Origin of the sequence: Cupriavidus sp. UGS-1, from assembly GCF_021213615.1 — a bacterium.
Taxonomy (GTDB): domain Bacteria; phylum Pseudomonadota; class Gammaproteobacteria; order Burkholderiales; family Burkholderiaceae; genus Cupriavidus.
This window is the reverse complement of sequence record NZ_JAJQJF010000023.1, coordinates 1-88,297: the sequence shown is the minus strand read 5'-3', so window position 1 is coordinate 88,297 and position 88,297 is coordinate 1. Positions and strand designations below refer to the sequence as shown.

The following is an 88,297-nucleotide window of genomic DNA, read 5'->3' as shown; positions in this document are numbered from 1 at the left end:
CCGGCGACCCGGGCGGCACGCAGGCGAGCACCCGCGAGCGGAAGCGCCGCAGCACCAGCCCGTCGTGCGGCAGCGCAGGCTCGCCGCCGCGATGGTCGATCAGTTGCGCGCGCATCGCGGCCAGGCGGGCCACCGACGGCGCGCGGACCCCGAGGTCGCGCAGCCACAGCCTCAGCACCGCGTCGCCCTGTGCGGCCGGCAAGGCGCGCAGGCCGTCGAGGTCGAGCTCAGCCAGCGTGGCGGCATCGCGGCCGGGATGCGCCAATGTCGCCAGCTGGCGCGCGGCCATGGCGTCGAGCGCGTGAGCGGCTTCCGCCAGATGCGCGGAGGCCTGCGCGACATTGGCGCGCAGCGCCGGGAAGGCGGCGAGCAGCCCGGGCAATTGCTGGCGCAGCGCGTTGCGGGCAAAGCGGGTGTCGTCGTTGGACGGATCGTCGATCCAGCGCAGGCCGTGCGTCTGGCAATAGGCCTCGATGTCGCGCCGTTCGATCTCGAGCCACGGCCGCAGCAGCGCGATGTCGCGGTGCTCGGCGAGGCGCCGCAGCGCCGGCATGCCGGCCAGGCCATGCACGCCGCTGCCGCGGAACAGCCGCATCAGCACAGTCTCGACCTGGTCGTCCAGATGGTGGCCGAACAGCAGCCAGCCGACGTTGTGCTGCTCGCAGAGCTCGGTCAGGGCCTGGTAGCGCGCGCGGCGCGCGGCGGCTTCCAACCCTTCCCCATGTGCCGGAGCGACCGTCACGCGGGCGGCGCGGTATTCGACGCCCCAGTCGCGGCACAACTGCGCGCAGAAGCGCTCCCATTGGTCGGCCTGGGCCTGCAATCCGTGATGGACGTGCAGCGCCAGCAGGGGCACGGGCTGCGCGTCGTCCACGCGCATGGCGGCCAGCGCGGCGCGCGCCGCATGCAGCAGCGCGACCGAGTCGCGGCCGCCGGACAGCGCCACCGCCACCGCCTTCGGACCGTGCCGCTCGTGTTGGCCGGCCCCGGAAACGACAAAGGCCGCACCGGCCTGCAGGGCCTGTGCGACCTTGTCGGTCAGCGTGGCGGTCGGGTCGCGCAAATCGGGCGCGGCGGGATCAGCCTCAGCCCTGGGCGCCGGTTTCCTTGAACTTGCCATAGGCCATCAGCCGCTCGTGGCGGCGCGCCTGCAGTTCCTTGACGCTGATGCCCTGGAACTGGCGCAGCGACTCGGCCAGCGAACGCTTGAGCATGGCGGCCATCGCCTTCGGATCGCGGTGCGCGCCGCCCAGCGGCTCGTTGACGATCTTGTCGATCAGGCCCAGTGCCTTCAGTCGATGCGCGGTCAGGCCCAGCGCCTCGGCGGCCTCGGGCGCCTTCTCGGCGGTCTTCCACAGGATCGAGGCGCAGCCTTCCGGCGAAATCACCGCGTAGGTGGCGAATTGCAGCATCTGCACCACATCGCCCACGGCAATCGCCAGCGCGCCGCCGGAACCGCCCTCGCCGATGATGGTGGCGATCAGCGGCACCTTCAGGCCGGCCATCACGTACAGGTTGTGACCGATCGCCTCCGACTGGCCGCGCTCCTCGGCGTCGATGCCCGGGAATGCGCCCGGCGTGTCGACGAACGTGAAGATCGGCAGGCCGAACTTGTCGGCCAGTTCCATCAGCCGTTTGGCCTTGCGATAGCCCTCGGGCTTGGACATGCCGAAGTTGCGCAGCGCGCGCTCCTTGGTGTCCCGGCCCTTCTGGTGGCCGATCACCATGCAGGCCTGGCCGTTGAAGCGGGCCAGGCCGCCCACGATCGACAGATCGTCGGCAAAGGCGCGGTCGCCGTGCAGTTCGTGGAAGTCGGTGAAGATCTCCCGCACATAGTCCAGCGTGTAGGGACGCTGGGGATGGCGAGCGATCTGGGCCACCTGCCATGGGGTCAGGTTGGCGTAGATGTCCTTGGTCAGCTGCTGGCTCTTGCCGGCCAGCCGCGAAATCTCTTCGGAAATGTCGACGGCCGAGTCGTCCTGCACGAAGCGCAGTTCTTCGATTTTTGCCTCGAGTTCGGCGATCGGCTGTTCGAAATCCAGGAAGGTGGTTTTCATTGAATCACACGTACCTGTCTGTGAAGGGGCGCATTCTACCGGAATTTCCTGGCGCTCCGGGCGCTGAAATCGCCTCGTATGCGCCGCTTGCGCCGCCTGAAGATGGTGAAAGGAGCACTTTCGTGCCCCGGCTTTCGGCTATCGGTTATCGAAGCCAGACTAGTAAGTGACAGGCAGCGGATCAAGGCTGCGCCACATGTACCAGGTCGCCACGGTGCGCCACGGCTCCCAGTTGGCGGCGACTTCGCGTGCCTCGCTGCGCGTGACCGGTTCTCCGCTGAAATAGTTGGCCGAGATCGCGTTGATCAGGCCGATGTCGTCCAGCGGCAGCACGTTCGGCCGCATCAGGTTGAACATCAGGAACATCTCTGCAGTCCAGCGGCCGATGCCGCGGATCTGCGTCAGCTCGGCGATCACCGCCTCGTCGTCCATCTCGGCCCACTTGTCGACATGGACCCGCCCCGCCTTGAAGTGATCGGCCAGATCGACGATGTATTCGGCCTTGCGGCGCGACAGCCCGCAGGCGGCCAGCTTGTCGACGCCGGCTCGCAGCAGCTGCGCCGGGGTCAGCTTCGGACAGGCGGCGGCCAGCCGGTCCCATACCGATTGCGCGGCCTTGACCGAGATCTGCTGGCCGACGATCGAACGCGCCAGCGTGATGAAGGGATCGCCGCGCGAAATCAGATGGGCTGGCCCGTAGGTCGGGATCATCTTGCGCAGGATGCGGTCGCGCTTCATCAGGTCGGCGCAGGCCTCGTCCCAATAGGCGGGACGCACGGCGCCCTCGACCGTCTCGACCGGCAGCGGGATCGCCGCGGCCTCGGGCAGCGCCGTCTTGCCGGCGCGCGTGGTCTTCAGCGCCGGCTTGCCGTCGGCCTTGGTCACCGTGCGGCCCTTCGGCGCGGCCACCTCGCCGGCGGCGGGCGCCTTGGCGACCCTTGCCGGCTTGGTGGCCTTGGTCGCACTGGTCGCCTTGGCCGCCTTGATGGCTGGCTCTCCGGTGGCCCGCGCCGGCCTGGCGGCCTTGGCCGCCGTGCCGGGCGTCTTGCGCACGGCAGCGTTCAAGCACGCCTCCATTCGGTCACGCCGCCCGGCTTGTCCTCCAGCACGACGCCGGCCTCGAGCAGCTCGGCGCGGATGCGGTCGGCCTCGGCAAAGTTCCGCTCGGCCTTGGCCTGCTTGCGCGCGGCGATGCGTTCTTCGATCTGTTCCGGCGCGATGCCCGCCGAGTCGGCGCCGCCCTGCAGGAAGGCGTGTGCATCGCGGCCGAGCAGGCCCAGCGTGGCGGCCAGGCTCTTCAATTGCCGTGCCGCCGCGGGCGAACCGCTGCGGTTGACTTCGCCGGCCAGGTCGAACAGCACCGAGACCGCGATCGGCGTATTGAAGTCGTCGCCCATCGCCTCGGCGAAGCGGCGCGCGTGCGGCTCGTCCCAATCGAGCGGTTGCGTGTCGGGCTGCACGTCCTTCAGCGCGGTGTACAGGCGGGTCAGGCCGTGGCGCGCGTCGTCCAGATGCGCGTCGCTGTAGTTCAGCGGGCTGCGGTAGTGCGCGCGCAGGATGAAGAAACGCACGACCTCGGCATCGTACTGTTTCAGCACCTCGCGGATCGTGAAGAAATTGCCGAGCGACTTCGACATCTTCTCGTCGTTGATGCGCACGAAGCCGTTATGCATCCACACGTTGACGAAGGGCTTGCCGCTGGCGCCCTCGGATTGCGCGATCTCGTTCTCGTGGTGCGGGAACTGCAGATCGGCGCCGCCGCCATGGATGTCGAAATGCTCGCCGAGCAGCGCGCAGCTCATCGCCGAGCATTCGATATGCCAGCCCGGACGGCCGGCGCCCCACTTCGACGGCCACTTGCTTTCGGCCGGCTCGCTGTCCTTGGCGGACTTCCACAGCACGAAGTCGAGCGGATCGTGCTTGGCATCGTTGGCCGCGACGCGCTCGCCGGCGCGCAGGTCCTCCAGCGACTTGCCGGACAGCTTGCCGTAGCCATTGAACTTGCGCACCGCGTAGTTGACGTCGCCGTCGCTGGCCTGATACGCCAGGCCCTTCGCTTCCAGCTTGCCGATGATGTCGAGCATCTGCGGCACGTATTGCGTCGCGCGCGGCTCGTGGTCCGGACGCTGGATGCCGAGCGCGGCCGCGTCCTCGTGCATATAGCCGATGAAACGCTCGGTCAGCTCGCCGATGGTCTCGCCGTTCTCGGCGGCGCGGCGGATGATCTTGTCGTCGATGTCGGTGATGTTCTGCACATAGGTCACCTCGTAGCCGGCGGCGCGCAGCCAGCGCTGCACCATGTCGAACACCACCATCACGCGCGCGTGCCCGACGTGGCAGTAGTCGTACACCGTCATGCCGCAGACATACATGCGGACCTTGCCGGGTTCGATGGGCACGAAGGGCTGTTTCTCGCGCGCGAGCGTGTTGTAGATGTTCAGTGGATGCATGAAACGGGGTGTTCGAAGAGAATGCGTGGCGCCTGCCGCGCGAGCCGGTGCGACTGGCCGATCGCGCGCCGGCCGACTTGCCGGCCGACTCGCCGGACGACGTGACACGGCGATGCGTCGCGGCCGCGGCGTCGACATCGGTTCGCCGAGCGAGGCCATATCTTACCGGAAGCCTTCGCGCGTCGGCGTCGATGCCGCGCTTTGCTAGAATGCCGCGAAGTATAAAGGACCGCACCTACATGAGCTTGCCATCGTCCAACGTCGCGACCGACGCCATGCATCACGTCACGCCCGGCAACATGACCGTGCGCCGCCGCGCCGCCACCATCGTACGCCGCGCATGCGCCGTCGCCGTGGCGAGCGCTGCCGCGCTGCTGAGCGCCCTGCCCGCTGCGCCGGTGCTGGCGCAGTCCGTTGGCTTCCCCGGCGGCGCCGCGCCCGGCGCGAAGGGCTTCCAGCCTTCGGGCGACCCCGGTATGGCCGACGCCGAGAAGGCAGCGCAGCAGCGGCGCTATGCGGAGGCGATCGAGCGCTTCGACAAGGTGATCGCCGCCAACCCGCGCAATGTGCAGGCCCGCTTCGAGCGCGCCTGGGCGCTGTCGCAGGCCGGCCGCGAGGACGAGGCGGTGCAGGCCTTCCACGAGATCGCACAGGAATATCCCGAACTGCCCGAGCCGCACAACAATCTGGCGCTGATCTATGCGCGCCGGGGCGATCTGAAGCGCGCCGAGGCCGAACTGCTGGCCGCGCTCGAAGCCAAGCCCGGCTTTGCGATCGGCTATACCAATCTGGGCGACGTCTACCGCAAGCTAGCCGAGCGCTCCTACGCCGAAGCGCTCAAGCGCAACCCCGGCGACGCACGCGCGCGCACCGGCCTGGCCGCGGTCGGCACCAAGGCGGCGGCCAAGGCCCCAGCCAATGCGCCGGCTGCCGCGCAGCCGCGCACGCGCGAGCCGGCCGACGAGCCGCAGGCCCCGATCGCCCCGCCGCCGCTGCCCAGGCCGCCCGGTCCGGATCGCGAAGACCTGGACTGAGCTGACCGCAGCATTGCCCGGCTCGCACCGCTTGGCCCATGCATGCGGCAGCGAGCGGGCGTGATCGTTATCCATGCGGGGCGATTGCCGGAATGGCGCGTCCATCGACCGCCTGCATCCGCCGATCGTCCTCGCCCAATCCCTGGAGATTCCCATGTCCCTGACCCGACGCGGCGCCCTCGGCGCCATGCTGGCCGCGCTGATGGCCGGCACCCTGAGCTTCGGTGCCGCCCAGGCACAGGCGCCGGCTCCCTCCTCGGCGCCGGCAGCCTCGGCCGCCGAGCGCGTGCGCTTTGCCACCAGCGCCGGCAGCTTCACCATCGAGGTCTATCCCGACGCTGCGCCCAAGACGGTCGCCAACTTCCTGGAATACGTGAACAGCGGCTTCTACAGCGGCACGATCTTCCACCGCGTGATCAACGGCTTCATGGTGCAGGGCGGCGGCTTCGACCGCGACATGAAGCAGAAGCCGACGCGCGCGCCGATTCCGCTCGAGTCGCAGAATGGCCTGAAGAACAAGGCCGGCACCGTGGCGATGGCCCGCACCGGCGATCCGAACTCGGCCACGGCGCAGTTCTTCATCAATGTGGTAGATAATCCGAGTCTCGACTATCCGCAGCCGGACGGCAACGGCTATGCCGTGTTCGGCAAGGTGGTCGAAGGCATGGACACCGTCGATCGCATCAAGAAGTCGCCGACCACTGCCTACGGCCCCATGCGTAATGTGCCAGCCACGCCGATCGTCATCGAGTCGGCCACCATCGTCAAGTAACAGAGGAAAGCCATGTCCAAGGTCCAGCTGCAAACGAATCACGGCGCCATCGTCATCGAACTCGACGCCGACAAGGCGCCCAAGACGGTGGAGAACTTCCTGTCCTATGTCCGCAAGGGCCACTACGACAACACGATCTTCCACCGCGTCATCAAGAACTTCATGATCCAGGGCGGCGGCTTCGAGCCCGGCATGAAGCAGAAGCCGACCGACGACCCGATCGACAACGAGGCCGGCAATGGCCTGAAGAACGATCGCTACACCGTGGCGATGGCGCGCACCAACGCGCCGCACTCCGCCACCGCGCAGTTCTTCATCAACGTGGTCGACAACGACTTCCTGAACTTCACGTCGCCGACGCCGCAGGGCTTCGGCTATGCGGTGTTCGGCAAGGTCGTCGAAGGCACCGATGTGGTCGACAAGATCAAGGGCGTGCGTACCGGCAGCGCCGGCTTCCATCAGGACGTGCCGCTCGAGGACGTCGTGATCGAGAAGGCGGTGGTGCTCGAGTAAACGTGCGCCAAATCTTCGCGGCACATCGTCCCGCACGGCGCGTGCTGCCTCTTTGCGGCACAGCGCGCGCCACTCACGGCGGCATGCCCTCGCCCATGGAAATCGTTCCGGATCGATGAGCCCCGCCGCCAGCACGCCGGCTGCCTCCGTCCTCGCGGTGGAGGCGCCGGCGTGGTTCATTTCCGACCTGCATCTGACCCCGGGGATGCCGCGCACGCTGGCGGCATTCGAGCGCGTGCTCGAACGCGCCGCCGAACAGGCGCGCACCCTCTTCATCCTCGGCGACTTCTTCGAATTCTGGATCGGCGACGAGGAGCGCGAGGCACCGTTTCCGCGCGCCGTCGCCGCGGCGCTGGCGCGCCTGTCAGCGCGCGGCGTGCCCGTCTATCTGATGCACGGCAATCGCGACTTCCTGCTCGGTCCTCGCTTTGCCCGCGAGGCCGGCGCCACGCTGCTGCCCGACCCGACCGTGATCGACTGCGCCGGCCACCGCGTGGTGCTGACCCACGGCGATATGCTTTGCACCGACGACACGCGCTATATGCGCTTCCGGCACTGGACCCGCAAAGCCTGGATCCAGCGGCTGTTTCTGGCGCTGCCGCTGTCGTGGCGGCTAGGCATCGCGCGCAAGCTGCGCAGCGACAGCGAGGCCGGCCGCCAACGGCCCGGGCCGCCGCGCGACTACGGCGATGTCGCACCGGCCGCGGTGGCGGCGCTGCTGCGCGACAGCGGCACGGCGGCGATGGTGCATGGCCACACGCACCGCCCGGCCCGGCATGACGAGCCGCATGGCCTGCGCTGGGTACTGACCGATTGGGATCTCGATGGCGCGCATCCGCGCGCGGCGGCATTGCAGCTCGATGCCGAGGGCTTTCGCGAGCTGCCGCAGCTCGACTGAGCCATCAGGGCAAGACGGAGGTCCTGCCCCGTTCGCTTGATGCGATCGCGCTACTTCATCAGCTTGCGCAGCTCGCTGGCATCGAAGCGATCGTTGGGCGTGTTCTCCAGATGCTCGCCGAGCCGGTCCAATGCCGCCTGCACGGCCTCGAGCTTTTCCTGTTGGCTGGCCGCATGGTCGATCAGGCTTTTGAGCGCCAGCGACACCGGATCGTCGGCATTCGGCGTGATGCCGTAAGCCGAGAACTCCTGCCGCGCGCCCTGCTGCGAAGGCGGCGCGTCCGGCAGGATGATGCGGGCCGGCACGCCGACCGCGGTCGCGCCCGGCGGCACCGGCTTCAGTACCACCGCATTGGAGCCGACGCGCGCACCGTCGCCGATGGTGAAGCCGCCCAGCACCTTGGCGCCGGCGCTGACGACCACGCCGGTGCCCAGCGTCGGATGCCGCTTCTGTCCCTTGTACAGCGAGGTGCCGCCGAGCGTCACACCCTGATAGATCGTGCAGTCGTCGCCGATCTCGGCGGTCTCGCCGATCACCACGCCCATGCCGTGATCGATGAACACGCGCCGGCCCATCTTCACCGCCGGATGGATCTCGATGCCGGTCAGGAAACGCGACCAGTGCGAGATCCAGCGGCCCAGCCAATGCATCCCTGCATTCCAGCAGGCGTGCGCGAAGCGGTGGAACACCACGGCATGCAGGCCCGGGTAACACGTCAGCACCTCCAGCCGGCTGCGCGCGGCGGGGTCGCGCTGCATGATGGTGTCGATATCTTCCTTGAGGCGAGAGAACATCTTGGTCGTGTGCGATTGCCCCGCCGTGCCGCGCGCCATCGGAACGCGCATGCCGCCGGGGTCGTGTCCGGGCAATGCCCTGGGGAAAACGGAAGCAGGGAGTGTAAGAGATTTGGCACCCTGATGCCGTCATGGGCATCGGGCGCCGCACCTGCCCCGCCGCTACGTCGACACGCGCGGGAGCAGCCCGGGCGTGCGCGGCGCGGGCGTCAACATCGCTCGCGATGGAAGGCGTGAGGAGCGTCGGTGCCCAGAGAAGAGGCGGCGATTCGCGCCAATGTCATGTCTCCGTGGTGTTGCCACTGCGGTCGCTGTTGCGGTCGCCGCCGCGCGGTCCGCGTCCGGCCAGTGTCATCTGCTTGGCGATGCCGCGCAGCAGATTGACTTCCTCCTGCTCCAGCCCGCTGCGCGCGAACAGCCGCCGCAGCCGCGGCATCAGCTTCTTCGGATGGGCCGGATCCAGAAAGCCGATCGCCTCCAGGCCCTGCTGCAGATGCACGAACATCGCCTCGATCTGCTCGGCCGTGGCGGCCTGCCCAGCATAGCCGATATCGCTCGGCACCGCCGCGCGCTCCTGCAGCAGCGCCAGCCGCATCTCGTAGGCGACGAGCTGCACCGCCTGGGCCAGGTTCAGCGAGGCGTAGGCCGGATTGGCGGGGATATGGGTCACCACCGAGCAGCGATCGACGGCCTCGTTGGGCAGGCCGAAGCGCTCGTTGCCGAAGACGAACGCGATATCGGCCGGCTCGGCGGTTTCCGCTTCGATGCCGGACGCGCCGGCCAGCAGGTGCTCGCTGGCCTTTGCCGTCGCCTCGCGCGGCAGCAGCCGCGGTGGCCCGAACTCGCGCTGGCGCGCGGTCATCGCGACGGTATAGGACGCGCCGGCCAGCGCCGCCTCCAGATCATCGACCACAAGCGCGGCCCGCAGCACGTCGTCGGCACCGCTGGCCAGCGCGACGGCTTCCGGATGCTCGCGCACGGCCGGCTCCCGCGGCGACACCAGCACCAGCGTCCCGGGCCGGCCGCCGAAGCCCATGGTCTTGATGGCGCGCGCCACCGAGCCGACGTTGCCGGGATGGCTGGTCTCGACCAGCACGAAGCGCACGCGCGCGAACGCGGCGTCCAGGGCCTGCTGCGGGGCGCCCGGGGCCTCGTTTGCGTGCTTGCTCGTGTCCATTGACGGGTTCCTATACAATGCGGGGTTCAATTTATTTGGCGCGCCGCTCCGCCGCTCCGGCCAAGGCATCGATGCCGGCCAGCGCAGCCAGGGCCAGCGCGCCCGTTCTTCTACAATCCGTTGTGTTGTCCGCCGGGAGCCGCGCGCGCCATGCCGTCCGCAGCGCTGCCCGCTTTCCGGCGTCCTGGAGAGATTCATGCATCCGATGCTCAATATCGCCATCAAGGCCGCCCGCAAGGCCGGTTCCATCATCAACCGCGCGTCGATGGACGTGGATCTCCTGCGTGTTTCGCGCAAGCAGCACAACGATTTCGTCACCGAGGTCGACCGCGCCGCCGAGGCCGCGATCATCGAGATCATCCGCACGGCGTACCCGGAACACGGCATTCTAGCGGAAGAGTCCGGCCAGTCCTGGCGCGAGGGCGAGGAAGGCCACGAGTACACCTGGGTCATCGACCCGCTCGACGGCACCACGAATTTCATCCACGGCTTCCCGCAATACTGCGTGTCGATCGCCCAGCTGCACAAGGGTTCGCCGGTGCAGGCGGTGGTCTACGACCCGACCCGCGACGAGCTGTTCACCGCGACCAAGGGCGCCGGCGCCTTCCTGAACAACCGCCGCATCCGCGTCAGCCGCCGCGACAAGCTGGCCGACTGCCTGATCGGCACCGGCTTCCCCTTCCGTGACCTGGACGGCCTCGAGGCCTATGTCGAAGTGTTTGCGCTGATGACGCAGAACTGCGCCGGCCTGCGCCGGCCCGGCGCCGCCGCGCTGGACCTGGCCTACGTCGCCTGCGGCCGGCTGGACGGCTTCTTCGAGACCGGCCTGAAGCCCTGGGACATGGCGGCCGGCATGCTGCTCATCACCGAAGCCGGCGGCCTGGTCGGCAACTACGCCGGCGAAGCGCGCCAGCTCGAACAGGGCGAGGTGCTGGCCGGCAACCCGAAGGCATTCGCGCAGATGGTGCGCCTCCTGACGCCGTATTCGCTGGACAACGGCGGGCCAGCGGCCTGAGGGGTCGGCCCCGGGATGAACCGGGGCGCTAACCCATCCCTGACAGTTTTTCCCCCAACTCCTCTCCGTTCCCGGCCGCAACGCGCAGTAAAATGCGCGTTTGCGTGCGACGCCCACGGCCTCGCGCACGCTCCGAACCCGGCCGCTGCCCGTCTGCAGCGGCCCGCCGAGAGGATTGCATGTCCGAAGACCTGCCAACTACCGCGGCCGCCAGCGCATCGGCTGGTACCGCGGAAAAACACACGCCGATGATGCAGCAATATTTGCGCATCAAGGCCGACCATCCGGACACCCTGCTCTTCTACCGGATGGGCGATTTCTACGAGCTGTTCCACGACGACGCCGAGAAGGCCGCGCGGCTGCTCGACATCACGCTGACCGCGCGCGGCAGCTCCAACGGCGTGCCGATCCGCATGGCCGGCATCCCCTTCCATTCGGTCGACCAATACCTGGCCAAGCTGGTCAAGCAGGGCGAGTCGGTGGCGATCTGCGAGCAGATCGGCGATCCGGCCACCAGCAAGGGCCCGGTCGAGCGCAAGGTGGTCCGGATCGTCACTCCCGGCACGCTGACCGATGCGGCGCTGCTGCCTGACAAGGCCGATACCTTCCTGATGGCGGTGCACCAGCAAACGATGCGGCGCGGCGTCAGCAAGACCGGGCTGGCCTGGCTCAACCTCGCCAGCGGCGAACTGCGGCTGATGGAATGCGAGGCGGCACAACTGGCGCGGGAGCTGGAGCGCATCCGCCCCGCCGAGCTGCTGCACACCGATGGCATCGAACTGCCGGCGCATCCGTGCGCGCGCACCCGCTTGCCCGAGTGGCACTTCGACCAGGATGCCGGCGCGCGTCGCCTGCGCGAGCAACTGGGCGTCGCCAGTCTCGATCCGTTCGGCTGCCGCCCGCTGGGCGCAGCACTCGGCGCGGCCGGCGCGCTGCTGAACTATGCGGCCAGCACGCAGGGCCAGTCGCTGCGCCATGTGCAGGGCGTCACGGTCGAACACGAAACCGAATTCGTTGGCCTGGACACCGCCACGCGCCGCAATCTCGAACTGACCGAGACGCTGCGCGGCGGCGAAGCGCCGACGCTGTTCTCGCTGCTCGATACCTGTGCCACCGCGATGGGCAGCCGGCTGCTGCGCCACTGGCTGCACCATCCGCTGCGCGAGCGGTCGATTCCCCAGGCACGGCAGCAGGCCATCGGCGCGCTGCTGGCGCAGGACGTCGACACGCTGCGCGCGCGCCTGCGCCGGCTCGCCGACGTCGAGCGCATCACCGCCCGGCTGGCGCTGCTGAGCGCGCGTCCGCGCGACCTGTCGTCGCTGCGCGATACGCTGGCGGCGCTGCCCGACGTGCAGGCCTGCGTGACCCCGGACGACACCGCCCCGCTGCTGGCGCAGACGCTGGCGGAGCTCGCGGTGCCGCAGGACTGCCTGGACCTGCTGGCGCGCGCGATCGCACCGGAGCCGTCGACGGCCGTGCGCGATGGCGGCGTGATCGCCCGCGGCTACGACGCCGAGCTCGACGAGCTGCGCGATATCTCCGAGAACTGCGGGCAGTTCCTGATCGACCTGGAAGCGCGCGAACGCACCCGCACCGGCATCGCCAACCTGCGCGTCGAATACAACCGCGTGCATGGCTTCTATATCGAGGTCACCAACGGCCAGGCCGACAAGGTGCCCGACGACTATCGCCGGCGCCAGACGCTGAAGAACGCCGAGCGCTATATCACGCCGGAGCTGAAGGCCTTCGAGGACAAGGCGCTGTCGGCGCAGGACCGTGCGCTGGCGCGCGAGAAGCAGCTGTACGAAGGTCTGCTGCAACTGCTGCTGCCGCATATCGGCGAGCTGCGCCGGGTCGCGGCGGCGCTGTCGCGGCTGGACGTGCTGGCCGCGCTGGGCGAACGGGCGCGCACGCTGGACTGGTCGTGCCCCGAGCGCGTCGACGAGAACGTGATCGACATCGTGCAGGGCCGTCATCCGGTGGTCGAGGGTCAGCTGGCCGCGGAATCGACGCCGTTCATCGCCAACGACTGCCAGCTGACCGAGGCGCGCAAGCTGCTGCTGATCACCGGCCCGAACATGGGCGGCAAGTCGACCTTCATGCGCCAGACCGCACTGATCGTGCTGCTGGCCTGCGTCGGCGCCTATGTGCCGGCGCGGCGCGCGACGGTCGGGCCGATCGACCGGATCTTCACGCGCATCGGCGCCGCCGACGACCTGGCCGGCGGCCGCTCGACCTTCATGGTCGAGATGACCGAGGCCGCCGCGATCCTGCACAACGCGACGCCGCACAGCCTGGTGCTGATGGACGAGATCGGCCGCGGCACGTCGACCTTCGACGGCCTGGCACTGGCATGGGCGATCGCCCGTCATCTGCTCGCGCACAACCGCAGCCACACGCTGTTCGCCACGCACTATTTCGAGCTGACACAGCTGCCGCAGGAATTTCCGCAGGCGGCCAACGTGCATCTGTCCGCGGTCGAGCATGGCGACGGCATCGTCTTCCTGCACGCGGTGCAGGACGGCCCGGCCAGCCAGAGCTACGGCCTGCAGGTCGCGCAACTGGCAGGCGTGCCGCAACCGGTCATCCGCGCCGCGCGCAAGCATCTGGCCTGGCTCGAGCAGCAATCGACCGACGCCACGCCGACGCCGCAGCTGGATCTGTTCGCGGCGCCGGCGGTGCCCACGGCTGACGATGACGATGTCCGCGACGATGGCGCCTCCGCTTCCGTTGCGCCGGCCAACGATGCGCTGAACGAGGCGATGCGCGAGCTCGATCCCGACAGCATGACGCCGCGGCAAGCACTCGACGCCTTGTATCGACTGAAGGCGCTGGCCGAGGAATCCGGTCAGCCGGCATGACGATGGCAAGCGTGCGCCGCCGGGCCCTGTCGTGCCGACCGCTGCTGGCCATTGCGATGGCGGCGGCGCTGCTGGGCGCGTGGTGCACGCAGAGCGCCGCCGCCGTGCAGCCGGTCGCCGCCAAATCGCAGGCAGCCGGCGGCAAGGCCGACGGCAAAGGCGGCAAGGCTGTCGACTCGCGACTGGTCCGCATCGCACTGATCGCCGACCTGCCCCAATGGCCCGACGCCGAGGCGCCGACACAGCAACTGCTGGACAACCTCGCGCAGCGCAAGCTCGCCTTCGTGATCCATGCCGGCGGCATCAAGGGCGATACCGAGTCGTGCGCCGATGCAATGCTGGCCGGCCGGCTGGGGCTGCTCGATCTGTCGCCGCTGCCGCTGATCTATATCCCGGGCGAAACCGACTGGGCAGAGTGTGAGCAGGCGGTCAACGGCAGCTTCGATCCCGACGAGCGGCTGGCGCGGCTGCGCGAGCTGGCCTTCCCGGACGACGATTCGCTGGGCCAGCGCAAGCTCCGGCTGATCCGGCAATCGGATCAGGCCAAGTTCCGCAGCTATCGCGAGAACGTTCGGTGGACCGCGGGCAAGGTGCTGCTGGTCGGCATGAACGTGCCCGACGACAACAACCACTATCGCACCGAGGCCGGCCGCAACGGCGAATTCGAGGATCGCCGCGAAGCCAACCGGCAATGGCTGGCGCGCGCGTTCTCGGTCGCCGAACAGGAATCGCTCGACGGCATCGTGCTGGTGATCCACGGCGATCCGCTGTTCGGCAACGGCTGGGAGAAGCGCGGCAAGCCCACGCTGCTCGACGGATTCCTGCGCCATCGCAAGCGCGACGGCTATCTTGAATTCAAACGGCAGTTGCGCGAGCTGGTCAGCGACTATCGCGGACAGGTGCTGCTGATCCACAGCAGCATCGGCGGCTTCGGCATCGATACGCCGCTGCGCGATGCGAAGGGCAAGACGATCCGCAGCTTCACGCGCGTCGCGCTGCCGGTGGGCTCGCCGAAGCAATGGACCGAACTGACGATCTCGCCCGATTCGCGTTCGCTGTTCTCGGTCGCGCTGCAGGACGGCGCGGGCAAGAACTAGCGCGGAAACTTCGTCCCCCGGAAAGCGAAAAAGCCGGCAATGCCGGCTTTTCCGTTCAATGGATCCATACGCCGATCAGTGCAGCGTGCGCGGGCTGTCGTCGTCCTCGTCTTCGTCGACCACCTCGATGCCCGACGCGCCGTGCGCGTGGCCGTGCTCCACTTCTTCGGCGGTCGCTTCGCGGACCTCGGAGACCTTCAGCCAGAAACGCAGCGCCATGCCGGCCAGCGGATGATTGCCGTCGAGCACCACCTTGTCCTCGGCGACATCGGTAACGGTATAGATCACCGAATCCTCTTCGTCACCGTCTTCGGGCACGCCTTCGAACTGCATGCCGACTTCCAGCGGCTCGGGAAAACGATCGCGCGGCTCGACCTTGACCAGTTCGGCGTCGTAGTCGCCGAAGGCATCCTCGGGCTCGAGCTGCAACTGCGTCTCGAAGCCTGCGGCATGACCGTCGAGTGCTTCCTCGATCTTGGGGAACGTGCCATCATAGCCGCCGTGCAAGTAGACCATCGGCTCATCCGATTCTTCGATCAGATTGCCCTGCGCATCCGACAGCTTGTACACCACGGACACAACCGTGTTCTTCGCGATTTTCAATTCTTCACTCCATGAACGATTCCGCATTATACGCGCAGGCCCTGCCCCGCGGCCCGGTGGATCCGGATGCGCCACTTCAGCTGCTCGGGGGCATGACGCCCGCCGCATTCATGCGTGATATCTGGCACCGCAAACCCCTGCTGGTTCGACAAGCCATCCCTGATATCGTGCCCCCAGTCTCGCGGGAAGCGCTTTTCGAGCTGGCCGACCGCGACGACGTCGAGTCGCGGCTGGTCACCCACTTCCGCAACCGCTGGAAACTGGCGCACGGCCCCTTTGCCGCCGACAACCTGCCGCCCGCCAAGGCGCGCCAATGGACGCTGCTGGTCCAGGGCGTGAACCTCCACAATAGCGCGGCGGCAGCGCTGATGGGGCAATTCCGCTTCATTCCCGATGCACGCCTGGACGATGTGATGGTCAGCTATGCCACCGACGGCGGCGGTGTCGGTCCGCACTTCGACTCCTATGACGTGTTCCTGCTGCAAGTTTCGGGCCGGCGCCACTGGCGCATCTCGTCGCAGGACCGGCTCGACCTAGTGCCCGATCTTCCATTAAAGATACTGGCCGAATTCGAAGCGGAACAGGAGTTCGTGCTGGAGCCGGGCGACATGCTGTACCTGCCGCCGCAATACGCCCACGATGGCGTCGCCGACGGCGAGTGCATGACCTGCTCGATCGGCTTCCGCGCGCCGGCCTATCGAGAGCTGGCGGGCCATTTTCTGGCGTGGCTGTCGGAAACCGTGGAAGACAACGAAGCGTTGTCCGGGCGTTATGCCGATCCCGGTCAGGCAGCCACTTCGCGCCCCGCGCAACTGCCGGCGGATCTCGCCCGCGCCGTTGCGCAACGGCTGCAGGCGTTGCGCTGGTCCAATGACATGGTGTCCGAGTTTATCGGCACCCATCTGTCCGAACCGAAGCCCGGCGTGGAGTTCGCCGAGGTTCCGCAAATCGCCGCCGGAAAATACGCGAAACTGGCGAGAACGCACGGCATTGTGTTGGCGCCGGCTTCGATCGCGCTATACGACCGCAGCCATTTCTTCCTCAATGGCGAGGCCTACGAGGTGCCGGGCGAGCTGGCCGGCTGGCTGCGCCGGCTGGCCGATCGACGCCATTTGACCGCCGCCGAGGTCGCGCAATGCGCCGACCTGCCCGAGTTGATGGAGACTTTTCACCATTGGACGCTGGAGGGCTGGCTGCAGCTGGCACCGGCTGCGATGTAATAATGCGTAACAGTGTGGTCAGCAAATGACGCCGCTACACAAGCCGGGAAAACGTGGATATAATCGCCAGCTGGCTCGTACTGTGGACCAAAGCAATTACGGCACCGGGGAGAGCCATTAAATTGAAGTTCACGAGCGATAATTACCGGTAATTATTCATCGCCTGTTTTTCTTTCTATTACAAGTTAAAGGACGAACAATGAAGAAGTCTCTCCTGATCGCTTCCCTGCTGGCTGCTGTTGCCGTGGCCGCTTGCGGCAAGAAGGAAGAAGCCGCTCCCGCAGCTGACACCGCTGCTCCGGCTGCTACCGCTCCGGCTACCGAAGCTTCGGCTCCGGCTGCTGACACCGCTGCTGCTCCGGCTGCCGACGCTTCGGCCCCGGCTGCTGACGCCTCGGCTCCGGCCGCTGACGCTTCGGCTGCGGAAGCCAAGTAAGCGTTCGCCCGAACGAAAAAACCGGCCTTCGGGCCGGTTTTTTTTATGGGCGCTCGCCGGGCCGCGCCGCCGCGGCCGGCTAGCCCCTTGGTCTGATCGCTTCAGATCGATCCCTTCACCGCCTGCCAGCCCAGGCCCTCGTACTGGTCCGCGACCAGGATATCGTCGGCCACCGTGCCGAGCGCCGCCGCCAGCGCGCCGGTCGCCAACGCCGGCGTGTTGTTCTGCTGGCTCAGATGGGCCGCAACCACGCGGCCGAGGCCGCTGTGCGCGACGCGCGCCAGGATCGCCGCGGCCACCTCGTTGGCCAGATGGCCGAAGTCGCCGCCGATGCGCCGTTTCAGCGAAGGTGGATACACCGAGTTGCGCAGCATCTCGCGGTCGTGATTGCACTCGAGCACCAGCGCATCGACGCCCGCCAGACGGGCCACCAGATAAGGCGTCTCCATTCCCGCGTCGGTCAGCACGCCAAGCCGTGCATCGCCATCGGACAGCACGAACTGCACCGGCTCGCGCGCATCGTGGGGCACCGTGTAGGGCAATACCTGCAGATTGCCGATCTCGAACGTGTAGTCGGCGCCGATCACACGCACATCGGCCTTGTCGGCACCGCGCAGATGCGAGGTCGCGAGCCAGGTGCCATGCGTGGTGAAGACCGGCAGCCCATGCCGCGCGGCAAAGGCATAGGCCGAGCCGACATGGTCGCCGTGCTCGTGCGTGACCAGCACCGCGTCGAGCCCGTCCGGGGTCACGCCAAGCCGCTCGAGCCGCCGCGCGGTCTCGCGCAGGCCGAAGCCGCAGTCGAGCAGCACGCGGGTCACGCTGGCGCCATCGCGGGATTCGATCAGCAGCGAATTGCCTTCGCTGCCGCTGCCCAGAAAGCCGAACCGCATCATCGCCGCGCCCGCCCCTTGTCGGGACGGGCCACGGCGGCGCGCCGATCCGGCATCGCAGGTCCGCTCAATGCAGCGCGCAAGGCGGCGCTCAATGCAGCTGCTCGTCGAGCAGCGTCAGGATGCGCTTGGCGATCTCGGTCGACTCCGGCTGCCCGGCGTCGTTCAGCACGGTGACGGTGGTGCCCGAACCGCTGCCCTTCAGCGCGACGCGATACTTCTTGGCCTGGCGCGCGGCATCGCCGCCGCTGCGCGTGAACAGCTTGGAGAAGAAGCCGCGGTTGTCGTTGACCGTGTCACGGGTATCGACATAGCGGACGTAGTACAGGCCCTGGCCGCGGTCGCGGTCTTCGACCGTGAAGTTGACGCGGTCCAGCGCGAGGCCGACCGAGCGCCAGGCGCGGTCGAACGGCTCGGGCAGCTGCAGTGCCTGCGCGCCGTTGACCTGCGTCAGATAGCTGGCCGAAGCCGCCGCGGCCGCGGTCTTGCCGGCGCCGGCGTCGGCCGGCGCGGCCGGCTTGGCGGCGCCAGCCGGTGCGGGCAGCGTGCCGTTCTTGGCCATGCGGTCGGCCTGTTCCTTCTGCACGCCCAGGCGCTGCGCCAGGCGCGACAGGAATTCGGCCTCCAGTTCGGGATCGGCCGCGCGAGGCGTCCACACCGTCTGCGACTTGTCCAGGCCGGTCAGCTCTTCCTTGGCGCCGCGATGGCTGATGAAGACTTCGAGGTTGCCGTTCTGGCCCTTCTCGACGCGGCTGCGGAACTTGTCGCGCTCCGAGGTCGAGTACAGGCTGTCGAACACCTTGCCGATCGTGTTGCGGATGAAGTCCTGCGGAATCTTGGCGCGGTTCTCGGCCCAGTCGGTTTCCATGATGCCGGTCTCGGGCGAGTCCTGCACCAGCAGGAAGCCGTTCTCCTGCCAGAACTCGCGCATGGTTTGCCACAGCTGGTCCGGCGCCATGCCGTTGCTGATGACGAGCCAGCGCTGGTTGCCGTCGCGCTCGACGCGGATGCCTTCCGCCGACGGCAGCACGTTGGTGCCGGCGACCTTGGGCTGGGTGCTGGTGGCCTGCTGGTAGCCCGACAACGTCGTACCGGCCTGCTCGGGGACCGAATAACGGCGGTCGCCGTCGAGCTTGGTCAGGTCCGGCGGCACCTCGAGCGTCGAGGTCCGCTTGGCGGCGGCGGCCGACTTGTAGTCGATCTTGTCGGCCTGCATCATGTCGTTGACGGTGCTGCAGCCAGCGATCATGCCGAAGGCGAGCAGCGGCAAGACCAGGGCGGCACGGCGGCCTTGCGGCACGCCATGGCGGTTAAGCTTGAGTTTCATTGACACGCAATCCTAGTGAAGGGAATGACCGCTTGGCGCGAAAGAAAAATCGGAACGATCAGGCGAGCAGCCCGGCGCCGGCCAGCGCGCGGCGCACGGTCTCGTGGTGCTCGGACGACAGCGGCGTCAGCGGCAGGCGGATGCCGCCGGCCATCTTGCCCATCTGCTGCAGCGCCCACTTGACGGGGATCGGGTTGGCCTCGATGAACAGCGCCTTGTTCAGCGCGATCAATTCCATATGGAGGCGGCGCGCCGTGATCGCATCGCCCTTGAGCGCGGCGACGCACAGCTCGTGCGTCTTGCGCGGGGCCACGTTGGCGGTCACCGAGATATTGCCGTGGCCGCCCAGCAGCATCAGCGCCACCGCGGTGGGATCGTCGCCGCTGTAGATCGCGAAGCCTTCCGGCGCGTCCTTGATCAGCTGGGCCGCGCGGTCGATATTGCCGGTGGCCTCCTTGACGCCGACGATGCCCGGCACCTGCGCAAGGCGCAGGATGGTGTCGTTGCTCATGTCGGCGACGGTACGTCCCGGCACGTTGTACAGCAGCACCGGCAGGTCGACCGCTTCCGCGATCGTGCGGAAATGCCGGACCATCCCTTCCTGCGTCGGCTTGTTGTAGTACGGCACGACCTGCAGCGACGCATCGGCGCCAACCTGCTTGGCGAACGCGGTCAGTTCGATCGCCTCGCGCGTCGAGTTGCCGCCGGTCCCGGCGATGATAGGGATACGCCCGGCGGCCTGCTCGACCGCGACCCGGATCAGCTCGCAATGCTCCTCGACCGACACGGTAGGCGATTCCCCCGTGGTACCGACGATCACGATGCCATCGGTGCCCTCGGCGACGTGCCAGTCGATCAGGCTGCGCAGCGCGGGGTAATCCAGGCTGCCGTCCTCCTGCATCGGCGTCACGATGGCGACGATGCTGCCGGTAATCTGTGTCATAGCTCGTATGGTTTTCGAGATTTCGAATAGCGGGATTGTACCGGATACGAATTGGCCGCCGAAGCACACCGGCAATCCCTGCCTACCGGGGCAAACACCAAGTGGATCAACGCATTGACCCGCTTGTGCGCCGACATGGCGGCCACGTCGCGCCGCGCGATCAGCCGTCCAGGCGATAGCGTGGCGGGGCCGCCGCTCCGGCGCCTTCCAGTGCCTCGCGCACGGCGCACATGCGCTGTACGAACGCCGTCCGCGGCACTTCGATGACGCCGTCCTCGTAGGCGATCACCCGCAGGCGGCCGCGCACCGCATCGAGCAATTCGCCGGGCCGCAGCAGGAAATCGGGGTTGGACGGCTTGCCGACCGTCTCGTTCCCCGCTGCGAACGTCTCGTAGACCAGCACGCCGCCGGGCGCCAGCGCATCGAGCAGATGCGGCCACAGCGGGCGATGCAGATAGTTGGTGACGATCACCGCGTCGAACGGCGCCTCGTCGCCGAGCGGCCAGGCGCCCTGCTCCAGGTCGGCCTGGCGGGTGCGGACGGCCGGCGGCAGGCCGGCCAGCGCGGCGCCATCGCGATCGACGCCAAGCACCGCGAAGCCGCGCTCGGCCAGCCAGCGCGCATGGCGCCCGCTGCCGCAGGCGAGGTCCAGCACGCAGCCGCCGGCGCGCAGCAACGGCGTCCAGCGCACCACCCACGGCGACGGCTCGCCGATCGCAGCGTGCGGCGCACCGACAGCCAGGGACGGAGGCACGGACGGCGGCATGGACGGCGGCAGGGAGCCCATCAGCGGTATCCCAGCCCCATCGCCTCGCGCACCTCGCGCATGGTCTCCTGCGCGACCGCGCTGGCCTTGGCGCAGCCGTGGTCGACGATGTCGCGCAGCAGGGCCGGATTGTCCATGTACGGCTGCGCGCGCTCGAGCATCGGCTGCTGCTCGCGCAGGATGCCCTCGATCACCGGCTGCTTGCATTCGATGCAGCCGATGCCGGCGCTGCGGCAGCCCTTGAGCACCCACTCTTTGGTCGGCTCGTCGGAATAGACCTGGTGCAGCTGCCATACCGGGCAGCGCGCCGGCTCGCCCGGATCGGTGCGGCGCACGCGCGCCGGGTCGGTCGGCATCGTGCGGACCTTCTTCTCGACCGAGTCCTTGTCCTCGCGCATGCGGATCGTGTTGCCGTAGGACTTCGACATCTTCTGGCCGTCGAGCCCGGGCATCCGCGACGCCGCCGTCAGCAGCGCCTGCGGCTCGACCAGGATGGTCTTGCGCGAGCCCGCCAGATAGCCCAGCAGCAGCTCGCGATCGTCATTGGACAGGCTCTGCGATTGCGCGACCAGCGCGCGGCCCTCTTCCAGCGCACTGTCGGTGCCCTGCTCCTGGAAGGTCTTGCGCAGGTCGAGGAACACGCGGGTACGCTTGCCGCCGAGCTTTTTCGCGGCCTCCTGCGCCTTCTCCTCGAAACCGGGCTGGCGGCCATACAGGAAGTTGAAGCGGCGCGCGATCTCGCGCGTGATCTCGACGTGCGGCACCTGGTCCTCGCCCACCGGCACCTTGTCGGCGCGGTAGATCAGGATGTCGGCCGCCTGCAGCAGCGGATAGCCGAGGAAGCCGTAGGTCGCCAGGTCCTTGTCCTTCAGTTTCTCGATCTGGTCCTTGTAGGTCGGCACGCGCTCGAGCCAGCCCAGCGGCGTGCCCATCGACAGCAGCGTGAACAGCTCGGCGTGCTCGGGCACGCGGCTCTGGATGAACAGCGTCGCCTGCTCCGGATCGACGCCGGCGGCCAGCCAGTCGGTCAGCATTTCCCAGACCGATTGGCCGATCACCTCGGGCGATTCGTAGTGCGTCGTCAGCGCGTGCCAGTCGGCCACGAAGAAGAAGCACGGGTGCTCCGACTGCAGCTTGACCCAGTTTTTCAGCACGCCATGGTAGTGGCCAAGATGCAGCGCGCCGGTAGGCCGCATGCCGGAGAGAACGCGATCGGGGAACATGTCGTTGTAATCAGTCTTTCAGGAAATCATTGCACCAGCGTCATTGCAGCGTCATTGCACCAGTGCCAGGATCGGCGCCAGCAGCAGCTGGACCAGCGAGCCGAGCAGGCTCATCACTGGCTGCATCCAGACCCGCGTGATCACGCCGGCCGCGACCAGCGCCAGCACGACGAAGATGCCGTACGGCTCGATCTTCGACAGCGCGTACGCCATCCGCTGCGGCAGCAAGGCGCTGAGCACGCGCCCGCCGTCGAGCGGCGGAATCGGGAACAGGTTGAACGCCGCCACCACCAGGTTGACCAGCACGCCGGCGCGCGCCATCTGCGCGAAGAACGGCTCGTCGACCTGCGCCAGCACCAGGCCCAGCGCGATCAGCGCCCAGGCGAATGCCTGCACCAGGTTCGCGCCCGGGCCGGCCAGCGCCACCCACATGCTGTGCCAGCGCGGATTGCGCAGCCGGCCGAAGGCGACCGGCACTGGCTTGGCGTAACCGAACACGAACTGGCCGCTGGTGACCAGGTACAGCAGCAGCGGCACGGCGATGGTGCCGATCGGATCGATATGGCGCACCGGGTTCAGGCTGACCCGGCCGAGGATATAGGCGGTGTTGTCACCGAAATGCTTGGCCACATAGCCATGCGCGGCCTCGTGCAGCGTGATGGCGAACAGCACGGGCAGCGCGTAGACCGCGAAGGTCTGAATCAGAGAGGCGTCCATGGGGCGCTATTGTAACGGCGGGCACCGCTCGCCACGCCGATTCGTCGGGCGCGTCGCGCGCGCGGGGTGGCGCGAGGCGCCCAGCGGCAACACGCCGCGCTCACAGCCCGAAGCGGGCGACATCGCCACGTCCGGCGCGTACCAGCACCGGTTCGCCGCTGGTCAGGTCGATCACCGTACAGGCATGCGCGGGCGCGGTGCCGCCGCAGATCACCAGGTCGAGCTGCTTCTGCAGCCGTTCGCGGATCTCCAGCGGATCGTCCAGCGGCGCGGCGTCGCCGGGCAGCTGCAGCGTCGCGCTGATGATCGGCTGGCCCAGTTCGTTCAGCAGCGCCTGTGGGATGGCGTGGTCGGGCACGCGCACGCCGATCGTCTTGCGGGCCGGATGCGACAGCCGCCGCGGCACCTCCTTGGTGGCCTCGAGGATGAACACATAGGGCCCCGGCGTGGCGCCCTTGATCCAGCGGTACTGGCGGTTGTCGACCCGGGCGAAGTTGCCGAGTTCGGACAGGTCGCGGCACATCAGCGTCAGGTGGTGCTTGTCGTCGATGCCGCGCAGCCGGCGCAGGCGCTCTACCGCCGCCTTGTCGTCGAGCCGGCAGGCCAGCGCATAGCTCGAATCGGTCGGCAGCGCGATCAGCCCGCCCTTGCCGACGATCTGGGCGGCCTGCTTGATCAGCCGCGATTGCGGATCGAGCGGATGGATATCGAAGAACTGCGACATGGCGCGAGCGGGCGGCTTACCAGTCGTGCCAGACCGGCGTCAGCGACGACGGCAGCGGCGGCAGCGTGCCGATCTCGACGCGTCCCTCGCCCGGCCCATGGAAGTCCGAGCCGCGCGAGGCGAGCAGCCCGTAGTGGCGCGCGACGTCGGCATAGCGGCGGTACTGGTCCGGCGTATGGCTGCCGGTCACGACCTCGACGGCGCCGCCGCCAAGCGCGGTGAACTCGTCGAACAGCGCGTCGTGCTGCGTATCGGTGTAGTCGTAGCGGCCGGGATGCGCCATCACGGCAATGCCGCCGGCGGCGCGGATCCATTTGACCGCCTCGCCGAGCGTGGCCCAGCGATGGCCGACATAGCCGGGCCGCCCTTCGGTCAGATAGCGGTCGAACACCTCGGAGATATTGCCGCAGATGCCCTCGTCGACCATCCAGCGGGCAAAGTGCGTGCGCGAGATCAGGTCCGGGTTGCCGACATAGCGCAGCGCGCCTTCGTAGGCGCCCTCGATGCCGACCGCGCGCAGTGCCTCGCCGATGTCCTGCGCGCGGCGGGCCCGGCCCGAGCGCGTCGCGGTCAGGCCGTCGATCAGTTCGGGGCACAGCGGATCGATCTGCAGGCCGACGATGTGCACCGTCTGGCCGGCCCAGGTCACCGAGATCTCGACGCCGGGCACATAGCGCATGCCCAGCGCCTCGGCGGTCTCGCGCGCGATCAGCTGGCCGCCCAGTTCGTCATGGTCGGTCAGCGACCAGATTTCGACGCCGTTCGCGTGCGCCCGCTCGGCGACGACCGCGGGCGGCAGCGTGCCGTCCGAGATGGTCGAGTGGCAATGCAGGTCGGCGTTGATGGCGTGGGAGGCGGCGTGGGAAGCGTGCATTCCGTCATTCTACTCCCGCGCCTTCGCCGCCCGCAGAGCCGAGGGCAGCCCCCCGGCGCAGGCCGCGCAAAGCCATGCCGCCAACGGTGGCGTAGCCGGAAGCGCGGCGGGGCCGGGGTATAGTGGACGCCTCCCCAGTCTCTTCGCGCCGCGTGCCGTCATCGCGCGCGCCGACCGCAACGATCCGATCATGCAGAACTCCCACCCGGCCTCCCCCTCCCACGACGCTTCCTCTCCCGCTGCAACGCATGCCGAGCCGGTCCGCACCGACGTGCTGATCGTCGGCGCCGGACCGGTCGGCCTGTTCGCCGCGTTCCAGGCCAGGGTGCTGGGCCTGCAATGCGAGATCATCGATGTGCTGGACCGCGCCGGCGGCCAGTGCACCGAGCTCTATCCCGAGAAGCCGATCTACGACATTCCTGCGGTGCCCGGCTGCCTGGCCCAGGAACTGGTCGACCGGCTGCTGGAGCAATGCGCGCCGTTCGCCGTGCCGATGCATTTCGGCCAGCGCGCCGAGGGCGTGCAGGAGCTGCCGGGCGAGCCGCAGCGGCTGCTGGTCGCCACCGACGCCGGCAAGCGTTTCGACGTCGCCGCGGTACTGATCTGCGCCGGCGCCGGCGCCTTCGCCCCGCAGCGCGTGTCGCTGCCCGAGGCGGCCCCGCTCGAGGGCCGGCATTTGCACTATGCGGTACGCGACGTGTCGCGCTTCGCCGGCAAGCGCGTGATCGTCGCCGGCGGCGGCGACTCGGCGCTGGACTGGGCGCTGGCGCTGCGCAAGGTGGCCGCGCGCGTCACGCTGCTGCATCGGCGCGAAGGCTTCCGCGCGGCCGACCATACCGTGGCCGAGATGCGCGCCGCGGTGGCGGCCGGCGAGATGGATTTTGTCGTCGGCATGCTGGGCGCGCTGCAGACCGAGGGCGACACGCTGGTCGCTGCGCAGGTACGCACACGCGAGGACACGCTGACGCTGCCGGCCGACGAACTGGTCGCCCTGTACGGCCTGGTGTCCGAACCGGGCCCGATCGCGCATTGGGATCTCGACATGCGCGCCGGCCGCATCCTGGTCGATACGACGACCTACGAAAGCTCGCGCCGCGGCATCTTTGCCGCCGGCGATATCGCGTTCTATCCGAACAAGCAGAAGCTGATCCTGTCCGGCTTCCACGAGGCCGCGCTGGCGCTGCGCCGCGCCTATCACTACGCCTTCCCGGACAAGGCGCTGGTCCACGTGCATACCAGCAACAACGCCGCGCTGAAGCAGGCGCTGACGCACGGCGCGGACTGAAATCCTGGGGTCTTGAGGCGCTGACGCCGGCCGCGCGGGCTCAACCGCAGAACGACTCGATCAGCGCGGCAACCGCCTCGGGCTGGTCGTGATGCAGCATGTGGCCGGCGTCGTCGACGATCACCTCGCGGAAGTCGCGGAACGCGGCAAAGCGCTGCTTGAATTCCGCGATGCTCTGCTTGTGGGCGATATGGCGCAGCGTCTCGGAGTCGCGCGCCTCGACATGCAGCACGGGCGCGGTCGCCGCGGCCCAGATCGCCATCGCCTCGTCGACCCGATACAGCACCGGATTGATCATCTTGTGCGCGGGGTCGCCGAGGATCTCGCAGTGGCCCGCTTCGTTGCGGCGCGACCAGTGTTCGGCAAGAAACGCCGCGCGATCGTCGCGCAGCCGCGGATTGGTCTTCTTCAGCCGCGCCGCGACCGCCTCGACGCCGTCGTAGGTCTTCAGCGTCGGCGGTTCACGCAATTCGTCGAGCCAGCGGGCAAAGCGCCGCGGCGCCTGTTCCGGCCGCGTGGCGGTCATGCCAAAACCTTCCAGGTCCACCACGCGGCGCACCCGCTCCGGACGCACGCCGGCGTAGAAACACGCGATGTTCGCGCCCATGCTGTGGCCGACCAGGTCGACCGCGCCGTCGGGCTGATAGTGGTCGAGCAGGACCTCGAGATCGGCCAGATAGTCGGGAAACCAGTACGAGGCCGTGCCCGGATGGCGGGTCGGCCAACCGCTGCCGCCGAAGCCGCGCCAGTCCGGCGCGATCGCATGCCAGCGGCCGCGCAGCGCGTCGACCAGGAACTGGAACGAGGCCGCCACGTCCATCCAGCCATGCAGCAGGAACAGCTTCGGCGCGCCGGGTTCGCCCCAGTGGCGCACGTGGTAATCGAGGCCACGCACCGTGATACATTCGGAGCGCGATGTGTCGCGGATCGTCATGGTCTGCCCTGTCCCGCCTGTCGGCTGTTTGGTTGCGGCGATGGCGCTGCCGGTCGTGATGGTCGTGATGGTCGCGATGGTCGTGGTGAAGCCCGCCATCCCGGAGCCATAAAATCGAACGCTCGTTCGATTTACCGCGATTGTAGCCACAAGCACGTCCGCGACGCCAGCCAGCATGCCAACAAACGCCGCGGCGCCCCAACGCCCGGCACACAAGAAAAGAACGGAGACCACCATGGCCGCACCCTCGCTGCCGGACAGCCGGCGCGACGACTATTCCGCGCTCTACCGCGATTTCCGCTGGCACGTTCCCGAATACTTCAATCTCGCCGAAGCCTGCTGCGGCCGTTGGGCGCGCGACCCCGCGACGCGCGACCGGATCGCGGTCCATGCCGAGCACGAGGACGGCCGGCGCGCCGCGCACCGCTACGGCGAGATCCAGCGCGACGCCAACCGGCTGTCGCACGCGCTGCGCGCGCTCGGAGTCCGGCGCGGCGACCGCGTCGCCATCGTGCTGCCGCAGCGGATCGAGACCGTGGTCGCCCATATGGCGGTCTACCAGCTTGGCGCGATCGCGATGCCGCTGTCGATGCTGTTCGGCCCCGAGGCGCTGGGCTATCGGCTGCAGCACAGCGAGGCCTGCGTGGCGATCGCCGACGAGACCTCGATCGACAATCTGCTGGCCGCGCGCGGCGACTGCCCGGCGCTCCAGGCGGTCATTGCCGTCGGCGACGCGGCCGGCCGGGGCGACCGCGACTGGGACGCGGCGCTGGCGGACCAGGCTGACGACTTCACGGCCGAGCGGACCAAGGCCGACGAGGCCGCGGTGCTGATCTACACCAGCGGCACCACCGGTCCGCCCAAGGGCGCGCTGCTGCCGCACCGCGCGCTGATCGGCAACCTGACCGGCTTCGTCTGCTCGCAGAACTGGTATCCGCGCGAGGACGATGTGTTCTGGAGTCCCGCCGACTGGGCCTGGACCGGCGGACTTTGGGACGCGCTGATGCCGGCGCTGTATTTCGGCAAGTCGATCGTCGGCTATCAGGGCCGCTTCTCGCCCGAGGTCGCGTTCGGGCTGATGGAGCGCTACCGCGTCACCAACTCCTTCCTGTTCCCGACCGCGCTCAAGCAGATGATGAAGGCCTGCCCCGCCCCGCGCGAGCGCTACGACATCCGCCTGCGCGCGCTGATGAGCGCGGGCGAGGCGGTCGGCCAGACGGTGTTCGACTGGTGCCGCGAGGCCTTCGGCGTGATCGTCAACGAAATGTTCGGCCAGACCGAGATCAACTACATCGTCGGCAACTGCACGGCGCAATACGACGACGGGCAGCTCGGCTGGCCGGCGCGGCCTGGCTCGATGGGACGGCCCTACCCGGGCCACCGCGTCGCCGTGGTCGACGAAGAAGGTCGCCCCTGCCCGCCCGGCGAGGACGGCGAGGTCGCGGTCTGCACCACCGACATCCACGGCCATCCCGATCCGGTGTTCTTCCTGGGCTACTGGAAGAACGAGGCGGCCACCGAGGGCAAGTTTGTCGAGCACGACGGCCTGCGCTGGTGCCGCACCGGCGATCTTGCCCGCGTCGATGAAAACGGCTACCTGTGGTACCAGGGGCGCGCCGACGACGTCTTCAAGTCCTCGGGCTACCGGATCGGACCCAGCGAGATCGAGAACTGCCTGCTCAAGCATCCGGCGGTGTCGAACTGCGCGGTGGTGCCGTCGCCGGACCCGGAGCGCGGCGCCATCGTGAAGGCGTTCATCGTGCTGACGGCGGGCGTGCAGCGCTCGGCCGAGGCCGAGGCCGCGCTGGTCGCGGAATTGCAGCAGCATGTGCGCGGTCAGCTGGCGCCGTACGAGTACCCGAAGGCCATCGCCTTCATCGACCAGCTGCCGATGACCACCACCGGCAAGATCCAGCGACGCGTGCTTCGGCTGCAGGAGGAAGAGGCGGCGCGGCAGCGAGCAAACGCCGGCCAGCGCGCCGGAACTCAGCGCGTCGGCAACGCTTAGAAGAGGAACGCCTGGACGGTCAGCCGGCGCTGCCGGTCAGCCAGGCCAGCTCGTCCTCGTCGAAGCCGGCCGCGCGGCGCGCCGCCAGATTGAACGGCGGCCGCAGCCGCGGCGCCTGGTGGCGTTCGGCCAGTTCGGCATAGGTGGTAACGGGGTCCAGCCCGCGTTGCGCGCAAAGCCAGCGATACCAGCGGTTGCCGATCGCCACGTGGCCGACCTCGTCGCGCAGGATGATGTCGATGATGGCCGCGGCCTCGGCATCGCCGGCGTCGGCCAGCCGGGTGCGGACCACCGGCGAGGCGTCCAGCCCGCGCGCCTCCAGCGTGCGCGGCACCAGCGCCATGCGCGCCAGCACGTCGCCGGCGGTGCGATCCGCCATCTCCCACAGGCTGTTGTGCGCCGGGAAATCGCCGTAGGCGAAGCCCAGCTGGCGCAGGTGCGCGGCCAGCAGCGTGAAGTGCAGCGCCTCCTCGTCGGCGACCTGCAGCCAGTCGCGGTAATACGCCGGCGGCATGCCGGCGAAGCGCCAGACCGCGTCGAGCGCGAGATTGATGGCGTTGAACTCGATATGCGCGAGCGCGTGGATCAGTACCGCGCGTCCCGCCGGGTCCTGCAGCGAGCGACGGCGCTCGACCTTCTGCGGCGGCACCAGCTCGGGGCGTGCCGGGCGCCCGGGCACCGGGCAGACGGCCTCGAGTTGCAGGCCGGCGCCGATGGCGTCGTCGGGGGCCTCCAATGCGGTAGCGCGCAGTCGGCGGGCGGCCGCCGCCTTGGCGGCAGGATCGCGCTCGGCCAGCACGGCGAGCGCGCGGTGGCGCAGCGAAAGCGGCGCAGAGGTCGCACCTGGGTCGTTCGGCCCCGGCGTGGCGTGGTTCGGGGCGGGTTCGGCAGCGTCAGCGGGCATGGGCGTAAAATCCGGTCTGGCCGCCATTGTAGAGCCCTGCCGGCACCGTCCGGCCGCACGGCCCACCGCCGTCCATGGGCACCGCCGCGGCGCTTGCGCCCTGCCCTGCCTGTCGTCCGGCCCGGCAAGCGCTGCAACGGCACGCGGTCACGCCCTTTAAGGCACGGCGGCCATCCCCATCTACAAACGAACCCCGTACAGGAGACCTCATGCCGCTTTACCAGCTCGGCGATACCGCCCCTTCCATCGATGCCGACGCCTACGTGGCCGCAGAAGCCACCGTGATCGGCAACGTGACACTCAAGGCGCGGGCCAGCGTCTGGCCGGGCGCGGTGATCCGGGGCGACAACGAGCCCATCGTGCTCGGCGAAGCGACCAACGTCCAGGAAGGCGCCGTGCTGCACACCGATCCGGGCTGCCCGCTGACGATCGGCGACCGCGTCACCATCGGCCACCAGGCCATGCTGCATGGCTGCACGATCGGCGAAGGCGCGCTGATCGGCATCCAGGCGGTGGTGCTGAACCGCGCGGTGATCGGCAAGGAATGCCTGGTCGGCGCCGGCGCCATCGTCACCGAAGGCAAGGTGTTCCCCGATCGCACGCTGATCCTGGGCGCCCCGGCCAAGGCGGTACGCGAGCTGAGCGACGAGGAAGTGGCCGGCCTGTACCGCAACACCGACACGTACGCGGCACGCCAGGCCGTCTACAAGACAGAATTGAAACGCATCGGCTGAGCCCACGCGCCGGCCGATCCCACCGATGGATGATCGTGACTGAAACCCAAACCCCGGACACCCTGCAGAAGTTCCTGTTCGACGCCGCCCCGGTGCGCGGCGAGCTGGTGCGGCTGCAATCGACCTGGCAGGAAGCGCTGCAGCGCCACCACTATCCGGCGCCGGTCCGCCGGCTGCTCGGCGAGATGATGGCCGCCGCGGCGCTGCTGTCGGCCAACCTGAAGTTCAACGGCGCGCTGGTGATGCAGTTGCATGGCGACGGGCCGGTGCGGATGCTGGTGGTCGAATGCCTGCCCGACCTGTCGCTGCGCGGCACCGCCAAGCTGGCCGAAGGCGTCGAGATCGCCGACGATGCCACGCTGGCCGAACTGGTCAATCAGCATGGCCAGGGCCGCTTTGCCATCACGCTGGACCCGCACGACAAGCTGCCGGGCCAGCAGCCCTACCAGGGCATCGTGCCGCTGGCCGACGCCCACGGACCGCTGGGTTCGATCAGCGCCGTGCTCGAGCACTACATGCAGGCCTCGGAGCAGCTCGACACGCGGCTGTGGCTGGCCGCCGACGACCGCGTCGCCGCCGGCATGCTGCTGCAGAAGCTGCCCTCCTACGGCGGCACGATGGAAGGCAAGCCCGGCCGGCCGCCCGCGCAGGTCGGCGAGACCGGCGCGCCGCTGTCGGCTCATGGCCGCGCCCAGGATCTCGACACCTGGGACCGCGCCTGCCAGCTCGGCGCCACGCTGAAGACCGAGGAACTGCTGGCCGAGCAGCCCGATACGCTGCTGCGGCGGCTGTTCTGGGAGGATCTGCAGGATGCCGGGCTGCGCGTGTTCGAACCGGGCACGCCGCACTTCCGTTGCTCGTGCTCGCGGACCAAGGTGGCCAACATGCTGCAGTCGCTGGGCCAGGCCGAGGTCGACGACATCGTGGCCGAGCGCGGCTCGGTCGAGATCCATTGCGACTTCTGCGGCCAGGAGTACCGCTTCGACCCGGTCGACTGCGCACAGTTGTTCAGCGGCGCCGCGATGCCGGCGGGTGTCGGCGAGGGCGCCGGGCATCGGCACTGAGCTGCACTGAGTTGCCCTGAGCGGCGGCACTGAGCGCGACCGCGCCAGCCTCACCCGTTCCCCGGATGTTCTCCCTCTCCCCTCAGGGGGAGAGGGTTGGGGAGAGGAGGTGGTTTCAAGCCCCACCGCCATATTCACCGCCGCTGCCCTCTCCCCCGCCCCTCTCCCGCAAGCGGGAGAGGGGAGAAACCCTGCAGTGCGCAGGCGCCGCAAACTTTGTGCGCTCACTAAAATCAAAGACAACAAAGTCTTACCGACACCCGCGCACCGCCTGGAGGTCATCATGCCGGCCATCCCTTCGTCGATCCGTCTTGCATTGCTGGCCGCGCCGCTGCTGGCCGCGGGATGCGCCGCCAATCTGCCCCGCGACATCAACGGTTCGCCGCCCATCGCCCGGCTGGCGCCGGATGCCGGCTCGCGCGGCCCGGCAGCGCCGCTCAGTGCCGAGGAACGCAAGCGCCTCGACACGCTGAACAAGCAGGTGCTGCGCGAACAGGAAGCCGCGATCGCGCGCGATCAGCAGGCCCAGGCATGGGCGCGCGCGTCGACCTACGCCTATCCGGCGTATCCGCTGTCGAGCTGGAGTCTGTACTACGGGGGATGGGGCCGCGGCCGCTGGGGCGGCGGGGTCAGCATCGGCTCGCCCGGCTATTGGGGCTGGGGCGGCTATCCGTACTGGTGGTGGTAAAGCGGCTGGCGTGAGCGCCGAGCCGGCGCCAGCCTGGCGCTCCGTCGCGCGGTGGTGACTTAGCGCCCGCCGGAGGCTGGCTTCGTCGCCGGAGGCGGCGGCAGCGGCGGCGTGGCGCTGACCTTGGGGGCCGGCGCGACGAACTGGATGAACACCTCGCCGTCCTTGACCATGCCGAGCTCGTAGCGCGCCCGTTCCTCGACCGCGCCGGTGCCGTCCTGCAGGTCCAGCACCTCGCCCTCGAGCTTGGCGTTGCGGCGCTTCAGCTGTTCGTTGCGGGCGGTCTGCTCGCCGACCTGCTTGTTCAATTCCCACACGCGCAACCAGCCGCCCTTGCCCAGCCACAGGGGGTACTGGATCGCGAGCAGCACCACGAACAACAGCAGCGTAATCAGGCGCATGGGCAATTAGAGATCGGACGACTTGGCGGTGGCGGCGCTTGCGAGGGGCGCGGCGGCCGGGGCCGCCGCACACCCGCCGACTCCCGGGCTTAGCGCAGATTGTAGAACGCGCTCTTGCCGGGGTAGCTGGCGATATCGCCCAGGTCTTCCTCGATGCGCAGCAGCTGGTTGTACTTGGCGATACGGTCCGAGCGGGACAGCGAGCCGGTCTTGATCTGGCCGGCGTTGGTGCCGACCGCGATATCGGCGATCGTGCTGTCCTCGGTCTCGCCCGAACGGTGCGAGATCACGGCCGTGTAGCCGGCGCGCTTGGCCATCTCGATCGCGGCGAAGGTCTCGGTCAGCGTGCCGATCTGGTTGATCTTGATCAGGATCGAGTTGCCGATGCCCTTCTCGATGCCTTCCTTCAGGATCTTGGTGTTGGTGACGAACAGGTCGTCGCCGACCAGCTGCACACGCTTGCCGAGCTTGTCGGTCAGCACCTTCCAGCCGTCCCAGTCGCCCTCGGCCATGCCGTCCTCGATCGACACGATCGGGAACTTGTCGCACAGATTGGCCAGGTAGTCGGCCCACTGGGTCGAGTTCAGCGTCAGGCCTTCGCCTTCGAGGTGATACAGGTCCTCGCCTTCGCGGAAGAACTCGCTCGAGGCGCAGTCCAGCGCCAGCAGCACGTCCTCGCCGGCACGGTAGCCGGCCTTCTCGATCGCCTGCAGGATCGTGTTCAGGCATTCCTCGTTCGAGGCGAAGTTCGGGGCGAAGCCGCCTTCGTCGCCGACCGCGGTCGACATGCCCTTGTCGGCCAGGATTTTCTTCAGCGCGTGGAACACCTCGGCGCCGCAGCGCAGCGCTTCACGGAAGCTCTTCTGCGACACCGGCATGATCATGAATTCCTGGATGTCCAGGCTGTTGTTGGCGTGCGCGCCGCCGTTGACGATGTTCATCATCGGCACCGGCATCTGCATCGCGCCCGAACCGCCGAAGTAGCGGTACAGCGGCAGGCCGGCTTCCTCGGCGGCGGCCTTGGCGACCGCCATCGACACGGCCAGCATCGCGTTGGCGCCCAGGCGGCTCTTGTTCTCGGTGCCGTCCAGATCGATCAGCGTGCGGTCCAGGAAGGCCTGCTCGGAGGCGTCCAGGCCCATGATCGCTTCGGAGATCTCGGTGTTGATGTGCTCGACGGCCTTCAGCACGCCCTTGCCCAGGTAGCGCGACTTGTCGCCGTCGCGCAGTTCGATCGCCTCGCGCGAGCCGGTCGACGCGCCCGACGGCACCGCGGCGCGGCCCATCACGCCCGATTCGAGCAGAACGTCGCATTCGACGGTCGGGTTGCCGCGCGAGTCGAGAACCTCGCGACCGATGATATCTACGATTGCACTCATGGATTCCTCTTGATCTAGATCTGATGAAGCTTGGGTCCGTGCACTGCGACTGTGCACCGCGTCTGGTATCGCGCTGCCTTGCCCGCGTGCTCCGGATGGAGACCCGCGTCAGGCGACGCGCCGGTCGAAGCTCAAACGCCCTCGACCACGATCATGTTCATCCGGGCCGCATGCTCGCGCGCCTTGCGGGCCGCGCGGTAGGTCTCGCCGTCGTGGAAGGCCTGGGCCGCCTCGACGCTCGGGAATTTCAGCAGCACCACGCGGGTCGGCGCCCATTCGCCTTCGAGCGGGACCGTGCGGCCGCCGCGCACCAGCACCTCGGCGCCGTGCTCCTGCATGGCCTTGCTGGACAGGACCTTGTACTGCTCGTACTGCTGCGGATCGGTGACGTCGACGTAGGCGATGATGTAGCCGGCGGCCATGCGTATCTCCAGGATGAATCTTATGGTTGTCAACGTTGCCGCCGGATGACGGCGGCAACGTGCGGAATCGGTGATCGGCGAGAAAGCCGTTGCAGCTGACGATTGACGGCTGGCGCTTGGCGCCGCGCTCAGGCGCAGGCCGGCCAGCCGAAATTGTCTTCGAGGAAGCCGGCGCGCTTGGTGAGCGCGTCCAGGTCCTTCAGCACCGCCAGCAGTTCGCGCATGCGCGACAGCGGCACGGCATTGGGACCGTCGGACATCGCCTTGCTTGGATCCGGATGGGTTTCCATGAACAGGCCCGCGATACCGACCGCCACCGCGGCGCGCGCCAGCACCGGCACGAACTCGCGCTGGCCGCCCGAGCTGGTGCCCTGCCCGCCCGGCAGCTGCACCGAGTGGGTCGCGTCGAACACCACCGGCGCGCCCGTCTCGCGCATGATCGCCAGCGAGCGCATGTCGGAAACCAGGTTGTTATAGCCGAACGACACGCCGCGCTCGCACGCCATGAAGCTGTCCTCGGGCAGGCCGGCTTCGCGGGCGGCGTCGCGGGCCTTGTCGATGACGTTCTTCATGTCGCCCGGGGCCAGGAACTGGCCCTTCTTGATATTGACCGGCTTGCCGCTCTGGGCGCAGGCGCGGATGAAATCGGTCTGCCGGCACAGGAAGGCCGGCGTCTGCAGCACGTCGACCACCGCCGCCACCGGCGCGATCTCGTCGATCTCGTGGATGTCGGTCAGCACCGGCACGCCGATCTCGCGCTTGACCGTGGCCAGGATCTCCAGCCCCTTCTCCATGCCCAGTCCGCGAAAGGACTTGCCCGACGAGCGGTTCGCCTTGTCGAACGAGGACTTGTAGATGAAGGGGATGCCGAGTTCGCCGGTGATCGTCTTCAGCTGGCCTGCCGTATCGAGGGCCATCTGCTCCGACTCGATCACGCAGGGCCCGGCGATCAGGAAGAACGGCTGGTCCAGGCCGACGTCGAATCCACACAATTTCATCTTGCTCTCCTGCTATGCGGCCGCTTCAGGCGCCCTTGCGGCGCTGCTGGCCGGCCAGCGCGGCTTCCACGTAGGCCTTGAACAGCGGATGGCCCGCGCGCGGCGTCGAGGTGAATTCCGGATGGAACTGCACGCCGACGAACCACGGGTGCATCTGCGCCGGCAGCTCCATCATCTCGGGCAGGTTCTCGGTCGGGGTGCGGGCCGAGATCACCATGCCGGCCTGTTCCAGCTGCGGCACATAGTGATTGTTGACCTCGTAGCGATGGCGATGCCGCTCGTTGACCTCGGCGCCGTAGATCTGCGCGGCCTTGGTGTCCGCCTTGACGGGCACGCGCTGCGCGCCCAGGCGCATCGTGCCGCCCAGATCGGAATCGGCCGAGCGCTGCTCGACCTTGCCGTCTCGGTCCACCCATTCGGTGATCAGCGCGACCACCGGGTGTTCGGTCTCGAGGCTGAACTCGGTCGAGTTGGCGTCGCGCATGCCGGCCACATGGCGGGCGAACTCGATCACCGCCAGCTGCATGCCCAGGCAGATGCCCAGGTACGGCACCTTGTTCTCGCGCGCATACTGGATCGCGCGGATCTTGCCCTCGGTGCCGCGCTTGCCGAAGCCGCCCGGCACCAGGATTGCGTCCAGCGGCTTGAGCACTTCGAGGTGGCCCGATTCCAGTTCCTCGGAATCGATGTATTCGATATTGACGCGCGTCGCGGTATGCATGCCCGCGTGACGCAGCGCCTCGATCAGCGACTTGTACGACTCGGTCAGGTCGACATACTTGCCGACCATGCCGATCGTCACTTCGTGTTCGGGGTTTTCCTGCGCGTTGACCAGCTTCTGCCACATCGACAGGTCGGCCGGCTTCGGATCGAGGCGCAGCTCCTCGCAGATCAGCCGGTCCAGGCCCTGCTCGTTGAGCATCTGCGGGATCTTGTAGATGCTGTCGACGTCCCACACCGAAATCACCGCTTCCTGCGGGATATTGGCGAACAGCGAGATCTTGGCGCGTTCGTCGTCCGGAATCGGCCGGTCGGCGCGGCACAGCAGCGCGGTCGGCGAGATGCCGATTTCGCGCAGCTTCTGCACCGAGTGCTGGGTGGGCTTGGTCTTGAGCTCGCCGGCGCTGGCGATGAACGGCACCAGCGTCAGATGGACGAAGGCCGCGTGGTTGCGGCCCATGCGCAGGCTCATCTGGCGCGCGGCCTCCAGGAACGGCAGCGATTCGATGTCACCGACGGTACCGCCGATCTCGACCAGCGCCACGTCGGCCTTGCCTTCGTGCGAGGCGGCCGCGCCCTTCTCGATGAACGCCTGGATCTCGTTGGTGATATGCGGGATCACCTGCACGGTCTTGCCCAGGTATTCGCCGCGCCGCTCCTTGCGGATCACCGATTCGTAGATCTGGCCCGTGGTGAAGTTGTTCGACTTGCGCATCTTGGCCGAGACGAAGCGCTCGTAGTGGCCAAGATCGAGGTCGGTCTCCGCGCCGTCTTCCGTGACGAATACTTCGCCATGCTGGAAGGGGCTCATCGTGCCGGGGTCGACGTTGATGTAGGGATCGAGCTTGAGGAGGGTGACTTTGAGGCCGCGCGACTCGAGAATAGCCGCGAGCGAGGCGGCAGCGATGCCCTTGCCGAGGGAAGAGACGACGCCACCGGTGACGAAGACGAATTTGGTCATAAACCGAGCTTGCCGGGGAAATCGGGATTATACATGAGCGGGGCCGGATGGACCGCCCGAATCGGCGTGCCGGACTGTGCGCTCACGTGTCGAATTCGGCCGCGCCCCGGCACCGTGCAAGCCCTCGAAGCCAGCTCCACCACGGTTCACTGCGGTTCGCGCGGACGCTCGCGCCGTGCCCGCACCGGCTGCCCCCAGCGGTCGCCCTCGCCCTGCCGCGTCAGCGGGTGCTCGACCCGGTCGGCGGCGTCCCATTCCGGATTGTCGATCTCGCGGAATACCTGGCGCAGGCGCTCGCCCCAGGTCTCGCGGATCATGCAGAAATACGGATTGCGATCGTCGATCGTGGCAAAGCGCGTCACATGCAGCGAATCGGCCTCGTAGACCAGCAGGTCCAGCGGCAGCCCCACCGAGATATTGGACTTGAGCGTCGAGTCCATCGAGATCAGCGCGCACTTGGCCCCTTCGGCCAGCGGCAACGCCGGATGCACCACGCGGTCGATGATCGGCTTGCCGTACTTGGCCTCGCCGATCTGGAAGTAGCAGTTCTCCGGCGTCGCCTCGACGAAATTGCCGGCCGCATAGATATTGAACAGGCGCGCCCGTTCCCGGCCGATCTGGCCGCCGAAGATCAGGCTGACGTTGAACTCGATGCCGGCATCGCGCAGCGCATCGGCATCGCGCCGATGCACCTGGCGCACCGCGTCGCCGACGATCGAGGCCGCTTCGAACATATCGCGCGCGGTCCACAGCGAGCGCTTGCCGTCGCGGCTCTCCATCAGGATCTGGCGGATCGACTGGCTGATGGCCAGGTTGCCGGCGGTCATCAGCACCATGACGCGGTCGCCGGTCTCCTCGAACACCGTCAGCTTGCGGGCGGTCGAGATCGCGTCGACACCCGCATTGGTGCGCGAGTCGGACAGGAATACCAGGCCGGCATCGAGCCGCATGGCTACACAGTACGTCATGGCTTTGTCTTATTGTGGTGACATGGCGCGCGGCGGAACGCGCGGGAGCATCCCGGCATTCTAGCGCCCTCCTCGCGCGCGCCCTGCACCCCGGAGGCTCAGACCGGCTCGATCAGGATCTGCACCGACAGCGATTCGGTGCCGCCGCCCTCGCGCACGCCGCGGATCGGCGCCGCGGAGCGGTAGTCGCGCCCCACCGCCAGGCGGATATGGCGGGTGTCGGTGAAGCAGCCGTGCGTCACGTCGATGCTGCACCAGCGCTCGCGCTCGGTGTCGACGCACAGGTCGGCCCAGGCGTGGCTGGCCAGCTCGGTGGCGGCCGGGTCGTGGAAATAGCCGCTGACGTAGCGCGCCGGCACACCGAAGGCGCGGCAGGCGGCCACCATCACCTGCGCCTGGTCCTGGCAGACCCCGGCGCCGAGTGCGAAGGCCTCGGCGGCGCTGGTGCCGACATCGGTGGCATTGGGCTGGTAGCGCACGCGTTCGCCAATCGCCTGGGCCAGCGCCAGCAGCGCGGCCGGGTCATGGCCGGCGGCCAGATACGGCGCGGCGAATGCGCTCAGCTCGGCCGGCGCGCTGGTCAGCGGCGTGCCGCTGCGAAAGTACAGCGGCGACACGCGCGCCTCGCCCGGCGGCGGGGCGTCGCCAAAGCAGCCGTCGGCATCGGCGGCGGGCGTGATCTCGACCTCGCCGCTGGCGGCGATGGTGATGGTGTCGGCCGGCCGCGCCAGCGTGAACTGATGGACGATATTGCCGAAGCCGTCGAGCGACTCGGACAGATTGCCCGGCACCGACAGCTGCCATTGGTGCACCTGCTGCAGCGGGCCGGAGCGCGGCGCCAGCCGCAGCTCGTGAACGCTGCGGATCACCGGCTCGGTATAGCGATAAACGGTGCGGTGGTGGATCTGGTATTTCACGGTCCTGTCGCGCGACGCCGGGTTCAGGCTTTCAGGCTGCCAGCGGGGGCACCAGGAAATCCCGGCTGATGCCGCTGCCCAGATCGCCGATGCGTTCAAGGAAGCTGGTCAGGAACGCGTGCAGCCCGACCGCGAAGATGTCGTCGATGCGCGCGTATTTGAGGTCGGCATGCAGTTTACCAGCGTGCCGTTCGGTCTCGGCGGACTGCTGGTTGCGCACCAGCGCCAGGATCGCCACCACCTCGTCCATGCTCGACACCAGCGAACGCGGCATGTCGGGCCGCAGGATCAGCAGTTCGGCGACGCGCACCGGCGTGATCACGGTGCGGTAGATCTTGCGGTAGACCTCGAAGCCGGACACCGAGCGCAGCACCGCGGCCCAGTGATAGAAATCCTGTTCGGTCCGCTCGCTGCCGCCATTCTCGCTGCCGGTGGCCTGGAACTTGACGTCGAGGATCCGCGCGGTATTGTCGGCGCGCTCCAGGAAGGTGCCCAGCCGCATGAAGTGGAAGGCGTCGTCCTTCAGCATGGTGCCGAACTGCACGCCGCGCGCCAGATGCGAGCGGAACTTGACCCATTCGAAGAACTGCGACGGATCGTCGCGCAGCACGCCGTCCGTGATCATCCGCTGCACGTCCAGCCACGTGGTGTTCAGCGTCTCCCACACCTCGGTCGTCAGCGAACCGCGCACGGCCCGCGCGTTCTCGCGCGCCGCGCGCAGGCAGCTCATGATCGACGACGGGTTGGTCATGTCGCGCACCATGAAGTCGATCACGTCCTCGCGCGAGAGCAGCCCGTACTTGTGGTCGAACGCGTGCGTCAACTCGGAGATATCGAGCATCGCCCACCAGCCCTGCTCGGCCACCTCGATCGATTGCGGCAGCAGCGAGGTCTGGTAGTTGACGTCGAGCATGCGCGCGGTATTTTCGGCGCGCTCGGTGTAGCGCGCCATCCAGAACAGGTGGTCGGCGGTGCGGCTCAGCATGATGGCTCTCCGTGGTCCGGTCGAAGATCGCGGGGGGTCGGCAGGGGTTGCCAGGTATCGATGGCTCGGCGGTTCAGCGGTTCAGCGCTCCAGCACCCAGGTGTCCTTGGTGCCGCCGCCCTGCGAGGAATTGACCACCAGCGACCCCTCGCGCAGCGCCACGCGCGTCAGCCCGCCCGGCACCATGCGCACCTCCTTGCCCGACAGCACGAACGGCCGCAGATCGATATGGCGCGGCGCGATGCCGGCCTCGACATAGGTCGGACAGGTCGACAGCGCCAGCGTCGGTTGCGCGATGTATTGATGCGGCCGCGCCTTGACCACCTCGCGGAACGCGTCGATCTCCGCGCGCGTCGCCGCCGGCCCGACCAGCATGCCGTAGCCGCCGGCGCCATGCGTTTCCTTGACCACGAGTTCGTCCATGTGGTCGAGCACGTACTGCAGATCGTCCGGGCGCCGGCACATATAGGTCGGCACGTTGGCCAGCAGCGGCTCCTCGCCCAGATAGAAGCGGATCATCTCCGGCACATAGGGATAGATCGACTTGTCGTCGGCGACGCCGGTACCGATCGCATTGCATACCGTGACATTGCCGGCGCGATAGACCGCCAGCAGGCCGGCCGCGCCCAGCGTCGAATCGGGCCGGAACACCAGCGGATCGAGAAAGTCGTCGTCGACGCGGCGGTAGATCACGTCGACGCGCTGTGGGCCCTGCGTGGTGCGCATGTACAGAAAGTCGTCCTGCACGAACAGGTCGCTGCCCTCGACCAGTTCGATGCCCATCTGCTGCGCCAGGAACGCATGTTCGAAATAGGCGGAGTTGTACATGCCGGGCGTCAGCACCACCACGGTGGGATCGGCCATCCCCTGCGGCGACACGCTGCGCAGCATGTCCAGCAGCAGGTCGGGATAGTGGGCCACCGGCGCGACGCGGTTGCGCGCAAACAGCTCGGGGAACAACCGCATCATCATCTTGCGATTCTCGAGCATGTACGAGACGCCGGACGGCACCCGCAGATTGTCCTCGAGCACATAGAACTCGCCCTCGCCGGCGCGCACCACGTCGATGCCGGCGACATGCGCATAGATGTCGCGCGGCACGTCGATGCCCAGCATCTCGGGACGGTACTGCGCGTTGTCGTAGACCTGCTCGGGCGGAATCACGCCGGCGCGGATGATGTCCTGCCCGTGATAGATGTCATGGATGAAGCGGTTCAGCGCGGCGACCCGCTGGCGCAGGCCCCGCTCCAGCAGCGCCCATTCGCCGGCCGGGAAGATGCGCGGAATCACGTCGAACGGGATGGTGCGCTCGGTGCCGCTGTTGTCCTCGTCCTTGTCGCCATAGACGGCGAAGGTGATGCCCACGCGCCGGAACACCAGGTCGGCCTCGGCACGCTTGTTGGCCATGGTGGCCTCCGACTGGCGCGCCAGCCAGTCGGCGAAGTGACGGTAGTGCGGCCGGATCGCGTCGGGCGACAAGGCCTGCCCGGCGGCGATGTTCGGGGGCGCATCGCCGCGCCAGTCCAGCATTTCATCGAAAAACCGCGCCGCCATGATGCCCTCCCCAGTGCCGGGCGCCCGACCGGCCGCCGCGCATCGTTGACTCCTACAGCATACGTCCGGCCGCTGCCCCCGAGAAGGAAGTCAGGTGCCTTGGCAGACATTCAAGCAAGATGTCTGCCAGTGGAAAGGTTGCGCAAACGGGGCGGAAAGACGCGCAGGGGCGGGAAACGTCACGGAATGGCGCGGAGCGGCGCGGGAACAGGCCGCCCCGGCACACCATTTCAGTGCACGGGCTGGCCGCCGCGGACTGGCGGACGCTCCGCCAGGATCTGGCGCACCAGCTCCTCGGGCGGCTTGCGGATATCGAGCACCAGCGCGTCGCGCGGCTCCTCCAGCGTATCGAGCTGGCTCTGCAGCAGCTTGGGGTCGAAGAAATGCCCGCTGCGGCCGGCCAGGCGGGTGCGCAGCACGTCGATATCGCCCTTCAGGTAGATGAAGCTGACCCCGCCGTCGGGCGGCGTCAGCCGGTCGCGATAGATCTGGCGCAGCGCGGAGCAGGTGAAGACGTGGGGGCGGCCCTCGGCGCGGGCCTGGTCGATGGCCGCGCGCATCGCGTCCAGCCAGGGCCAGCGGTCCTCGTCGGTCAGCGGAATGCCCGCGGCCATCTTGGCCTTGTTGGCGGCGCTGTGGAATTCGTCGGCATCATGGAAGCCGCAATGCAGCGCCTGCGCCAGCAGCGAGCCGACCGTGGTCTTGCCGCTGCCGGAGACGCCCATCAGGATATAGATCATGTCTGCTCCATCGATCAGGATCGGACGGTCGGTGCCGTCCTTGTTGGTCTGACCGCGCGCCGGCGAGTTCGCATGCGGGCGGTCGAGGCCGGACGCCAGGTCCGGCCGACTTCGGGATTGATTCGGTATCGGATATCGCCCAGCGGATAGCGGATAGCGGGTTCCGGATAGCGGCTGCCGCAAGTACGCCCTACAGCACGACTACAGCACGACTATAGTGCGCGCGGCGCCGCCATCGCATCGGCCTCGCTGAGGTCCAGCGCGCTGCCGCCCTGCTCGGCGCCGCGCGCGTGGCGGCGGAACAGGCCGAACAGGCCGCGGCCCAGGCTGTAGTCGGCGAACGCGTCCTGCGGCGGTGCAGCAGGCGCGCGCGCCGCGAGCTCTGCCGGATCGCCGAGCCACGCCAGCGTGCCGGCGACCGCATCGACGCGCAGCAGGTCGCCATCGCGCACGCGCGCCAGCGGACCGCCCGCGCTGGCCTCGGGGCCGACGTGGATCACCGCCGGCACCTTGCCGGAGGCACCCGACATGCGGCCGTCGGTGACCAGCGCGACGCGATGGCCGGCGTCCTGCAGCGCGCCCAGCGGCGGCGTCAGCCGGTGCAGCTCCGGCATGCCGTTGGCGTTCGGCCCCTGGAAGCGCACCACGACGATGACGTCGCGGTCGAGCTCGCCGCGCGCGAACGCGTCCTGCAACGCCTGCTGCGATTCGAACACGCGCGCCGGCGCCTCGACGATCCGGTGCTCGGGCGCGACCGCCGACACCTTGATCACGCCGCGGCCCAGGTTGCCGGACATCAAGCGCAATCCGCCTTCGGGATCGAACGGCTTGTCGATCGGCGCGAGCACCTGCGCGTCGCCGCTTTGCGCCGGGGCTTCGCGCCACTGCAACGCGCCGTCGTGCAGTACCGGCTCCCGCGCATAACGCGCCAGTCCCGGGCCGGCCACGGTCTCGACGTCCTCGTGCAGCAGCCCGGCATCGAGCAGTTGCCGAATGACGAAGCCGACGCCGCCGGCCGCATGGAAATGATTGACGTCGGCGGCGCCGTTCGGATAGACGCGCGCCAGCAGCGGCGTCACGCGCGACAGCCGGTCGAAGTCGTCCCAGTCGATCACGATGCCGGCCGCACGCGCCATCGCCACCAGATGGATCGTGTGGTTGGTCGAGCCGCCGGTCGCCAGCAGTCCGACGATGCCGTTGACGACCGCGCGTTCGTCGACGATGCGGCAGATCGGCAGATAGCCATCGCCGCGTGCCGACAGTGCCAGCGCGCGCTGCGCCGCGGCGGCCGTCAGCGCATCGCGCAGGCCGCCCTCCGGCGGCACGAACGCCGCGCCCGGCAGATGCAGGCCCATGATTTCCATCAGCAGCTGGTTGCTGTTGGCGGTGCCATAGAACGTGCAGGTGCCGGCGCCGTGATAGGCCTGGCACTCGGCCTCGAGCAGCGCGTCGCGGCCGACCTGGCCGGTGGCATACAGCTGCCGCACGCGCGCCTTCTCCTTGTTGGGCAGGCCGCTGGCCATCGGTCCGGCCGGCACCATCACCACCGGCAAATGGCCGAACTGCAGCGCGCCCATCACCAGCCCCGGGACGATCTTGTCGCAGACGCCGAGCATCACCACCGCATCGAAGGTGTTGTGCGACAGCGCGATCGCGGCGCCCATCGCGATCGCATCGCGTGAGAACAGCGAAAGCTCCATGCCGGGATTGCCCTGCGTGATGCCGTCGCACATCGCCGGCACGCCGCCGGCGACCTGCGCCACCGCGCCCACTTCACGCGCCGCCGCGCGGATCAGCGCGGGATAGCGCTCATAGGGCTGGTGCGCGGACAGCATGTCGTTGTACGCGGTGACGATGCCGAGATTCAGCGCATGTTCCACGCGCAGCTTCAGCTTGTCGGCGGCCGGCAGCGCGGCGTAGCCATGAGCCAGGTTGGCGCAGGACAAGCCCTGTGCCGGGCCCAGTTCGCGTTGCGCGCGGGCGCAGCGCTCCAGGTAGGCGCTGCGGCTGGCGCGGCTACGTTCGACGATGCGCGCGGTGACGTCGCGCACGGCGGAATCGAGAGTCTGTGGCATTCGATATGAAGAGGCGAACGGGGGATCGGGCGGTTCGATCAACGGGATATCGGCGGATCCCGGCAGGGTCGATTTGTGTAGAATTTCTACATTCTACCGGAAGACGGCGCCATTCCAGAAGCCTCGTGTCGCACCGCCCCATCCCAAACAGCGAAAAAACCCAGTGAAATCGAGCTTTCCATCGTTCGGCATCAGGGTTATTCCCGACTGCGGCGCACGGCGTTCCACCCGATCATTCGGCCGGCCAAGTAGAATCTCTACAAATCCCGATCCAATCCGACTCTTGCCGCCCTCATGCGTGACCGCATCCTCGCCGTCTACGACTCCCTTCGCCCCTCCGAACGCCGCCTCGCCGACTACGTCGCGCGCCACGGCGCCAGCGTGATCCGGCTGTCGATGCCGGAGCTCGCTCGCCTTGCCGGCGTGTCGCAGCCGACCATTGCACGCTTTTGCGCGGCGCTCGGCTACGACGGCTTTCGCGAGTTCAAGCTGCAGTTCGCGCAGACCGTCGGCGCCGGCACGCCTTTCGTGCACCAGGACGTCAATCCGCAGGACCGGCCGGCCGATATCGCCGGCAAGGTGTTCGACCGCACCATCGCGACATTGATGTCGGTGCGCAATGCGTTGTCGGCCGATCAGATCGAGCACGGCATCGCGCTGCTGGCCGGCGCGCGCCGCATCGAGTTCTACGGCTGCGGCAACTCCGGCATCGTCGCCCTCGACATCCAGCACAAGTTCTTCCGTCTCGGCATGCCGACCGTCGCGTACTCCGATCCGCATGTGTTCAGCATGTCCGCCGCGCTGCTGGCGCCGGGCGACGTCGCGGTGCTGGTGTCCAACAGCGGCCGCACCTGGGACATGCTGACCGCGGCCACGCTGGCGCGCGGCGCGGGCGCCAGCGTGCTGGCGCTGACGCACAGCGGCTCGCCGCTGGCCGCGCTGGCCGACGTCTGCGTGTTCTCCGATGTGGAAGAGGACAGCGAGGTCTATACGCCGATGACCTCGCGCATCAGCCATCTGGTGCTCGGCGATGTGCTCGCCGCGGGCGTCGCGCTGGCACGGGCCGACACGATGGCGGGCCGCTTGCAACGCGCGAAGGCGCATCTGCGCGAGCGCCGCATCGCCAGCGCCGAGCCCAGCCATGCGATCGAGCCGCTGCCGCGCGGCAAGGCGCGCCGCAGCGCGGGGCCGGCGGCAAAAGGTGCGTCGAAGCGAGTGACTACGCCCGCGACCAAGCGTGCGGCGAGCCCGGCCGCCCGCCGCGCGGCCAAGCGGTAACCCGTACTCGTTCATTCCGGCGCATCCTGGGCCGGCCGCCAGTAGCGCCGCGCCTGCTGCCGGAACGACGCGATCGCAATGCCGTCCCGATTCGCGACGACTTCGACGGCGCCGGTGCGATCGCTGCGATAGCGCGCGATCCCGCGGCGGCCATAGCGCGCCCATACCTGCGCATGCGGATGCCGGTAGCGGTTGCGATAGCCGAGCTGGAACACCGCCGCAACGGGCCGCACCGCGTCGAGCCATTCGTCGCTGGACGACGTGCGGCTGCCATGGTGCGGCCCCAGCAGCAGGTCGGCACGCAGCGCATCGGGCGGCAGGCGAGCGACCATTGCCAGTTCGGCGGCGCGGTCGATATCGCCGGTCAGCAGCATCGCGGCGTACGGGCTCGAGATCCGCAGCACGCAGCTGCGCGCATTGCTGCCGATCGCCGCGTCGTCGCCCTGCCCCGGCAACGGATGCAGCAGCTCGAAACGCACGCCGTCCCATTGCCACGCGATACCGGCCGCACACACCGCACCGGCATCCGGCCCGCTCCCGGCCTGCAACCGCCATAGCGGATGGCCACGCGGCAGCGACGCCCACAGGCGCCGGACCGGCAGCGCCGCCATCACGTCGCGCGCGCCGCCGGCATGATCGGCGTCCTCGTGACTGATCACCAGCGCATCGAGCGAGTGAATGCCAACCGCGCGCAGGAACGGCACCACCACGCGCTCGCCGGCGCTGGGCCGTGGCGAATCGGCCGGATTGCTGGTCGCGCCATACGCCGGCCCGGCGTCGTACAGCAGCCGATGGCCGCGGGTCTCGATCAGCACCGCCGCGCCCTGCCCGACATCGAGCGCCGTCGCGCGGAAGGCGGCGGCCGGCAGCGGCGCGCGGCCGCTCGACAGCATCGGGATCAGCAGCACCAGGCCATGCACGCGCCAGCCCCAGCCGAAGGCACGGGGGGCCAGCAGCACCGCCGTGCCGAGCAGCGCGAAGGCGAGTTCGACGGTATCGGGCCGCGCGGCCTGCCAGACGGCCCAGTGCGGCGCCGCCAGTCGCACCAGCACCGCCGCCAGCCATGCCATCGCCTGGTGCGCCAGCGTCAGCAGCCATGCGGCCACCAGCGCGATGGCGCCGCCGAGCGGCCAGTCCACGGGCCACGCCGCCAGCATCGCCGCGCCCAGCGCCAACGGCGTCACCAACAGGCTGACGAGCGGAATCGCCAGCGCATTGGCCAGCGGCGACACCACCGACACCTGCTGGAACAACAGCAGCGTCGGCGGCAGCAGTCCGATCGTGACGGCCCATTGCGTGCGCACCGACTCGGCCAGATGCCGCCGCAGGCCTTGCCAGCGCGCCTGCCAGACCGAGCGCCGCGACGGCTCGCCGCCGGCCACGGCCACGGTTCGCTGCGACGCCGCCACGAAGATCGCCGCGACCGCGCCGAACGACAGCCAGAATCCCGCCGCCCGCACCGCCCAGGGGTCGAGGGCCAGCGCCACCGCCGCAGCCCAGGCCAGCACCAGCGACGCGGGCGGCCGGCGCTGCCACCACAGCGCCAGCGCGGCAACGGACACCATCGCCACCGTGCGTTGCGCCGGCACCTCCATTCCCGACAGCAGCCCATAGGCCAGCGCCATCGCCACCGCCACCAGCGCCGCCGCCCGCTGCGCAGGACAACGCAACGGCAGCGGCCGCCGCAGCCATCTGCCCAGGCCGAACGAATACCGCCACAGCGCCCTCGCCAGCGCACCGGCCAGCCCGGAAATCATCGTGATATGCAGGCCCGAAATGCTGACCAGATGGCCGATGCCAGTGCGGGTGAACCAGCGCCATTGGTCGGCGGCGATGCCGCTCTGGTCGCCGATCGCCAGCGCCACCAGCACGCCAGCCAATGGCGCCTCGGCCGGCATCGCGGCCAGCATGCGCGAGCGGATCCGCGCGCGCCAGCGCGCGATGCGCCAGGCCGGCCGCAGGGCCACCGGCGCTGCGGGGCGGGCCGCCAGCACGTAGCCCGTCGCACCGATGCCCCGCTGCAGTAGCCAGTATTCGTAATCGAAACCATGCGGATTGGCGAGACCATGTGGCCGCTTCAGCCGTACGGTCAGCGCCAGCCGCGTGCCGGGCAGCAGATCGGGCGGCGCCTGCTGCCAGCCGAGCGACAGCAGCGGCGGCAAGCCGGCCGGCCTGTCGCCGTCGACCGTGAACGCGAAACGCAGGCTCTCGCCGTTGCCGGTCGGCAATCCCGACACCACGCCCGTCAGCGACAGCGTGACGCCTTCGAACTGCGCCGCAAGCCGCTCGGCCAGGCGACGCTCGGCACGCCAGACGGACCATGCCGCGCCGGCGATCAGCGCGGCCAGCACAGTGGCCAGCAAGCGGACATGGAAGCCGTTCGAGGAAGGCTCCGGACGCCCGGCAAGCGGCGACAGCGCGATCACCACCACCAATGCGGCCAGACCGGCGGTCACGCCGATCGAAGCTGGCGGCAGTGCCGGCAATTGCTGCACCAGCCAGCAGCCCGCGACGAAGGCGCACAGCGTCAGGCGCATCGCGGCCCGGCAATAGCGGCCGCAGCAACAGCGGCCGCGGCAATGGCCGGAACAGCAGGCGCCGCAGAGAACGAAACGACGATAGCGGCTGCAACGACCGCACGCACCGCAGACATGCACGCCCCCCAATCAAGGGATCACGATGCCCGCGTTTATACCGCCGGGCGGCGGCCCGGAACTTGTCAGTCCGTCACGGCGGAGGACGGTGCCATCGTCGCGGCAAAGGCGGCCAGCCGGGGCAGCGCCTCGACCGCATTGCGCCAGGTCGCCTGGGCCAAGGTGTCCGCGTCGATGCCGCGCAGTTCGGCCAGCACCCGCGCGACGCCCGCGACCTCGGCCGGCGTGTTGCGCACCTTGCGTTGCTCGCCGAACTGGTCGTCGGTCAGCCAGGCCGGCGCGATATCGGGCGCATCGGTCTCCAGCACCAGCGCGTCCAGCGGCAGCTCCACCGCCAGCCGTCGGATCTGCCGCGCGCGGCTGAACGTCACGTTGCCGCCGAAGCCGAGCTTGAAGCCCTGCTCGACGAAGCGCTGCGCCTGCTGCGCGCTGCCGTTGAACGCATGCGCGATGCCGCGCCGCACGCCGACGCGCCGCAGTTGCGCGGCGACCTGGTCCTGCGACTTGCGCACATGCAGCAGCACCGGCAGATCGAACTCGCGCGCGATCTTCAGCTGCTCGACATAGAGCCAGGTCTGGTGCTGCGCGTCGAGGCCCGGCACGAAGAAGTCCAGGCCGATCTCGCCGATGCCGACGAAGCGGGGGTCGGACAAGGCGATCTCGACCTCGCTGCGCAGCGCGTCGAGATCGGCCTGCCCCGCGCCGGGCGTGCACAGCGGATGGATGCCGAGCGCATAGACGCAGGCCGGATGGCGATGCGCCAGCGCGCGTACCGCGTCGAAGTTCGACACCGCCACCGCCGGCAGCACGATGCCGCCGACGCCGGCCGCGGCCGCGGCCGTCACCACCGCGCCGCGGTCCTCATCGAACTCGGCCGCGTCCAGGTGGCAATGGGTATCGATCCACATCGGCGATGAACTCCGGCGCGCCGCGCTCAGCGTTCGCGATGCAAATGGCCGTCGCGCAGCCGCAGCACGCGGTCGCAGCGATTGGCCAGATCGAGATCGTGGGTGACGATCACGAAGCTGGTGCCCAGCGTGCGCGACAGCTCGAGCATCAGGTCGTAGACGCCGCCGGCCGTATGGTCGTCGAGGTTGCCGGTCGGCTCGTCGGCCAGCACGCAGGCGGGCTGCCCCACCAGCGCGCGCGCGATCGCGACGCGCTGCCGCTCGCCGCCCGACAGCTCGCCCGGACGGTGCTTCGCGCGCTCGCCCAGGCCCACGCGCGCCAGCATCGCCTGCGCCGCCTCGCGCGCCTCGCCCTGGCGCAGGCCGCGGATGCGCATCGGCATCGCGACGTTGTCCAGCGCGGTGAACTCCGGCAGCAGATGGTGGAACTGGTAGACGAAGCCGAGCGAGCGGTTGCGCACGAGGTTGCGCTCGGTCTCGCGCAGATCGGTGAAGGGCTTGCCGAGCAGCGCGACGCTGCCCGAATCCGGATTGTCGAGCCCGCCCAGCACATGCAGCAGCGTGCTTTTGCCGGAGCCCGAGGCGCCGACAATGGCGACCTTCTCGCCGGCATTGACGCGCAGGTCGACGCCGCGCAGCACCTCGACGTCGAGCCCGCCCTGGCGGAAACGCTTGCACAGGCCCTGCGCGCTCAGGATCGGTTGCGAGGCGGCGGTGGCGCCCGCCGGCGCGGCCTCGGGCCAGGCGTCGGGGGAAGCGGTGCGGTTCAGCATGGCCTCACTCATAGCGCAGCGCCTCCGCGGGGTTCACGCGGGCGGCGCGCCAGCTGGGATAGAGCGTGGCCAGGATGGCCAGCACGAAGGAAATGGTGCCGATGGTGGCGATGTCGTTCACGCGCGGGTCCGAGGGCAATTCGCTGATGAAATAGATGTCGCGGGGCAGGAACTGGACCTGCAGGATCCGCTCGATGAAGGGCACGATCACGTCGATATTGGTCGCGATCAGCGTGCCGCCGAGCACGCCGAGCACGGTGCCGATGAAGCCGATCGCCACGCCCTGCACGATGAAGATGCGCATGATCGAGCCGGGCTGCGCGCCCATCGTGCGCAGGATCGCGATATCGGCCTGCTTGTCGGTGACGGTCATCACCAGCGTCGACACCAGGTTGAAGGCCGCCACCGCGATGATCAGTGTCAGGATGATGAACATCATCCGTTTCTCGGTCTGCACCGCGGCGAACCAGTTGCGGTTCTGCTTGGACCAGTCGCGCAGATAGAGCTCGCCGGACAGCGTGCCGGCCAGCGCATCGGCGACCTGCGGCGCGCGCTGCATGTCGGCCAGCCTCAGCCGCAGGCCGTTGGGACCGTCGAGCCGGAACAGCGTCTGCGCGTCCTGGATGTCGATCAGCGCCAGCGCGCTGTCGAACTCGTAATGGCCCGACGAATACACGCCGACCACGGTGAACTGCTTGAGCCGGGGCAGCACGCCGGCCGGCGTGATGGTGCCCTGCGGCGCCACCAGCGTGACCTTGTCGCCGACGCGCACGCCCATCGCCGCCGCCAGCTCGCCGCCGAGCACGATGCCGAAGCCGCCGGGCTGCAGCTCGTTCAGGCTGCCGGCCTTGAACTGCTTGCCGATGTCCGAGACCTTGGGCTCCTCGGCCGGGTCGACGCCGCGCAGCAGCACGCCGCGCACGATGTCGTCGCGCGTCAGCATCGCCTGCGCGGCGACATAGGGCGCGGCGCCGACGACCTCCTTGTTGCGCATCGCCTCGGCGGCGGTGCGGCGCCAGTCGGGCAGCGTGGACGGGCCGATCACCTCGATATGCGCCAGCACCGACAGCATGCGGTCGCGGACCTCCTTCTGGAAGCCGTTCATCACCGACAGCACGACGATCAGCGCCGCCACGCCGAGGGCGATGCCGAGCATCGAGATCATCGAGATGAACGAGATGAAGGTATTGCGGCTGGCGCGTTTGCTGGCGCGGGTATAGCGCCAGCCAATCTGCCACTCGTAGGGAAAGTTCAAGACGGTTCCTGTGTTCGTTGCCAATGCGCGAAGGGCCCTGCCGGGCCGCCATCGCCTCCGCGGCGCCCGCGGACGCCGCGCAAATCCTGCGCAAATCCTGCGCGAATCCGGTGAATCGGGACGCGCCGGCCAGCCGCGAGTTTACAATCTCGCCAACCATGACGACGCACCTGACCCTGATTGTGCCCTTTTCGGTCCCGCCCGGCGCGGATACCGAGGGCCTGGACGAACCGAACGGCGCCGGTGGCGGCATTGCCGGCGCGCTGCTGCGCCAGTTGGAGTTGCCGGCGCTGGGAAAGTTGCTGACGCGCGCCGGCGCCACCGCGCGCGAGCGCCACGGTCCGGGCTACGACCCGACCGCGCTGCGCTCGCTGCCGCACGAGCGCTGGCTCGCCGCGCGCGCAGGCCTGGACACCGCGCGCGTGCCCACCGCCCCTTACATGCGGCTGGCCGACCATGGCGCCGCCGCGGCGGGCCGTGACGAGGGTTCCTGGGTCTGCCTGCAGCCGGTCCATATCCATGCCGCGCGCGATCATCTGGTGCTGATGGACCCGGCGCTGCTGACGCTGGACGCCGCCGAATCGGCCGCGCTGCGCGAGGCCATCGCGCCGCTGCTGGACGATTCGGGCATCGCGCTGGATGCGCCCCACCCCGGCCGCTGGTACCTGCCCGAAGCGGTGTTCGGCCCGCTGGACGCTACCCCGCCGCTGCGCGCCGCCGGCCGCAATATCGACGTCTGGATGCAGTCCGGCCCGCGCGAGCGCGACTGGCGCCGGCTGCAGAACGAGATCCAGATGACCTGGTTCGACCATCCGGTCAACCAGGCGCGCGAGGCCAACGGCGCGCTGCCCGTCAACTCGGTCTGGCTGCATGGCGGCGGCGCGCTGCGGCCGGTGCCGCGGCTGGCCGATACGGTGCTGGCCGACGATCCGCTGCTGCGCGGGCTGGCGCTGGCGGGCGGCGCCGCATGCCGGCCGTTGCCGTCCTCGCTGGCATCGCTTGAATCGCTGGATTCCCTGCAGGCCGGGGGCAGCGCCATGGCGCTGCTCGATGCCTGCGTCTCGGCCTATATCGCCGAGGACTGGGGCAGCTGGATCGAGCGGCTGCATGCGCTCGAGGCCGACTGGTTCGCGCCGGCGCTGGCCGCGCTCGAAGCGGGCCGGCTGCAGGCGCTGACGCTGGTGCTCGGCGGCGACGACCATCACGCCGAATTCACCGTGCGCCGCGGCGATCTGCGCAAGTTCTGGCGCGGCCTGGGGATGCGCGGCGACTGGCGCGCGCTGCTGTCCGATCTGGCGCTGGCGGCATGAGCGCATGAGCACGACCATGCCGATGCCAACGCGCCCGTTCCACCCGTCTTGCTCGCCTGGCCGCCGCCCCGGCCCCTGCTCCGCTATCGTTCCGACCCCATGACCCGCATCGCGATCCGCCCCCACCAGCCCGACCACGCCAGCGCCCTCGCCGCGCTGGGCCTGCATCCGACGCTGGCGCGCATCCTGTCGGCGCGCGGCGTCACCCATGCGCGCGAGCTGGCCACCGATCTGCCCGAGCTGATGGCCCCGCAGGCGATGAAGGGCATCGACCGCGCCGCGGTCTACCTGGCCGACGCGATCGCGGCCCGCCGCCGGCTGCTGATCGTCGCCGATTACGACTGCGATGGCGCCACCGCCTGCGCGGTCGGCGTGCGCGGGCTGCGCATGCTGGGCGCGCAGGTCGACTACATCGTGCCGAACCGCTTCGAGTACGGCTACGGCCTGACGCCGGAGATCGTCGCGCTGGCGGCGCAACGCAATCCGGACGTGATCGTCACCGTCGACAACGGCATCGCGAGCGTCGATGGCGTGGCCGCGGCCAATGCGCGCGGCATCGACGTGGTCGTCACCGACCACCATCTGCCGGGCGACCAGTTGCCCGACGCGGCGGTGATCGTCAATCCGAACCAGCCGGGCTGCGGCTTCCCCAGCAAGAACCTGGCAGGCGTCGGCGTGATGTTCTACGTGCTGCTGGCGCTGCGCGCCGAACTGCGCCAGCGCGGCGTGTTCACGCCGGCCAGCCAGCCGCGGCTGGATACGCTGCTCGATCTGGTCGCGCTGGGCACCGTGGCCGACGTGGTCAAGCTAGACACCAACAACCGCATCCTGGTCGCGCAGGGCCTGAAGCGCATGCGGGCGGGCCGCATGCATGCGGGCGTGGCCGCGCTGTTCCGCGCGGCCGGACGCGAGGCCAGCCGCGCCACCACCTTCGATCTCGGCTTCGGCCTGGGGCCGCGGCTGAACGCCGCGGGACGGCTGGCCGACATGTCGCTCGGCATCGAATGCCTGCTCAGCGACGACGCGGAGCGCGCCTGGGAGATCGCGCAGCAGCTCGATGCGATGAACCGCGAGCGGCGCGACATCGAGGCGGGCATGCAGCAGGAAGCGCTGCAGATCCTCGAGCGTCCGCTGGACGGGCTCGATCCGTCGTCGCGCTTTACCGTCAGCGTGTTCAACGACACCTGGCACCAGGGCGTGATCGGCATCGTGGCGTCGCGCCTGAAGGAGAAATTCCATCGGCCGACGATCACCTTCGCGCCGGGCGACGAGGCCACGATCAAGGGCTCGGGCCGCTCGATTCCGGGCTTTCATCTGCGCGATGCGCTCGACCTGGTCTCCAAGCGCCATCCCGGTCTGCTCGTGAAGTTCGGCGGCCATGCGATGGCGGCCGGCCTGACGCTGCGCGCCGGCGATTTCGAGCGCTTCATGGACGCGTTCGAGGGAATCGGCCGCGAATGGCTGACCGACGATCACCTGGCCCGCGTGATCGAGACCGACGGCGAGATCGAGGACCACTGCTTCGATCCGGCCTTCGTCTCGCTGCTGGAGCAGCAGGTATGGGGCCAGGGCTTTCCGCCGCCGACCTTCTGCGGGGAATTCGACGTGCTGCGCCAGACCGTGCTCAAGGGCAAGCATCTGAAGCTGCAGCTGGGGCGCGGCAAGCGCCAGTTCGACGCGATCTGGTTCAACCACGCCGACACGCTCGGCGCCAGCGCGATGGTCGCCTACCGGCTCGACAACAACACGTTCAACGGCGTCACGCGCGTGCAGATGGTGATCGAGCACGCGCAGTAGCAAGGAACGTCTCTCGTTGTCGCCCCCGCGCAGGCGGGGTCCAGCGGCTTGTGCGGCCAGGTTTGCAGTCGCTGGATCCCTGCCCGCGCGGGGACGACAAGACCGGCCGCTTATCCCCGCGCAGGCAGCATGCTGGCCGGATCGACCGGCTTGCCGTTGCCGCGCACCTCGAAATGCAGCTCGCTGGCCGCGGCACCCATGCGGCCCACCACCTGGCCCGCGTCGACGTGGGCGCCTTCCTTGACCATCGGCTGATCCAGGTTGCCGTAGACGGTCAGCCAGTCGTCGTTGTGCTTGACGATCACCAGCGTGCCGTAGCCACGCAGCGCGCCGACGTGGATCGCCCAGCCGGCCGCGGCCGCCCGTACGGTGCCGTTGGCCGGCACCGCGATGCGCAGTCCCTTGCTCGACGGCGGCGCATAGCCGTGCGTGACCGTGCCGTCCGCCGGCCATTGCAGCGCGATGCGGCTGGACGGCGGCCGGCTCGACGGCGCCGCGGCACGCGGCGTGTCCTCGACCGTAGTCGGGCCGCTGGCGTTGCTCGCCGCCGCCGCGGCGCCGGCGGCAGGCCGCACGCGAATCAGCTGGCCGACCTCGATGCGGTCCGCGCTCGGCAACGCGTTCCAGCGCACCAGATCGCGCACCGAGCGGCGATGGCGGCGCGCGATCGAATACAGCGTGTCGCCGGAACGGACGCGGTAGAAGCCGTCCGGCGCGGGGCCGCCCTCGCCCACCGTGCCGCAGCCGGCCAGCGTCGCCAGCATCGTGGCGGCCAGCGCGGCGATGGCGCGCCGGCGGCCGATGGCGGGGTCGTTGGTGGCGGTCGCGGCCGGGAAGGTCGAGGTGGCTGGCATCGTCATGGCTGCATCGGAATTCTGGCGCCCGCGGCAATATCGAGGGCCTCGATCTACGGCCTCGGCTGGCGCAACGGCGGACTGGAACGGCGGATAAAAACGGAAGCGGCGCCACCGATGTAACGGTTGACGCACCCGCAACTGTAGACCATCGGTCACGGCCACAGTTCGGCGCGCCCTCGGGAAACGGCCTTCGCAGGCCCCGGCGAGCGCGCCGGCGGCGGGCGCCATGCGCGGCCTTCCGCGCGGCGCATTATCCGTCATTGCCCGGGGAATGCCTCCCCGTTCCGCTATAATTCACGGTTTTCAAAGCGCAAGAACACCATGGAAGCAGAACGCCTCAACGCCATCTCCGGCGCCATCTCCGATCTCCGTTCCCGGACGGAAGATCTACGGGGGTATCTTTGACTACGACGTCAAGGTAGGACGTCTGGCCGAAGTCAACGGCGAACTGGAGGACCCCGAGGTCTGGAACAACCCGAAGCGGGCCCAGGATCTCGGCAAGGAAAAGAAGATGCTCGAAGGCGTGGTCCAGGTACTGGGCAAGCTGAGCGAGGATCTGGAAAGCGCGCAGGAGCTGTTCGAGCTCGCGCGTGAAGAGGGCGACGACGACACGCTGGTGTCGATCGAAGAGGACGTCAAGGGCTTCGAGGCGACCGTCGCCGACATGGAGTTCCGCCGCATGTTCTCCGGCGAACTCGATCAGGCCAATGCCTTCATCGACATCCAGGCCGGCGCCGGCGGTACCGAGGCGTGCGACTGGGCCTCGATGCTGCTGCGCCAGTACCTGAAGTACTGCGAGCGCAAGGGCTTCAAGGCCGAAGTGCTGGAAGAATCCGAGGGCGACGTCGCCGGCATCAAGAGCGCCACGATCAAGGTCGAGGGCGAATACGCGTTCGGCTATCTGCGTACCGAGACCGGCGTGCACCGGCTGGTGCGCAAGTCGCCGTTCGATTCGTCGGGCGGCCGGCACACCTCGTTCTCGTCGGTGTTCGTCTATCCGGAGGTCGACGACTCGTTCGAGGTCGAGATCAATCCGGCGGACCTGCGCGTCGATACCTATCGCGCTTCCGGCGCGGGCGGCCAGCACATCAACAAGACCGATTCGGCGGTGCGGATCACGCATATCCCGACCGGCATCGTCGTGCAGTGCCAGAACGACCGCTCGCAGCACCGCAACCGCGCCGAGGCGATGTCGATGCTGAAGTCGCGCCTGTACGAACACGAGATGCGCAAGCGCCAGGCCGAGGCCGACAAGCTCGAATCGACCAAGACCGATGTGGGCTGGGGCCACCAGATCCGCTCGTACGTGCTGGACCAGAGCCGCATCAAGGACCTGCGCACCAACGTCGAAATGTCCAACACGCAGAAGGTGCTGGACGGCGACCTGGACAACTTCATCGAGGCGAGCCTGAAACAGGGCCTGTAAGCGCAGGCCGAGCGTTGCAGCACCAGCAGGACCGGCGCCCGCTCGCGCCACCCCTCCCGCGGCGCGGCCGTGCCGCGGGTTCCGACCTCTCTCCGCCAGGGCGACATCCATGACCACAGCCGCATCGACTGACGCTTCGCATCTGATCATCGTCACCGGCGCCTCGCGCGGGCTGGGCGCGGCGCTGGTGCGCGCGCTGCTGGTGCCGGGCAACCGGCTGGTGTGCGTGGCGCGCAGCCGCAACGCCGAACTGGAGCAGGCCGCGCAGGCCAGCGGCGTGCCGATCGCCTGGCACCTGCAGGACCTGTCCAAGCCCGCGCAGGCGGCAAGCTGGCTGGCGAGCGTGCTCGACAGCGTCGATGCCCCCGCCAGCGCGACGCTGGTGCTGAACGCCGGCGTGATCGAGCCGATCGCGCCGATCGCCGAGCTGCAGGAGGCGACGGTGGTGCCGCACCTGATGACCAATCTGGTGTCGCCGATGACGATGACCGCGGCCTTCCTGGCGCGCAGCGAGCGCTTCGGCTGCCCGCGCAAGGTGCTGGCGATCTCGTCCGGCGCCGCGCGCCGCCCGATCGAGGGCTGGAGCGCCTACTGCGCCGGCAAGGCCGCGCTCGACATGTTCGTGCGCTCGGTCAATGCCGAATACGCATCGGTGCCGGCCGAGCGTGGCGTGCGCGCGGTGGCGCTGGCGCCGGGCGTGGTCGATACCGGCATGCAGGCCGCGATCCGCGAGGCCGACTTCGCTCAGGTCGAACGCTTCCGCTCGCTGAAGGCCAACGCGCAGCTGACCAGCCCCGACGAGGCCGCCGCCCGCATCGCGGCCTATCTGCAGCGCGCCGACTTCGGCAGCACCGAACTCGACGATATCCGCAATACCTGACTTTCCCGCGCGGCCCTCGTGCCCCGCCCTTTGACGACATCATGACCGAACCCACCCGCGCGCCTGCCGAGCAGGCCCCCGCCGTCGACGAAAACAAGATCATTGCCGAACGGCGCGAGAAGCTGCAGGCGCTGCGTCAGCAAGGCGTCGCCTTCCCCAACGACTTCCGCCCGACCCACCAGGCCGCCGGCCTGCACGCGCAGTACGGCGAGGCCGACCAGGCCGCGCTCGAGGCCAATCCGGTCGAGGTCGCGGTGGCCGGCCGCATGATGCTCAAGCGCGTGATGGGCAAGGCCAGCTTCGCCACGGTGCAGGACGGCAGCGGCCAGATCCAGTTCTACATCACGCGCGACAAGGTCGGCGAAGAGGTCTACGCGCAGTTCAAGCACTGGGACCTGGGCGACATCGTCAGCGCGCGCGGGCTGCTGTTCCGCACCAACAAGGGCGAACTGTCGGTGCAGGTGCAGGAGCTGCGCCTGCTGTCGAAGTCGCTGCGCCCGCTGCCGGACAAGTTCCACGGCCTGGCCGACCAGGAAATGAAGTACCGCCAGCGCTATGTCGACCTGATCGTCTCGCCGGAGACGCGCGCAACGTTCCGCGCCCGCACCGAGGCAATCTCGTCGCTGCGCCGCCATATGGCCGAGGCCGGCTTCATGGAAGTCGAAACGCCGATGCTGCATCCGATTCCCGGCGGCGCCGCGGCCAAGCCCTTCATCACGCACCACAATGCGCTGGACATGCAGATGTTCCTGCGCATTGCGCCCGAGCTCTATCTGAAGCGGCTGATCGTCGGCGGCTTCGAGCGCGTGTTCGAGATCAACCGCAATTTCCGCAACGAGGGGGTCAGCCCGCGCCACAACCCCGAGTTCACGATGATGGAGTTCTACGCGGCCTATACCGACTACCGGTGGCTGATGGACTTCACCGAGGACCTGATCCGCAAGGCGGCGATCGACGCGCGCGGCAGCGCGACGCTGACCTATCAGGGCCGCGAGCTGGACCTGGGCAAGCCCTTCCACCGGCTGACCATCACGCAGGCGATCCAGAAGTACGCGCCCCAATACACCGATGCGCAGCTGACCGATGCCGACTTCCTGCGCGCGGAGCTGAAGAAGTTCGGCGTCAACACCAGCGCGCCGCAATTCCTGAACGCGGGCCTGGGCACGCTGCAACTGGTGCTGTTCGAGGAGACCGCCGAGAGCCAGCTGTGGGAGCCGACCTTCATCGTCGACTATCCGGTCGAGGTATCGCCGCTGGCGCGGGCCTCCGATACGGTGCCTGGCATCACCGAGCGTTTCGAGCTGTTCATTACCGGCCGCGAGATCGCCAACGGCTTCTCGGAGCTCAACGATGCCGAGGACCAGGCCGAGCGCTTCCGCAAGCAGGTCGAGCAGAAGGATGCCGGCGACGAAGAGGCGATGTATTTCGACGCCGACTACATCCGCGCGCTGGAATATGGCATGCCCCCGACGGGCGGCTGCGGCATCGGCATCGACCGCCTGGTGATGCTGCTGACCGACAGCCCGAACATCCGCGACGTGATCCTGTTCCCGCATCTGCGGCGGGAAGACTGAGCCAAGGGCCCGCGGGGCCCCGGCCGGCGGCCAAACAAAAAGCGCGCTTCCATGAAGCGCGCTTTTTTTTTGCGTCCGCAGCCTACTCGGCTTCCGCGATCCACGCTGCCTGGATGGCCTCGAGGATCTTTTCGCCCGAACGCTCGGGCAGGTCGTCGAATCCGTCCAGTTCCAGCACCCAGCGGCGCAGGTCGGTGAAGCGCACGGTCAGCGGATCGACGTCGGGGTACTTGTCGTACAGCGCCGCCGCGATGTCATAGGTGTCGGTCCATTTCATCAGGGGTTCTCCAAGGTCTTCGTTCGCCGTCGGGGTTGCCATGCCGCCCGGGCAGGCAATGCAGGGCTCAGTGGCCTTCCTTGGCGTGGTTGATCGTGTATTTGGGAATCTCGATGGTCAGGTCTTCGTCGGCGACGATCGCCTGGCAGGACAGCCGGGAATTCGGCTCGAGGCCCCAGGCCTTGTCGAGCAGGTCTTCCTCTTTCTCTTCGGCCTCGTTCAGCGAATCGAAGCCCTCGCGCACCACCACGTGGCAGGTGGTGCAGGCGCACGACTTCTCGCAGGCGTGCTCGATCTCGATGTCATGTTCGAGCAGCACGTCGCAGATGCTGGTGCCCTTCTTGGCTTCGATGACGGCGCCCTCTGGGCAGTATTCGGCGTGGGGCAGTACGACAATCTGTGGCATATCAGGTCCTGATGTGGGGGTGACGGGCGTCCCGTGGCGAGCGCCCTTCAGCCGAGCTCCTGCACCTTGCGGCCGGCCAGCGCGTTCTTGATCGAGCGGTCCATGCGCCGGGCGGCAAACTCGTCGGTGCCGCGCGACAGCGTTTCGATGGCGGCCTTGATCGCCAGATGGTCGTCGCCGGCGGCGGTCTCGCGGACCTGCGTCATCAGCGCTTCGACCTGGGCGCGCTCGTCGTCCGACAGCAGATCGCCGTCGGCCTGCAGCGCGCTGCGCGTGGCCTCGAGTAGGCGTTCGGCCTCGACCCGTTCCTCGGCCAGCGCACGGCTCCTCATGTCATGCTCGGCCTCGCGGAAGCTGTCCTGCAGCATCCGGGCGATATCGTCGTCGCCGAGACCATACGAGGGCTTGACGGTGATCGAGGCCTCGACGCCGGAATGCAGCTCGCGCGCGGAGACCGACAGCAGCCCATCGGCGTCGACCTGGTAGGTCACGCGAATACGGGCGGCGCCGGCCACCATCGGCGGAATGCCGCGCAGCTCGAAGCGCGCCAGCGAACGGCAGTCGCTGGCCAGTTCGCGCTCGCCCTGCAGCACATGGATCGCCATCGCGGTCTGGCCATCCTTGAAGGTGGTGAACTCCTGCGCGCGGGCGACCGGGATCGTGCTGTTGCGGGGAATGATCTTCTCGACCAGGCCGCCCATCGTTTCGACGCCCAGCGACAGCGGAATCACGTCGAGCAGCAGCCAGTCCTCGCCCGGCGCATGGTTGCCGGCCAGCAGATTGGCCTGCATCGCCGCGCCCAGCGCGACCACCTTGTCCGGATCGAGATTGGTCAGCGGCGGCTGGCCGAAGAAATCGGCGACCGCCTTGCGGATCGACGGCATGCGCGTGGCGCCGCCGACCAGCACCACGCCCTTGACCTCGTCGGGCGCCACGCCGGCATCGCGCAGGGCCTTGCGCACCGGCGCCAGCGTCTTCTGCACCAGATGCGCGGTCATCTCGCGGAACTGCTCGGCGGTCAAGGGCAGGTGGACGATCTCGCCGGTGCCCAGCACCGCGTCGATCACCGTGCTGTCGGCCTCCGACAGCGCCTCCTTGGCGGCGCGCGCGCGCACCATCAGCAGGCGCGTGTCCTCGGCCGACAGCGGTTGCAGGCCGGCCTGCTCGACGATCCAGCAGACCAGCCGCTGGTCGAAGTCGTCGCCGCCCAGCGCGGAATCGCCGCCGGTCGCCATCACCTCGAAGACGCCCTTGGTCAGCTTCAGCACCGAGATATCGAAGGTGCCGCCGCCCAGGTCGTAGACCGCGTAGATCCCTTCCGAGGCGTTGTCGAGCCCGTAGGCGATCGCCGCCGCGGTCGGCTCGTTCAGCAGGCGCAGCACTTCGAGGCCGGCCAGACGCGCCGCGTCCTTGGTCGCCTGGCGCTGCGCGTCGTCGAAATAGGCGGGCACGGTGATCACCGCGCCGACCAGGTCGTCGCCCAGCGCATCCTCGGCGCGTTGGCGCAGCGTGGCCAGGATCTCGGCCGACACCTCGACCGGGCTCTTGACGCCGGCGACGGTCTTGATCTGCAGCATGCCGGGCGCGTCGACGAAGTCGTACGGGGTGTGCTCGATATGCGCGACGTCGTGCAAGCCACGGCCCATGAAGCGCTTGACCGAGACGATCGTGTTCTTGGGGTCGCGCACCGCCTCTTCCTGCGCGCGGAAGCCGATCTGCGCGGTCCGGTTCGGCAGATAGCGCACCACCGACGGCAGCAGCGTGCGGCCGCTCTCGTCGGCCAGCACCTCGGGAATGCTGTTGCGAACGGCCGCCACCAGCGAATTGGTGGTGCCGAGGTCGATACCGACCGCGAGCCGTCGCTGGTGGGGCGCCGGCGACATGCCGGGTTCGGAAATCTGAAGCAGTGCCATGTCAATCTTCTGTTGTCGGGGCAGGCGGCGCGATGGCCGGGCGAACGACCAGCGCGTACCGCCGCATTACCCGCTTTTGCCGGGGCGCCATTGTGTCATGGCCCCCGCGATGGTGCCGGCCGCGCTAGCCTTCGAGGCGGTCGATCGCCTCGCTCGCGTCGTGCTCGATCTTCTCGACGAACATCAGCTGGCGCGCCGCGGCCGCCGCGGCCTCGTCGTCGCCGGCATCGAGCAGGCCGCCGAGCGCGCTCTGGCGCTCGCGCTTCTCCTGCCGCAGCGAACGCAGCAGCGCGTCCAGCGCCGCGGCGTCGCGCTGCTGTACCGCATCCTGCAGCGCCTCGCGCCATTCCATCTGCTGCATCAGGAAATCGGGCGCCATGGCCGTATTGTTCTCGGCCTGGATATCGATGCCGCGCAGCGACAGCAGATAGATCGCGCGCTTGAGCGGCTGGCGCAGGGTCCGGTAGGCCTCGTTCGCATGCGCGGCCCATTGCATCGCGACGCGCCGTTCGGCGTCGCCGGCATGGGCAAAGCGGTCCGGATGGGCCTGCGATTGCACCGTGCGGTAGGCGGCGTCGAGCGCGGCCTCGTCGACGGTAAAGCGGACCGGCAGCCCGAACAGGGCAAAGTAATCGTCTTTCAAGGTAGTCCTGCTGGAAGGCTGTGGCGGGGGCGGCGGCGCGCGCCGATGCGCGAGGCGCCGCCACCGTGCCCGGCCCTCTCCCGCCAGCGGGAGAGGAAAACGCTCAGGCCGCCGGCCTTACACGCGGAACGATTCGCCGCAACCGCACTCGTCCTTGACGTTCGGGTTGTTGAAGCGGAAGCCTTCGTTCAACCCTTCGCGGGCGAAGTCGAGCTCGGTGCCGTCGATATAGGGCAGGCTCTTGGGATCGACCACCACCTTGACGCCGTGCGACTCGAACACCTGGTCCTCCGGCTGCAGCTCGTCGACATACTCGAGCTTGTACGCCAGGCCGGAACAGCCGGTCGTCTTGACGCCGAGCCGCAGGCCGATGCCCTTGCCCCGGCGGTCCAGATAGCGCGAAACGTGCTTCGCGGCTTTTTCGGTCAATGTGATCATCGCTACCACTTCCCTTCGATCGCTCAGGCGGCCTGCTGCGTCGGGGCGCCCGCGTGCTTCTTCTTGTAGTCCTCGACCGCGGCCTTGATCGCGTCCTCGGCCAGGATCGAGCAGTGGATCTTGACCGGCGGCAGCGCCAGTTCCTCGGCGATCTGGGTGTTCTTGATCTCCAGCGCCTGGTCCACGGTCTTGCCCTTGACCCACTCGGTCACCAGCGACGACGAGGCGATCGCCGAGCCGCAACCGTAGGTCTTGAATTTCGCGTCCTCGATCACGCCCTGCTCGTTGACCTTGATCTGCAGCTTCATCACGTCGCCGCAGGCCGGCGCGCCGACCATGCCGGTGCCGACGGCGTCGTCGTTCTTGTCGAACGAGCCGACGTTACGGGGGTTTTCGTAGTGGTCGAGTACCTTGTTGGAGTAAGACATTTGGCTACCTCTGTGACGTATCTTTTATGGGGTCGGATGGACAGCGTTCAATGCGCCGCCCATTGAATCGAATTCAGGTCCACGCCGTCCTTGTACATCTCCCACAGCGGGGACAGGTCGCGCAGCTTGCCGATCTTGCTCTTCAACAGTTCGACCGTGTAATCGATCTCCTGTTCGGTGGTGAAGCGGCCGACGGTGAAGCGGATCGAGCTGTGCGCCAGCTCGTCGTTGCGGCCCAGCGCGCGCAGCACATAGGACGGCTCCAGCGAGGCCGAGGTGCAGGCCGAGCCCGACGACACGGCGACATCCTTGATCGCCATGATCAGCGACTCGCCTTCGACGAAGTTGAAGCTGACGTTCAGGTTGTGCGGCACGCGGCGCTCGAAGTCGCCGTTCAGATAGACCTCTTCCATGCCAGACAGGCCGTTCCACAGGCGGTCGCGCAGCATGCGGATGCGCTCGTTCTCGGTCGCCATTTCCTCGCGGGCGATGCGGAAGGCTTCACCCATGCCGACGATCTGGTGCGTGGCCAGCGTGCCCGAACGCATGCCGCGCTCGTGGCCGCCGCCGTGCATCTGCGCCTCGATGCGCACGCGCGGCTTGCGGCGGACGTACAGCGCGCCGATGCCCTTCGGGCCATAGGTCTTGTGCGCCGAGAACGACATCAGGTCGACCTTCAGCTTCGACAGGTCGATCCCGACCTTGCCGGTGGCCTGCGCGGCGTCGCAATGGAAGATGATGCCCTTCTCGCGGCAGATCTCGCCGATCTGCTCGATGTCCTGGATCACGCCGATCTCGTTGTTGACCAGCATCACCGACACCAGGATGGTGTCAGGGCGCAGCGCCTGCTTGAACACCTCGATGTCGATCAGGCCGTTTTCCTGCACGTCGAGGTAGGTGACCTCGAAACCCTGGCGCTCCAGCTCGCGCGTGGTGTCGAGCACGGCCTTGTGTTCGGTCTTGACCGTGATGATGTGCTTGCCCTTGCCCGAGTAGAAATTGGCCGCGCCCTTGATCGCCAGGTTGTCGGACTCGGTCGCGCCGGAGGTCCAGACGATCTCGCGCGGATCGGCGCCGACCAGCGCCGCGACCTGCTCGCGCGCTTCCTCGACGGCCTTCTCGGCTTCCCAGCCGTAGGCGTGGCTGCGCGAGGCGGGATTGCCGAACTGCTCGCGCAGATACGGAATCATCTTGTCCGCCACGCGCGGGTCCACCGGCGTGGTGGCCGAATAATCCATGTAGATCGGGAAATGTGGGGTGCTCATCGTTGTCACTGCCTTGTTTTGACTGCCGGGTGGGACATTGTGCGTCGCCTGGCCGCGGTCCGCTCAGGACTGCGCCAGGCTGAAAACCGAATTCACCATCTTGGGCCGGGCGGGCTTGTCCGCCTTTTCCGCCGCGCTGGGCTGCGCGCGCGCCGCCGGTGCCGGCTGGCGGGCGCCGCCGTCCTCACGCATGTCGCGCAGCACGCCGGGCTGGCGGGCGCGCTGCTGCTCGACCAGATCCTTCAGCGAGACCGAGTCCAGATACTCGACCATCTTCTGATTCAGCGTCGCCCACAGCTCGTGGGTCATGCAGCGGCCGGTATTCTCGTCGCCATTGCAGTTGCCCTTGCCGCCGCACTGGGTCGCGTCGAGCGGCTCGTCCACCGCGATGATGATGTCGGCTACCGTCACGTCCTCGGACTTGCGCGCCAGGCTGTATCCGCCGCCCGGGCCACGCACGCTCTCGACGATCTGGTGCCGGCGCAGCTTGGCGAACAGCTGTTCCAGGTAGGACAGCGAGATCTTCTGGCGTTGGCTGATGCCGGCCAGCGTCACCGGCCCCTGGTCCTGGCGCATGGCCAGGTCGATCATGGCGGTCACCGCGAAGCGGCCTTTGGTCGTCAATCTCATGATTGCGGGGGTAATACCTGATGAATTTCGTCAAGTATAAATTTCCCGACTAAATCGGTCAACTACCCATGTCACTTGTGCGGCAGATACCGCGGTGACGGTGGGGTCTTCCCGGCATCTGCGGGACCGGTACGGCTAGGCCGCGCGGGTCCCGGGCCCTGCCGGCGCCTGGCGCGGCGGCACGATCAGCGACAGCGGATGGCGCAGGATGCGCGCCCGTACCGCGGCGCTCAGCGCCCGCCGGTCGACGCGGCGCAGATTGCGCGAGCGCAGCGCCATGTGGAAGGCCAGCGCGAAGCTGACGGCGACGTTCAGCAGCCCCATCAGCGCGATGCCGGCCACCGCCAGCCACAGGGCCGGCATCCGCAGCGCCTCGACCCCGAGCACGCCGAGCGCGGTGCCGACCGATCCAGTCGACAGCGTCACGTGGCGTACCTCCATATGCGGGCCAAAGAAGCTCAGGATTTCCGGGCCCAGTCCGAGCAGGAAGCCGAGCGACACGTTGGCCGCGATGCCGGACACGTTCCGTTTCCAGAAATCTGCCACCCGCATCGCCCCCCGCTCGCCCAGCACATAGCGCAGCCGGCGGTGGTAGGCCAGCACGTCGTGCATCCGGTGCAGCGCAAACCAGTTGTCGGCCCAGCCGGCGATCAGGCTCGAGACCCACAGCAGCACGCCGGTGAAGATCGCGTACAGCGGCGTGGGCCCGAGGATCGAGAACGACTCGATGGTCGCGATCGCCTTGTCCGGCGTGATCAGGTTGACCGACAGCAGCTTGCCGGCCAGCCACTGGATTGCCAGCGCCACCGGAAACACCACCGCGAGGTTGCCGACGATGGCCGCCGCGTTCGAGCGGATCATCGCGATGGTGTCGTCGACGAAGGCCTCCCTGCCCTCCGGCCGCCCGACCGCATCGAGCCGGTGCGCCAGCGCCGGGCCCGTCATCGCCGGCTGCTTGGTCGCCAGCGTGAAATGGGCGAAGTGGATCGCCAGGAAGCTGCCGGCATAGTTCAGCGAGGCCAGCAGCCCTTCGATGAACTTGTCCAGATGCAGGCCGTAGATCAGGAACTTCAGATAGACCGTAGCTACCGTGATCAGGCCGCCGCCGGCCGCCGCGCGCACCAGCTCGCCGTATTCCTTGCGATCGCGCGTGATGTAGTGTTCGCCGCTCTCGGCCGAACGCTCGACCACCTTGCGCGCCAGCTGCGAGAAGGACTCCGCGGCCAGATGCTTGACGCTGCGGCGCGCCTGCGTCGTGCGGATCAGCTCGCCCGCCAGTTGCGCCACCTTGCCGCGGCGCGACGGGTCGACCCAGGCGGCCAGCAGCATGTCGATGCGGGCGAGCCGCACCTTCATCCGCTCGATCTGGAACACGACCTCGACCGAGACCCCGTTCTCTTCCAGGTCCGCATAGACATGGCGCGCCGCGTCGAGACAACCGTCGAGCAGTGCGCGGCAGTAGTTCAGGCGCTGCCGGAACACATCGCTGTCGCGCGGCAGTCCCTCCTCGCACAGCGCGGCGACGGCCGGGCCGAGGCGGAAGAACGGCGTGTCTTCGACCCGGCCCGGCAGACGCGCGCGAATCGCCTGGCTCAGGCCGGTCGCCCGCACCTGGCTGGCCAGCACCTGGATGCTGCTGGCCAGCGTGCGGGCGAAATCGTCACGGTAGCGCGCGTGCAGCGCCTGGCCGGCCGCCGAGGCGGCATGGGTGGCAAGCTCGTTATCGTGATCGGGGGAGGCGCCGCCAACGTTGCCGTCCGCTTGTTCGCCGACGTCGTCCTCGGCTTCGTCTTCAAACCCGCCGCCCTGCTCCGGCGCAAACATCAGCAGCGCGCCGAGGCGATCGAGCAGTTCGGCGTCGAGCGCCGCCACCCAGTCGGCGTCGCGCTCGCCGACGAACAGCAGCGCGAACAGGTCCGCCATATCGCCGCGGTTCGGCGGCGGCGACAGGAAGCGCGCCTGCACGCGGTCCATCATCTCGCCCCAGAAGCCGGGGTGCGAGGCGACGCCGGTGTCGCAGAACAGGCCCGTGGGATCGTTGTCGCGCACGATCGATCGGATCGTCCGCGCAAAGCGTGCGGCGAGCTCCGGATTGCGTTCCAGCACCTGCAGCAGGTAGCGCAAGCGGACATGCTCGCGCCAGGTGGTGTCCTGGCCGGCGGCGTCAGTCGCGTCGTCGGCCGGCAGACCGTCGCGCCGCAGCCAATAGCCGAGCTCGATCAGCCAGCCGTTCCGCTCCGCCAGCGCACCGTCGGGATTGGCGGCGGACAGGATGGCGTCCAGTTGCAGGCTGGCATTGCGCGACTCGCGCCATTTGCGAAGCAGGGATCGAAACATCGGGAAAGGAGGGTAAGACTGGCGCGATTCACGCGAATCAGCTCGGACGCGCGCCGGTGGGGAAGGAGAACAGACGGGCCGCGGCGCGGCCCCATGGTCATTGCTGCTGGCGCAGCATCGCGACGATGCCGTCGCAGGCGTCCTCGACGTAATCGAGCACGCGCTCGAAGCCGTCGCCTTCGCCGTAGTAGGGATCGGGCACTTCGTCGGCGTCGTGCCGGGTCGCGAAGTGCATCAGCAGCTTGACCTTGTGGCGATGCTCGGGGGGGCACAGCGCCTGCAGCCGCGCCAGGTTGTCGCGGTCCATCGCCAGCACCAGATCGAAGCGGCCGAAGTCCTCGACCGCCGCCAGCCGCGCCCGCTGCCCGGCCAGGTCATAGCCGCGCGCCAGCGCATGCTGTTGCGCGCGGCGGTCGGGCGCGTGGCCGAGGTGATAGCTGTGGGTGCCGGCCGAATCGACGTCGACGGCGTCGGCGAGGCCGGCCTGCGCAAGCTTGGCGCGCAGCACGCCTTCCGCGGTCGGCGAGCGGCAGATATTACCCATGCAGCACATCAAAATGGCGAAGCGTTTCATCGTTCGGACCCGTCCAGATCGACGCGCGGCGGCATGGCGCCACGCGCAAACGAAGCGCCGGGCACGCGGCCGCGACGCGCGAAGGGAGGCGATTGTAACCGCTGGCCGTGACGGCCCGCGCGGCCACCGCTACCCGCCGGCGGCTCAGGCCGGCAGCGCCCCGCCCTCGCCCGCCGCACCGAACACCTGTTGCTTGAGCTTGCTCAGCTGATCGCGGACCTGCGCGGCCTGCTCGAATTCCAGGTTCTTCGCATGGTCGAGCATCTTCTTCTCGAGCCGCTTGATTTCCTTGGCGACCTGCTTCTCGCTCATGTCCTCGTAGCGCGCGCGCTCCTCGGCGGCCATCAGCTCGGCCTTGACCTCGTTCGGATCGTAGACGCCGTCGATGATGTCCTTGATCCGCTTGACCACGCCGCGCGGCGTGATGCCGTTGGCCGTATTGAATGCGATCTGCTTGGCGCGGCGGCGCTCGGTCTCGTCGATGGCCTTGCGCATCGAATCGGTGATGCGGTCGGCGTACAGGATGGCCGTGCCGTTGACGTTGCGCGCGGCGCGGCCGATCGTCTGGATCAGCGAGCGCTCGGCGCGCAGGAAGCCTTCCTTGTCCGCATCGAGGATCGCCACCAGCGACACCTCCGGAATGTCCAGCCCTTCGCGCAGCAGGTTGATGCCGACCAGCACGTCGAAGGCGCCCAGGCGCAGGTCGCGGATGATCTCGACGCGTTCGACCGTATCGATGTCCGAATGCAGGTAGCGGACCTTGATACCGTTCTCGGACAGGAATTCGGTCAGCTGCTCGGCCATCCGCTTGGTCAGCGTGGTCACCAGCACGCGTTCGCCCGCCTGGATCCGCAGATGGATCTCCGACAGCAGATCGTCGACCTGCGACACCGCGGGACGCACGGTGATGATCGGGTCGACCAGGCCGGTGGGCCGCACCACCTGCTCGACCACCTGGCCGGCATGGGCGCGCTCGTAGTCGGCCGGCGTGGCGGTGACGAACACCGCCTGCCGCATCTTGCGCTCGAACTCCTCGAACTTCAGCGGCCGGTTGTCCATCGCCGACGGCAGCCGGAAGCCGTATTCGACCAGCGTGGTCTTGCGCGAGCGGTCGCCGTTGTACATCGCGTTGAGCTGGCCGATCAGCACGTGCGATTCGTCCAGGAACATCAGCGCGTCGGGCGGCAGGTAGTCGACCAGCGTCGGCGGCGGATCGCCGGGGCGCGCGCCGGACAGATGGCGCGAATAGTTCTCGATGCCCTTGCAGAAGCCGAGCTCGGCCAGCATCTCGAGGTCGAAGCGCGTGCGCTGCTCCAGCCGCTGCGCCTCGACCAGCTTGTTTTCCTTGTAGAAGAAGTCGAGCCGCTCGCGCAGCTCGGCCTTGATCGCCTCGATCGCGCGCAGCACGGTGTCGCGCGGCGTCACGTAGTGGCTCGACGGATAGACCGTGAAGCGCGGAATCTTCTGCCGCACCTTGCCGGTCAGCGGATCGAAATACTGCAGCGACTCGATCTCGTCGTCGAACAGTTCGACGCGCACCGCCACCTCGGCGTGTTCCGCCGGGAAGATATCGACGGTGTCGCCGCGCACGCGGAAGGTGCCGCGCTGGAAGTCGGTGTCGTTGCGGGTGTACTGCATCGCGATCAGCCGCGCGATCACGTCGCGCTGGCTGATGCGGTCGCCGGCCCGCAGAGTCAGAATCATCTGATGGTATTCGTTCGGGTTGCCGATACCATAGATCGCAGACACCGTCGCCACGATAATCGTGTCGCGCCGCTCCAGCAGGCTCTTGGTCGCCGACAGCCGCATCTGCTCGATATGCTCGTTGATCGACGAGTCCTTTTCGATGAACAGATCGCGCTGCGGAACGTAGGCTTCCGGCTGGTAATAGTCGTAATAGCTGACGAAATACTCGACCGCATTGCGCGGAAAGAATTCGCGGAATTCCGAGTACAGCTGGGCGGCCAGCGTCTTGTTCGGGGCAAAGACGATGGCCGGCCGGCCCATCCGGGCGATCACATTGGCCATCGTGAAGGTCTTGCCCGAGCCAGTGACGCCGAGCAGCGTCTGGTAGGACAGGCCGTCCTCGATGCCTTCCACCAGTTGGCGGATGGCTTCCGGCTGATCGCCGGCCGGCGGATAGGGCTGATACAGCTGGAATGGCGAGCCGGGGAAGCTGACGAATTTGTCCTCATCCAGGGCGGGAGCGGCATCCGCGACGGGCACGGCGAGATTCGACATAGACGGGGAGAAAACCTTTGGAATACGGGCGGATACGCTAGAATCTCGGGGTTGCGCGGTCCGTTTCAAGGCGGACCCACCGCACGCCCCCAGCGCAGTCCGAGCATTCTACGCCTTCCCGTTTTGTTACATAGCTGACCACGAGAATCCCAAATGAGTTTGTTTTCTGCCGTCGAGATGGCCCCGCGCGATCCCATCCTGGGCCTGAATGAAGCGTTCAACGCCGACACCCGTGCCAACAAGGTCAATCTGGGCGTGGGCGTGTACTTCACCGACGAAGGGAAGATTCCGCTGCTGCGCGCGGTGCAGGAAGCCGAGAAGGCGCGCCTGACGACGGCCACCCCGCGCGGCTACCTGCCGATCGAGGGCATCGCGGCCTACGACCAGGCGGTGCAGACGCTGCTGTTCGGCAAGAACTCGCCGCTGATCACGGAAGGCCGCGTGGTGACGGCTCAGGCACTCGGCGGTACCGGCGCGCTGAAGATCGGCGCCGACTTCCTGAAGCGCCTGTATCCCGACGCCAAGGTCGCGATCAGCGATCCGAGCTGGGAAAACCACCGCGCGCTGTTCGAAGCCGCCGGCTTCCCGGTGGTCAACTATGCCTATTACGACGCCCCGAGCCACGGCCTGAATTTCGCCGGCATGGTCGAGTCGCTGAAGTCGTATCCGGCCAACACCATCGTCGTGCTGCACGCCTGCTGCCACAACCCGACCGGCGTCGACCTGTCGGCCGAGCAATGGCAACAGGTGGTCGGCCTGATCAAGGAACGGAACCTGATTCCCTTCCTGGACATGGCCTATCAGGGCTTTGCAGACGGCATCGACCCGGACGGCGCGGCCGTGCGCCTGTTCGCGGAGTCGGGCCTGCCCTTCTTCGTGTCGAGCTCCTTCTCGAAGAGCTTCTCGCTGTATGGCGAGCGCGTCGGCGCGCTGTCGATCGTGACCACCGGCAAGGAAGAGGCGCAGCGCGTGATGTCGCAGGTCAAGCGCGTGATCCGCACCAACTACTCGAACCCGCCGACACACGGCGGCACCGTGGTCGCGACCGTGCTGAACAGCCCGGAACTGCGCGCGATGTGGGAAGAAGAACTGGCCGAAATGCGCGACCGCATCAAGCAGATGCGCCACGCGCTGGTCGACAAGCTGGCCGCCAAGGGCGTGTCGCGCGACTTCTCCTTCGTCAAGGCGCAGCGCGGCATGTTCTCGTACTCGGGCCTGACCACCGAGCAGGTCGAGCGTCTGAAGACCGAGCACGGCATCTACGCCGTCGGCACCGGCCGCATCTGCGTGGCGGCGCTCAATAGCCGCAATATCGACGCGGTGGTCGACGCCATCGCGGCCGTGCTGTAAGCCTCGGGGCGCATCCCCACCCCAAGCGGGCCCATCGTCGATGGGCCCGTTTTTTTATGGTGGCGCTCCGCACTTTTTGTGCGCCGCACACCACCTTTCCCGGCCCTCCTGTCGGTGTAGTCCAACACCGCGCCAGAATTACAGCCATTGTCCTATTGAGTTCCACTCACACCGTCATACCTTTAGGTATATGCTGCGTTGCAAGATCGTGCGCACGGTCGTTCGCAAAACGGACGAGTTGAGCGCATAATCCGCCACAGCAGAAAACCCGATATCGAAAGGCAGGTGTTCGGCAATGCTTTACCAACTGCATGAATTTCAGCGCTCGATCCTGAACCCGCTGACCGCGTGGGCCCAGGCGACGGCCAAGACGTTTACCAACCCCCTGAGCCCGCTGTCGCTGGTGCCGGGGGCCACCCGGCTGGCCGCGGGCTACGAGTTGCTGTACCGGCTCGGCAAGGAATACGAGAAGCCCGCCTTCGACATCAAGTCCGTGCGCTCCAACGGCCGCGATATTCCGATCGTCGAACAGACGATCATGGAAAAGCCGTTCTGCAAGCTGATCCGCTTCAAGCGCTACGCCGACGATCCCGAGACCATCAAGCTGCTGAAGGACGAACCGTCGGTGCTGGTCTGCGCGCCGCTGTCGGGCCACCACGCGACGCTGCTGCGCGATACGGTACGCACGCTGCTGCAGGACCACAAGGTCTATGTGACCGACTGGGTCGACGCGCGCATGGTGCCGGTCGAGGACGGCCCCTTCCACCTGGCCGACTACATCCGGTACATCCAGGAATTCATCCGCCATCTGGGCGCCGAGAACCTGCATGTCGTATCGGTCTGCCAGCCGACCGTGCCCGTGCTGGCCGCGATCTCGTTGATGGCGTCGGCCGGCGAGACGACGCCGAAGACGATGACGATGATGGGCGGCCCGATCGACGCGCGCAAAAGCCCGACCGCGGTCAACTCGCTGGCGACCAACAAGTCGTACGAGTGGTTCGAGAACAACGTCATCTACACGGTGCCGGCCAACTATCCCGGCCACGGCCGGCGCGTCTATCCAGGCTTCCTGCAGCACGCCGGCTTCGTCGCGATGAACCCGGACCGCCATCTGTCCTCGCACTACGACTACTACCTGAGCCTGATCGAGGGCGATGCGGACGATGCCGAGGCGCACGTGCGCTTCTACGACGAATACAACGCCGTGCTGGACATGGCGGCCGAGTACTACCTCGACACGATCCGCGAAGTCTTCCAGGAGTTCCGGCTGGCCAATGGCACCTGGGAGATACAGGGCGAGCCGGTGCGGCCGCAGGACATCAAGCACACCGCGCTGATGACGATCGAGGGCGAGCTCGACGACATCTCCGGCGCGGGCCAGACCGCCGCCGCGCACGATCTGTGCGCGGGCATTCCGAAGACCCGCAAGCAGCATCTGACCGCGCCCAGGTGCGGGCACTACGGCATCTTCTCCGGCCGGCGCTGGCGCGAAACGATCTATCCGGAACTGCGCGACTTCATCCGCAAGTACCGCTGAGCCGCAGCCAGGCACCAGCAGATCGCCGATGGCAAACGGGACCGCAACGCGGTCCCGTTTTCTTTACCCTTTTGCCCATCCTCGCGCGCTACCGTCGCGCCAGATAGGCCAGCAGCATGTCCGTATGCAGCTGGGCGAAGCGCTCGTGCTCGTCCTGCGAGGCCACATCGCGGCCGATCACCGCGCTGATCGTGTAGCGGTTCGACAGCACGTAGTAGCCCAGCGCCGAGATCGTCAGATAGAGCTGGGGCACATCGACGCCGTCGCGGAACACGCCCTGCCGCTGGCCGCGGCGAACGATCTCGGCCAGCACGTCGACCACCGGGTTGACCAGGTCGTGCAATTGCGCGGATTTCTTCAGGTGCCGTGCCTCATGCAGGTTCTCGCTGTTGACCAGGCGAATGAATTCGGGATGCTGGTAGTACCAGTCCCAGACGAAGCGGGCCAGCGTGCGGACCGCCGCGACCGGGTCCTCGTCGCCGATCTGCAGGCGCTCTTCTGCAGCGCGGAACTGCGCATACTGCCGTTCGAGCACCGCGAGAAACAGGCCCTCCTTGCTGCCGTAGTAGTAATACAGCATGCGCTCGTTGGTTTCGGCGCGGCGGGCGATCTGGTCGACGCGTGCGCCGGCCAGGCCGCCCTTGGCGAACTCCTCGGTGGCCGCATCCATGATGCGACGGCGTGTTCCTTCGGGATCGCGTTTCGTCTTGGTGGCGTTCGACATGCGTGGTCGGGTCGATTTTGTGAATGATGGCATGGCGCCACCGCGCCTGCGGCGCGGGCCAGCCGTGTTGAACAACATCTGCGCCATGGCAAAGCGCGCATCTTCAAGGTTTCTGCGGCGCGGCGAAATCGGGGATAATCCTTGCCGCGTCAGCCGCACCGTACGGCTGCACCTTGTGTTACCCCGCATCGTCTTGCTGCTTTCGTGACCCCTTCCTCCGCCGATTCCGCTTCCGCACCCTCCGCCGACGCCCACCGGGACGCCGATCTGGCGGCCGCTTTGGCGCCCCTGGCCGACCGGCTCGACGCCCTGCTGCCCCAGACGCAATGCACGAAGTGCGGCTTTCAGGGGTGCCGGCCTTATGCCGAGGCCATGGCGCGCGGCGAAGCGGACTGCAACCGCTGCCCGCCCGGCGGTGCCGAAGGCATCCGGCGGCTGGCGGCAGAGCTCGGCACCGCGCCGTTGCCGCTCGATACGAGCCACGGCACCGAACATCCGCGAGCGGTCGCGCGCATCGACGAGACGCTGTGCATCGGCTGCACGCTATGCATCCAGGCCTGCCCGGTCGACGCAATCGCTGGCGCCGCCAAGCAGATGCACACCGTGCTGCCGGACTGGTGCACCGGCTGCGACCTGTGCGTGGCGCCCTGCCCGGTCGACTGCATCGCGATGATCCCGGTCACCGGCGAGCGCACCGGCTGGGACGCCTGGTCGCAGCCGCAGGCCGACGCGGCCCGTGCCCGCTACCTGTCGCGCAAGCAGCGGCTGGTGCGCGAGCGCGAGGAAAACGAAGCGCGCCTGGCGGCCAAGGCCGCCGCCAAGCTGGAGGCGCTGCGCCAGGAGGCCGCGTCGTCCGAGGCCGAACGCCAGGCGCAGGAGCGCAAGAAAGCCATCATCCAGGCGGCCATCGAACGCGCGCGCCTGAAGCGGCAGGCTGCCCAGCCGCTCAACGCCGCACAGGGCGATCCGGTTGACCGCGCCGAGGCCGCGCCGGCCGCCGCTCCGCCCGGCCATCCCGACCATCCCGTCCCCTCCGACACCAAGCGACCACAATGAACGCCGCCAAGTGCCGCGCGCTGTTTGAAACCCTCAAGGAAACCAACCCGTCGCCGACCACCGAACTCGAGTACAGCTCGCCGTTCGAACTGCTGATCGCGGTGCTGCTGTCGGCGCAGGCCACCGATGTCGGCGTCAACAAGGCCACCCGCAGGCTGTTTGCGATCGCCAACACGCCGCAGAAGATCCTGGCGCTGGGCGAGTCCGGCCTGATCGAGTACATCAAGACGATCGGCCTGTACAAGACCAAGGCGAAGCACGTGATGGAGACCTGCCGCATCCTGGCCGAGCGCCACGGCGGCAAGGTGCCGGCCGAGCGCGAGGCGCTGGAGGCGCTGCCGGGCGTCGGCCGCAAGACCGCCAACGTGGTGCTGAACACCGCCTTCGGCCATCCGACCGTCGCGGTCGACACGCATATCTTCCGCGTCAGCAACCGCACCGGACTCGCGCCCGGCAAGACCGTGCAGGCGGTCGAGATGAAGCTGCTCGAGGTCGTGCCCGACGAGTTCCTGCACGACGCGCATCACTGGCTGATCCTGCATGGGCGCTACGTCTGCAAGGCGCGCAAGCCGGAGTGCTGGCATTGCGCGATCGAGACGCTGTGCGAGTACCCGGACAAGACGCTGCCGCCGCGGCTGTGAGCGCGCCGGCGGCCAGCCGGCCGGCCGGCGCATCAGACCATCAAACGATGCGGCAGGCCTCGTCGAAGCTCAGGCGCGGATTGCGCGGAAACAGCTTGTCGGCGTCGCCATAGCCCAGGTTGATCAGGAAGTTGACCGACCAGTTGCCGTCGGGGAAGAACGCGGCATTGACCTTGGCCGGGTCGAAGCCGCTCATCGGGCCGCAATCGAGGCCCAGCGCGCGCGCCGCCAGGATCAGATAGGCGCCTTGCAGCGAGCTGTTGACCAGCGCGTCGCGCGCGATCTTCTCCGGCTGGCCGACATACCAGGAACGGGCATCGGCATGCGGGAACAGCTTCGGCAGCTGCTCGTGGAAGGCGTTGTCGAACGCGACGATCGCGGTCACCGGGGCCGAGCGGGTCTTGTCGACATTGCCCGGCGACACGCACGCGACCAGTTTCTCCTTCTGCGCCGCGGTCTTGACGAACACGATGCGGGCCGGCGTGCTGTTGGCCGCGGTGGGGCCGAACTTCATCGCCTCATACAGCTGATGCAGCACGGCGTCGTCGATCTGCCGGTCCTGCCAGGCGTTATGCGTGCGGGCCTCGGTGAACAGTTGGGCGATGGCGGCCTGGTCGAGCGGTGTCATGCGGAATCCTCGGCAAAGTTCGGGAAAGGGCGCATTCTACCGACGGCCCCCACCCATTCCACGCCAAGGATTTCAGCAAGCCGTTCAATTTTGTTGTACAGGCGCCGGGGCCGTGCCCTTGCGGGTCAGCCACAGCACGCCAGCCAGGATCAGCCCGCCGCCGATCGCCTGGGTCATGCCGATCTGCTCGCCGAGCAGCAGCGCGGCCAGCAGTACCGTGACCACCGGCTCGAGCGTGGACAGCATCGAGGCCTGCGCCGCGCCGAGCCGTTGCAGGCCGGCGAAGAAGGTCAGGATCGCCAGCACCGTCGACAGCAGCGCGATGGCCGCCAACGCCAGCCAGCCGCCGGCATCGGCCGGAAACTGCGGCGGCACGCCGGCCGCCGCGCGGGCCAGCGCGGCGCCAACATAGACGACCGCGGCCGCGATGCAGACCACCGTGGTGGTCGCCACCGGGTGCACGCCGGGCGTCAAGCGCGCGCCGACGATGATGTAGATCGAATAGATCAGCGCCGACGCCAGCCCCAGGCCGATGCCGAGCGCACTGCCCTGCCCGCCGCCGACGGTCAGTCCCGCGCCGACCGAGCACAGCACCAGCGCGGTCACCGCCGCGCCGGTCAGCTTCTCCTTCAGGAACAGTGCCGCCATCACCGTGACGAAGACCGGATACAGATACAGCAGCAGCGCGACCAGGCTCGCCTGCGCATGGTTCAGCGCGCTGAAGAAGCAGAACGACTGGCCGACATAGCCGATGCCGCCCATCGCCGCCAACGCCAGCACGCGCGGCCACGGCGGCAGCGCGATCCGCTGCCAGCGCATCACCGCCGCCAGCGCGATCGCGGCCAGCACGAAGCGCACCGACAGCAGGCCATAGACGTCGGCACCCGCGTCATAGGCAAAGCGCGCGAAGATCGCCATCGCGCCGAAGGCGCTGGCCGAGATCGCGATCAGCAGCACGCCGGCGAGCTTGTCGCCGGCATGCCGCAGCGGGGTCGATGAGCGTGGGGAAGCGGTCATGGAGGGAGGCCGGCCCGGTGGCGAGGTCAACGATCCCGCATTCTAGTCGGCATGCGGCCCCTGCGGCACAGTGCTCCATCGAGCGGAGGGCGCGGCCGGCAAGTCCGCGGACCGTCGTTTACAATCCGCCCCATCATGTTCAATCCCTCCCGTGAAGAAGTCCGCCGGTTCTTTTGCGAAGCCTGGCGCAAGCAGGGCGCCAACGACGTGCTGACGCCGCTCGAGGCGATCGCCGTCGACTGGATCCGCGCCCATCCCGAATATCACGACCAGTTGGCCGATGCCGAGGCGGCGGTCGCCGAGGAATTCACGCCCGAACGCGGGCAGACCAACCCCTTCCTGCATCTGGCCATGCATCTGTCGATCGCCGAGCAGGTATCGGTCGACCAGCCGCGCGGCATCCGCCAGGCCTTCGAACAGCTGGCGCGCCGGCTCGATTCGCCGCACGAGGCGCATCACCAGATGATGGAATGCCTCGGCGAGATGCTGTGGCAGTCGCAGCGCAGCGGCCTGCCGCCCGACGGCGAGCACTACATCGCCTGCGTCCAGCGCCGCGCGCGCGGCTGACCTCCCGCCCGGTGCCGGCCGACCGGCCGGTACAAATCGTCACAGCCAGCGCGGCCGGCCCCGTGCTAGGCTTTGCCGCGTTGCCATTCTCGGCCGTGCCAAGCGTCGTATCCGGCACGGCACGCCAAACAATCTCCGATGATGCCGTTGCTCCGAACCCCGTCCGCGGGCCGTCGTCCGCGCCTGCTCGCGCCCGCCGCCGCCGTCTCCGCGATCTCCGTCGCGCTCGCCGCCCTGTACGCGCCCTCCGCCGATGCCGCGATCGCGCTGCTGCAGCCTCCGCGCGTACTGGACGGCGCGCAGCCGCTGCGGCTGACGCTGCTGGTGACCGCCGACACGGCCAATCGCAGCTATCTGGTGCCCGACACGCTGGAAGTGGTGGCCTCGCCCGAAATGCTGGCGCCGGTGCGCATCACGATGCGGCGGATCACGCCTGGGCCGTCCACGGTGCGCCTGCGCCGCGGCGAGAATCGCACGATCCAATACCAGGGCGAGATCCCGCCGACGCTGCGCGGCCAGATCCGGCTGGATCCGGTGGGCCTGGACGCCGCGCCGGTGCTGGTGACGCTGAATCAGTCGGGGCTCACGCCGCCCGCCACCGCGGCGACGCCATCCACCTCCGCAGCGCCGGCCACCGCCGCCGCCACGCCGGCTGACGAGGGCGATCAGCATGCCGATGTCGCCGCGACGCCGGTCGAGCCGGTGCTCCAGCCGAAGGGACCGGGCCAGCCCGTCTACGATCAGCCGATCCTGACCGGCGGCAGCCGCCTGACCTTCAACGATCCGATGTACTACGCGGTCGGCGCGCACGGCGGCGCCAACGCCAAGTTCCAGTTCAGCTTCAAGTACCGGATCTTCGAAGGCCGCGACCCGAATTCGCGCTACTGGCTGGACAACCTGTACCTGGGCTACACGCAGTTCTCGCTGTGGGATCTGTCGGAGGAGTCGAAGCCCTTCCACGACACCAACTACCGGCCCAGCATCTTCTACTACCTGTCCGATACCGGCGTGCGCAATCGCTGGATCAGCCGGCTGTCGGTGGCGACCGGCCTCGAGCACGAGTCGAACGGCCGCGACGGCGACCAGTCGCGCAGCATCAATACGCTGTTCCTGAAGCCGACCTTCCACTTCGGCGAGCCGGACGACTGGCACTGGACCGTGACGCCCAAGCTCTACTACTACCTGGAGAAGAGCGACAACAGCGATATCGCGCGTTACCGCGGCTATATGGATCTGCGGGTCGCCTACGGCAAACCCGATTCGTGGGAGCTGGCGGCGACGGTGCGCAAGGGCACGCGCCAGTGGTATGGCAGCGTGGATGCGCAGTTCACCTACCCGATGGGCCGGCTGATACCGGGCACTGCCGGCTACCTGATGGCGGGCTACTTCGTCGGCTATGGCGAGAGCCTGCTTGACTACAACCGCAAGACGCCCTGGCAGTTCCGCATCGGCTATTCACTGAACCGCTGATCCGCTGAACCGCTGGCTGGGCCGCTGGGCCGGTGCCGGGCCGCGCAGCGGCGGCGGATCCGTCATCCGGCCAGCGGCTTGCCGCTCGCCTTCAGCCGCGCGTTGGCGACCGCCGCGGAGAACTGTCCGATGCCGTGCCAGCCGGTGGCGCGGCCCAGCTTCTTGCCGCGGTGGAAGAACATGAACACCGGGATGCCGTACAGCCCGAAGCGCCGTCCCAGCGCCGGATGCGTGTAGACGTCGGCATGCAGCCAGTGCAGATCGAGCGCGCGCAGCGGGTCCGGGTTGGCCAGCATGGCCTTCTTGGCCATCTCGCAGTTGTAGCAGTCCTCGCCCCAGAAGAACACGCAGACCAGTTCGTCACCGGCGGCCGCGAGCGCGTCGTCGATGGTGTCATGATCGACCGCGCGCATGCCGAAGGCCTCGAACGCGCGGTGATCCGTATGGGGCGCCGGCGCTGCGCCGAACGGGTAAGGCATCGCATTTCTCCACAAACGAGAACGCCCGGTGCCGACACGGCGCCGGGCGTGGCTGCGCATCGGTGGCAGGCCGGTCTGCCCGCCGCCCCTTACTTCGGCGCAGCCACCGTCACCAATGCGGGCCGCAGCACGCGGTCCGCGATCAGATAGCCGCGCTGCAGCACGGCCACCACCGTGTTCGGTTCCTGCTCCGACGGCACCATCGAAATCGCCTGGTGCCGATGCGGGTCGAACTTCTCGCCGACCGGATTCAGTTCGACCATGCGGCCCTTCTCGAAGGCGCTGGCCAGTTGCTTGGCGGTCAGTTCGACGCCCTCGCGCAGCTTGCCGATATCGCCCGATCCATCGGCCAGCGCGGCCTGCAGGCTGTCCATCACCGGCAACAGATGCTCGGCGAAGCTTTCGATGGCGAACTTGTGCGCCTTGGCCACGTCCTCCTGCGCGCGGCGCCGGATGTTCTCGGACTCGGCGACGGCACGCAGATACAGGTCGTAGTTCTCGCGTGCCTTGGCTTCCTGTTCCGCCAACTGCGCGGCAAACTGCGACGCGTCATCCGCGGCGGCGGCGGGCTCTGCCGATGGATTGGGCGTGGCCGATTGCGCGGCTTGCGCTTCGGCGGCCTGGTCGGCGGGCGAGGTCGGCGGCGTGTTGGATGGCGTTTGCTTCTGGTCTTCCATGTCGATCCGTTTCAGAACAAGTTGCGGCCGCACAGGGCGGTCCGCCTGGGGTCAATCGGAATTCAGCTGGCAACTGGTGGCGCCAAGCCGATATTTCAAGAGCGGATGGACATCTGCAACGAAACATCAGCTTACAAACTTAAACCAGTGCTGCGAGAAGTGAAATTGCTTTGCTGCAGTGCAGCTTCTAAGATAAATCCAAAAAAACGACAACACTGCCGGGGTGCCGTCTCCTATTGCAGTCCTTCCTGCCGGGGTAAGGGCCATGCGCAAGCTGCCGAAGCCGTCCAACAAAACGCCGAAGTTCTCTCCGAAGTTCTCGCTGTTCACGCTGCTGGTTCTTCTTTCCGTGGCGGCGCTGACCGTCTTCGTCTGGCTCTCCGATGGGCTGACCCCACGCGACAGCGTGGCCGGCGGTGCCGATCCCGCGCTGCGCCAATACATCATCCAGTACTCCCGCTGAACATTGCAGCGGCTTACCCTTTGAAGCCGTCGATGCGGCGGCGGTCCCGCTTGGTCGGGCGCCCTTGCAGTTGCGACGCCGGCTCGACATGGAGACGCCGCCGCTCGGCCTCCGCGGCGCGCCGCGTCCGGCTCTCCTCGGTTTCCTCATAGAGCGTCTGGGCCACGGACGCTGGCCCGCGGGCCGGGGCGATGCCCTTGACTACCAGCTCCCAGCGCTGCTGATGGGCGTCGATGCGCACGGTGTCGCCCGGCTTGACCTCGCGCGAATTCTTGCATGGCTGCCCGTTGACCTCTACCCGGCCCCGCTCGACGGCCTCGGCCGCCAGCGAACGGGTCTTGAAGAAGCGCGCGCACCACAGCCACTTGTCGATCCGCTGCCGCGCATCGTCCTCGTACGACGGATTCATGCCGCGGCCCCCCTTGCCTGCGCCAGCGAGCGCCTCGCTTCCAGTTCGTGCGCATGCGGCAGCCGCAACGGCCAGCCCTGCATATGCTGCAGCGCGATCTCCGACAGCGCGGTGATCCAGAACGGCGCGTCGTTCAGGCACGGAATGAAGTGAAATTCCTTGCCGCCGGCGACCTTGAATTCGGACTGCCCTTCCATCGCGATCTCCTCCAGCGTCTCGATGCAGTCGGCCGGAAAGCCCGGGCAGAATACGTCGACCCGCGCGGTGCCGACCTTGCCCAGCTCGGTCAGCGTCGGCGCCGTATAGGGCTGCAGCCACTCTGCCTTGCCGAAGCGCGACTGGAACGTGACCTGGTACTGGCCGGGCTGCAAGCCCAGCGCCTCGCCCAGCATGCGGCCTGTCTTCAGGCATTCGCAGTGATACGGATCGCCCAGCTCGAGCGTGCGCCGCGGCACGCCGTGGAAGGACAGGATCAGCCGGTCGCCGCGCGCGAAATCCGGGGCCCCATGCTGGGCCCAGTAGGCGCCGACCTGCTGGTGCAGCGCGCCCAGATAGGCCGGGTGGTCGTGAAAATGTTTGACCAGCCGCAGTTCGGGCTGATTGCGCCATTCGCCGAGCACGCGAAACAGTTCGTCAAACGCGGTCGCGGTGGTGGTGCCGGAATACTGCGGGTACATCGGCAGCGCCAGGATGCGCTCGCAGCCCTGGCGCCGCAGCGCCTCCATCACCGAAGGGATCGACGGGTTGCCGTAGCGCATTGCGCAGGCCACCGTCACGTCATGCCCCTGCTGCGCCAGCAGCTGCTGCAGCGCATGCGCCTGCCGCTCGGTATGGACCAGCAGCGGCGAGCCGGTCCGGTGCGCCTCGCGCAGCCAGATCGATTCGTACTTCAGCGCCGACGCGCGCGAGCGCAGCGGCAGGATCAGCCCGTACAGCACCGGCAACCAGGCCGCGCGCGGAATCTCGACCACGCGCGGATCGGACAGGAACTGTTTCAGGTAGCGGCCGACCGCCTTGGGGGTCGGCTCGTCCGGCGTGCCCAGGTTGATCAGCAGGATCGCCGTGCGGGGCGCCTGCCCATGGCGGTAGGCCGGTTCTGCGGTAAAGGTCATAGGGATTCCGGTATCGCCGGGGCACGAAGGCCGCCCTGCGCGTGGCGGCCCGCCCTGGCCGCCATCAGTTCTGGCTGCTCAGCGCGCTCGACAGCAGCCGCGCCGTGATATCGACGATCGGGATCACCCGGTCATAGGCCATCCGCGTCGGGCCGATCACGCCCAGCGTGCCGACGATCTGGCCGTCGACCTCGTACGGCGCGGTGATCACGGCCATGTCCTCGAGCGGCACCAGCCGGCTCTCGCCGCCGATGAAGATCTGCACGCCCTCGGCGTGGCTCGACACATCGAGCAGCTGCAGCAGGCTGGTCTTGTGCTCGAACACGTCGAACAGCCGGCGCAGCTTGTCCATGCTCGAGGCCAGGTCCTCGACCTCGAGCAGCTTGCGTTCGCCCGAGATATAGACCTGCTCGTCCTCGTCGGCCATCGCGCTGCTGCCGGCCTCGACCGCGGCCTGCATCAGTTCCGACATGTCGATGCGCAGCGCCTTCAGTTCGTCGCGCAGCCGCTCGCGCACGGTGTCGAAGCGCATGCCGGCGTAATGGGTGTTGATGAAATTGGCCGCCTCGACCAGCTGCGACGCGCTGTAGGGCAGCTCGGTCTGGATGATGCGGTTCTGCACGTCCCCTTCCGGCGTCACGATGATCAACAGGATGCGCTTGTCGGACAGGCGCATGAATTCGATCTGCCGGAAGGCCTGCGCGCGGCGCGGGGTCATCACCACGCCGGCGAACTGCGACAGGTTCGACAGCGTGCGCGCGGCCGACGTGATCATGCGCTGCGGGCTCTGCTCCTGCGCGCCGAGTTCGCCCTGGATCAGACCGGCCAGCTTGGTGCGGTCGAACTGGGTATCGAGCGGCTGGGCCGTCAGCATGGTATCGACGAACAACCGGTAGCCGCGCGGGGTCGGAATGCGCCCCGCCGACGTGTGCGGGCTGGCGATGAAGCCCATCTCTTCCAGGTCCGACATCACGTTGCGGATGGTCGCCGGCGACAGGTCCAGTCCCGAGTACTTCGACAGCGTACGCGAGCCGACCGGCTGCCCTTCGGCGATGTAGCGCTCGATCAGGGTCTTGAGAAGGGTTTTCGCTCGTTCGTCCATGGTGTCCCGATTTTACGCAAGTTTTGCGCGGTGGGGCTCGCTCTGGCACTCGCCCCCCGGGCCGTGCTGACAATGGTCATGGCGGTATGGTCTAATCCGGGCATGTCTGCACACCCCAAGTCCGGCGCCGCGCACGCGCCCTTTCGCACGGTCGCCCTGGTCGGCAGGTATTCGACCGCGGGCATCGAAGGTCCGCTCGAGGAACTGGCGGCCTGCATCCTGCGCAACGGCCAGGACGTGGTGTTCGAACGCGAGACCGCGCTGGCGACCGGCCTGACGGACTACCCGGCGCTGTCCGCCGAGGAGATCGGCCGCGAGGCCGACGTCGCGGTGGTGCTCGGCGGCGACGGCACGCTGCTCGGCATCGCGCGCCAGCTGGCCGGCTTCTCGGTGCCGCTGATCGGCGTCAACCATGGCCGCCTCGGCTTCATGACCGACATCCCGCTGGAGGATGTGCAATCGGTGCTGCCGGCCATGCTCAGCGGCCACTACGAGCCCGAGAACCGCATGCTGCTCGAATCGCGCGTGATCCGCGACGAGGGCGTGATCTTCTCCGCGCTGGCCCTGAACGACGTGGTGGTCAATCGTTCGGGCATCTCCGGCATGGTCGAGCTGGCGGTCTCGGTGGACGGCTACTTCATGTACAACCAGCGTTCGGACGGCCTGATCGTGTCGACGCCGACCGGATCGACCGCCTATGCGCTGTCGGCCGGCGGGCCGATCCTGCATCCAACGCTGTCGGGACTGGTGCTGGTGCCGATCGCCCCGCATGCGCTGTCGAACCGGCCGATCGTGCTGCCGCACGACGCCGAGGTGTCGATCGAGGTCGCCACCGCGCGCGATGCCAGCGTCAACTTCGACATGCAGTCGCTGACCTCGCTGCTGCCGGGCGACCGCATCGTGGTGCGCCGCTCGGCCAAGACCATCAACCTGCTGCACCCGGTCGGCTACAACTACTACGCGACGCTGCGCAAGAAGCTGCACTGGCACGAGTACCCGACCGAAGACAACCGGCTCTGAGCGCAAGCGTCCCGCATCGTCTGCCGCCCGCCCCAGCCGGTCCGATCCCTCCCCTAGTCATCGCCGCCCTCCGTCTCCGAAGATGCTGCGCAGCCTGTCCATCCGCGATTTCGTCATTGTCGATACGCTCGACCTCGACTTTTCCGCCGGCTTCACCGTGTTCACCGGCGAGACCGGTGCCGGCAAGTCGATCCTGATCGATGCGCTGGCGCTGGTGCTCGGCGAGCGCGCCGATGCCGGCGTGGTGCGCGAGGGCGCGGCGCGCGCCAGCGTCAGCGCCACCTTCTCCACGCACCCCGCGCTGGACGCCTGGCTCAACGAGCAGGCGCTGGCCGAGGACGACGGCAACGTGCTGCTGCGCCGCGTCGTCGATGCCAACGGCCGCAGCAAGGCCTTCATCAACGGCAACGCGGCCACGCTGGCGCAGCTGCGCGAGGTCGGCGACCAGCTGGTCGACATTCACGGGCAGCACGCGCATCAGCTGCTGCTGCGGCCGGACGCGCAGCGTCTGCTGCTCGACGCGCATGCCGGCCTGACCGCGCAGTCGGCCGCGGTCGCCGAGGCCTGGCGCACCTGGCGCGCCTGCGTGCGCCAGCGCGAGGCGGTCGAACAGCAGTCGCGCGAGATGCAGCTCGAACGCGAGCGGCTCGAATGGCAGGTCGGCGAGCTCGACAAGCTGGCGCCGCAGCCCGATGAATGGGAGGCGATCCAGGCCGAGCACAAGCGGCTGTCGCACGCAGCCAATCTGCTCGAGGGCGGCCGCGCCGCGCTCGACGGGCTGTCCGAAGCCGACGGCGCGGTGCTGTCCGCGCTCAATGCGATGGTCCACCGGCTGCGCCAGCTCGCCGAGGTCGATCCCGCGCTGGGCGATGTGGTGACCGCGCTGGAAGCGGCCGAGGTGCAGGCCGAGGAAGCGGCCCACTCGCTGACCCGCTATGTCGACCGGCTCGAGCTCGACCCCGAACGGCTGCAGGTCGTCGAGGAGCGGATGCAGGCGCTGCACACCGCCGCGCGCAAGTTCCGCGTGCCGCCCGAACAGTTGCCCGACGAATTGCTGGCGCGCCGCCAGCAGCTCGACGACCTGCAGGCCGCACAGGACCTGAACAAGATCACCGCGCGCGAGGCCGCGGCCCGCGCCGCCTACCTGACCATCGCGCGCCACCTGAGCGACGCCCGGCGCCAAGCCGCAGAGCGGCTGTCGGCCGCGGTCACCGAGGCGATGCAGGGCCTGTCGATGGCCGGCGGCAGCTTCACCGTGGCGCTGCATCCGATCGACGAAGGTGCCAGCCATGGACTCGAACAGGTCGAGTTCCTGGTCGCGGGCCATGCGGGCGTCAGCGCGCGGCCGCTGGCCAAGGTCGCATCGGGCGGCGAACTGGCGCGGATCAGCCTGGCGATCTCGGTGATCACCAGCGAGGCCGCGCCGACGCCGACGCTGATCTTCGACGAGGTCGATACCGGCATCGGCGGCGCGGTCGCCGAGGTGGTCGGCCGCCGGCTGCAGGAACTGGGCCGCGCCCGCCAGGTACTGTGCGTGACCCACCTGCCGCAGGTCGCCGCGCAGGCCGGCACGCATCTGCTGGTCAGCAAGGAGACCGTCAGCGATGGCGGCGAGGCCGTGACGCGCTCGCAGATCCGCGTGCTCGACGCCGCCGGCCGCGTGGTCGAGACCGCGCGCATGCTGGGCGGTGCGACGGTGACCGCCACCACGCTGCAACATGCGGAGGAAATGCTGGCGCAGGGTGCGCGCGGAGTCCCGGCGGCCAAGGAAGGCCGGCGCGCGCGCCGCGCGGCGAGCTGACGCCGGCGGCGCACGGCTGCACCGACGCGCCGACGCACCATCGACTCGCAACAATCAATCGCACCGACACAGGAAACCCCATGCTCTTCGCCAAGCCGCCCTCGTCCCTCGACGATCCGTCCGCCACGACCGGCGCCGCCGGCGCGGCGCGCCGCCCGGTGAGCCGACCTGCGCGCCGCACCACGCGCCGGCTGACACTGGCGGTGGCGCTGTGCGGCCTGGCGCTGGCCGCCGCCTGCAGCTCGAAGCCGGCCGTCCCGCCGCCGGGCAGCATCACCGACGACCGCGCGGTCGGCGACATCCTGGTGCGCTTCACGCCGCCGGCCGTCGATACCTCGCTGCAGGCCGGCGAACTGCTGGCCCAGGCCAAGGGACCGATCCGCTTCGTCGTCAAGCGGCCGATGTCGGGCGGCACCTGGCTCGTCACCGCGATCTCGCCATCGCCGGAGGCCACCATCGAGCAGGCGGTCACCACGCTGCGCGCGCTGCCGCGGATCGAGGCGGCAGAGGCGGACCGCCGCCTGACGCCCAGCCGGCCCAAGCCGACCGGGCGCGACATGCCCGCCGACTGAAGACGCAGCGCCGGCGGCCGTTAACCGATCGAGAAGCGGATCGAGGCAAGCGAACCGCCCCGAACGTCACCCCGATAGCGTGCGCTGTCGGACGGCCGCCGATTGCCCGACCGCATTCCCGTGACTATCGTTTAGCCACATGCCCGCGAGCGCCGGCCGCTGCACCCCGGCTTCGCCCTTCCCGGAGGTGTTCATGCCGCGTTCGATTCCGCCCGTCGCCCTGCGTCTGGTCCTGGCCGCCGCCATCTCGGCGGGCGCCCTGCTGCCCCCCTCGGCCGCGATGGCCGCCCCGAATCCGGACGCCCGTCCGGCACCGGTCTACAGCGGCAACATCATCGTGCGCTGGAAGGATGCCCCGGCCGGCAGCGCGCTGATGCCGGCCGAGGCCGCCGCCGAACAGGTGCGCAAGGTGGCCGAGCAGACCGGCATCGGGCTGACCGTCAAGCGGCAGATGGGCGGCAACCTGGCGCTGCTCGGCGTGCCGGCCGGCAAGGGCGCCGATCCCGAGGCGGTGGCCGCGCAGCTGCGCCAGGATCCGCGCGTCGCCGACGCGGTGCCGGACCGCTGGCTGCGGCCGCACGACACGGTCCCCAACGATCCCGAATTCGCCATCAACCAGCCCTATCTGGGCTCGCCTTCACTGGTGCCCGGTGCCGCGAATCTGCCCGCGGCCTGGGACCGTTCGCGCGGCAATGAAAACCTGGTGATCGCGGTGGTCGATACCGGCGTGCTGCGGCATCCGGACCTGGCCGCGCGGCTGGTCGCCGGCTATGACTTCATCGCCGATCCGCAGTTTTCGCAGGACGGCGACGGCCGCGACGGCGATCCGACCGACGCCGGCGACTTCGTGCCGCAGGGTTTTGCCTGTCCCGGCATGCCGGCCGCGCCGAACCTGCGGCCCAGCACCTGGCATGGCACCCGCGTCGCCAGCGTGCTCGGTGCGGTGACCAACAACGGCCAGGACGTTGCCGGGGTCGACTGGAGCGCCCGCATCCAGCCGCTGCGCGTCTCCGGCCGCTGCGGCGCGCTGCTGTCCGATACCGTCGACGCGATGCGCTGGGCCGGCGGCCTGCCGGTGCCGAACGTGCCGAACAACCCTACGCCGGCACGCGTGGTCAATATCAGCCTCGGCGCCGGCAGCTGCAGCACCTTCGAACAGCAGGCCGTCGATGAACTGGCCGCGCGCGGCGTCGTCGTGGTGGCCGCCGCCGGCAACAGCGCCGGCGCGGTCGAAGCGCCGGCCGACTGCCGCGGCGTGATCGCGGTGACCGCCCATGTCAACGACGGCGAAAACGCCAGCTATGCCAACGTCGGCCCGCAGATCGCGATCAGCGCGCCGGGCGGCGGCTGCGCCAACAGCAAGGTGTCGAACAACACCTGCCTGGCCCCGCCGTCGACGATCCGCACGCTGAGCAACGATGGCGAAACGACGGCGCGCAACTACACGCTGGTGAACTCGCAAGGCACGAGCTTTGCGGCGCCGATGGTGTCGGGCGTGGCCTCGCTGATGCTGGCGGCCAATGGCAACCTGTCGACGGCGCAAGTGACGGAGCTGCTCAAGAGCAGCGCGCGCCCGCATCCGGCCAATACCTATTGCACGACCGGCAGCAATACGAACACGTGCGGAGCCGGCCTGCTGGACGCCGATCGCGCGCTGCTGGCGGCGGCCGGAGCGCC

Annotated in this window: 83 protein-coding genes; 31 read left to right on the top strand and 52 right to left on the bottom strand. The window is 68.4% G+C overall.

Translation table 11 applies throughout. The features are described from left to right. From tilS to cysS, 4 genes are all read right to left on the bottom strand, one after another. Positions 1-1,042, bottom strand: a 1,042-nt coding sequence (tilS, locus tag LRR16_RS22530) for a tRNA lysidine(34) synthetase TilS (RefSeq protein ID WP_255674204.1), incomplete at its 3' end; no start/stop codon positions are given. Between the two features lie 43 nt (positions 1,043-1,085). Next, positions 1,086-2,057, bottom strand: a complete 972-nt coding sequence (locus LRR16_RS22525) for an acetyl-CoA carboxylase carboxyltransferase subunit alpha (RefSeq protein ID WP_023264370.1) — start codon at positions 2,055-2,057, stop codon at positions 1,086-1,088. A gap of 159 nt (positions 2,058-2,216) precedes the next feature. Further along, complete coding sequence (locus LRR16_RS22520; RefSeq protein WP_156526370.1) at positions 2,217-3,134, bottom strand: DNA-3-methyladenine glycosylase; 918 nt, start codon at positions 3,132-3,134, stop codon at positions 2,217-2,219. Next, positions 3,119-4,507 carry a cysteine--tRNA ligase gene (gene cysS / locus LRR16_RS22515; protein WP_232207156.1) on the bottom strand — a complete coding sequence of 463 codons (1,389 nt, stop codon included), beginning with the start codon at positions 4,505-4,507 and terminating at the stop codon, positions 3,119-3,121. Before cysS ends, LRR16_RS22520 begins: the two co-directional genes overlap by 16 nt. Before the next feature lie 239 nt (positions 4,508-4,746). On the opposite strand from cysS, the gene LRR16_RS22510 reads away from it, so the two are divergent. The 4 genes from LRR16_RS22510 (at position 4,747) to LRR16_RS22495 (ending at position 7,724) form a co-directional block, all read left to right on the top strand. Beyond that, the gene (locus LRR16_RS22510; protein WP_232207155.1) at positions 4,747-5,541 is read left to right on the top strand and encodes a tetratricopeptide repeat protein; all 795 of its coding nucleotides are present in this window, start codon (positions 4,747-4,749) and stop codon (positions 5,539-5,541) included. Positions 5,542-5,695: 154 nt separating this feature from the next. Beyond that, positions 5,696-6,313 carry a peptidylprolyl isomerase gene (locus tag LRR16_RS22505; protein WP_043440631.1) on the top strand — a complete coding sequence of 206 codons (618 nt, stop codon included), beginning with the start codon at positions 5,696-5,698 and terminating at the stop codon, positions 6,311-6,313. A gap of 12 nt (positions 6,314-6,325) precedes the next feature. Beyond that, the gene (locus LRR16_RS22500; protein ID WP_023264649.1) at positions 6,326-6,826 is read left to right on the top strand and encodes a peptidylprolyl isomerase; all 501 of its coding nucleotides are present in this window, start codon (positions 6,326-6,328) and stop codon (positions 6,824-6,826) included. 115 nt (positions 6,827-6,941) lie between these two features. Further along, positions 6,942-7,724: a UDP-2,3-diacylglucosamine diphosphatase gene (locus LRR16_RS22495; RefSeq protein WP_232207154.1), complete on the top strand. Its 783-nt coding sequence runs from the start codon at positions 6,942-6,944 to the stop codon at positions 7,722-7,724. Positions 7,725-7,774: 50 nt separating this feature from the next. On the opposite strand, the gene cysE is transcribed toward LRR16_RS22495, so the two are convergent. Both cysE and LRR16_RS22485 read right to left on the bottom strand, forming a co-directional pair. After that, a complete protein-coding gene (gene cysE, locus LRR16_RS22490) occupies positions 7,775-8,518 on the bottom strand; it encodes a serine O-acetyltransferase (RefSeq protein ID WP_006577564.1) in 744 nt (247 codons plus the stop codon). A 280-nt stretch (positions 8,519-8,798) separates the two neighbouring features. After that, entirely contained in the window at positions 8,799-9,695 is an 897-nt protein-coding gene (locus LRR16_RS22485; RefSeq protein WP_232207153.1) for an RNA methyltransferase, read from the bottom strand. Positions 9,696-9,891: 196 nt separating this feature from the next. On the opposite strand from LRR16_RS22485, the gene LRR16_RS22480 reads away from it, so the two are divergent. The 3 genes from LRR16_RS22480 (at position 9,892) to LRR16_RS22470 (ending at position 14,668) form a co-directional block, all read left to right on the top strand. Then, the gene (locus LRR16_RS22480) at positions 9,892-10,710 is read left to right on the top strand and encodes an inositol monophosphatase family protein (protein ID WP_064573223.1); all 819 of its coding nucleotides are present in this window, start codon (positions 9,892-9,894) and stop codon (positions 10,708-10,710) included. A 179-nt stretch (positions 10,711-10,889) separates the two neighbouring features. Further along, a complete protein-coding gene (gene mutS, locus LRR16_RS22475) occupies positions 10,890-13,571 on the top strand; it encodes a DNA mismatch repair protein MutS (protein WP_232207152.1) in 2,682 nt (893 codons plus the stop codon). Beyond that, positions 13,568-14,668 carry a hypothetical protein gene (locus tag LRR16_RS22470; RefSeq protein WP_232207151.1) on the top strand — a complete coding sequence of 367 codons (1,101 nt, stop codon included), beginning with the start codon at positions 13,568-13,570 and terminating at the stop codon, positions 14,666-14,668. Before mutS ends, LRR16_RS22470 begins: the two co-directional genes overlap by 4 nt. Before the next feature lie 75 nt (positions 14,669-14,743). Here LRR16_RS22470 and LRR16_RS22465 read toward each other — a convergent pair whose 3' ends face one another. Next, a complete protein-coding gene (locus tag LRR16_RS22465) occupies positions 14,744-15,271 on the bottom strand; it encodes a peptidylprolyl isomerase (protein ID WP_006576455.1) in 528 nt (175 codons plus the stop codon). 11 nt (positions 15,272-15,282) lie between these two features. Here LRR16_RS22465 and LRR16_RS22460 point away from each other — a divergent pair, with 11 nt between their 5' ends. After that, the gene (locus tag LRR16_RS22460) at positions 15,283-16,491 is read left to right on the top strand and encodes a JmjC domain-containing protein (RefSeq protein ID WP_370646872.1); all 1,209 of its coding nucleotides are present in this window, start codon (positions 15,283-15,285) and stop codon (positions 16,489-16,491) included. A 199-nt stretch (positions 16,492-16,690) separates the two neighbouring features. After that, on the top strand, positions 16,691-16,927 hold the full coding sequence (locus tag LRR16_RS22455; RefSeq protein ID WP_043437644.1) for a hypothetical protein: 237 nt from the start codon (positions 16,691-16,693) through the stop codon (positions 16,925-16,927). 101 nt (positions 16,928-17,028) lie between these two features. On the opposite strand, the gene LRR16_RS22450 is transcribed toward LRR16_RS22455, so the two are convergent. The 8 genes from LRR16_RS22450 to LRR16_RS22415 form a co-directional block, all read right to left on the bottom strand. After that, complete coding sequence (locus LRR16_RS22450; protein WP_232207150.1) at positions 17,029-17,823, bottom strand: MBL fold metallo-hydrolase; 795 nt, start codon at positions 17,821-17,823, stop codon at positions 17,029-17,031. A gap of 88 nt (positions 17,824-17,911) precedes the next feature. Then, positions 17,912-19,147, bottom strand: a complete 1,236-nt coding sequence (gene bamC, locus LRR16_RS22445; RefSeq protein ID WP_064573214.1) for an outer membrane protein assembly factor BamC — start codon at positions 19,145-19,147, stop codon at positions 17,912-17,914. Between the two features lie 58 nt (positions 19,148-19,205). After that, positions 19,206-20,090: a 4-hydroxy-tetrahydrodipicolinate synthase gene (gene dapA, locus LRR16_RS22440; RefSeq protein WP_232207149.1), complete on the bottom strand. Its 885-nt coding sequence runs from the start codon at positions 20,088-20,090 to the stop codon at positions 19,206-19,208. A 160-nt stretch (positions 20,091-20,250) separates the two neighbouring features. Then, on the bottom strand, positions 20,251-20,856 hold the full coding sequence (locus tag LRR16_RS22435; RefSeq protein WP_370646873.1) for a class I SAM-dependent methyltransferase: 606 nt from the start codon (positions 20,854-20,856) through the stop codon (positions 20,251-20,253). Positions 20,857-20,876: 20 nt separating this feature from the next. Continuing rightward, the gene (locus tag LRR16_RS22430) at positions 20,877-22,079 is read right to left on the bottom strand and encodes a tryptophan--tRNA ligase (RefSeq protein WP_064573207.1); all 1,203 of its coding nucleotides are present in this window, start codon (positions 22,077-22,079) and stop codon (positions 20,877-20,879) included. 51 nt (positions 22,080-22,130) lie between these two features. Then, complete coding sequence (locus LRR16_RS22425) at positions 22,131-22,796, bottom strand: site-2 protease family protein (RefSeq protein WP_006579093.1); 666 nt, start codon at positions 22,794-22,796, stop codon at positions 22,131-22,133. A gap of 100 nt (positions 22,797-22,896) precedes the next feature. Continuing rightward, the gene (locus LRR16_RS22420) at positions 22,897-23,520 is read right to left on the bottom strand and encodes an L-threonylcarbamoyladenylate synthase (protein ID WP_006579094.1); all 624 of its coding nucleotides are present in this window, start codon (positions 23,518-23,520) and stop codon (positions 22,897-22,899) included. A 16-nt stretch (positions 23,521-23,536) separates the two neighbouring features. After that, the gene (locus LRR16_RS22415; RefSeq protein WP_006579095.1) at positions 23,537-24,394 is read right to left on the bottom strand and encodes a 3',5'-nucleoside bisphosphate phosphatase; all 858 of its coding nucleotides are present in this window, start codon (positions 24,392-24,394) and stop codon (positions 23,537-23,539) included. Positions 24,395-24,584: 190 nt separating this feature from the next. On the opposite strand from LRR16_RS22415, the gene LRR16_RS22410 reads away from it, so the two are divergent. Beyond that, complete coding sequence (locus tag LRR16_RS22410) at positions 24,585-25,679, top strand: NAD(P)/FAD-dependent oxidoreductase (RefSeq protein WP_232207147.1); 1,095 nt, start codon at positions 24,585-24,587, stop codon at positions 25,677-25,679. Between the two features lie 40 nt (positions 25,680-25,719). On the opposite strand, the gene LRR16_RS22405 is transcribed toward LRR16_RS22410, so the two are convergent. Then, entirely contained in the window at positions 25,720-26,613 is an 894-nt protein-coding gene (locus LRR16_RS22405) for an alpha/beta fold hydrolase (protein ID WP_232207158.1), read from the bottom strand. Between the two features lie 235 nt (positions 26,614-26,848). On the opposite strand from LRR16_RS22405, the gene LRR16_RS22400 reads away from it, so the two are divergent. Further along, positions 26,849-28,621, top strand: coding sequence for an acyl-CoA synthetase (locus tag LRR16_RS22400; protein WP_232207146.1), 1,773 nt, complete (start codon positions 26,849-26,851; stop codon positions 28,619-28,621). A gap of 19 nt (positions 28,622-28,640) precedes the next feature. On the opposite strand, the gene LRR16_RS22395 is transcribed toward LRR16_RS22400, so the two are convergent. Next, positions 28,641-29,552 (bottom strand): ferritin-like domain-containing protein, encoded by a 912-nt coding sequence (locus tag LRR16_RS22395; protein WP_043437653.1) that lies wholly within the window; start codon positions 29,550-29,552, stop codon positions 28,641-28,643. A gap of 182 nt (positions 29,553-29,734) precedes the next feature. Here LRR16_RS22395 and LRR16_RS22390 point away from each other — a divergent pair, with 182 nt between their 5' ends. The 3 genes from LRR16_RS22390 (at position 29,735) to LRR16_RS22380 (ending at position 32,011) form a co-directional block, all read left to right on the top strand. Continuing rightward, positions 29,735-30,259, top strand: coding sequence for a gamma carbonic anhydrase family protein (locus LRR16_RS22390; protein WP_023263671.1), 525 nt, complete (start codon positions 29,735-29,737; stop codon positions 30,257-30,259). A gap of 35 nt (positions 30,260-30,294) precedes the next feature. Continuing rightward, positions 30,295-31,323: an Hsp33 family molecular chaperone HslO gene (locus LRR16_RS22385; protein ID WP_232207145.1), complete on the top strand. Its 1,029-nt coding sequence runs from the start codon at positions 30,295-30,297 to the stop codon at positions 31,321-31,323. 283 nt (positions 31,324-31,606) lie between these two features. Continuing rightward, positions 31,607-32,011, top strand: a complete 405-nt coding sequence (locus LRR16_RS22380) for a hypothetical protein (protein WP_006576075.1) — start codon at positions 31,607-31,609, stop codon at positions 32,009-32,011. Positions 32,012-32,070: 59 nt separating this feature from the next. Here LRR16_RS22380 and ftsB read toward each other — a convergent pair whose 3' ends face one another. The 11 genes from ftsB to edd all read right to left on the bottom strand — a co-directional run bounded on the left by ftsB (position 32,071) and on the right by edd (position 44,131). Beyond that, a complete protein-coding gene (gene ftsB, locus LRR16_RS22375) occupies positions 32,071-32,412 on the bottom strand; it encodes a cell division protein FtsB (protein WP_006576076.1) in 342 nt (113 codons plus the stop codon). A gap of 89 nt (positions 32,413-32,501) precedes the next feature. Continuing rightward, positions 32,502-33,791, bottom strand: a complete 1,290-nt coding sequence (gene eno / locus LRR16_RS22370; RefSeq protein ID WP_006576077.1) for a phosphopyruvate hydratase — start codon at positions 33,789-33,791, stop codon at positions 32,502-32,504. Between the two features lie 131 nt (positions 33,792-33,922). After that, positions 33,923-34,213 (bottom strand): DUF1330 domain-containing protein, encoded by a 291-nt coding sequence (locus LRR16_RS22365; protein ID WP_006576078.1) that lies wholly within the window; start codon positions 34,211-34,213, stop codon positions 33,923-33,925. Between the two features lie 128 nt (positions 34,214-34,341). After that, positions 34,342-35,211 (bottom strand): 3-deoxy-8-phosphooctulonate synthase, encoded by an 870-nt coding sequence (kdsA, locus tag LRR16_RS22360; protein WP_006576079.1) that lies wholly within the window; start codon positions 35,209-35,211, stop codon positions 34,342-34,344. Between the two features lie 25 nt (positions 35,212-35,236). Continuing rightward, a complete protein-coding gene (locus LRR16_RS22355) occupies positions 35,237-36,892 on the bottom strand; it encodes a CTP synthase (protein WP_006576080.1) in 1,656 nt (551 codons plus the stop codon). Positions 36,893-37,038: 146 nt separating this feature from the next. Continuing rightward, positions 37,039-37,860, bottom strand: a complete 822-nt coding sequence (locus tag LRR16_RS22350) for a peptidase (RefSeq protein WP_082928252.1) — start codon at positions 37,858-37,860, stop codon at positions 37,039-37,041. Between the two features lie 98 nt (positions 37,861-37,958). Beyond that, a complete protein-coding gene (locus tag LRR16_RS22345) occupies positions 37,959-38,777 on the bottom strand; it encodes a transglutaminase family protein (RefSeq protein ID WP_232207144.1) in 819 nt (272 codons plus the stop codon). A 31-nt stretch (positions 38,778-38,808) separates the two neighbouring features. Next, a complete protein-coding gene (locus LRR16_RS22340; protein ID WP_006576082.1) occupies positions 38,809-39,762 on the bottom strand; it encodes an alpha-E domain-containing protein in 954 nt (317 codons plus the stop codon). 81 nt (positions 39,763-39,843) lie between these two features. Then, positions 39,844-41,316 carry a circularly permuted type 2 ATP-grasp protein gene (locus LRR16_RS22335; protein WP_006576083.1) on the bottom strand — a complete coding sequence of 491 codons (1,473 nt, stop codon included), beginning with the start codon at positions 41,314-41,316 and terminating at the stop codon, positions 39,844-39,846. Positions 41,317-41,546: 230 nt separating this feature from the next. Continuing rightward, on the bottom strand, positions 41,547-42,056 hold the full coding sequence (locus tag LRR16_RS22330) for a gluconokinase (RefSeq protein ID WP_064573197.1): 510 nt from the start codon (positions 42,054-42,056) through the stop codon (positions 41,547-41,549). A 212-nt stretch (positions 42,057-42,268) separates the two neighbouring features. Continuing rightward, positions 42,269-44,131 carry a phosphogluconate dehydratase gene (edd, locus tag LRR16_RS22325; RefSeq protein ID WP_232207143.1) on the bottom strand — a complete coding sequence of 621 codons (1,863 nt, stop codon included), beginning with the start codon at positions 44,129-44,131 and terminating at the stop codon, positions 42,269-42,271. 294 nt (positions 44,132-44,425) lie between these two features. On the opposite strand from edd, the gene LRR16_RS22320 reads away from it, so the two are divergent. Beyond that, positions 44,426-45,409, top strand: coding sequence for a MurR/RpiR family transcriptional regulator (locus LRR16_RS22320; protein WP_232207142.1), 984 nt, complete (start codon positions 44,426-44,428; stop codon positions 45,407-45,409). An 11-nt stretch (positions 45,410-45,420) separates the two neighbouring features. On the opposite strand, the gene LRR16_RS22315 is transcribed toward LRR16_RS22320, so the two are convergent. From LRR16_RS22315 to LRR16_RS22300, 4 genes are all read right to left on the bottom strand, one after another. Beyond that, positions 45,421-47,946, bottom strand: coding sequence for a DNA internalization-related competence protein ComEC/Rec2 (locus LRR16_RS22315; RefSeq protein WP_232207141.1), 2,526 nt, complete (start codon positions 47,944-47,946; stop codon positions 45,421-45,423). A gap of 182 nt (positions 47,947-48,128) precedes the next feature. After that, positions 48,129-48,971 (bottom strand): TatD family hydrolase, encoded by an 843-nt coding sequence (locus LRR16_RS22310; RefSeq protein WP_232207140.1) that lies wholly within the window; start codon positions 48,969-48,971, stop codon positions 48,129-48,131. Positions 48,972-48,997: 26 nt separating this feature from the next. Further along, on the bottom strand, positions 48,998-49,756 hold the full coding sequence (gene lolD / locus LRR16_RS22305) for a lipoprotein-releasing ABC transporter ATP-binding protein LolD (RefSeq protein WP_232207139.1): 759 nt from the start codon (positions 49,754-49,756) through the stop codon (positions 48,998-49,000). Then, complete coding sequence (locus LRR16_RS22300; RefSeq protein WP_232207138.1) at positions 49,749-50,999, bottom strand: lipoprotein-releasing ABC transporter permease subunit; 1,251 nt, start codon at positions 50,997-50,999, stop codon at positions 49,749-49,751. Before LRR16_RS22300 ends, lolD begins: the two co-directional genes overlap by 8 nt. A gap of 158 nt (positions 51,000-51,157) precedes the next feature. Between LRR16_RS22300 and LRR16_RS22295 the strand changes: the two genes are divergently transcribed. Both LRR16_RS22295 and recJ read left to right on the top strand, forming a co-directional pair. Continuing rightward, positions 51,158-52,309 (top strand): hypothetical protein, encoded by a 1,152-nt coding sequence (locus LRR16_RS22295; RefSeq protein WP_232207137.1) that lies wholly within the window; start codon positions 51,158-51,160, stop codon positions 52,307-52,309. A 99-nt stretch (positions 52,310-52,408) separates the two neighbouring features. Beyond that, a complete protein-coding gene (gene recJ / locus LRR16_RS22290) occupies positions 52,409-54,106 on the top strand; it encodes a single-stranded-DNA-specific exonuclease RecJ (protein ID WP_023264021.1) in 1,698 nt (565 codons plus the stop codon). Between the two features lie 110 nt (positions 54,107-54,216). Here recJ and LRR16_RS22285 read toward each other — a convergent pair whose 3' ends face one another. Further along, a complete protein-coding gene (locus LRR16_RS22285; protein ID WP_232207157.1) occupies positions 54,217-54,960 on the bottom strand; it encodes a M23 family metallopeptidase in 744 nt (247 codons plus the stop codon). A 324-nt stretch (positions 54,961-55,284) separates the two neighbouring features. On the opposite strand from LRR16_RS22285, the gene prfB reads away from it, so the two are divergent. From prfB to lysS, 3 genes are all read left to right on the top strand, one after another. Next, positions 55,285-56,389, top strand: a protein-coding gene (gene prfB / locus LRR16_RS22280) for a peptide chain release factor 2 (RefSeq protein ID WP_157071931.1) whose coding sequence is annotated in 2 segments (ribosomal slippage) — positions 55,285-55,365 and positions 55,367-56,389 — 1,104 coding nt in all. Because the reading frame shifts where the segments join, the coding sequence is not laid out codon by codon here. Between the two features lie 109 nt (positions 56,390-56,498). Beyond that, positions 56,499-57,269, top strand: a complete 771-nt coding sequence (locus LRR16_RS22275) for an SDR family oxidoreductase (protein WP_232207136.1) — start codon at positions 56,499-56,501, stop codon at positions 57,267-57,269. 41 nt (positions 57,270-57,310) lie between these two features. After that, positions 57,311-58,843 (top strand): lysine--tRNA ligase, encoded by a 1,533-nt coding sequence (lysS, locus tag LRR16_RS22270; RefSeq protein WP_232207135.1) that lies wholly within the window; start codon positions 57,311-57,313, stop codon positions 58,841-58,843. Between the two features lie 82 nt (positions 58,844-58,925). Here the strand turns inward: lysS and iscX are convergent, their stop codons facing one another. From iscX to uvrB, 11 genes are all read right to left on the bottom strand, one after another. Continuing rightward, the gene (iscX, locus tag LRR16_RS22265; protein ID WP_006577719.1) at positions 58,926-59,120 is read right to left on the bottom strand and encodes a Fe-S cluster assembly protein IscX; all 195 of its coding nucleotides are present in this window, start codon (positions 59,118-59,120) and stop codon (positions 58,926-58,928) included. Positions 59,121-59,187: 67 nt separating this feature from the next. Continuing rightward, positions 59,188-59,526: an ISC system 2Fe-2S type ferredoxin gene (gene fdx, locus LRR16_RS22260; RefSeq protein ID WP_006577718.1), complete on the bottom strand. Its 339-nt coding sequence runs from the start codon at positions 59,524-59,526 to the stop codon at positions 59,188-59,190. Positions 59,527-59,573: 47 nt separating this feature from the next. Further along, the gene (hscA, locus tag LRR16_RS22255) at positions 59,574-61,439 is read right to left on the bottom strand and encodes a Fe-S protein assembly chaperone HscA (protein WP_006577717.1); all 1,866 of its coding nucleotides are present in this window, start codon (positions 61,437-61,439) and stop codon (positions 59,574-59,576) included. A 124-nt stretch (positions 61,440-61,563) separates the two neighbouring features. Then, complete coding sequence (gene hscB, locus LRR16_RS22250) at positions 61,564-62,082, bottom strand: Fe-S protein assembly co-chaperone HscB (RefSeq protein ID WP_232207134.1); 519 nt, start codon at positions 62,080-62,082, stop codon at positions 61,564-61,566. 117 nt (positions 62,083-62,199) lie between these two features. Then, positions 62,200-62,520: an iron-sulfur cluster assembly protein IscA gene (gene iscA, locus LRR16_RS22245; RefSeq protein ID WP_023263777.1), complete on the bottom strand. Its 321-nt coding sequence runs from the start codon at positions 62,518-62,520 to the stop codon at positions 62,200-62,202. Between the two features lie 23 nt (positions 62,521-62,543). After that, positions 62,544-62,948, bottom strand: a complete 405-nt coding sequence (gene iscU, locus LRR16_RS22240) for a Fe-S cluster assembly scaffold IscU (RefSeq protein ID WP_053821503.1) — start codon at positions 62,946-62,948, stop codon at positions 62,544-62,546. A gap of 47 nt (positions 62,949-62,995) precedes the next feature. Continuing rightward, on the bottom strand, positions 62,996-64,213 hold the full coding sequence (locus tag LRR16_RS22235; RefSeq protein ID WP_023263778.1) for an IscS subfamily cysteine desulfurase: 1,218 nt from the start codon (positions 64,211-64,213) through the stop codon (positions 62,996-62,998). 63 nt (positions 64,214-64,276) lie between these two features. Next, complete coding sequence (gene iscR / locus LRR16_RS22230) at positions 64,277-64,843, bottom strand: Fe-S cluster assembly transcriptional regulator IscR (RefSeq protein WP_006577712.1); 567 nt, start codon at positions 64,841-64,843, stop codon at positions 64,277-64,279. 135 nt (positions 64,844-64,978) lie between these two features. Then, complete coding sequence (locus LRR16_RS22225; RefSeq protein ID WP_232207133.1) at positions 64,979-67,180, bottom strand: site-specific recombinase; 2,202 nt, start codon at positions 67,178-67,180, stop codon at positions 64,979-64,981. Positions 67,181-67,277: 97 nt separating this feature from the next. Further along, on the bottom strand, positions 67,278-67,754 hold the full coding sequence (locus LRR16_RS22220; RefSeq protein WP_023263564.1) for a low molecular weight protein-tyrosine-phosphatase: 477 nt from the start codon (positions 67,752-67,754) through the stop codon (positions 67,278-67,280). Positions 67,755-67,898: 144 nt separating this feature from the next. Next, positions 67,899-69,995 carry an excinuclease ABC subunit UvrB gene (gene uvrB / locus LRR16_RS22215; RefSeq protein WP_006577709.1) on the bottom strand — a complete coding sequence of 699 codons (2,097 nt, stop codon included), beginning with the start codon at positions 69,993-69,995 and terminating at the stop codon, positions 67,899-67,901. Positions 69,996-70,148: 153 nt separating this feature from the next. Here uvrB and LRR16_RS22210 point away from each other — a divergent pair, with 153 nt between their 5' ends. Next, positions 70,149-71,345, top strand: a complete 1,197-nt coding sequence (locus LRR16_RS22210; protein WP_006577708.1) for an amino acid aminotransferase — start codon at positions 70,149-70,151, stop codon at positions 71,343-71,345. Positions 71,346-71,640: 295 nt separating this feature from the next. Beyond that, the gene (locus tag LRR16_RS22205) at positions 71,641-72,882 is read left to right on the top strand and encodes a polyhydroxyalkanoate depolymerase (protein WP_006577707.1); all 1,242 of its coding nucleotides are present in this window, start codon (positions 71,641-71,643) and stop codon (positions 72,880-72,882) included. A gap of 88 nt (positions 72,883-72,970) precedes the next feature. Here the strand turns inward: LRR16_RS22205 and LRR16_RS22200 are convergent, their stop codons facing one another. Further along, positions 72,971-73,606, bottom strand: coding sequence for a TetR family transcriptional regulator (locus LRR16_RS22200; protein WP_006577706.1), 636 nt, complete (start codon positions 73,604-73,606; stop codon positions 72,971-72,973). A gap of 267 nt (positions 73,607-73,873) precedes the next feature. Here LRR16_RS22200 and rsxB point away from each other — a divergent pair, with 267 nt between their 5' ends. Together rsxB and nth are read left to right on the top strand one after the other, a co-directional pair. Next, positions 73,874-74,662, top strand: coding sequence for an electron transport complex subunit RsxB (rsxB, locus tag LRR16_RS22195; protein WP_043437378.1), 789 nt, complete (start codon positions 73,874-73,876; stop codon positions 74,660-74,662). Further along, complete coding sequence (gene nth, locus LRR16_RS22190; protein ID WP_006580006.1) at positions 74,659-75,303, top strand: endonuclease III; 645 nt, start codon at positions 74,659-74,661, stop codon at positions 75,301-75,303. The genes rsxB and nth overlap by 4 nt, the downstream gene beginning before the upstream one ends. A 40-nt stretch (positions 75,304-75,343) precedes the next feature. Here nth and LRR16_RS22185 read toward each other — a convergent pair whose 3' ends face one another. Together LRR16_RS22185 and LRR16_RS22180 are read right to left on the bottom strand one after the other, a co-directional pair. Beyond that, entirely contained in the window at positions 75,344-75,931 is a 588-nt protein-coding gene (locus LRR16_RS22185) for a malonic semialdehyde reductase (RefSeq protein ID WP_232207132.1), read from the bottom strand. Between the two features lie 84 nt (positions 75,932-76,015). After that, the gene (locus tag LRR16_RS22180) at positions 76,016-76,948 is read right to left on the bottom strand and encodes a DMT family transporter (RefSeq protein ID WP_064573165.1); all 933 of its coding nucleotides are present in this window, start codon (positions 76,946-76,948) and stop codon (positions 76,016-76,018) included. A 135-nt stretch (positions 76,949-77,083) separates the two neighbouring features. On the opposite strand from LRR16_RS22180, the gene LRR16_RS22175 reads away from it, so the two are divergent. After that, complete coding sequence (locus tag LRR16_RS22175) at positions 77,084-77,515, top strand: DUF1841 family protein (RefSeq protein WP_006576813.1); 432 nt, start codon at positions 77,084-77,086, stop codon at positions 77,513-77,515. A gap of 141 nt (positions 77,516-77,656) precedes the next feature. Further along, complete coding sequence (locus LRR16_RS22170; RefSeq protein ID WP_064573769.1) at positions 77,657-78,985, top strand: phospholipase A; 1,329 nt, start codon at positions 77,657-77,659, stop codon at positions 78,983-78,985. Between the two features lie 62 nt (positions 78,986-79,047). On the opposite strand, the gene LRR16_RS22165 is transcribed toward LRR16_RS22170, so the two are convergent. Both LRR16_RS22165 and grpE read right to left on the bottom strand, forming a co-directional pair. Next, positions 79,048-79,464 (bottom strand): co-chaperone YbbN, encoded by a 417-nt coding sequence (locus LRR16_RS22165; RefSeq protein ID WP_006576815.1) that lies wholly within the window; start codon positions 79,462-79,464, stop codon positions 79,048-79,050. Positions 79,465-79,553: 89 nt separating this feature from the next. Continuing rightward, positions 79,554-80,141 carry a nucleotide exchange factor GrpE gene (gene grpE, locus LRR16_RS22160; protein WP_006576816.1) on the bottom strand — a complete coding sequence of 196 codons (588 nt, stop codon included), beginning with the start codon at positions 80,139-80,141 and terminating at the stop codon, positions 79,554-79,556. Between the two features lie 265 nt (positions 80,142-80,406). Between grpE and LRR16_RS22155 the strand changes: the two genes are divergently transcribed. Then, the gene (locus LRR16_RS22155) at positions 80,407-80,604 is read left to right on the top strand and encodes a hypothetical protein (protein ID WP_006576817.1); all 198 of its coding nucleotides are present in this window, start codon (positions 80,407-80,409) and stop codon (positions 80,602-80,604) included. 13 nt (positions 80,605-80,617) lie between these two features. Here the strand turns inward: LRR16_RS22155 and LRR16_RS22150 are convergent, their stop codons facing one another. The 3 genes from LRR16_RS22150 to hrcA all read right to left on the bottom strand — a co-directional run bounded on the left by LRR16_RS22150 (position 80,618) and on the right by hrcA (position 83,227). Further along, positions 80,618-81,013, bottom strand: a complete 396-nt coding sequence (locus LRR16_RS22150) for an RNA-binding S4 domain-containing protein (RefSeq protein WP_006576818.1) — start codon at positions 81,011-81,013, stop codon at positions 80,618-80,620. Next, positions 81,010-82,125, bottom strand: coding sequence for a ferrochelatase (hemH, locus tag LRR16_RS22145; protein ID WP_023263767.1), 1,116 nt, complete (start codon positions 82,123-82,125; stop codon positions 81,010-81,012). The genes LRR16_RS22150 and hemH overlap by 4 nt, the downstream gene beginning before the upstream one ends. Before the next feature lie 64 nt (positions 82,126-82,189). Continuing rightward, complete coding sequence (hrcA, locus tag LRR16_RS22140) at positions 82,190-83,227, bottom strand: heat-inducible transcriptional repressor HrcA (RefSeq protein ID WP_006576819.1); 1,038 nt, start codon at positions 83,225-83,227, stop codon at positions 82,190-82,192. Between the two features lie 102 nt (positions 83,228-83,329). On the opposite strand from hrcA, the gene LRR16_RS22135 reads away from it, so the two are divergent. From LRR16_RS22135 to LRR16_RS22120, 4 genes are all read left to right on the top strand, one after another. Continuing rightward, a complete protein-coding gene (locus LRR16_RS22135) occupies positions 83,330-84,247 on the top strand; it encodes an NAD kinase (RefSeq protein ID WP_006576820.1) in 918 nt (305 codons plus the stop codon). 82 nt (positions 84,248-84,329) lie between these two features. Then, positions 84,330-86,048, top strand: a complete 1,719-nt coding sequence (gene recN / locus LRR16_RS22130) for a DNA repair protein RecN (RefSeq protein WP_064573163.1) — start codon at positions 84,330-84,332, stop codon at positions 86,046-86,048. 80 nt (positions 86,049-86,128) lie between these two features. Then, positions 86,129-86,620 (top strand): hypothetical protein, encoded by a 492-nt coding sequence (locus tag LRR16_RS22125; RefSeq protein ID WP_232207131.1) that lies wholly within the window; start codon positions 86,129-86,131, stop codon positions 86,618-86,620. Positions 86,621-86,813: 193 nt separating this feature from the next. Next, a partial coding sequence (locus LRR16_RS22120) for a S8 family peptidase (RefSeq protein ID WP_232207130.1) occupies positions 86,814-88,297 on the top strand: 1,484 nt, incomplete at its 3' end.

What these genes read in the sequence shown, in the direction of transcription:
- LRR16_RS22525 (WP_023264370.1), bottom strand. Translation starts at nt 2,057, where the DNA reads ATGAAAACCACCTTCCTGGATTTCGAACAGCCGATCGCCGAACTCGAG.
- LRR16_RS22520 (WP_156526370.1), bottom strand. Translation starts at nt 3,134, where the DNA reads ATGGAGGCGTGCTTGAACGCTGCCGTGCGCAAGACGCCCGGCACGGCG.
- cysS (WP_232207156.1), bottom strand. Translation starts at nt 4,507, where the DNA reads ATGCATCCACTGAACATCTACAACACGCTCGCGCGCGAGAAACAGCCC.
- LRR16_RS22510 (WP_232207155.1), top strand. Translation starts at nt 4,747, where the DNA reads ATGAGCTTGCCATCGTCCAACGTCGCGACCGACGCCATGCATCACGTC.
- LRR16_RS22505 (WP_043440631.1), top strand. Translation starts at nt 5,696, where the DNA reads ATGTCCCTGACCCGACGCGGCGCCCTCGGCGCCATGCTGGCCGCGCTG.
- LRR16_RS22500 (WP_023264649.1), top strand. Translation starts at nt 6,326, where the DNA reads ATGTCCAAGGTCCAGCTGCAAACGAATCACGGCGCCATCGTCATCGAA.
- LRR16_RS22495 (WP_232207154.1), top strand. Translation starts at nt 6,942, where the DNA reads ATGAGCCCCGCCGCCAGCACGCCGGCTGCCTCCGTCCTCGCGGTGGAG.
- cysE (WP_006577564.1), bottom strand. Translation starts at nt 8,518, where the DNA reads ATGTTCTCTCGCCTCAAGGAAGATATCGACACCATCATGCAGCGCGAC.
- LRR16_RS22485 (WP_232207153.1), bottom strand. Translation starts at nt 9,695, where the DNA reads ATGGACACGAGCAAGCACGCAAACGAGGCCCCGGGCGCCCCGCAGCAG.
- LRR16_RS22480 (WP_064573223.1), top strand. Translation starts at nt 9,892, where the DNA reads ATGCATCCGATGCTCAATATCGCCATCAAGGCCGCCCGCAAGGCCGGT.
- mutS (WP_232207152.1), top strand. Translation starts at nt 10,890, where the DNA reads ATGTCCGAAGACCTGCCAACTACCGCGGCCGCCAGCGCATCGGCTGGT.
- LRR16_RS22470 (WP_232207151.1), top strand. Translation starts at nt 13,568, where the DNA reads ATGACGATGGCAAGCGTGCGCCGCCGGGCCCTGTCGTGCCGACCGCTG.
- LRR16_RS22460 (WP_370646872.1), top strand. Translation starts at nt 15,283, where the DNA reads ATGAACGATTCCGCATTATACGCGCAGGCCCTGCCCCGCGGCCCGGTG.
- LRR16_RS22455 (WP_043437644.1), top strand. Translation starts at nt 16,691, where the DNA reads ATGAAGAAGTCTCTCCTGATCGCTTCCCTGCTGGCTGCTGTTGCCGTG.
- LRR16_RS22450 (WP_232207150.1), bottom strand. Translation starts at nt 17,823, where the DNA reads ATGATGCGGTTCGGCTTTCTGGGCAGCGGCAGCGAAGGCAATTCGCTG.
- bamC (WP_064573214.1), bottom strand. Translation starts at nt 19,147, where the DNA reads ATGAAACTCAAGCTTAACCGCCATGGCGTGCCGCAAGGCCGCCGTGCC.
- dapA (WP_232207149.1), bottom strand. Translation starts at nt 20,090, where the DNA reads ATGACACAGATTACCGGCAGCATCGTCGCCATCGTGACGCCGATGCAG.
- LRR16_RS22435 (WP_370646873.1), bottom strand. Translation starts at nt 20,856, where the DNA reads ATGCCGCCGTCCGTGCCTCCGTCCCTGGCTGTCGGTGCGCCGCACGCT.
- LRR16_RS22430 (WP_064573207.1), bottom strand. Translation starts at nt 22,079, where the DNA reads ATGTTCCCCGATCGCGTTCTCTCCGGCATGCGGCCTACCGGCGCGCTG.
- LRR16_RS22425 (WP_006579093.1), bottom strand. Translation starts at nt 22,796, where the DNA reads ATGGACGCCTCTCTGATTCAGACCTTCGCGGTCTACGCGCTGCCCGTG.
- LRR16_RS22420 (WP_006579094.1), bottom strand. Translation starts at nt 23,520, where the DNA reads ATGTCGCAGTTCTTCGATATCCATCCGCTCGATCCGCAATCGCGGCTG.
- LRR16_RS22415 (WP_006579095.1), bottom strand. Translation starts at nt 24,394, where the DNA reads ATGCACGCTTCCCACGCCGCCTCCCACGCCATCAACGCCGACCTGCAT.
- LRR16_RS22410 (WP_232207147.1), top strand. Translation starts at nt 24,585, where the DNA reads ATGCAGAACTCCCACCCGGCCTCCCCCTCCCACGACGCTTCCTCTCCC.
- LRR16_RS22405 (WP_232207158.1), bottom strand. Translation starts at nt 26,613, where the DNA reads ATGACGATCCGCGACACATCGCGCTCCGAATGTATCACGGTGCGTGGC.
- LRR16_RS22400 (WP_232207146.1), top strand. Translation starts at nt 26,849, where the DNA reads ATGGCCGCACCCTCGCTGCCGGACAGCCGGCGCGACGACTATTCCGCG.
- LRR16_RS22395 (WP_043437653.1), bottom strand. Translation starts at nt 29,552, where the DNA reads ATGGCGGCCAGACCGGATTTTACGCCCATGCCCGCTGACGCTGCCGAA.
- LRR16_RS22390 (WP_023263671.1), top strand. Translation starts at nt 29,735, where the DNA reads ATGCCGCTTTACCAGCTCGGCGATACCGCCCCTTCCATCGATGCCGAC.
- LRR16_RS22380 (WP_006576075.1), top strand. Translation starts at nt 31,607, where the DNA reads ATGCCGGCCATCCCTTCGTCGATCCGTCTTGCATTGCTGGCCGCGCCG.
- ftsB (WP_006576076.1), bottom strand. Translation starts at nt 32,412, where the DNA reads ATGCGCCTGATTACGCTGCTGTTGTTCGTGGTGCTGCTCGCGATCCAG.
- eno (WP_006576077.1), bottom strand. Translation starts at nt 33,791, where the DNA reads ATGAGTGCAATCGTAGATATCATCGGTCGCGAGGTTCTCGACTCGCGC.
- LRR16_RS22365 (WP_006576078.1), bottom strand. Translation starts at nt 34,213, where the DNA reads ATGGCCGCCGGCTACATCATCGCCTACGTCGACGTCACCGATCCGCAG.
- kdsA (WP_006576079.1), bottom strand. Translation starts at nt 35,211, where the DNA reads ATGAAATTGTGTGGATTCGACGTCGGCCTGGACCAGCCGTTCTTCCTG.
- LRR16_RS22355 (WP_006576080.1), bottom strand. Translation starts at nt 36,892, where the DNA reads ATGACCAAATTCGTCTTCGTCACCGGTGGCGTCGTCTCTTCCCTCGGC.
- LRR16_RS22350 (WP_082928252.1), bottom strand. Translation starts at nt 37,860, where the DNA reads ATGACGTACTGTGTAGCCATGCGGCTCGATGCCGGCCTGGTATTCCTG.
- LRR16_RS22340 (WP_006576082.1), bottom strand. Translation starts at nt 39,762, where the DNA reads ATGCTGAGCCGCACCGCCGACCACCTGTTCTGGATGGCGCGCTACACC.
- LRR16_RS22335 (WP_006576083.1), bottom strand. Translation starts at nt 41,316, where the DNA reads ATGGCGGCGCGGTTTTTCGATGAAATGCTGGACTGGCGCGGCGATGCG.
- LRR16_RS22330 (WP_064573197.1), bottom strand. Translation starts at nt 42,056, where the DNA reads ATGATCTATATCCTGATGGGCGTCTCCGGCAGCGGCAAGACCACGGTC.
- edd (WP_232207143.1), bottom strand. Translation starts at nt 44,131, where the DNA reads ATGCCACAGACTCTCGATTCCGCCGTGCGCGACGTCACCGCGCGCATC.
- LRR16_RS22320 (WP_232207142.1), top strand. Translation starts at nt 44,426, where the DNA reads ATGCGTGACCGCATCCTCGCCGTCTACGACTCCCTTCGCCCCTCCGAA.
- LRR16_RS22315 (WP_232207141.1), bottom strand. Translation starts at nt 47,946, where the DNA reads ATGCGCCTGACGCTGTGCGCCTTCGTCGCGGGCTGCTGGCTGGTGCAG.
- LRR16_RS22310 (WP_232207140.1), bottom strand. Translation starts at nt 48,971, where the DNA reads ATGTGGATCGATACCCATTGCCACCTGGACGCGGCCGAGTTCGATGAG.
- lolD (WP_232207139.1), bottom strand. Translation starts at nt 49,756, where the DNA reads ATGAGTGAGGCCATGCTGAACCGCACCGCTTCCCCCGACGCCTGGCCC.
- LRR16_RS22295 (WP_232207137.1), top strand. Translation starts at nt 51,158, where the DNA reads ATGACGACGCACCTGACCCTGATTGTGCCCTTTTCGGTCCCGCCCGGC.
- recJ (WP_023264021.1), top strand. Translation starts at nt 52,409, where the DNA reads ATGACCCGCATCGCGATCCGCCCCCACCAGCCCGACCACGCCAGCGCC.
- LRR16_RS22285 (WP_232207157.1), bottom strand. Translation starts at nt 54,960, where the DNA reads ATGCCAGCCACCTCGACCTTCCCGGCCGCGACCGCCACCAACGACCCC.
- LRR16_RS22275 (WP_232207136.1), top strand. Translation starts at nt 56,499, where the DNA reads ATGACCACAGCCGCATCGACTGACGCTTCGCATCTGATCATCGTCACC.
- lysS (WP_232207135.1), top strand. Translation starts at nt 57,311, where the DNA reads ATGACCGAACCCACCCGCGCGCCTGCCGAGCAGGCCCCCGCCGTCGAC.
- iscX (WP_006577719.1), bottom strand. Translation starts at nt 59,120, where the DNA reads ATGAAATGGACCGACACCTATGACATCGCGGCGGCGCTGTACGACAAG.
- fdx (WP_006577718.1), bottom strand. Translation starts at nt 59,526, where the DNA reads ATGCCACAGATTGTCGTACTGCCCCACGCCGAATACTGCCCAGAGGGC.
- hscA (WP_006577717.1), bottom strand. Translation starts at nt 61,439, where the DNA reads ATGGCACTGCTTCAGATTTCCGAACCCGGCATGTCGCCGGCGCCCCAC.
- iscA (WP_023263777.1), bottom strand. Translation starts at nt 62,520, where the DNA reads ATGATCACATTGACCGAAAAAGCCGCGAAGCACGTTTCGCGCTATCTG.
- iscU (WP_053821503.1), bottom strand. Translation starts at nt 62,948, where the DNA reads ATGTCTTACTCCAACAAGGTACTCGACCACTACGAAAACCCCCGTAAC.
- LRR16_RS22235 (WP_023263778.1), bottom strand. Translation starts at nt 64,213, where the DNA reads ATGAGCACCCCACATTTCCCGATCTACATGGATTATTCGGCCACCACG.
- iscR (WP_006577712.1), bottom strand. Translation starts at nt 64,843, where the DNA reads ATGAGATTGACGACCAAAGGCCGCTTCGCGGTGACCGCCATGATCGAC.
- LRR16_RS22225 (WP_232207133.1), bottom strand. Translation starts at nt 67,180, where the DNA reads ATGTTTCGATCCCTGCTTCGCAAATGGCGCGAGTCGCGCAATGCCAGC.
- LRR16_RS22220 (WP_023263564.1), bottom strand. Translation starts at nt 67,754, where the DNA reads ATGAAACGCTTCGCCATTTTGATGTGCTGCATGGGTAATATCTGCCGC.
- uvrB (WP_006577709.1), bottom strand. Translation starts at nt 69,995, where the DNA reads ATGTCGAATCTCGCCGTGCCCGTCGCGGATGCCGCTCCCGCCCTGGAT.
- LRR16_RS22210 (WP_006577708.1), top strand. Translation starts at nt 70,149, where the DNA reads ATGAGTTTGTTTTCTGCCGTCGAGATGGCCCCGCGCGATCCCATCCTG.
- LRR16_RS22205 (WP_006577707.1), top strand. Translation starts at nt 71,641, where the DNA reads ATGCTTTACCAACTGCATGAATTTCAGCGCTCGATCCTGAACCCGCTG.
- LRR16_RS22200 (WP_006577706.1), bottom strand. Translation starts at nt 73,606, where the DNA reads ATGTCGAACGCCACCAAGACGAAACGCGATCCCGAAGGAACACGCCGT.
- nth (WP_006580006.1), top strand. Translation starts at nt 74,659, where the DNA reads ATGAACGCCGCCAAGTGCCGCGCGCTGTTTGAAACCCTCAAGGAAACC.
- LRR16_RS22185 (WP_232207132.1), bottom strand. Translation starts at nt 75,931, where the DNA reads ATGACACCGCTCGACCAGGCCGCCATCGCCCAACTGTTCACCGAGGCC.
- LRR16_RS22180 (WP_064573165.1), bottom strand. Translation starts at nt 76,948, where the DNA reads ATGACCGCTTCCCCACGCTCATCGACCCCGCTGCGGCATGCCGGCGAC.
- LRR16_RS22175 (WP_006576813.1), top strand. Translation starts at nt 77,084, where the DNA reads ATGTTCAATCCCTCCCGTGAAGAAGTCCGCCGGTTCTTTTGCGAAGCC.
- LRR16_RS22170 (WP_064573769.1), top strand. Translation starts at nt 77,657, where the DNA reads ATGCCGTTGCTCCGAACCCCGTCCGCGGGCCGTCGTCCGCGCCTGCTC.
- LRR16_RS22165 (WP_006576815.1), bottom strand. Translation starts at nt 79,464, where the DNA reads ATGCCTTACCCGTTCGGCGCAGCGCCGGCGCCCCATACGGATCACCGC.
- grpE (WP_006576816.1), bottom strand. Translation starts at nt 80,141, where the DNA reads ATGGAAGACCAGAAGCAAACGCCATCCAACACGCCGCCGACCTCGCCC.
- LRR16_RS22155 (WP_006576817.1), top strand. Translation starts at nt 80,407, where the DNA reads ATGCGCAAGCTGCCGAAGCCGTCCAACAAAACGCCGAAGTTCTCTCCG.
- LRR16_RS22150 (WP_006576818.1), bottom strand. Translation starts at nt 81,013, where the DNA reads ATGAATCCGTCGTACGAGGACGATGCGCGGCAGCGGATCGACAAGTGG.
- hemH (WP_023263767.1), bottom strand. Translation starts at nt 82,125, where the DNA reads ATGACCTTTACCGCAGAACCGGCCTACCGCCATGGGCAGGCGCCCCGC.
- hrcA (WP_006576819.1), bottom strand. Translation starts at nt 83,227, where the DNA reads ATGGACGAACGAGCGAAAACCCTTCTCAAGACCCTGATCGAGCGCTAC.
- LRR16_RS22135 (WP_006576820.1), top strand. Translation starts at nt 83,330, where the DNA reads ATGTCTGCACACCCCAAGTCCGGCGCCGCGCACGCGCCCTTTCGCACG.
- recN (WP_064573163.1), top strand. Translation starts at nt 84,330, where the DNA reads ATGCTGCGCAGCCTGTCCATCCGCGATTTCGTCATTGTCGATACGCTC.
- LRR16_RS22125 (WP_232207131.1), top strand. Translation starts at nt 86,129, where the DNA reads ATGCTCTTCGCCAAGCCGCCCTCGTCCCTCGACGATCCGTCCGCCACG.